The following is a 114498-nucleotide window of genomic DNA, read 5'->3' as shown; positions in this document are numbered from 1 at the left end:
GCTCCCTGGAAGTGCTGGCGAATAGCGCGTCTTAAGCCGTTATGGTGGTCAGAAACTACTAAGTCAACGCCATGTAAGCCTCTTTGTTTGAGTCAGGAAAAAAATTCACGTGAGCTTTTCTGATTCGCTGTCGCCAAGCATAATCCCTAATATTTCCCGGTAGCCTTCTTCGTTTACGCCAATAGCAATTAATACGCCCCGTTGACGGACACGGGTCATTTCTTTCGTAAGGGTCAGCTTTGATTTGCTCTTTGGCCTGAGCTTGGAGTATTTGATTAAGCACGGATTCTAAAAGTTTAGCTACTCCTTCATCTTTTGCTCCATTGAGAAAGAGGTGATGCAAAATTTCGGAATCAATGGTAATATTATATTGAGCCATTTCTCATCCCTCCGGTTAGGTTTTTGGTTTGCTCACCTTGTAATTCTAACCAGAGGGTGGGAATGGCTCAACCTTATTTAAATTTCCCTTTTTTCGAGTAGACTGTTGCTTTACAGAAACAGCCCCTCACAGAACCGTGCTTGCGCTATTTACGCACACGGCTCCTCACTTGGAGATTTACACATTTGTGCATAGCCCCTGCCGGTTATCAAATATGCTTACATAGATTTTGGGTTTCGGCAGTGGTCTCTTCTCGAGCAGTGAAAGGAATTTTTCCCAGGTGTAACTATTGCGCTGACTCCTTCGATTTAACCATTTAAATATCAGTTTCCCTGTCTCGTACCAGAACTTCGACAGCATTTTTCCGTTATCTGTAATTCCATAATACCTATAATGACCTATGAGTTTTACTCTTATTTCCTCTAGCAGCTTGATAACTGGTTTTGTACGATTGGTCTTTATCCATTCTTTCATTCTTAACAATGCCGCTTTAAATTTCTTTCTACTGGTCTTACGTTTTACCCTGAATTTGCCATTGCGACTTTGCCCGCAGTAATGAGTGAACCCGAGAAAGTCAAACGTTTCTAGTTTACCTTTCCCTTGTTTCTGCCTATTTTTGTGGGCATACATGCCAAATTCAATTATTTTACTCTTCTCTTTTGCAATGCTCAGATTAAATTTCTCCAGTCTTTTGATTAGCATGCTGTAGAATTTTCTGGCTTCAGATTCATATTGAAAACAGAAGACAAAATCATCAGCATATCTAATCATTAAAGCGCTGCCTTTGCACTGCCTCTTGACTACTTTCTCAAACCATAGGTCAAGTACATAATGCAGATAAATATTGGCCAGAACAGGAGATATTATTTCTCCTTGCGGTGTGCCTTCATCAGAAGCTCTGAATTTTCCTTCCTCTATTACACCGGCTTTTAGCATTCTGGCTATTAGCCTCAATAACCTGCTGTCTCTTATCCTGACTTCAAGACATTTCATCATACATTTGTGGTCAACATGGTCGAAAAATCCTTTAATGTCAGCATCAACTATCCAGTTTATCTTCTTGCTCATTATTATATCGTTGAGTTTTCTGAGTGCATCGTGACATCCTCGCCCTGGACGAAATCCATATGAGCTACCCAAAAAATCCTGTTCATAGATAGCCGTTATTATTTTGCTTACGGCTAGTTGAACAATTTTGTCCTCATAGGTAGGTATACCTAAAGGCCTTTTCTGGGAACTCCCAGGTTTGGGGATATAGGCACGTCTTACTGCCTGTGGTTTATATGACATCCTTTTTAGCCTTTCATAAAGTCCCTGGATGTTTTCCGCGACTTTTCTTCATATCTGGCTTTAGTTATGGCATCTATCCCGGGAGCTTTATTACTGCTAAGTTCCCTGTGACATTTCAGAAGCATGTCCAGACTTATCAAGTGAGCCAAACTGGTGAATTGTTCCTTTGGTCGCTCTTTTGCCACCTGTGCTATCTTTGCAAGTTTTGTTTCCAATTTCTTTCCACCTCTGGGTGTGGTAATTGTGTCCTTTGCAAAGGCCTCCTTGTGTAACTGCCTTCTCTCCATAGCCATTACGCTATTTCATAGATACTATTCAGTTATCCGACTCCCTACCCCTCTTTTGCCTTCCTTGCTTGGTTGTCGCTTGTACGGCATACCCATTTTGGGGAGAAGGCAGGGCCTCCCGGTACTGCTAATTCTCAGTTTTAACGTGCCAAGTTCTTAGACCCCGGAGTGTCAGAACAGACTCACCAAAACGCCTATTCCGATATTGCCTTCTGCGTGTGTAACCGCATCGGCCTTCCTCAACTAATATAATTTCGAGGCTCAATCACTTCAGCTTTCGCTTTCGGCCCATTAATTTGCTGTTCTACGCTTAAAACTCTCAGTTACCTGACAGTCTCCAAGAACTCGCTACAGGGCTGTTGGTTAGACATTACCCCGGTGTGACTTTCACCCACTAGAATTAGCAACCTTGCCCGGCCGCACTACACAAAACCTTAAACATTCTCAGCCAATCGGAAATCCCATGTTTCAAATCCATACTGGTTCAATCAAAACTTAATGTACTATGTTTATGGCAAAATAAAAGTGCAGAGTTTGGCAAGGTAAAAATACAGAGTTAGGAATAGTAAAAAAGCCATTGCCAGCAGTCCCAAAATCTAATAACCTCTTGTTTGTAGACCAATACGAACAGGAGGCTGTGATTGGATGCTAGCAATGGCTGATATTAATTCTATCAAATATTTGAGAGAAAAGAAAGGGTTCAGTGTTTCCAAAATTGCCAACATCCATAAAATCAACTGGAGGACTGCCAAAAAGTACAGTGATCGGGATGACTGGAATATAGAAATTAAGAAAAAGAAAAGATCCAGTCTTAAAGATGAATATTATGAAATTATCTCTATTTGGCTAAAAGAAGATTTAAAGCTTCCCAGAAAACAGCGGCATACTGCTCAAAGAATTTATGAGCGCCTTGTGGAAGAACATAATTTTCCTGGCAGTGACCGTACTGTTCGTCTCTGGGTGGCTGAAATTAAGAAAGAACTATATAAACCCCAAAACGAGGTTTATGTTAAGCTTAGTGCCCAACCTGGTACTGCTCAGGCAGATTTTGGTAAAGTACAGGTAATAGAAAAGGGCGTAATTAAACAATACAGCTCTTTAGTCTTAAGTTTTCCCTACAGCAATGCTGCTTTTACTCAGCTTATGCCCGCAGAAAACAGCGAGTGTTTGCAAGAAGCTTTAAAGAACATTTTTGAATTTCTTGGTGGAACACCAGGAAAGATAACCTTTGATAATCTTGCCGCTGCAGTAGCTAAGATAAAAGCCAACGGCGAAAGAGAATTAACCGAATCGTTTCAACGGTTTTGTCTCCATTACGGCTTTGAACCCATCTTTTGCAATGTTCAAGCAGCCAATGAAAAAGGTAATGTGGAAAATAAAGTGGGTTATATCAGGCGAAACTTTTTTGTTCCCCTGCCTGAAATCAACGACTTTGAGGCTTTTAACCGGGAACTTTTGCAAAAATCCTTGAAATACCTGGATAAAATCCATTATGAAAAACAGCAAAAAGTCCGGGAATTATTTGCCGAAGACCAGCAGCAGCTAAAAATTTTACCGTCCAAGCCTTTTTATCCTTACACTACAGCTACGGTTACAGTGGACAAATACGGCCGGATAAAACATAACCAAATTTATTACTTTGGCATCCCGGCAAAGCCAGGAGAAAGCTTATTTGTAGTGGCAAAATGGAATACCCTGACTATTTACAATAGCCAGATGGAGGTTATAGTAGAGCTTCCCCGGGCTTACAATCAAAAAGAAGTAGAAATTGATTGGAAAGCCTTTTTTGACCTAATAAAGAAAAAACCACGAGCTTTTCTCTATTCTAACTTTTATGAATTTTTACCGCCTAATGTCAAAAAATATTTAACAATTGAAGACAACGAACAAAGAAAAAAGCGACTCTGGCAAATGGCCGAGTTTTTAGAAGAATATCCTTTAAATATAATTGAACAAGCCCTTAGCAATTTTGACGAATATACCAACATTGATTCAGCCCGGATAAAGCTGTTAGCCTACAAAATTGCCACTAATAGCAGAACTAATCCTTTACCCCTGGAAATTAACAATCAAAACTACAGTGGCTTTAGCCCGAACTTAGCCTTGTACGAACGCTTATTAAGGGGGTAAAGAGAAAATGGATAAACAAACAGTAAACCAGCTTTGCAAGCAATTAAAACTCGGGTATATCGCCAATAACTATCATAAAGTCCAGTTTACCACGCCGAAACAGTACTTAGCCGAGCTTTTGCAAATAGAACTTACCGGCAGAAAACAAAGTAAAATAAAACGACTTATCAAAAAAGCCGGTTTTCCCAATATAAAAACCCTGGAAAATTACAGCTTTAGCAATATAAATTTTCCCCAAACCATAAGCTCAGAAGAACTAACCGGGCTTTCCTTTATTGAAAAGCAGCAAAACATAATTATGCTTGGGGAAGTGGGTACAGGCAAAACCCATTTAGCTATAGCTTTAGGAATTAAGGCCTGTAGCCTTGAATATAAGGTCAAATTTTACCGGGTAGTAGACCTGGTAAACCTTTTAACCGAAAACTTAAAGAAAATGAATTTACGGGCCTTTTTACGGGAGGTGAGGCAAAACGATTTATTAATCCTTGACGAGTTAGGCTTTACCCCAATTCATAAAGATGGAGCCGAACTACTATTCAATGTAATATCAGACTATTATGAGAAAAACAGCATCATAATTACATCAAACCTGAAATTTAGCAACTGGAACACTGTTTTTCTTGATAACCGACTGGCAGCAGCCGCGATAGACTGCCTTATTCATCATGCTCATATCCTGGTGTTTAAAGGTGAGAGTTATAGATTTAAAAACGCCCTCTCAAACTGTTAATTTTTACCTCTTATGTATCTTTTTATGCTGGCAATGGCCAATATTTTTTCTGCATTTTTCTTTGCCGTTTTATGCATTTTTATATTGCCAAACACATAAATGCCTCCGTTTTTGTTATTTTGAATATCAATTTATTTCTCAAAATTAATCTAGTCGTAGAGTTTGAAAAAAAAGCTTATCGATGCGGTGCTGAAAAAGATTTGAACAACTGGTCTATTTTTAAATTCTATGCTTTGTTATCCCTTTGTGTTTCATATATATCTTTAAGAAAGTCAAAACCTTTTTCAAGGTATAAGTTACATATTCTATCAGCAATTTCCCTCTCATTTTTATTATATAGTACGCGAACTATCTCCCGGATATATTCATTTTTGTAGTCAGGATAGATATTTGCATTAAGCATTTCAAGAAAAATTTTACCAACTTTTGTTGGTGTTTTTGGAGCATGTTTCAATAGATATTCAACAAAAGTAGGGGTATTAAATTCTCTATCAACATATTTTGCTGAAAGTCTTAACCATTCATATATTTCATCATCTATTTCATCAATTAGTGATAACCATTCTGAGAGGTTTGAAATTAGTTCTTGAAAATCAGGTTTTTCTTCATTTTGTCTTACTAATTCATATAAATTTTTCCAGAGAGGTTTTACTTTGGTTTTAATTTTGTCGATAAGCTTATCTCTCAACATCCAGAAGAAACTTTCTATCGCCAAAAGTTGGTTTATATTCTTATTTTCAATCAATTGAGAGATAAGGCTTTCTTTATCTTCTATATTTTCCCAATCTTCTAAATATGCGATACATATATGTTGAACGAGTCGTTCTGTAATGTTAGAATCAGTGAATTCAGTTTTTAAAGCTTTTGTATAATGCTCATTTTTTCTAAGTAAAAAGTAAAGGTCTTTATAAACTTTTGAAGAATAACTAAGATACCCTGTCAAGGCAGCTTCCCAATGAGTTTCATTGTCTTTTGGAAATATTTTGTTTATATTGTCAATTACCCAGTTTCCATCGAGCCAGTAAATATTTGGTAAATATTCACCTAATATCACTGAAAATTCAAGTGAAGGCTCTAGTTCACGATTAAGTCGCTTCGTAAAATCTTCTTTAATACTATCTACCCATTTTTCTTCCCTATCTCGATTATACAGACGAGCATATCTTAGAGAATAATTTATCATCGCTGAAAATATCTTTCCTTTTGGTGAATTCAGTACCGAGATGACAAGATCATTTATATTAGGAAGGTCAGACTTAGTTTTTTCAACAAGGATTAACAAAATTTTTTGCGCTTCGGGTAAAAGTTCGGGGTCAAAAGCATGGTTATCATCCTTTGTACCCTCTTTAATAAGTTCTGCTATTTGAGAAATAATCCAGTTTCTGTAATTAAGGTCCTTATATTCTTCATTCCAAAAATCATCTAATGTAAGTAATTTTAATATAAAATCAAAAACTACTTGCCAGTTAATTTTTTTCTTTGATCGCCAAGCCTCATTAAACCCCCATAACAATGCGTGCAGGTATATACACGGAACGTTTAGGAACGGCTTTATATTATTTGTAAACTTTTCAGGATTTTCTGCTACCCAATTCCTGAACATATCTGAAAGTTCTTCTATATCCATACATCCTGTACCCTTAAAGTTTATAAGGTGGTCTGCTATTTCTTCATTCGATTTATCAAGAAGTTCTTCTTTTGCTACTGAACTTTCATATCCCCACGTGGTTTCGGTTTCTTTCCAGTAAATAAAACCAGGATGATCAAGTTTCGATGGATTTATTTGGTCATATTTTTCATATGTTGATAACACATTTTCGTCTCCTGTATCTAAAAGAGCAGAAAGCCATTCTTTTTTCCGATAAGCTAATATCTTTTCAACTTGATCTTTATTATCTTTGATTTCCTTTGAAATGTAATACTGTTTAGTTTCTATCCATTGTAAAACCTTATTAATTTGTTCCTTGGAAAAAGTGGAACCGTTATTTTTAAGCAATTCATATAACTCATGTTTAAGAAAACTTTCTTCAAGAGGATTATCTTTCCAACTCCAGAATAACTTATTTAAATCTTTGTAATGAAAATTGATTATATGAATGGCTATCCTGTTAAAGATAAGATGTTCTTCTTTCAGCAAACTTTCTATCTCTTTTTTTATTTTTTGAGGTTCAGAAAGCTCGAACATATCTCTGACAAAATAAACTAATTGACAATCGTATCGTTCAGGGAAGGATGTCTGTGGATGGTCTTCAATTGTAGGTATCCAGATATTATTAAATTGAGATTTATCATCTTTTATGATGGATTTTATTTTATATATTGCAATTTTTGCTGCTTCAATACCGCACAATTTGGCAATTATTTGTTTATGCTTGATTAGTGCTTCTTTAAGCCAATATTCATCCATTAGGGAAGTATATTCGTAGGTTTCTTTTTCATCAAAAAGTGGTTTTTTCTTTATTTTTCTGTAATCCAAAATAACATCTAACAACTGTAGAATAAGGTGATCTTCTTTTTTATCAAGCAATTTTGGCAAAATAGTTTTACTAATTTCTGCTGCTACTAATGTTGTGTTCCATTTTGAGCTTAATGCTGTTCTTACGAATTCAATATGATCTTTTGTTATTTTTTCAATTGGAAGTGAAAAGATTATTTTTACCAAAGTCTTATCTGTTCTATAATTCTCAATTCGTTTCCCAATTTCGTCACGATAACTTATGATTGAATTAATAATTTCAAGTAAAGCATTTGTTATTTCCTCTAATGGAGTTTCTTCATTTTTTGCTGCGACGTTCTCCAAATATTCAAGAACATTCCAATATGCCTCTTGTGGTGGAGGATTGTTTTTGGGACCAAAATATCCTCTTTCTTTCAATTGTTTTATCCAGGGAAAAGGATTAGGGGATAATGCAAGTTTTTTAAAAAAATGATTTCTCAGTGATTCATCGTTTCTAATGATCTGTAAAATTTCTTCTTCTTTATCTTCAGTATAATTATTGGCAGCATCTTCAATTTCCTTATATGTATCATACAAATAGGTTGAAACTTGGTTTATCTCTCTATTCCATTCTTTGATTACATCGTAAAGCTGACCGTATCCTTTCTCATCCTTCTCATATGGAAGAACTTCGATACCCATTGAATTATAATAATACCGTTCAAATTCAAGGATGTTCTCTTCACCTCTATAAAAGGGAAGAAGAATAAAATGTTTTAACTCTTTTTCTTTTTTAGGGTCAAATTTTGTTATTAAAAAATCAAGTAATTCAAATTCCGCCAATCCATAACCAACGAATAGCACAGTATACTTATCAAATATTGTTTTCAAAAACTTTTTAAAAATCGTATTATTATAGCGTTTAATATACTGAGGTACTGTAAAAACAATAGAGTTTTTGTCTTTCCATAAACATCCATGAATATAATAGAGTTTGTTTATATCTATGTTTGAAGGGGTAAAATCGTCTTCTTTATAAACTATCCGTGTCGGCTCAAAGTATCTATGAAAATGGTTATCTATATTAGTTGTAATAAAAAGTCCGCGTAAGCGATATAATTCTTTATAAATATTTTGAGATTTAAGGAGATATTCTTTTGCTTTAAAAGATTCTTTAAGTTCTTCATAAAATATATCTTCAAAGTCATTTTCTTTTAATAAATAATAACATATGGTAATAGTTTTCTTGGGATCTTTGTCTTTAAAAAGTGTTTCTCTTTCCTTAAAGTTTATAAGCCCAGAACCATTTTTCTTTTTAGTTGAGTAACATCTCTCGACAAGATTTCGAGCAAGTTGATCCCAACCCATGCACCCAATTAACCGTGATACTCCTGCTCCAATGAAGACAGCAAGAGTTCTATTGTTTACCGCTTCTTTTATTTTATCTGGCAATTCTGGTATTTTGGGTATCACCTTATCACCTCATTAGTAAATGGTTGTAGACGCAATGTCAGATAACGGTTAGCGGGTATGCAAAGCCTATAAGGGTTTTATTGTGACCGAACGTTACAACATTATTTTTCAAACCTTGCATTATTCAAATAAATATTTATAAAGAATTTTTACCTTTTTGGTTTCTCAGAAAGAAGTATTTACTCAAAATAAAAGAACCAAGTGTCGTCTTCGTATTTATCTTTATAAAGGTTTGAAACTTTTTTCCCCATTTTAATATAACGTTCTCGTAAAAGATTGGCGATTTCTTCGGTGCCTCTGATCTTCATGTATTCTTTTCCATCTTTTGTTTTGCCTTTTTCCATGGTAGGTTTTATATTTACACTTTCTTTGGTTACCACTTTTTCTTCTGGTTTATCCTCGGGTTTTTCTTTTGCTTTTCCTCAATCTTTTCCGTAACTGGCAGTTTTGTGAAAGGTTTTGCGTTTATAATACGATTTGCTATGTTTTCTATTTCCGAAATGGAAAGACAGTCTTCTTTTTTGCCCCGTAGATAGATTGATAAAGCAAGGCCACTATCAAATACCGGCATGGTGCAGTCTTCTGTTTTTAACAAATCAGGACTTACAAATAAAACAACAGGAAAAATAAGATCTATGTATTTTTCAAAGCCTTCCCTTTTAAGCCATTCGCCAAAAAGTTTTTGGTGCCGGTAATTTTGTTTTATGGGGCTGGAGGTTTTGACCCATTTATTATTTTCTTTTCGTAAAAATTCATCTTTTTTACCTAAAATAGCTCCACGCCAATTTTTGGTCTCAATCAAAAATATCCCAGGAGGTCCGATCATTAAGTGATCAATTTGAATAAATTCGTCTTCCAGTGGCTCTAAAACCACATCATTTATTATTCGCCACTCCGAAGGTAAGACAAGGAAAAATTTTAGAAAAGAAATAAATTCGCCGTTTTCTCCTTTATCGTCTTTCTTTTTTTGTTCAAGGTTATAAACTAAATCCGCCGCAGGCTTTAACATTTTACCAAGAAACCCTGGAACAGCATCGTCAATCTTTTCTTTGATTTTTTCTTTTTCCATGGCATGCTTTTCGGCTATTTTTTTATAAAACTCTTCTTTTATTTCCCGATTTTGTTTTAAAAGCCTAGCTAGCATCATAACACTCTAATTACTTGATATTTTTTGTTTTAATTTTTCTACCTCTTCATGGTATTAATTCACCCTAACTTCTTGCTATTTATTATTTAAAAAAATTCCAAGTTATATAATTCTTCCTCTTCCTTGTTTTTCCTGCATTATTCTAAAATAAAACCCCTTTTTCAGGGGTTATGGTCAGTCTTATATATTTGCTTTATTCCTGGTACTCACCCGGTTTCGACCTCTATCTTTAACATGTTACAGCGTTTACCGTATAAAATTGGTATATACCTTACTTTCTTTCTCTGGAGCCTCGATCTCACCCTTGCCTTTGGCTATGAGCTTTAAAAGATAAGCCATGTTTTTTCCGAGGACACTCATAATTTGCACGCCCTCTTCATCCTGCAGGGCTTCCCCGGGTTTGGTGCCGTGGATGACATTCCAGTAGTTACTGGTGGGGATAAACATCTCGGCGTAGTTTAGATAGTGATTTAACTGGTCAAAGGCTGCTACCCCGCCCGAACGCCGGACCGCTACCACCGCAGCACCAACTTTATGCCGGAAGAGTCCGCCGTTGGCTGAAGCTACGTAAAACGCCCGGTCTAAAAACGCCTTCATAGTCGCAGCAATACCCGAATAGTTGACGGGGGAGCCTAAGATTATGCCATCCGCCTCTTTCATTTTTTGAATCCAGTCGTTTACTTCATCGTCAATGGCACATCTTTCGTTTTTATTCCTTACACACTTGCCGCAGGCAAGACAGCCTCTTATTACCTTATCCCCCACCTGGATTATTTCCCCTTCAATGTTCTCTTTTTCTAACTCCGCCAAAACCAGCTTTAAAGCTTGATAAGTGTTTCCGTTTGCTCTGGGACTGCCGTTAAATGCTACTACCTTCATCATCTTCCTCTCCCTCCTAAAGCTTTTTTAAAATTATAACATTTTTTCCTTCAATTACTCAATAAATGAACACATCCGCCGCCGGAATACGGTAATTCCTTTTTGCTAACCATAGGTGTTTAAAACCCCCGGAAGCTTCCCGGGGGGTAAGTTTTAGCTTTTAAAGAAGCTTTTTAAGATATCCAAGACTTCCGGTACTTCTTCAAAAAAGCCATGACCCGCAGGACTAAACTTCACTAATCGGGAGTTCTGAATGTGTTTTCGCAGGATGTCGGAGTTTTCATGATGTAAGATTTGGTCTTCCATTCCGGTCATGATTAAGGTTGGTGCAGTGATTTTCTTTAAATCATTGAAGCTATCAAAGTTTAAAATAGCATTTAACTGGCGGAAAAAGCCTTCCCTGGAGGTAGGAAGTTTCAGGTAGCGTTCTACAAATAAATCAATGACTTTGGGGTATTTTTTTATTGTTTCCTCACAAAAGATTAGTTCTGCAGTTTTCCGAGCCCGGGCTTCAAGGGAGCTGTCATCCCAGAGAAGAGCCTGGGACGGGATACCGTGTTTAACCCCGCAAAAGGTGCAGCCTAAGACCAGCTTTTCTACCCGTTCCGGATATTTAATAGCGAAAATTTGAGCTATCATCCCGCCCATGGAGATACCAAAGACATTAGTTTTTTCTATTTTTAATTCATCTAAAAGAGTTTTAACATCATCGGCATTGGTTTCAATGGTCCACTGCTCTTCCGGGCAGTCGCTTCTCCCCGCTCCCCGGTTGTCCGGTAAGATAAGGCGAAACTCCTCACTCATTTCAAAGACAAACCGCTCGCTCCACCAGTCTGCGTTGCCCCCTAAGCCCATGATGCAAAGAAGGGGCGGCCCGCTTCCCTGTTCTTTATAAAACATTTTAATTCCGTTAACCTCAGCATATGGCATGATTAACCCCCCACCGGTTATTCTTTAATCCCCGCTAAATATTTAGCCAGTTTTTTCTTCTCCTCAATATCGTACTGGCCGTAAATTGCTATTTTTTCCATAATCGGCGAACCACCGCCGTGCACTCCAGCTACCTGTTTAACACCAGCATGGGCCGAAACCAGTAAGTCGCTAATCATCCTGAAACAGCGGTGCTGGTTTTCCGCTGAAATTCCCGCTTTTCGCATAATGTATTTTTCCAGGTAACCTTTGGTATCATCATTGAGAAAATCTCCTTCCGGCGGCAGCGTTGCCGGCAAACCACCCGCCAATTCGGCCAAGATTTCATGCTCATGGTAGACGTTGATGCCGGCGTAGTAGCGGGCAACGTTGGTGTACACCACCTCCGGAATATAAGTTCCCGATGCTGCTTTTTTGGCTTTGACACCGGCAGCTATCCCGGCGCCGTAAACCAGCTCAGCCACAGTGATAAGTTCAACTAAGGCATCCCGAACATGCGGTGCTTTGGGCACTCCATTATACTCGGCTACCAGGGCCGATGCCCCCATGATGATGTCGGTTACCGCCGGCTTGCAGCCGGTATAGCTGTGCCTGTGGTAGGTGGCAAATAAAAGAGCTAGTTGGCCAGCAAACTGCCACTCCCCGCACATAAACACCCGCTCCCAGGGCACAAAGACGTGGTCAAAAACCGTTAAGGAGTCGGCGGAGCCGTACTGGGCAATGGGAGCATCGAGCTTCTTCCGCGGCCGGGGGTTGGATATTCGAATTATTTGGGTAACCCCATCAGCATCGGCCGGGACGGCAAAAGCGACCGCCCAGTCCGCATCTTTTTCCGTCATCATCCGGGTAGGGACAACAATGATTTCATCGGCATAAGGGGCGATGGTGTTGTGGGCCTTGGCACCGCAAACCACTATGCCATCTTCCCGTTTTTCCACTACTCGCAAATACAAATCCGGGTCTTCCTGCTGGTGGGGGCGCAGGGAACGGTCGCCTTTGACATCGGTTTGGGCGCAGTTGCCCACCAGGTCATTTTCTTGAAAATATCTCAAATAATTTAAAAAGCGTTCGTGGTAGCTGGTGCCCAGGGCATTATCCATGTCTTTGGTTACGACCGAAAGGGCGTTTAAGGCATCAATTCCCATGCAGCGCTGGACACAGCCACCCACTCTTTGGCACATAAAGCGGGTCATTTCCTGTTTTTTCAGTAAATCATCGGTACTCTGATGAATATGGGTAAAGCGGTTTACTTTTTTCCCGGTTAAATGAGATGTTGCTGTTAATAACTCTTCATACTGCGGATCGGCCGCATAATTAAAAGTTTCACAGATAACATTTATCCCGGGTCTTAATCTTGGATCGTCCCGGCCAATAAGTTCCCCATCGTAATAAACGTTTTTCCGCATCTTAAAAAGCTTTTCCATATACTCCTCTGCTGTCCGCATAAATTTAGCTCCCCCTTTTTTTAGTCTTTTAGTATTAATTCATAATCTGGAGGAAGCAGCGCTGCAAAACTTCCTTTTATTTTAAGGTTTTGATTTTGGCCTTTAGCAGTTATTTTGGCGGTAATACTGTACTCCTCCCCCTGAACTTTCACCTCAGTAATTTTTCCTTCTACAGTAATTGACTCTCCAGGGCGGGTCATCCCTACAAACCGCACCCCAAATTTTTTTAAGGCTTTTTTCGGTATCCAGCTGGTAACCGCCTGGCCGGCAAAGCCCATAATTAGCATTCCGTGGGCGATAACACCTCCGGTACCGAGAGCTATGCCCGCCGCATCATCTAAGTGAAGCGGATTAAAATCACCCGAGGCGCCGGCATAGCGGGCAATTTGCACCCGGGTGACCGGCTCTTTCTTTAAGGCCGGAAATTCATCCCCCGGCTTTAATTCGGATACTCTCTTTTTCATGGCAAACCTCCAGTTAATTTTTCACAATAATTACACCGGTGGCCCGTAAAACTTTTTTCCCCTCTTGGTTGGTATAAATAATCTCTATTTTGATAAACGTCATGGGGCCAAAATTTCCTTTCTTTTCTTCTACCGCGAGAAGCTTTGCTTCTCCGGTTAAAATATCCCCCGGATAAATTTCCCCAAAATACTCGTAATGCTCTTCCCCGTGTAAAATACGAGTAAGATCAACCCCTATTTCCTTCAGATACCGGTAGAGAGACCCGGTCCAGTGAGTAGCTAAGGTAATAAAGGTAGGAGGTGCCACTATGTTTTCATAGCCCTGGGCTTGGGCTTCGTTTCGATCTCTGTAGATTGGATTGGGATCACCTATTGCTGCTACTAGTTCCCTTATCTTCTCCTCTACTACCCGGTAAGTAAAAGGGGGAAATTTCATTCCTACCATTTCTTTTTTTATCTCCATATTTGTCCTCCAAATAATTATTTCTCTTAAAGGGAATAAAGCCCTAAATCAAAGCCATCCTCTTTTTTATAGCGGCTGAAGATGTAGTTCCGGTAATTTACATATTCGTCATAATTGCAGTAAATCCCAGCTTCTTTTAGGTTTTCTTCCAGGTCTTTAATAGAAGGCGGGCAGCCTTTTAAGGCTATGGCATTTTTGATGTTGGGGTTATTTTTATTTAGTTCATATACGCATTTGCCAAATAAAACGGTGTAATCAAACCCCGGTGAAGCCAGCTGGCGCTTACCGCTAATCACCTCTACATTGGGAAAAGGTTTACCCTTAAAAGCTGACATCAACATAATAAGCATGGGATTATACATCCCCGAACAACCGGTGCAGAGGGAACTATCGTATTTTCTAATGGCAATACCGGTAATCCTCCGCTTGGCAAAACCGGCAGGGCCGAGATCCCCTTCCTGCCATTCCCAGTCGTAGTCGATATATTCTCGGTGTTTGGCTATATCTTCCCCGCGAATTTCTATAATTTGAAGTTCCGTACTGCGGCCGTTACGTTCAGCAAAATAACGTAAATGTTCTATATCCGAGGCATGATAGCCCATCACATAAGCTCCAACTACATCGGCGGCAAAAACATCGGTAGATGCGATAAGTAAGTCTTTGCGGTATGCTTTGCCGGTGTGGCCCGGACCTTTTTCTAAGGCAAAAACTCCATCGATGATGGTCAGGGCTATAGGTAATTTTTCAGCTAAATGGGGAAAAGTGTGTTCTAAGTCCCAGTCTTTACCGTGGCAGTGGGTTTTAGAGCGGCGATTGATGGTCCCTTTCAGGTTTTTTATCCCAAGGGATACTTTACACTGGTTGTGGGTTTTTAAGACGGGAAGGTTAATGATTTTATCCGCTTCTAACACTTTATTGGCAACAGCAAGTTTTATGGGGCCAAAATCGATTTCGGTAAATTTGCCTTCATTAAAATCTATAAGCTCTACCCCGTACTGTTCGGCAAGTTTTTCGTAGCCTAATACCTTAAAGATTTGCCTTCCCATCGGGCGAGGGTTCATTAAAGAACCCTCGCCAATGGTCAGGTGGTTAAATCCTTCTTCCTTAAGGATTCTTACCAACGCTGCCATAACCGCTGAGGTAGTAACCACGCCAAAGGGCGGAAATGGCAAATCAAAATCCCAGGATACTAAATTGGGCTTGATTAAGATTTTGTCATCTTTTTTTAAGCCTGCAAATCCATCACAAAGTTCTAAAGCTTTTCTTAGTGATTGATAGGCATCTTTAAAACTAACGATTGAGACTACTGGCATTACCATAATCTCCCCCCATTTTTAAAGCTAAAACAATTTTAAGCTTCGCTGCTTTTCGGTAGTAAGAATTTAAAGGATAACCATCCTTCAAGTTTTAAAGCACTTAACACCACCTCACCTACTACAATCCAGAAAGCAACTATCGCGGCAATTATTACTGTCCGCATTTGGAATCCTTGATGCTCATTACAGCTCATTTTAAAACCTTTCATCGTTTTTATTTTGCTTTTGCAACTCTTCCTCCCGCAGCTGACGGCGTAAGACTTTACCCACGACAGTTTTGGGAAGTTCGGATCTGAATTCCACCAAGCGCGGTACTTTGTACCTGGCCAGGTGAGCGTTGCAGAATTCAATTACTTCCTGCTCCGTTAAGGTTTCTCCCTCTTTTACGACAATAAACGCTTTGACCGTTTCTCCCCGGTAAGGATCCGGCACACCAACCACAATCGCTTCTTTAACTTTGGGATGCTGATAAAGTACCTCTTCAACTTCCCGGGGATAAATGTTGTAGCCTCCGGCAATAATCATGTCTTTCTTCCGGTCAACAATGTAGAAAAAGCCGTCTTCATCCATTTTGGCCAGGTCGCCGGTATAGAGCCAGCCATCCTTTAAGGCTTTAGCGGTCTCTTCGGGACGGTTCCAGTAGCCTTTCATGACCTGCGGCCCCTGGACCACCAGTTCACCAATCTGTCCCGGCGGTAAATCCTCTCCGGTTTCGATATCTACTATTTTGGCTATGGTATCGGAATAAGGCACACCTATTGAGCCAATTTTTCTGGTGCCTCTTATGGGGTTACAGTGGGTCACCGGAGAGGCTTCGGACAACCCGTAACCTTCCACAACCACGGCACCGGTAACTTCTTCAAATTTGGTCTGCACTTCTACAGGCAGCGGTGCGGAACCACTTACACAAACATTAATCGACTTCAAGTCGTATTTCGTCAGGTCCGGGTGGTTCAGTAAAGCTACATACATTGTGGGAGCGCCAGGGAAGGAAGTTGGACGGTAGCGCTGGATATGCTGCAGCAGGAGAGTAGCATCAAATTTGGGAATTAAGATCATCGTCCCGCCAAAGCAGGTAGCCAAATTCATGCAGCAGGTCATTCCGTAAACATGGAAGAGAGGCAAGGCGGTTAAGACTCTCTCCTGGCCGTCAAAGAAGATACCGTTAGAAAATTCTCTGACCTGATAAACATTGGCCACTAAATTTTTATGGGTCAGCATTGCCCCCTTGGAAATACCTGTTGTTCCGCCGGTATACTGTAATACCGCCACATCGTCGGGAGTCACGGTAACTTCAGGAGGACTTGGTTCAGAATCGGAGATTAAATCACTAAATTTATAAACTCCAGGTCCAAATTCACCGTTATAGGTGCCGATTAGCGGGATACTGACCACGATGATATTTTTAAGAGCGGTATTTCCTTTTACCGCCTGAGCTCTCGGGTACAAAACATCTAATAAAATAATGGTCTCGGCACCGGAATCGTTTAACTGGTACTCTAATTCCCTTTCCACATACATGGGATTTGTCTGGACCACAATGCCCCCAAGGTTTAAAATGGCAAAGTAACTTATCACAAACTCCTGACAGTTGGGAAGCATCACCGCTACCCGGTCACCTTTTTTAATGCTAAGTTTACTTAAGGCAGTGGTAAATCTTTTAATTTGTTCGCCCAGTTCTTTATAGGTCATTTCCTGCCCTAAAAATACAGTAGCCGTCAACCCCGGATATTTTTCCGTGGTTTCCCAGAAAAGCTCATGGAGAGTTTTCTCCGGGTAGTTTAGACTCGGCCTGACCCCTTCGGAATAATGCTTTAACCAGGGTTTAGCCTGATACACCGAAGTCATAAGATCCCTCCTTGTAATGGATTAATTTTAAAAATTTTCTTAACATTCGTCTTAAAAAATTTTTTCTTAATCTTTTAAAAGTTCCCGGCCAATTACCAGTCTTTGAATCTGGTTGGTACCTTCATAAATTTGGGTAATTTTCGCATCCCGCATCAATTTTTCCACCGTATAGTCCCGCATATAGCCGTAACCGCCAAGAATTTGCACCGCATCGACGGTTACTTTCATCGCTATATCGCTGGCAAAACATTTCGCCATTGCACCCTCTTTAGTTGCTTTCATACCTTGGTCCAGCATCCAGCAGGCTTTCCAGACCAGCGCCCGGGCTGCTTCAATCTGCATCGCCATATCGGCCAGCATAAATTGAATTGCCTGGAATTCGGCGATAGCACGGCCAAACTGTTTTCGCTCTTTAGCGTATTTAAGCGCTTCATCTAAAGCCCGCCGGGCAACCCCTACTGCCGTAGCCCCAATCATCGGGCGCGTCTGGTCTAAAGTTTGCATGGCAATTTTAAAACCGCTACCCACCTCCCCCAAGACATTTTCTCTTGGAATCCTAACATTCTCCAGTATCACCTCCGCTACGTGGGACGCCCGGTCGCCCATTTTCTTTTCTTTTTTTCCGCCATAAATCCCCGGCGTATCCCCCGGAACTAAAAAAGCCGTAATCCCCTTTATCCCTTTACTCCGATCAACGGTTGCAAAAACCGTGTAAAGGCTCGCCACCCCGCCGTTGGTGATAAAACATTTTGTCCCGTTTAAAACCCATTCATCCCCTTCCAGCCGGGCGGTGGTTTTAATTCCGGAAACGTCGGAACCGGCTTCCGGTTCGGTTAAGCAAAAAGCTGCTAAGTTGGGTTTGGCGCAAAACGGTTTTAAAAACTTTTCCATCTGCTCTTCGGTCCCGGCAATTAAAAGCGGAGTCAGAGCCAGAGCGTTATTCCCAAAGGTACCATTTATGCCAAGGCAGCCGTAAGCCATTTCTTCGGCCACAATGGCCTCGGTCATAAAATCCACTCCCTGCCCACCGTACTCCACCGGAACATGCAAATTCATAAGTCCGGCTTTAAATACTTTTTCAATCACCTGCCAGGGTATTTCTTCCTTTTCATCGTATTCCGCGGCAATAGGAATAATTTCTTTTCTGACAAAATCTCTGGCCATCTTTTGAATAGCTTTTTGCTCCTCCGTTAATTCAAAACTAATCACTACCTTCCCCTCCCTTTTTATTTTTCAATAACCCTTCCGGGATTAGATCTACCGCAAAAATCGCTTTTTCATATAATAAAGCCACATCTTGGGCTATTTCCTTTGGCTCCGCTTCATTTACCTCATTATCCAAAATGTAGTGTTCATCACCGCTGCGACCCCTGTCAGGAAATTAAGTTGGGCTTTTTTAAAATTTTGTCATCTTTTTTAAACCTTTTAACTTTACAATTGAAACCACCGGTTTAGTCAAGATTTTTCACTACCCTGCTTTTTTAGTTCTTCCTCCCGCAGTAGACGGCGTAAGACTTTACCCACGGCAGTTTTGGGAAGTTCGGATCTGAATTCCACCAGGCGCGGTACTTTGTACCTGGCCAGGCGAGCGTTACAGAATTCAATTACTTCCTGCTCCGTTAAGGTTTCACCATCTTTAACCACAATATAGGCTTTGACCGTTTCTCCCCGGTAAGCATCGGGAACACCCACCACAATCGCTTCTTTAACTTTGGGGTGCTGATAAAGTACTTCTTCTACTTCCCGGGGATAAATGTTATAACCGCTGGCAATAATCATGTCTTTTTTCCGGTCAACAATGTAGAAAAAGCCATCTTCATCCATTTTGGCTATATCACCGGTGTATAACCAGCCATCTCTTAAAGCTCTGGCGGTTTCTTCGGGTCGGTTCCAGTAGCCTTTCATGACCTGCGGCCCTTTTACTACCAGCTCGCCAATTTCTCCCGGCGGTAAATCTTCCCCCGTTTCTAAATCAACGATTTTAGCAAGAGTATCGGGATAAGGTATGCCAATCGAACCAATTTTTCTTAAACCGCCAATTGGATTTAAGTGGGTTACCGGTGAAGCTTCTGACAAACCGTAGCCTTCCACCACTATGGCTCCGGTAATTTCTTCAAATTTTGTCTGGACCTCTACCGGCAGAGGAGCGGAACCGCTAACGCAAACGTAGATGGACTTTAAGTCATACCTGGTAAGATCCGGATGGTTCAGTAAAGCAATATACATGGTAGGAGCACCGGGAAAAGCGGTAGGACGGTAAAGATCGATATGCTCTAAAATAAGGCCTGCCTCAAATTTGGGAACTAAAATCATGGTACCACCAAAGCAGGTAGCTAAATTCATGCCTGTGGTCATGCCGTAAACATGGAAAAGAGGTAAGGCAATTAAAATTCGCTCCTGTCCGGGAACAAAAAGGCGATGGGAAAATTCCCGCACCTGGTAAGCATTAGCTACTAAATTTTTATGGGTTAACATTGCTCCCTTCGAAACGCCGGTCGTCCCGCCCGTATATTGCAAAACTGCCACATTATCGGGGCTTACCGCTACTTCCGGAACATCCGGCTCACTATTTAGCACCAAATCGTTAAAGTGATAAACTTCCGGGCCAAACTCACCGGAATAGGTTCCAAGTTGGGGAATATTAACCACAATAATATTTTTAAGTGAGGTATTTTCTTTTATCGCCTGAACTCGCGAGTATAAACCGTCTAACAAAATAATTGTTTCAGCACCGGAGTCGTTTAAGTAATACTCAATTTCCCGCTCGACGTACATGGGATTAAGCTGAACGACAATCCCGCCCAGAGATAAGATGGCAAAATAGCTCATTACAAACTGGGGTGAGTTGGGAAGCATAATTGCTACCCGGTCGCCTTTTTTAATCCCAATTTGACTTAAGGCCCGGGTTAACCTTTTTACTTTTTCACCAAACTCTTTGTACGTCATTTTTTCGCCCAAAAAAATGGTTGCGATAATTCCCGGATATTTTTCAATCGTTTCCCACAAAAGTTCCGGTAATGTTTTTTCCGGATAGTCGATGTGCGGTCTTACCCCTTTCACATAATGCTTTAGCCAGGGCATTGCGGTATTTTCGGCAGCCATAAAACCCCTCCTGATGAAATAATTTTTTTAATTTTCGTAATATCCGAAAAATTTTAATCTGATTGGTGCACTCATAAATCTGGGTGATTCTACATCCGGCATTAATTCCTCTATCTTCATCTACTTATCTTCTGTCATAAACACCGGAGGCCGACGTTCCTTTATAGCTTTTAAACCTTCCCGGTGGTCATCGGTAAACTGCGCTATAGCAAAATGAGAAGAAATTAAGTCTAAAGCAGCTCTTAAATCCATCCCTAACCCCTGATAAACCGCTCTTTTTATCATTCTAATCGCCACTTCCGGCCCTTTTACCAGCCGTTCGGCAAATTTATACGTCTCCTCCAGCAATTTATCATCAGGATAAACCCGGTTTACCAGTCCAAGTTGATGTGCCTCCCTGGCATCAATAAAATCCCCGGTCCAGAGAAGTTCCAAAGCTTTTGCAATACCTATAAGACGGGGTAAGAAGTAAGCTCCTCCATCCCCCGGAACCAGGCCCAACTTAATATATCCCTCGGAAAAGCGGGCCGATTCCGCAGCAAAACGCAGATCACACATCAGTGCCATATCAAGCCCGGCTCCCACCGCCATACCATTGATAGCCGCAATGACCGGCTTATCGATTACTTCCCATAATAAAAGCGGTATTTTCTGAATATGCTTCCAGATAAAATTTTTACTGGCAAGAGGAGTGCTTTTGGCTGTCTTTTCCAGTAATTCTAAATCTCCACCGGTGCAAAAAGCTTTGCCGCTCCCGGTTAAAACAATAACTTTTACAGCGTCATCCTGCTGGCATTCCTGTAAAAAATTAACCCACCGGTCAATCATTTCTAACGTAAAAGCATTCATTTTTTCAGGACGGTTTAAGGTAATAGTGGCAATACCCTCTTTTTTTTCTAATAAAATTTCCTGAGCGCTCATCTTTCCCCCCCTCGAACAATCTTAATTACGGTTAGCCTTACGGTAGCCCAGGGCATCCTGGGCTAAGATAAGCTTATGAATATTGCTGGTTCCTTCCACTATCTGGTAGTACTTGGCATCGCGAAAATAGCGCGCTACCGGATACTCTTCCGAATACCCGTAGGCACTAAAAATTCTTAAAGCATAATCGGCACATTTGCTGGCGGTTTCACCGGCAAAAAGCTTTGCCATTGATGTTTCCCGGGTACTGGGTACTCCTTTATCTTTTAGAAAAGCCGCCCGGTAAGTTAAAAGTCGAGCCGCTTCAATCTCCACCACCAGCTGGGCAATCCAGTCCTGAATCATCTGAAACTGACCAACTTTTTGCCCGAACTGTTCCCGGGTGTTGGCATATTCAACAGCAGCATCCAGGCAGGCCTGAGCTACCCCAACCGCCCCAGCGGCTGAAGCGAGCCTGGTATCATCTAATTGCTGCATGCAAATTTTAAAACCCTGCCCTTCCTGCCCTAATAAGTTTTCACCGGGAATCCGGACATTTTCAAAAGTAATCGCCCCCACCGGTGACGCCCAGTTTCCCAGTTTTTCCTCAATGGGTTCAATAGTGATACCTTCGCTGTTTAAGTCCACAATAAAAGCCGACATCCCTTTGGCCCTCCGGGATGGGTCGGTATAGGCATAAACTAAGGCAATATCCGCTACCGGTGCCAGTGATATCCACATTTTGCTCCCGTTTAAAATATAGTAATCCCCATCACGGGTAGCTTTTGTGGTCATGGAAGCCACGTCAGAACCAGCATTGGGTTCAGTAATAGCAAAACATCCTATTAAAGCACCACTGACAAGACCGGGTAAATACTTCTTTTTCGCTTCTTCAGTTCCGTAACGGTAAATAGTAACTCCAGGACCTAAAGTATTGGCAGCAAAGATAATTCTAAGAGAACTGTGCACCCGGGCTATTTCTTCACATAAAATTGCCACCGCCTGATACCCTAAGCCATTTCCTCCGTATTGCTCAGGAATAATGCAGCCCAAAAAACCAAGTTCCCCCATTTTGCGCACGAGATCCCGGCGAAAGCGGTGGGCTTTATCGTCGGCATCAGCAGTGGGTTTTACTTCTTTTTCGGCAAATTCCCGGGCTAAACGCTTAATAGCCAGTAAATCCTCCGTTAAATCAAAGTTCATGCTCCTCACTTCCTTAACTTTTTTAAAAAAGCGGCCAATTCCTTTGGCCGCTTTATTTGGTGTGTTTAATCGCCGATATTTTCAATGATCGTAGCTACTCCCTGACCTCCACCGCAGCAAGCAGTTATCAGAGCATATCTACCCTGACGGCGTTTTAGTTCATAAACCGCTTTAACCACCAGGATAGCCAGCGACGCCGCAATCGGGTGGCCCAAAGCTATTGCTCCGCCATTGGGATTAAATTTTTCTTCATCCCGCCAGTCAATGCCCAGTTCCCGGCATACGGCAATTGACTGAGAAGCAAAGGCTTCATTTAGCTCAATAACATCAATGTCATTTAAAGTTAAGCCGGTTTTAGCTAAAACTTTTTTCACTGCAGGAACCGGACCAATCCCCATAATATTGGGATCAACTCCGGCAGCCGCATGACCTACTATTCTGGCCATAGGCTTTAACCCCAATTTTTCGGCTTTCTGCCGGCTGGCAATTAATAAAGCAGCGGCGCCGTCATTTATCCCCGAAGAGTTGCCAGCAGTTACGGTGCCGCCGGGCTTAAAGGCTGGCGGAAGTTTGGCTAAAGCTTCTATAGTGGTGTTGGGCCTGGGATGTTCATCCTGATCAAAAATTATAGGATCGCCTTTTTTTTGCGGAATCGTAATTGGAACAATTTGCTCCTTAAACCGCCCTTCTTTTAATGCGCGAGCAGCTTTTTTCTGACTTAAATAAGCAAACTCATCCTGCTCTTCCCGGCTGATCTGCCAGCATTCCGCAACATTTTCCGCCGTAATTCCCATAGGAGGGTCACCTATTTCTGCTGGAGCTAAGGTTCTTCTTGGTATCCAGGCAGGAGCAGTCCGCTGAAAGGCTTCAGTAGGCCTTTCCATCAGGTAAGGCTGGCGGGTCATGCTTTCCACTCCACCGGCCAGATAAAGCTCGCCAACCCCGCCCCAGATAAGAGAAGCCGCTAAATTTACAGTAGTAGAACCAGAGCCGCACTGCCGGTCTATCGTAATTGCCGGAACTTCCAAAGGCAAGCCCGCTTTTAACCAGGCCACCCGTCCCATACAGCCCACTGCCCCCAGACAGTGTCCAAAAATCACTTCATCTACTTCCAGAGGATCTTTTAAGCCACTACGCTTTACTACTTCTTTGATGACCTCCGCCGCATAAACCTCCGGCGGCAGGTCTTTTAATGCTCCTTTTTCTTTGGCAATGGGGGTCCGTACCGCCCCCACAATCACCGCATCCGTCATTTTACCCCTCCCCTTTTAGCGGCCTTTAAAATTCGGCGGCCGTTTTTCAAAGAAAGCAGTTCTTCCTTCTACCGCATCTTCACTGCTAAACACTATTTTGGATCCTTCTTTTTCTATTTTTAAACCTTCTTCAATAGTAGTATCCAGGCCCAAGGTTACTGCTCGCAAAATTTCCCGCATAGCGATAGGAGCCCCCTTAGCAAGCTTCGCCGCTAAAGCCCGGGCTTCTGCCAGTACCTGGTCTTTAGGTACCACTTTATTTACCAAACCGTATTTTAATGCTTCCTCAGCAGTAATAGGCTCCCCGGTGAGCATTACTTCCAAAGCTTTTGTTTTGCCGATAAGCCGCGGCAGCCTTTGAGTTCCGCCCCAGCCAGGGATAATCCCAAGCTTAACTTCGGTTAAAGCCATTGATGCCTCTGCCGCTAAGATACGCAAATGGCAGCTTATCGCAAGTTCCGTGCCGCCGCCGTAAGAACTACCGTTTAGCGCAGCAATCACCGGCTTGGGGAAAAGCTCAATTTGCCGGAAAAGAACACTTCCTTCCACTTCCGGTAAAATCCCTTTAGCCCGATCAGCAAATTCCGTGATATCTGCCCCGGCACAGAAAACCTTGCTTCCTTCCCCGCTAATTATTACCGCCCGAATCTCGGGATTTTTCTCAATTTCCTGCAGAGCTTTTTGGATGTCTTTTAAAACTTTTTGCCCTAAGGCATTGACCGGAGGATTATTTAAATATAAAACCGCATAACCATCGGTAATTTCTAATTTAATTTTTTCAAATTCCACGTTATCTCCCCCATAAATTTATTTCTTTTCCTGGGTGTAGTCATAAAAGCCTTTACCCACTTTTCGGCCCCACTCACCTTTCACGTATTTTTCCACTACTGTGGGAGACGGTTTCATGTTTGGATCCCGGGTTTCCCGGTATTTTTCCATCTCAACATAATAAGTTAAATCAATTCCAGTTAAATCCATCAATCTAAACGGCCCCATGGGGTGGCCAAGGCCAAGCTCAACGGCTATGTCAATATCTTTATAATCCGCAATCCCGATTTCGTATAAGTAGAAAGCTTCAGCTTTAATAGCAGCTAAAATCCGGTTGACCAAAAAGCCGTAAATTTCTTTCTGCAGTAAAACCGGGGTTTTTCCCATCTTCCGGGCCAGGTCCATGGTAACTTCTACCGCTTCGTCTCCTACATGCGGTCCTTTCACTACTTCTACCAGCTTCATCACCAAAGCCGGGTTAAAGAAGTGCATGTTTAAAACTTTTTCCGGCCGCTTGGTCACATCGGCGATTTTAGAACTTACTATATAAGAACTGTTGGTTGCTAAGATTGCGTGGGGTGGAGTTAGTTCATCAAGCTTTTTAAATAACTCCCGCTTAACATCAAGCTTTTCAATAACTGCTTCAATTACAAAATCTGCATCCTTGCAAGCTTCTTCTAAACTGGTGGTAAAGGTTAAATTGGCTTTAGCTTGATTGGCTACTTCCTCGGTAAGTTTTCCTTTGGCTACTCTTTCAGGAAGATAGGTTTCTACAAATTTTTTGGCTTTGTTCAGGATTTCTTCGTTGATGTCGGTACAGGTTACCTGGTAGCCGGCAAGAGCAGCAGCTAAGGAAATTTGGTGACCCATGTTTCCGGCCCCAACAACACAAATTTTTTTAACTTCCATAGAAGATACCTCCCTCTTATTTTTTTCACTGCCGGCAATTACTTTTGCCAGCTTTATTTCTCTCCTTCAAGAACTTTAAACTTGTAACCATAGCGGATTACGTCTTCTTCCGTGTAAATTTGCCTTAAAACCATCTCCACCGGCATCCCAATTTTAATTTCTGCCGGTACCGGTTCGGTCAATTGAGCTATAATCCGGGGACCTTCCTCCAATTCCACCAGCACCACCGGATAAGCTCCCCGGTATGCCGCTTCTTCGGAAAATTCCGGAGGCGCTCCCGCTCCAGCAATAACGGTATAGGAATAAATTTTGCCGCGCCCGCTTAATTGCACTTCGGTAAAATTATCCAGCGCCCCGCAGGATTTACAGCCAGCCTTGGGCGGAAAAATTATTTGACCGCAGTTGGAGCATTTTAAACCTACCAGGCGGTATCTCTGTTTTACCGCCCGCTGGTACATGGGGATGGAAATATGCGCACCCATGGCTTCACCCCTTATAAATATCTCTTAACTCTGAGGTACTGAATAAAATTTAAATATTTTTTCCCGGAGGCAAGCTTTTCTCGAACCGGCACTCTATTTGCTGGTTTTTTCACTGTCAGGCTAAAAGCTATCACCCCGGCACCGGAACCATAAGTAGCTACAATTACTTTTTCTCCCGGTTTAGCCCGGTCCAGAACTGCCACCAGACTTAAAAAGGGAGAAGCAGCACCGGTATCACCCGTATTATCGTAAAGCAGGCCTGGTAGCATTTGTTCGTCAGTAAAACCAAGTTTTTTGCCAGCTTTCAGGGGAAGGCGGCTTTCAATTTCGTGAAATACAGCATAATTGTAATCAGCCGGCTTTAAATTTTCTTTTTCCAAAAGTTCGGTTACCGCCTTTGTTATCAACTTTTGATAGGCCTCACCGGTAAAGGTTTTAACGCCAATATCTTTTATTTCACCGCTGCCAGCTTTGCGAAAACGTTCGCCTAAATTTTCCTGAACCAGAGCTACAAAGTTATCTACCACAGCCAGAGGATTTTCTGTTCCCAGGATAAAGGCAGCACTGCCTGCAGCCAGTCCGTGCTCAATGGGGTCTTTAACATTAGCCCTGGGAGTATCAGCCACGATAACCAGAGCTTTTTGGCCAAAGCCTCCTTTTACTAAGCTTACTGCCGTTAAAAAAGCCTCACCGCCGGCCCGGGTAGATTGGCCGTATTCAGCTGAAAAAAGATTTTTTTTAAGTCCGAGCATTTCCGCAATACTGCCGGCAAGCAATTTTTCACTGTAAGGTGGACTAGTGGAAGCCCAGGTCAAAAGGGAAATTTCTTCAGGATTTATACCTTCAAAAAGAGCATCCCTGGCAGCAGCTATACCCATCGTTAACGAATCTTCATCAAAATCGGCAACTGTTTTCTCACTGAAGTTTGCTCCGCAGCTGCCCAAGGCTTTCTGGTATTCGCTCCTGGTTATTCTAAGGCCGGGGAAATAGGTGCCGTAACTTACTATCCCTACATCCATCGCTACCCCTCCCTCCGGTAAATAAACACCGCTGCCGTTCCTCCGGAACCGCCTACATTGTGGGATAAGCCTACTTCGGCATTTTTTATCTGGCGCTCCGGATTTTTGGCCCTTCCCCGGAGCTGGTTAAACACTTCGTAAGCCTGACCGCAGCCGGTAGCTCCAATAGGATGGCCCTTACTTTTAAGTCCGCCGCTGACATTTACCGGAAGGCGTCCACCAAGGTAGGTCTCCCCTTCTTCCAATAGCCTAATCACCTCTCCCTTTTCGCCAAAGCCAAGGTCACCGTAAGCTAAAATTTCGGCAATAGTAAAGCAGTCATGCACTTCCGCAAAATCAATTTCTTTTGGAGTTATTCCGGCCATCCGGTAAGCTCTGGCGCTTGCCTGCCGGGTGGCTTTAAAACTTGTAATACTGTCTCGATCCTGCAAAGCCAGGTAATCGGACCCAATTCCATAGCCGATGATAAAGACTGGATGGTCGGTAAACTCTTTTACCCGGTCTTCACTGCAAAGTAAAACAACCGCTGCTCCGTCACTGGTAGGTGAGCAGTCCCACACCGTAAAGGGATCAGCTACCGGTGCTCCCTTTAACACCGTTTCCACCGTTATTTCCTGGCGAAACTGAGCCTTGGGATTCATTTTGCCGTGATAGTGGTTTTTCACCGCTACTTTGGCCAGCTGCTCCCGGGTAAGGCCGTATTCCTCCATATAGCGCCGGGCAATTATAGCGTAAATCCCGGCAAAAGTTAAGCCTGCCAGTCTTTCAAACTCGGTATCGCCGGAAATCCCAAGCCAGTATTTGGCTTTGGTCGAAGAAACATCCCGCATTTTTTCAACCCCGGCAGCAAGAGCTATATCGCACTGTCCGGAAGCAACCGCATTAATCGCATTATATAAAGCAAATCCACCCGAAGCACAGGCATTTTCCACCCTTACCGCCGGAACATTGGGTAAACCCACATGTCCCATTAATAAGGGAGCAAGCTGTCCTAATTGAAACCCACTGCCGGCACTTAAAGAGCCAATATAGGCCTGCTGAATTTCCCGGGGGTCAATACCTTTATCAACGCTCTCGAGCATTTCTTTAAAGGCCATGGCAAAAAGCTCTTTAACCCCCAGCCCGGGAAAATCGCCGTAGGGGGTTTGCCCGGCTCCAATGATGGCAACCCGCCGCATGCAAGCCACCTCTTTATTAACCCAGTTCCTTTAAAATCTGGGAAGCTATGATATTTTTCTGAATTTCCGAAGTCCCTTCATAAATCCTGGTAATCCGGGCATCCCGGTAGTATCTTTCAATGGGAAACTCTTTCATATAACCCATGCCGCCAAAAATCTGTACCGCTTTATCGACCACCCGGCCATAAGCTTCCGAAGCAAACAGTTTGACGGCAGCAGCCTCTTTAATGACCTTTGCTCCCTGGTCCACAAGCCAGGCTACCCGGTAGGCAAACCATTTGGTTGCTTCAATATCTACGGCCATTTCGGCCAGCATATGCTGAATTGCCTGGAAGGACGAAATGGGTTTTCCAAACTGGACCCGCTGCTGGGCGTACTTGGTGGCCAACTCCAATAGTTTCTGCATCGAACCAACACAGCGGGCAGCAAGTCCTACCCGGCCTTTAGCTAATATTTTTAAAGCGTTGATATATCCTTCACCGATATTACCCAAAACATTTTCTTCCGGTACTTCGCAGTCTTCCAAAATAATTTCCGAGGTATGAGAACCGCGTAGTCCCATTTTCTTTTCAATGGTTCCTACTTTAAAGCCTGGAAAATTTTTTTCTACTATAAATGCGGTGGTGCCGCCTTTGGCCCCTTTATTTTTATCAGTAACGGCGATAATGGTAAATACATCGGCATCGGGACCATTGGTGATAAAGTGCTTTACCCCGTTTAAGATATAGCGGTCTCCTTTTTTTACGGCGGTAGTTTTTATACTGGCGGCATCAGAACCCGCTTCGGGCTCAGTTAAAGCAAAAGCAGCAAGCTTTTCACCAGAAGCTAAGGCTGGCAGATATTTTTTCTTTTGTTCCTCCGTTCCTAATTCCACAATCCCGGTAGTTCCAATCCCCGTATGGGCACCTATAAGAGTAGTAAAACCATTGGCCGTGCGGCCGAGCTGCTCATAAATAATACATTTCCCGAGCATCCCGATACTACCTACACCACCATACTCTTCCGGGATGCTTAAACCAAAAAGTCCAAGTTCTCTTGCTTTTTGGATGATTTCCTCCGGCACCCGGTCTTCTTCATCAATTTGCTGGCTGATAGGGTCGACTTCGTTATCCACAAAATCCTTGACCGTCTGCACCATCATTTGCAGTTCTTCACTGATCGTGAAATCCATAGCGCCCCTCCCTCTTGCTTTTTTGTTTTATATATGAAATAATTGTCTTATATATAGTATAATGTTTGTTAGAATTTTATGTCAATAACTTCTAAAGAAAATTTTTAAATTTTCTTACTATTCCTTTGGGTAATTTGCAGTGTTATGATATTTTCGGGAGAGGTGACATTATGTCTTTAGAAGAAAAAGAATTAGTAGAAAAAGAAAATAAATCGGGAGCCCCGGCCGTGGAAATGGCTATCAAAATCTTAACTTACTTAAGTAGATACCGGAATAAAAACCGCACCCTTGCTGAAATCTCCCGGGACTTAAATATCAATAAAAGTTCCTGCCACCGGATATTAAAAGTTCTTCTGGATTACCGGCTGGTATCCTATGACAAAACCACCAGGCAGTTCAGCCTGGGATCTTATTTAATTGTTTTAGGTAGCCGGGCTTCCGAATTCAACGACTACTTAAAAATTGCTAAGCAGTATTTAAAAGAATTAGCAGAAACCACCAAACAAACCTGTGTCCTTGTAGAGCCAATCGCCAATAATCGCCTGGTTTATATTGCCAAAGAAGAGCCGGAAGCAGCAGTACGGATTACCGTCAGTATCGGTCAATCGTTTCCGGTAACCAGTGCTTCTTTCGGCAAGTGTTACTTAGCTTTTCTTCCAGAAAATGAAGTGCGGGAAATTGTTAAAGAGGTAGGAATCAAGCAATTTACCGACAAAAGTATTACCAATGTCGAGGAATTTTTTCAAAGCTTAGAAGTAATCCGGGAACAAGGTTATGCGGTGAGCTTTGAAGAACACACTCCAGGGGTTTTTGGCATTAGCGCTCCTGTTTTTGATAACAGCGGAAGTGTTCGCATGGTTGTATCGTGTATTGGGCTTGCTTCTTCAGTGAATGAAGAAACAATTAATTTTTACGCTGACAAAGTTAAAACTACCGCGCAAAAAATCACCGCTATTTTTTCCGATATGTAACAACACCCCGAAATTAAACCTTCGGGGTGTTTTCCTTTTAACCACCGCTTAAGAAGGGAAAGACAAATACTTCATCGCCATCTTTTAGCAGCTGGTTGTCAGTTGCTATCTGTCCGTTAACCGCAATACTAAAGGGATTTTTAAGTCTTGCTGCTAAAAACTCCTTTAACTCTTCAATACTTCCTGCCGCAAGTTCAATTTCTTCTTTGGGAAGGTCATAAATTAAAGCATAATTTACCTTAACTTTAATCATCCGCCAGTAACCTCGCTAAAAATTCCCGGGATATGGTGCCATCGGAATTCCAGCCCCGAAGTTGATAAAATTCAGGCAAGTATTTTTCAATCTCCGGAACGTTACCAAAGGCTCCCCCTTCGGTAAGAGGCTTTTTTACATGACCGGGTAACCTATCATCGGCCGGACTGTTTCCCAAATTAAAGGAAATAGCTCTCTTAATTGTAATCGAATTGTTTGCTGCTTCGACCACTTTTTCCGGCGTCCAGGCAACTCCGGTAGTATAAGAGAGAGCACCCACTACAGCCTTTAATGGTGTAAAAGCAAAGCTGCATTTTACAAGGCAGTTATCAAGTTCCCGTAAGCTCTGGAATTTCACTACTGCTTCAACCCGGCCATCAAGGTTAAACCTCGGTCCCGGCACTACTCCAAAGTCCGGATCCTTTACAATCCCCAAGTCAACTTCAAAGAAGCTTCCTCTTAAATGACAGGCTCCCCGGGGACCGGTTACATAAGATAACGCCTGACCGGTAAAGGCTCTCGGCTCATGCATGGGTATCTCCAATCTTCTTACAGCCGCAGCATAGTCCTGAGACAAGCCAAGCTCTTCGGCAACTCTGGCTACTCCCTTGCCTATCAGTTGACCAATGCCGCTGTTTTCTCCGGTTAGTCTTAACGCTTCAAGAATTCCCTTGCTATCTCCAAAATCAGGCACTTCGGCCTTCAAGTTTTCGGGGAGCAAATTCTCTTCTTTTAAGTACGTTAAAAAGGCCAGGCTAACACCGGTGGAAATAGTGTCAAAGCCATAACGGTTGGCAATATCATTGGCTTCAACAATAGTATCCATATCAAAGTTTTCCACAAGCGGTCCGTAAGTTACCGCTGTTTCGTATTCGGGCCCATCAACAATTCTACCTTTAAAATTAAGTTCACGTCCACAGGCAATTGGACAACCCCAGCAGGCTTTGGGATGAATTGAATATTCTTCTCTGAACTTTCTGGCATTGACCTTATCTATCGGAAATAACCCTTTGGTAAAATATTTCACCGGAGTATCGCCAAAATAATAGCCAATATCCAGATATCCTAAAGTCCCGTACTGGGTAAAGAGCTCCATTTCCTTTTTATAAGCAGCCGTTAATTGCTTTGCCAATTCTTTCAGCTCTTCTTTAGCAGCAACCGGTACTTCTCCCTGTCCGTCGACTACGATGGCTTTTAAGTTTTTACTGCCAAAAACCGCTCCAAAACCCATTCTTCCGGCAGCCCGACCGTGGTCGTTCATCACCGCAGCCATCGGCATTAACCTTTCGCCGGCTACCCCAATGCCTGCAATGCTGACAGTATTGCCGTAAACTTTTTTGAGCTCTTCCTGCATTTCATAGGAATCAAGACCTTTTAAGTTGCTGCCGGTTTTAATCTCTACTTTGCCATTTTTGACTTCAAGATATACCATCTCCGGAGCTTTACCGGTAATAATTAAACCATCAAAGCCAGCTCTTTTAAGATAAGCTCCAAATTTACCGCCAGAGGTAGCCTCACCCCAGTACCCGGTTAATGGTGAACGGCCGCAAACCGCATAACGAGAAGAAGCCGGTAGAGCTGTTCCCGTAACCGGGCCAGCCATCACCGCCACATAAGCTTCCGGAGCCAGGGGATCAATTTCCGGCTTAATGTAATCATAAAGAAGCCTTGCTGCAAGGCCACTGCCACCGATAAATTTTTCGGCAAGCTTGAATGGCGTAGGCTCTATCTCAACTTTCCGGTTTGATAAGTCAATATACGCTATTTTCCCCGTGTAACCCAGCATTAGCGTACGCCTCCTTTCAGCGTCCCGTAAAAGGATGCCACAAAAATCTCCTCATAATCTTTTGGTGTTACCGGAATGGGGCTTAAAATACTGACCGGGTCAATAAGCGCCCAGGAAACCAGCTCCGGTAACGCTTGCTTAAATGCCTCCTCACTAACCTGCAGATAATCGGAAAACTTAAAGGTAAAGCCGAGCTTTTTATAAAACTCGACCAGCGAATTTAAAAACTCCTCGCCCTTTCCAAAGCCAAGGGCCTTTGCAAGTTCATCGGTTTTGGTTAAGTGTCTGGCGTAAAACTCAAAGACATAGGGTAAAAATGCCCCAACACACAAACCATGGTGCAGACCAAACTTTTTCCCCAGGGTATGCCCCAACGCATGGTCGATACCAGGAGCAGCATTGCTGAAAGCCAGCCCCGCTAAATTAGCAGCAATTAACATTTTTTGCCGGGATTCTAAATCCCGACCATCCGCCACCGCCCGGGGTAAAAACTTAAAGATTAGTTTTATCGCCTGGAAAGCATAAGCATCGGTATATTCGTTAGCCCAGCCGCTCAAGTACGCTCCTACCGCATGCGCCAGGGCATCAACACCGGTCCAGAGGGTTAGATTTGGGGGAAGAGAAACGGTAAAATTGGGGTCCAGGATGGCAAAGTCGGGAACAAATTCCGGATGGCTGAGACTCATCTTATGGCCGCCTTCGGTTATTACTGCTGCCGAAGTAGCTTCAGAACCGGTTCCAGCTGTAGTTGGAATTGCGGCAAACAGCGCCTTTTTTCTTAACCCAAGGGAATCAACTGGAGATAATTTTCTAAAATCTACATCGGGTCTTTCATATAAAAGCCAGATTACCTTAGCGGCATCGATTACCGAACCACCGCCAATAGCGATGATCAGAGAAGCATCGCTATTTTTTACTGCCTCCACTCCGGCAAAAATATTTTCCACCGGAGGTTCGGGCTGCACTTCATCCCACATTTCAACGTGATAACCAGCATTAGAGAAGATTTCTTTAACCTTCTCTGCATTTGGTTTTACGATTTTATCGGTAATAATCAGTACCCGATTATTTCGACAAATTGTTTTTCCCATCCCCACCAGAGTGTTTAAGGCCCGGGGTCCCATTAAAATCCTGGGTCCAATGACCGCTGACTGTAAGCCCCGAACTCCCGAGGTGCCGGCTAAAGTAAATAGTAGCCGCCGCACTGGGTCTTCAAAACCGTACTTCCCTCTTTCCATACTATCCCCCCAAGTTTTACAAAAAATTTAAAGACTATTTATTATTTTCTACAATTTTCTCACTTTTCCTTTGTTCTTTATAAAATAAATTGTTTACCTTTAAAATAATTCTTTTGCCCAGATTTAACAATATTTTTTTCTTTAATTGTTATATTTTCACTATGAATGGCATTCATTTTTTAAAAATGCAATATTGAACATCACCCGGTAAATACTATGCTTAAGGAGGTATTAAGCGATGGAGCTTAAAAAAAACGAGCGGTCAATTTTAGCGTACTTTCCCTCCAGTGCTAAAGCCATAGATGCCGCCGAAGCCCTTAAAGCTAATGGAATTAATGACGTACAGGTTGACCGGGTGAGTAGATACGGTGTTGCCAGCAATCCGGAAGTTAATAACCCCATTTCCGGCCGGGGAATGAGCGGAACAGGCTTAACTCTTTACTCGGCTGGTGCCAATCAGTTTGGCGACGATGATGCCCGGGTGCTTTTATCAGCTGACCCGTCAGCAGCAGGAATGGCCGCTAAAGATTATGGCATAGCTGGCAGTGAGGCGTTTTTGGTAACTGCGGTAACAACAAAAGATAAAGTAGAACAGGCAGTAAAAATCCTTAAAGAAAAAGGCGCCAAGATATAAAAAAGGCAAAAAAATAACCCGGAAGCGAATTCCGGGATATTTTATAGCATTGCAAGCAGTTACCAGGTCGTAGCCGCAGTAATAATCAAAACCGTAATTTCCAAGGTCTACAGCGGTAGCTTCAAGCTTCGTTTTCACCTCATCGGGAAAAATGAAACTATAGCGGCATTTTCGTTCATTTACATCCCGCTCTTAAAAACCTTAAGCCAGTACCTTTCTCCCTCTTTATCAACTTGAACCGGCAGGTTATAAAAATCTGTTAAAAGTTCTGAAGTTAGTACCTCATCTTTTTTGCCAGCGGCAAAAACTTCTCCATTTTTTAACAATAGGACATGGGTTATCCCAGCCACAATTTCCTCCGGGTGATGGGTAACCAAAATAATTGCAGGTCCGTTTTCTTCCCGGCAAAGAAAAGCAATATCTGCAAGTAGTTCTTCCCGCGCTAAAAGGTCCAATCCTGCTGCCGGTTCATCTAAGATTAAAAGGCGGGGATTGTTAATTAAAGCCCGGGCTATTAAAACTTTCTGCTTTTCCCCCTGCGACAGGGTTTGATACTGGCTGTTAGCCAGGTTAGATAAGTTAAATTTTTCTAAAAGCCTAAGGGCTTTTTCGACATCCTCTTCTTGCGGCCGGTCAAAAAGCCCTATGGTGGCAAAAAGACCGCTTAACACCACTTCCAAGGCTGTTTCCCGAACATAAAGCTTTTCCTGCAAAGAAGAGCTTACAAAACCAATTTCCCGGCGAAGCTCCCTTAAATCATAGCAACCAAATTTCTTTCCAAGTACCTCGACATCACCTTTCGATGGGTAGTAATACCCGCAGATAAGGTTTAAAAGGGTAGTTTTGCCAGCTCCGTTTAAGCCCAAGACCGCCCAGTGCTCCCCCCTCTTTATTTCCCAGTTGAAATTTTTAAGGATTTGTTTTTTCTCCCGGATTAAAGTTACGTCCTTTAGTTTTAAAACCAAATTTTTCTCTCCCCTTATTTAAACCGGCCATAAATTTTGTTTAGATACGCTTTGACCACCGGTGAATTTTGTTTTTTCCGTCTTTCTAACAAAAGATTAAAGCGCAGGATTTTTTCATTGTAAGTTTTCTTTAAAACTTTCCTTTCTTCGTCGTCATAACAGCAATCTATAAGATTTTGCAGCGTAAGTAATTCCTTTTTTAGCTGGAGCTCTTCCGGCAGCACCCCAGCATTTTTTAAAATTATATACCCCGCCCGTAATTCTTCCGGAAGCATAGATAAATCCTCCGGAATGATTTTCTGCCCTTTTCCGGGAAGATTGTCAAAGACGCCGTTTTTTTGGGCTTCCAAAATCTTTTCTTCTGCAAGATACATCAAGATATCCATTTAGATTAACTCCCCTTTAGCTACTGGAATAACCCTACCCCCAGGTCCTACTTTCAAGTTTAAAATTACTTCATCAACCGGTTCTTTTAGTGGTTTTCTGCATATTTTTTTCGACAAACACGTCAACAATATAAAAAGGTATTCCGGTCATCCTGTTCACTTCCTTTATAGGCATTTTCTAATTTATTTTGACATACCGGCAAAAATTCCTTCTAAAAAAATAAACCCCGCCAAATACGGGGTTATTTTTCCACATAAAGTCCTAAAAGGGCCATATCCATCTCACAATCAACGCAAATCTCCTCTCCTTCCTCAATGATACAAAAACAAATCGGGCAACGTTTTTCCACCAAAATCACCTGCAACTATTGCTGAAATTTTTTTAACAAAAGTTATTATAGTAGGAACTCTTTAGTTTGTAAACTACTTCTTTACTATTAAGCTAACACCAATAATAACAAACAAAATTCCCACTTCCTGTGTAAAAGCAATTTTTTCTTTAAGAAAAACTCTCGCCATAAATACTACAAAAACATAGCTTAAGGAAAGAAGAGGATAAATTTTGGCAACCGGCTCCCGAGAAAGAAGCCAAAACCAGATAAAAGTCTCCGTAAAATACAAAAAAATCCCCAGTAAAATATAGCCATTTAAAAAAAATTTAATTAGAGTGTTAAGCGAAAACGAAAAAGGAATAGCCTTCATCCCTAGTTTCCAAAAGATTTGTCCGGTTGCTATCATTAAAGCACAAATAATAGTTAGCAAAAAATACATACTTTTTCACCCAGTATTACTATAACACAGCTGCTAATTTAAACAAAATTATATGGTAAAGCAACAAATGAATTAATAATGAACTAAAAATTCCAACTAAAAAACCAGCAAAAACATCTGAAGGATAGTGAACTCCCAGATAAAGGCGGGAAACCGCTACTAACCCAACAATTAAGAATAGTAAGAACCTAAAGCCAGGAAAATTTAAACTGGTTATTAACGCTAAACAGGTAGAAGAAGCAGTATGCCCGGAAGGAAAAGAATAATCACGCCATAATTTCCCTAATGGATTTATATTGACCATTACCCAGAAAGGTCGTGGGCGAGCTACTTTTTGTTTTATCCTTACTACCAAAAAATGGCTTAAGATTAAGGCTAAAGACGCTTCAATTCCGGTAACTTGCCAGCGATCATTCCCTAAAAAGATCATGACAAGCGAAGCCCCAATTATGGCCTGGGCACTGCCAAAATTGGTAATAAAAAGAAATATTTTATTTAATGATTTTTTTCGGGTTTGCTTGTTAATAAATAACAGTAATCTTTTTTCCTGTTTTCCAAGAAAGATTTTTAAATTCTTTCCATAGGCCAAAAGCACTTTATACACTCCCCGCTTATCTTTCATTTTTATTTTAGCAGATTGAACCCTTAATAAAATTTTAAAGTAATGCTCAATAATGAACCCTACTCTCAATTAAGAAAGGCCAAAGTTTGGTGACAACTTTATTTTATTAGTTCATGTTTAATCTTCTCTTAATTAATTCTTAAATTTTTATAAAGATAAAAATTCGGCAAATGCCCCAAGCATTTGCCGAATAATCAATTTTCTTATTTGGTAAACACATGGTTTCCTATGCGGGCCGTTACTACCCGGTTGGCAAACCAGGGATGGTTGGTCTTAGCCGGGTTGTAGAAGTATAAAGCGCCGTTGGAAGGGTCAAAGCCGCGTAAAGCATCCTCTACCGCTTGCCGGGAAGCATTAGAAACTGTAACCTGCCAGAACCAGCCATTTAAGATTGGCTCAAAAGCACCTTTTTGTAAGATTACTCCCCGGACATCGTTGGGAAAGAGCGGCGACTTTACCCGGTTTAAAATTACCGCAGCCACCGCCACCTTCCCTAGATACGGCTCAGCTCCAGCTTCAGCCTCAACCATGCGGGCTAATAACTCTTTATCTTCCGCCGACACCCGCACTGCACTCCGGGATACCTGGGTGGAAGTCCGGTAAATTAACCGCTTCATCGTTACAGGACCCACGATACCGTCTACTTTTAAACCCTCTTTTTTCTGAAACGCCATTACTGCTTTTTTGGTGGAGACGTCGTAATACTTGTCCACCTTGTACACCTTATAACCTAAACTTACAAGCCTGCTCTCAATCTCGTAAACTTTGGTACTGTAACTGCCTACTTTGTAGTAAACTACCTGGGAGGCTAAAGCTTCAGAAACCACTGCCATGGGCAGCACCAGCATAAAAATTAAAGAAAACACTGCAAAAAACTTTTTCATTTTTACCCCTCCTTAAAAGTTGGTTTACGGAAAAGCTAAAGTCGCCCTTCCTTGGACGCTTTTAAGAAGGTATAAAAGCAGACACTACAATTGTAACTATTTCTAATCTTTTTGCCAAATTGGCTAAGGCTCCATAAAAAAAGAAAACCCGGCTTTAGGCTTTTTCCCCAAAAAGCTTATGCCAGGTCTTTACTTATCCTCACGTATTATTGGACTTGCGGTCCGATGGTATTTTTAGGATTTCTGCCCGCAATTGTTTTAACTTAACTAAATCTTCTTCAATTCCGGGCTCTGGCGTCTCCAGAATCCAGGGTACATTATTAAAAAATTTTGATTTTAGTAAGTTTATAAACCCTTCTCTTCCAATATACCCTTGTTCTAAGTTTTCGTGCCGGTCTTTTTTAGACCCAAGGGGAAATTTGGAGTCGTTAACGTGGAGAAGGTAAAGACGGTTTTCCCCCACTTTTTCACTAAATTCCCGGGCAATCGCCTCTATGCCCTGGGGAGTTACGTCGTCATAACCAGCTCCCAGCAAGTGGCAGGTATCAAGGCAAACGCCAAGGTCGGGGTGTCCAGTGCTGGAAATAATATAGGCAAGGTGGTCAAAGGTATAACCCAGTTCGTTACCGGTACCCGCTGTGTTTTCGATCAATAACCTGGTTTTAAAAGCTTCGGAAAGCAAAATTTTTAGCCCTTCCACCATGCGAGCAAGTCCCCGCTCTTCTCCTGCTCCCCGGTGGCTTCCTACATGAATTACCAGAAAGTCAGCCTTTAACTGCTCCGAACGAAATAAGTCCTCCCGAATTATGGCGACACTTTTTTGAAACATTTCTTCCTCGGGCGAAGCTAAGTTCAAAACATAGGGAACATGAACTACTAAAGGGTATAGTCCGTAGGCTTCTTTGAACTCCAAAAAGGCTTTTAATTCCTTTTCGTTAAAGGGTTTTGCTTCCCCTCCCCTAGGACTTCTAGAAAATATCTGAACGCCCTCAGTTTTATTTTTTAAAATTCGCTCTTTTAGCTTTAAAAGTCCTCCCGCAATCGATAGATGCAAACCAACGTTCATTTATTTTTCTCCCTTTCGCGGTCTTGTAAGCGGAGGATTTTTCTGTTCCCGTTCTTCCTCAGGTAAAGGAAGAGCATCTTTCCTGGAAAGCTTTAAGCGCCCCTGGTTGTCGTAACCAATAGCTTTAACTAAGATTTGATCCCCTTCTTTAACTACATCTTCTACTTTTTTGACACGGGTATGGGCAAGCTGGCTTATGTGTACTAACCCTTCTTTCCCGGGGAGGCCCAGTACTCCAGGAACCACTTCTACAAAGGCACCAAAGTCGGCTATCCTGGTAACTTTGCCAAGATATACTTTGCCTACTTCAATTTCTTTAGTTAAGCTTTCTATGATGTTTAAAGCCTTTTCTCCCGCTTCTTTATCCACAGCAGCAATAAAGATCCTGCCATCATCTTCAATATCTATTTTGGTTCCCGTTTCATCGATGATTTTCTTAATTATTTTTCCTCCGGGCCCTATAATATCGCGGATTTTTTCGGGGTCAACGGTAGTAAAGATAATTCTCGGAGCATAAGGCGAAAGTTCGGTCCGCGGCTCGGATATCACTTCCAGCATTTTACTCAAAATGTGCATCCGTCCTTCTTTGGCTTGAGCTAAAGCCCGGGTTAAGATTTCCCGGTTCACCCCGGCAATTTTTATATCCATCTGTAGTGCAGTGATACCATCTTTGGTACCCGCAACTTTAAAATCCATATCGCCTAAAGCATCTTCTATCCCCTGAATATCGGTTAAGATTGCTACCTCATCACCTTCTTTAATTAACCCCATAGCAACGCCAGCAACCGGTGCTTTTATCGGTACCCCGGCATCCATTAAAGCCAGAGTACTGCCGCAAACCGAACCCATGGAGGTGGAGCCATTAGATTCTAAAACTTCTGAAACTATCCGGATAGTGTAAGGGAATACTTCTTCGGATGGAATAACCGGCTCAATAGCTCTTTCGGCTAAAGCTCCATGGCCGATTTCCCGTCGGCCCGGTCCACGCATGGGGCGAACTTCTCCGACACTATAGGGCGGAAAGTTATAGTGGTGCATGAAGCGTTTCGATTCCTCAATGCCCAGGTCGTCCAGAATCTGGACATCGCCCACTGCCCCCAGGGTTACAATACTTAATACCTGGGTTTGCCCCCGGGTAAAAAGTCCTGAGCCATGAGTCCTTGGTAGCAATCCAACTTCACACCAGATCGGCCGTACTTCGGTGGTCTTACGGCCGTCTATTCTGACCCCTTCTTTTAAAATTTTCATCCGGACTATCTCTTTTTGAATGCTGTCGATGGTTCCTTTAATGGTCAGTTCTTCTTCGGGATAAAGCTCTAAAAACTTTTGCATAAGCTCAGCTTTTAAATTCTCTAAATATTCATCCCGCTCTTGTTTGTTAAATTTTTCAGCAATAATTTTTTCAACTGCCTCTTTAAGAATTGGGTACGCCTCAGCGGTAACCGCTCTCTTTATCTCTTCTTTATCTTCAACAATTATTTCCATCTTTTCCCTGGCAAGCCCAAGTTTAAGGGCTTCTTCCCGAAACTCTTCAATAAAAGCCACAATTTTTTTAACCTCTTCGTGGCCCCGGGTAATTGCTTCTATCATGATTTCTTCGGGAACTTCTTTAGCCCCCGCTTCTACCATCATTACCGCATCTTTGGTCCCGGCCACTACCAAATGGAGCCGGCTTTTTTCGGCCTCTTCTACTGTGGGGTTGATGATGAGTTCATCATCAATTAGCCCCACCACCACCGCACCAATGGGGCCCAAAAAAGGCAAAGAGGAAAGGGTTAAGGCGGCCGAGGCGCCGTTCATGGCGGCTATTTCCGGAGGGTTATCCTGATTGACCGAAAGAACTGTAGCCACAATATGTACATCGTTTCTAAACCCTTTGGGAAAGAGAGGGCGAATCGGTCGGTCGATAAGGCGGGCCGATAAAATCGCTTTTTCGCTAGGGCGCCCTTCCCGTTTAATAAAGCCTCCGGGAATTTTCCCCACGGCATAAAGCCTCTCTTCGTAGTCCACCGTTAAAGGAAAGAAATCAATTCCTTCCCTGGGTTCTTTACTTCCGGTAGCTGTAACTAAGACTACTGTATCGTCATAGCTTACCAGCACCGAGCCACCGGCTTGCGTTGCTACTTTACCAGTGGTAAGTTTTAACGGTCTCCCCGCTATTATTATCTCCTTTTCTAGAATCTTTCTTCCAGTGGTCATATATTCTGTAAGTTACCTCCTTAAAATCCCATAATATAAAGTAAAAATTTCGACATTATTCATAGTATTTCCTGCTAAAAAATCAATAATACTAAAGAAAATTCCTGATATAGGAAAAGCGGGGCAATCCCCGCTTTATTTCCGTAAGCCTAATTTTTCAACAATGGCCCGGTAACGCTCAAAATCTTTGCGCTTTAAGTAGTTAAGAAGAGCCCTCCGCTGGCCGACCATTTTTAAAAGGCCGCGCCGGGAATGAAAATCTTTCTTGTGAACCTTTAAGTGTTCGGTCAGCTGCATAATCCTTTCGGTTAAAATAGCAATTTGTACTTCCGGAGAACCGGTATCTTTCTCGTGCAGCTGGTATTTTGCAATAATTCCCATTTTTTGTTCTTGATTTAACGCCACGTTGTTCACCTCCTCCTACCATAATCGCCAGAGGCCAAGTAGTTAACCTAGCCTCGGGTTAAGCCTAAATGTCCTCCATTCTTCTGAACAAATAGGCAATTAAAGCATCTTCCAAGGCGGCGGTTTCCGCATCTTTTATTTTAGCTTTTTTATACTGTTTGGTCAAATCTTTTTTTAATTTAATAAAATCTTTTTTTAAAATTATTCGGGAGATTTCCGAAATCAACTCCCGGTAAAACTGTTCCTCCCTATTACTTAGGTTGTACACGGCTTATAACCACCTTTCAGGTAAAGGTTATGAGCCGATGGTTTATTTTATTCCTTGTAAAGCCTCATTAATATCCGCTTCGATCTGCTTTTTTAAATCTTCAAGGGAGGCAAATTTTTTCTCGGACCGAATTTTTTTTAAAAAGTTTACCTTTAACTCCCGGTGGTAGAGATTGGCTTTATAATTTAACAGATGAACCTCTAAAAGGGGGCGGCCATCGGCTTTCACTGTTGGTCTTACTCCAAGGTTGGCAATTCCCGGAAGTATTAAATTTTCCCCAATTATTTCTACCTCTACCAGATAAACGCCAAATTGCGGTAAAACAAGGTTTTCTTCGGGCAGAATATTAGCAGTAGGAAAACCAAGCCTTCGGGCAAGTTTGTCGCCTCCTACTACCCGGCCTTTTAAAAAATACTTATACCCCAGCATCCCATTAACCCTGTCTATTTCTCCCGCTAAAATTTTTTCCCGAATTGCTGTTGAACTTACCACCTCCCGGTCAAAAATAACCGGCTCTACAACTTCCACTTTAAAGCCAAAATGCTCCCCGGCTTTGATGAGGTCCGTTACTCGTCCAGCTCCCTGATAGCCGAAAGTATAATTAAAACCAGCCACCACTCCTGCTACCTTAAAATTTTCCAAAAGTATGTTCTGAATAAACTCCTCAGGAGAAAGCCGGGCATATTCGGAAGTAAACGACTCTAATACTGTAAATTCCATTTCATGAGCGGAAAATATTTTGAGCCGCTCTTCTAAAGAAATGATATATTTCACCTGTTTACCCTGAAGTACTTCTAGAGGATGGGGCCAAAAAGTATACACTCCCGAGCACGCCCCGGTTTTATCGGCTAAATTCCGAGTTACCCTCAAAAGTTTCTGGTGGCCAAGATGTACCCCATCAAAATTACCTAAAGCTAACACCACAGGACAGTTAAGGCTAAATTCCTTTGAACTGTTAAAAACCCGCAACTTTATTTCACTCCCCAATCCGGAAAACCTTTTCCGGCAGAAAAATTTTTCCTTGGACTTTGCCCGTGGCTACAATTTTTCCTTCAAAATAAGCAAAAACCTGTCCAAAACTCTCCTTTTCTATTGCCAACTTTACTTCTCCACCATTTTTTACCCTTTGAAACTGGTCCCGGGTTAGCTCAATCTTTGGATAATCCAAAAACACTTCCTCCGGTGGTATAATTTTTAACTCTTCTTCTAGAAGGCAGCAATCTTTCAATAAAAATGGGCCAGACTTAGTCCTGAGGAGGAAGTTTAACGTCGCTCCGGTCAAAAGGATATTACCCAAATCATACGCAATACTTCGAATATAAGTTCCCCGGGAACAGCGAATTATGACCCTGGCCCGGGGGTGAGGAGTATTTTTAGCGATTAATTCTAATAATTTAATTTCATAAACCGTAACCTTGCGCTTTGGAACCTCCACCCTTTCCCCTTTACGCTGGTAATGGTATAAAGGCTTACCCGCAATTTTAACTGCCGAAGCCAAGGGTGGGGTTTGTTCGATTTCTCCTTGAAAATGCCTCAGTTTTTCGATTATTAAAGCCTCAGTTAAAAAAGAGGCATCCTTTTCTGCTACTATTTTTCCTTCCCGATCCCAGGTCGTGGTGGTTATACCAAAAATAATTTCTGCCAGATACTGTTTTTCTGCCCCCGCTTCTAAGTATTCAATTAAGCGCGTGGCTTTTCCTACCGCCACCGGTAAAACCCCCGCAGCTGCCGGATCGAGAGTACCAAGGTGTCCAATTTTTTTCGTTTTTAGCTTTTTTCGTAAAAAAGCTACCACATCATGGGATGTCATGCCCGGAGGTTTTAAAAGATTAATAAATCCATCCATCTTTAAAACCTCTTTTTCACTTCGGCTAAAACTACCTCAATGGTTTCCGGCAGTGATTTTTTAAGGGTACACCCTGCAGCTCTTTTATGACCGCCACCGCCAAACACCGCAGCAATTTCATTAACGTCAATATCTTTAGACCGTAATCCTACCTTAATACTGCCATCTTTCGTTTCCCGGAAAAGAACGCTTACTTCCACTCCAGCAATTCCTCTAAGGTAACTGGCAATGGAGCTTATAACTTCTTCCCCTTCGGCATAACGTTCAATTTGTTCCCGGGTAAACTTTACCCAGGCAATTTTTCCTCCCGCATCAAAGGTCAGGGAATTTAGAGCTTCTCGAAAAAGAAGAACACTATCCCTGGGTTTTTCCATAAATAGCTTTTCATTAATTTTCCCAAAATCTACCCCTTTACGGGCTAAAAAAGCCGCCACTTCAAAGCTTTTACCGGTAGTATTGGAGTATTGAAAAGAGCCGGTATCAAGGGTAATACCGGCATAGTAAGCCGCAGCAATCCATTCATCCCAGGGTAAATTCAGCTTTTCATGAATTTCCGGTAAGATTTCACAGGTAGCTGAAGCTTCGGGTATCACCACGTTTTCTACACCAAAATGGGTGTTACTAATATGATGGTCAATATTGATAACCCGCTGGGGATTAGCTACCACAAAGCTTTTAACTTCTTCCCCCAAGCGTTCAGGATCAGCTGTATCTAAAGCTATTAATAGGCTATCTTCGGTAAATATTGTATGGTCGGAAGTTATTTTTGGAAAATCGGGAAAAAAGGAAAACAGGCGAACGGGTTTATCTTTTAAATACATCTCTACCTTAAAGCCACCTAAACGCAAAGCTCTACCAAAACCTAAAATAGAACCCATTGCATCCCCATCGGGCATGATATGGGATGCTATTATTATTTTTGGATATTTCCCCAAAAGCTCTTTAAGATTCACCCTCGGTCTCTCCTGTATCTTTTTTTTGGTCTAAAGCCTTTGGCTTAAGGCCTTCTAAAATCTCCATAATTCTTGCACCATATTCAATGGACAGGTCTTCCACAAAAGAAAGTTCAGGAATTACCCGAAGTTTTACTCTAGATGCTAATTCCCCTTTAATAAAGCCTTTGGCACTGTTTAAAGCAAGAAAACTATTTTTCTTGGCCTCTTCATTGCCATAAACGCTTATATAAATTTTGGCCTGGCTTAAATCTTTAGCTAAATCGACTTTGGTCACCGAGACAAATCCAAGCCTGGGGTCCTTTACTTCCCGGGAAATTATGGCAGCAACTGCTTCTTTGATAGCTTGAGCCGTACGTTCGTGTTTATGGGAAGCCATAACCCTCACCTCACATTATTCCAGCGTTCTTTGAACCTCTTCAATGGTAAAGGCTTCGATAATATCTCCTTCATGAATGTCATTAAATTTCTCAATGGTTAAACCACATTCATACCCCTGGGCTACTTCCCGGACATCGTCTTTAAACCTTTTTAAGGAATCAATATTCCCTTCAAAAACTACTACTCCATCTCTTATAACCCGGGCCTTGGCCGAACGAACTATTTTGCCTTCTAACACATATAAACCGGCAATTGTACCAATTTTGGAAGCCTTAAAGGTCTTTCTCACTTCTGCCCGACCTAAAACCACTTCTTTGTGCTCTGGTTCTAATAAACCAGCCATGGCAGCTTTGATATCATCTAAAAGCTCATAAATTATCCGGTATACCCGGACATCGATTTTTTCCACCTCAGCCAGCTTACGGGCATTGCTATCGGGGCGGACGTTAAAGCCAATAACAATAGCATTGGAAGCTGAAGCCAGCATAATATCCGTTTCGGTAATTGCTCCAACTCCGGAATGAATTACATTTACTTTTACCTCTTCGGTAGAAAGCCTGGTCAATGACTGCCTGATTGCCTCTACGGAACCATGTACATCCGCTTTTAATACTATATTTAACTCTTTGATCTTACCTTCCTGAATATGTTTAAAGAGGTCTTCTAAGGAAACTTTGTTGCTAGCTCTTAACTCTTCTTCCCGTTTCTGGTTTTGCCGTTTTTCCGCTAAGGTTCTTGCCGTTTTTTCATCTTCAACGACCACCAATATATCACCGGCGCTGGGAACATCATTTAAACCTAAAACTTCCACCGGCATCGAAGGAGTAGCTTTTTTAACCCGCCGGCCTTTATCATCCACTAAAGCCCGTACCCGGCCGTAAGTTAAACCAACAACTACCGCATCCCCAACGTTTAATGTGCCGGACTGTACCAATACGGTGGCCACCGGTCCCCGGCCTTTATCCAGTTGTGCTTCAATTACCGTCCCCCGGGCAGGCTTATTAGGATTAGCTTTTAATTCTTTGAGATCGGACACCAATAAAATCATTTCCAAAAGTTCTTCAATGCCAATCTTCTTTAAGGCCGATACCTCAACAAAAACGGTATCGCCCCCCCAGGCTTCAGGGATAAGGCCGTATTCGGTTAATTGCTGCTTTACCCTATCCGGTTGAGCGTTTGGCTTATCAATTTTATTTACCGCTACAATAATTGGAACCCCCGCGGCTTTAGCATGGTTTATGGCCTCAATCGTTTGCGGCATCACCCCATCATCGGCCGCCACCACTAGGATGGCTATATCCGTAACTTGGGCTCCCCGGGCGCGCATAGCGGTAAAAGCTTCGTGACCAGGGGTATCGATGAAAGTAATCTTCCGGCCATGATGTTCTACCTGATAAGCGCCTATATGCTGGGTGATTCCTCCCGCTTCAGTGGCAGTGACATTTGTCTGGCGAATAGCATCTAAAAGGGAGGTTTTACCGTGGTCAACATGGCCCATTACCGTTACAATGGGCGGTCTTGGTTCTAAGGTCTCCGGATCATCGGGAGTTTCTTCGGTAAGCCAGATATCTTCTTTTTCTTCCTTTTCCACCGTCACCTCAAAGCCAAAGTCGGTAGCAATAATCGTGGCGGTATCGGCATCAATCTCCTGGTTTATGGTAGCTAAAATCCCGTAATTCATTAACTTTTTAATCACTTCTGCCGCAGTTTTACCCATAATTTTGGCAAATTCCTGCACGGTCATACTCTCAGGAATCACAATAGTTTTGGGAACATCTACTACTGTCTCTTGTTTTTCTTTCTTTTCTTTCTTCATACTTAATTTCTTTTCTTCAACGGCAAAAGCTTTTTCTTCCTTCTTTAATGTTTTTTCCCATTCCCGTTTTTTATCCGGGGCTCCTTTCCTCCGCTCAGGTTCCTTATTTTCTCCTTTAGGAGCTTCAGGCTTCGGTATTGCCGGAAGAACGCCTTTTTTCTTATCCTTTTGGAAAGGACGATCTTTTCTCTCCCCAAAGGTTTTTTGCCCCTGGGGTGGATTTTGTCCAGCCGGACGATCTTTATCAAAACGCCGACGTTCATCCCGCTGCCCTTCTGACCGCGGTGGACGATTCTGATTATAGGGACGCTGGTCACTCCCCCGGCGATTTTTATCTTTATCCCGTTGTTCCGTACGTTGGCTGCCTCCATACCGCTGTCCTTGTCCCTGGGGTCTTTCATGCCGTTGTTCCCGCGGGCGATTCGGACCCCCTTGTTTTTGTTGTTGCTGTTGCTCTTTTGGCCTTTGGGGGTGGTTATGCGGCTTTTGTGCTTCAGCTTTTTGTTCCACCTGTTTCTTATCCTGTTCCTTCTTCTCTTTTTCTTCTTTTTCCCGATTTAAAGCTTTTAGCAATAGGTTTAAGTGATGGTTTTCTACAGTACTCATGTGGGACTTTACTTCAACCCCGATTGCCCTTAAGCGGCTTATAACTTCTTTACTTTCCATGTTTAACTCTTTGGCAATTTCAAAAACACGTTTTTTACGCATTAATTCACCCCCTGGTCATAACCAATTTCTTGTAAAATTTTTTGCCAAAATCCGCTATCCTTAAAGCCTAAAATTCCCGTGGGACGGCGGTTTAGAATTCTCCCAAATTTTTCTTTGGTACCCCAGTTAACTTTCAATAGACCATTCTCCTTCGCTAAAAACTCGAATTTTCTTTTCTGGCTTTCGGCCAGGTCTATCGCTAAAATTATTCCTACAATTTGGCGTTTCTTTATCCCCATTAAAACCTCCGTTTCTCCCACCAAAAGCTTTTTCGCCCTTAAGGCTAAACCCAAGATTCCTTCAACTTTGTTCACTTTCTAAGAGCTCCTGTTGTAATTTTTCGATTATTTCGGGAGAAACCGGATGATTTAAAGCCTTCTCAAACTTTTTACCTTTTTTGGCCTGTTCAAAACAAGTCAGGGACGGGCAGATATAGGCCCCGCGCCCAGCTTTTTTGCCCGTTTTGTCAATTAAAACTTCTCCCTCCGGAGTCCTTACTACCCGGATTAACTCTTTTTTCGGCTTCATTTCCTGACAACCAAGACACATTCTCAGTGGAACTTTTTTTTGTTTAGCCATTAAATCCCCCCAACCTGCGATTCGCTCTTAATATCTATTTTCCAACCAGTGAGCTTAGCCGCAAGTCTGGCATTTTGCCCTTCTTTTCCAATGGCTAGTGATAGCTGATAATCGGGTACTATCACCCGGGCAACTTTTTCATCCTCGAAAACCTCCACACTGGTAACTTTCGCTGGACTTAAGGCATTGGCTATAAACTTTGCCGGGTCTGGACTCCACTTCACTACATCAATTTTCTCTCCATTTAGTTCGTCAACAATGTTTTTTATGCGAAGACCTTTATTCCCAACACAGGCTCCGACCGGGTCAACATTTTCATCTTTACTATAAACCGCAATTTTGGAACGAGAACCCGCTTCCCGGGCAATACTCTTTAGTTCTACCGTACCGTCATAAAGTTCTGGTATCTCTAATTCTAATAACCTTTTTAAAAGCCCCGGGTGGGTTCTTGATAAAATAATGTTAGGCCCTTTACTGGTTTTCTTGACCTCAACCAGATAAGCTTTAATCCGATCCCCAAAGCTGTAATTTTCTCCAGGAATTTGCTCTTGTGGGGGAAGGATTGCTTCAGTTTTACCGAGGTCCACGTAAATATTTTTTTGGTCAATTCTCCGGACAATTCCAGTAATGATGTCCCCTTCCCGCTCCGAAAACTCTTCGTAAATTTGGTTTCTTTCCGCTTCCCGAATCCTCTGGATGACCACTTGTTTTGCGTTTTGAGCAGCAATTCGGCCAAAATTTCGGGGAGTCACTTCAATTTCTAACACGTCACCAATATTTAGTCTCGGATCTTTAGCCCGGGCTTCTTCTAAGCTTACTTCTAACCTAGGATCGGTAACCTCTTCCACCACAGTTTTTAAAGCATATACCTTTACTTCTCCGGTAACCCGGTCAATATGAACCCGGGCGTTTTGGTTTATCCCATAATTTTTTTTGTACGCCGAAAGCAATGCTTGCTCCGTTGCCTCCAAAAGCACTTCCGCCGGAATCCCTTTTTGTTTTTCAATCTCTTGTACAGCCTGTAAAAACTCAGTATTCATCGTAAATCCTCCCAAAGTTAAAAATCAAAGGTAAGGTGGGCTTTAGCAATTTGTTCTACAGGAATTTGCAGCTCCCCCTTACCGGCATCTATAACCACCTGACCGTCGCGGACTCCAAGAAGTTTTCCTTTAAATTGCTTTTGTCCGTCAATAGCGGCAAAGGTTTTTATCTGGGCTTCCCGTCCGGCAAATCGCTCAAAATCGGACAGTTTTTTAAGGGGACGTTCTACCCCCGGCGAAGATACTTCCAGGTAGTAAGCCTGGGGAATGGGATCTTCTTCATCCAGTAAAACCCCTATCCTTTCCGAAAAAGCCTGACAGTCGTCTAAATCGACTCCCTCGGGCTTATCTATGTAAATTCTTAAAAAATATTTACCCGCTTCTTTAACAAATTCTACCTCTACCACTTCAAGGTTAAGCTCTGTGCCAACCTTATCGGCCAGCGGCCATACTTTTTGTTCGATTCCTTTATTGCGGCCCATGCTAACGCCCCCTTTCCTTTTTGCTTTAATTATTTTTCCCGTAAATTACTATTACTAACAAGAAAGAGTGGGAAAACCCACTCTTTTCTGCGAAAAGGCTTTTATTTCTTTGTTATTATAACACACAAAGTTTTCCGCTGCAAGGGCTAAAGCAAAAAGATGTACATATTTTGTACTAATGCTAAAAAAATATCAAAAATTTTTTTGACAATATTTCATGGAAGTATTAACTTAAAACGCTTATAAGCATTGCTACTTTAACCGCCCTGCTGCCCGAGCCACGTAACGGCCAACGAGGGGAAGGTAATCGAGGTTGAGGCCAGAATCCTGTCCGTAAAGCTCATTTAAAACCCGGCATAGTTCCTCAACAGGGGTATTACCCGCCCTTTCCCCCAGCCCCCCAACGGTAGTATCCACCCAGTTAACTCCTGCCCTGATGGCTGCTAAAGCGTTGGCCGTAGCCAGGCCAAAATCATTGTGTCCGTGAAACTCGAGCTCTAAAGAGGTGTTCTCCTTCAGCCAGACAAGACGCTCAAAAGTAGCAAACGGGTCTAAGATGCCTACGGTGTCGCAGTAACGCAGCCGTTTTGCTCCCATTTCCCGGGCTAAAAGGGCAATCTCCATTAAAAAACCTGGATCAGCCCGGGAAGCATCCTCAGCCCCCACTGTCACGGTAAGCCCGTGTTCCAGGGCAAAGAGGCAGGCCTGGCGTAAACGGGTCAGCACCCATCGATGGCTTTTCCCCAGTTTATAATGGATTTGAATGTCGGAAACGGGGGCAGAAACATGCACATACTGTACTCCACAAGCTAAAGAAGCACGAATATCCGCCAGCTCCATTCTGTTCCAGGTGCTAACCCGGCTCTTTAAACCCAACCGGACAATGGCCGCAATGGCCTGCTGCTCCATTTCCCCCATGGCCGGAGTACCAGCCTCAATCTGCGCTACCCCCAGTTGATCCAGCATCCAAGCAATGGTCACCTTTTCCTGAAGGTTAAAAACCACTCCCGGAGCCTGCTCCCCATCCCTCAAGGTCGTATCCACAATCTTTACCTGCATCAGTTTCACCTCCGGAAAAAATGACCAGTGATGCCGGGTAGAAAAACGGCAGGGAAAATCTACCCTGCCGCCCAACAATCTAAAATCTCATACCAGCATCCCCACCGCGTCCGCCCGGCAACGCCGGCAGTGGGTTATCTGTTTAATAATAGGAGACAGCTTTTGCCGCATCAGGTTGACCCGCTCCGGTGGCGGTGGAAGCAGATCGGCAAATCCCCCCTGGGGGATTAAGGGTATAATGTTCATGACATGCGCCCCTGCCGTTTTCACCGCCCGAGCTACCTCTTCCAGATGCTCATCGTTGACTCCGGGAATTAGAACACTATTTACTTTAACTACCATGCCAAGTTTCCGGGCCAGGCGGATACCTTCATATTGGGCCCGCCACAACAGTTCTGCCCCTGCTGCTCCTGTATAAATCTGTCCCCTGTAAAATACATAACCGTAAATCCGGCTGCCAACCTCCTTTGATACGGCATTCACCGTTACCGTTACCGCCCGAACCCCTGCTTTCTGCAATTCAGGCAGTTTTTCGGCCAGTAGCAGGCCATTGGTACTGATGCACTTGATCAGTTCCGGAAAGCAACGGTGTACCATGAATAAAGTGTACCAAGTAGACCTGTTGGCCAAAGGCTCTCCTGGTCCAGCTATCCCCACTACCTTAATGCGCTCATCTCTTTCCACTAATTGTTTTACATACTGTAAAGCTTCTTTCGGTGTCATCAGTTTGCTTGTCACCCCGGGACGATTTTCATTGACACAGTCGTACAGCCGGGTACAATAATGGCAGCTAATGTTGCATTTTGGTGCCACCGGTAAATGTACACGCCCAAACCACCGGGTAGCTGCCTTGCTAAAGCAGGGATGTTTCCTTATTATTTCCTCATAAGTTTGTTCCTTCATTCATGTCTCCCCCTTTCTCAGCATAATACCGTAGATATTCCTTAAGAGCATCGGAAATTGTGTCGTTAATTTCTAAAATCAGGATTCCCTTTTGCCTGGCCTTTTCTTGAACGCACTGACCTGCCTTTAAACAAATTACCGCCCGGCAATCAGCCAGTTGTTCCAGCATTTTAACAATGGCATCTTTATGTTCGTCTCCGGCACAAGGACCGGTTAAACATGATATCTCTCGGAATTCCGCCTTCTTAACCTTGTTTCCCTGTAGGGTAAAAATCATAAAACTATCGGCACGACCAAAATGTTCGTTCACCCTTAACCCATCCCTTGTTGCCACAGCAACTTTAAAGGTTTCCGGTCCCAAACTTCTCCCGATTATTTCTGTCATCGCGTAGCTCCCCGGATTCATTATTATTTCCTCCTCTTTCGCAAGTAAAAAACCGTTATCGGTTGCAAGAAAATCTCCGCTGGTTGACCCTTGCTCACTTGCTGGTGGTTCAACCAGATTCGCGGGAATCATTAACCGCCATACCGGAGCCCTTAACAAGGCCGCTACTTCCCGGGCCAGGTTCACAAAACCATTGAAGCCAGCGTAAGGACTGGTTTCCTGAGGAAAGATCAGGAAAGGAATTCCTATCTTATGGGCCATAAACTTTTCTCTGGTACCTCCCACCAGTAAATCCGGCCGGAAACGGTAAAAAAATTCCTCCAGCTCCCGCTGGTTGGCATCGTCAATCATCAACGCACCCTTGCCTAAACAGCGGCGGGATTCGGCATAATCTTCCCGGCAGCCAAATTGGGAACCACATAAAACAACTTCCATACCCAGCTCCTTAAAGGCTCTGGCCATGGAGCCCATCCGGGAAGCACCAAAGAAAAGGGCTACCCGTTTACCTGCCAGAAGCTTTAAGTAGGGAGCTGCCTTCTGTCTGGCTGCCTCTGCCTCCCTTTCCACCCATTCGCTCTCTACTGAACGGTTAAAGAAAGTAGCGATAGTCTGCAACGCCGCTACCGTTTCTTCCACTCCGAAGAAAGAAACCTTTCGCCAGGGAATGCCAAAGCGCTCTTTCATCTTTCGGGCCAACCAGCGTCCAGTGCGTCCGCAGTGAACGATATTGAGCTTAGCCCGGTGAGCCCGGGCCATATTTTCCACCGTTGCCCGTCCTGATACAACGCAGATAAGATTCAGTCCCATACGCTGTAATAAGTGTTCGATTTCCTTTAAATCACCCTGAACGTCAAATTCTCCCAGGATGTTTACATGATTTTCAAAATAAGTTCCCGCCGGCTCGCGCCCGATAAAATGCTCTAGCAAAACTGCCGCGGCAACATCGTGGCCGTCACCCTGGCTCACCCCGCAAAACCCGGGGCAGTTGACCGGCACCACCGGCCGTCCAAGGGTAGCTGACATCCGTTTACAAATTGCCGGAACATCCTCGCCAATAAGTCCCGCAGCGCAGGTAGTATAAACCAGCACTGCAGAAGACCCGGGGCGCAAACTCAGTGATTCCCTGATAGCTGTTTCCAGTTTTTGACCGGCGCCGAAGACGATATCCATTTCATCCAGGGCAGTGGAAAATACCTGGTAGCGTTTTTTACGCACCGTTTCACTGTAATAAGCACAACCTACCGGACCATGAATGAGGTGAATCACATCCCGTACAGGCGCCAGCATCCACCGGGCTCCATATAGCACGCAGGCCCGCTGGGAAATTATCCCGGGAATGGTACGCTGGTCACATGCTGGTAACCCCACCAATCCCAGCTGCCCTACCCTTTCTGGAATTACATCAATGGGTATTTCCATGGTTTTCCTCTCCTTAATTGAAAAGCATCGCCTCTTAAACCCGAGGCCTTTCATCATAAAGGCCATTGTTACTTCAATTCTTTCATTTAATTGAGCCGGAACCGGCCGAGCGCCCTGGGGAGCTTTAATCCCCCCACCAGCCGGCCCGACCCAAACCTGTCGTTTCCTGATATGGTAAGTATCACAAAAAGAGTTTTGTGAAAGCTTCTACAACTGCTGGGTACGGTCGTCGGGATACTGGTAGTCCAAAATGCTGTTAACAATTTCTGCTAGCAACATCTCTCCGCCTCGGTAACCAACTATGGGTCGTTTTTGATAGCCAAAACGATCGTAAATGGGGAATCCCACCCGCACCAGGGGCACCTGCAGCTCCCGGGAAATGTCCACCGCCCGGGAATTGCCGATAATCAGGTCCAGTCGCGGTTGTTTTTTCAGGTATTCCTCAAACTCGAACAGGTCACCGCCATTAATGATCAGCGGCGGTTCGCCTTCGTACCCGGCTTCGGTAAGGATGGTCTCCACTTCGCGGTTGAAGGTCTTGCTGGCCGTACCACTAGCCAGGGCCACCGGCTCCATCCCCATTTCCAGCACGAAGCGGGTAATGCCAAGCACTATATCCGGGTCTCCCATAATGGCCACCTTCTTCATCATCGTGTGGTGAAAGGTATCAGCCAGCGAGTCAATTAAACGACCCCTTTCTTGCAAAAGACTCTCGGGAATGGGTTTTCCAGTAATTTCTTTAAGGGCTTTTAAAAAAGCATCGGTACCCTGCACTCCCACCGGCGGCGGCCCCAGGACAGCACGCACGCCAAATTTGCGCTCCAGGTAGCTAGCACCAGCCTGACCAGCATGAGGTTGTAAGGCAAAGGTAGCCAGCGAATTAGCCATATCTTTGATTTCCTCTACCGTAGTACCACCAGGAGGATAATAGGGAAAGGATATTGGCGGTTGCAATGGGGCATCCAGGGTATCGGAAATATCAAAGAGCACTATTGCTTCAATACCCATGTGGCGCAGTAGGTGTTTGATCTCCCGGATATCGCCCGGGTAAAACAGACCGGGAATGATATTCACTTTACCGTTGGGCTCTCCATTAATAGTAGCCAGAGTCTCTATAAAAGCCTTAGAAGCTCTATTGTAACCTTCCACATGGGACCCAGCAAAGCTGGGGGTGTTAACCAGCACTATGGGGATTTGCTCTGCTTTTTCAGGCCCTATTTCTTTACGCAGTTGGGCCTTTGCCATTTTAATAAAGCTAACCATATCATCACCGATAATCTCACTAGAACAGGTGGTCACCACCCCAATTAATTCGGGCCAGTAACGCACCACCAGGTTGCGGATGCCTTCTACCAGGTTACGCCGGCCACCAAAAACTGCCGCATCTTCATGGAAAGAAGCGGTAGCAATGGTTGCTGGTTCTTTAAAAATACGGCTAAAGGTATAGCGCACGTAAGTAGTACAGCCCTGGGCCCCCTGGACAAAGGGGATCGCCTTCTTTATTCCCAGCACCGCCCACATCGCCCCCAGGGGCATACAGGTGCGGTTGGGATTAACCACCACGGCCCTGTTAGCAGAAGGAATTAAATCAGCCGGCCGTTCACAATACTCCGGCGTAGCCGGAACTTTTTCAATTTTTATCTGATCATAAGGTATGCCTGTGATGGGAATTTCCTTTAACTGCATGACCTTTCCTCCTTGTTTTTTGTCGAAATACTATCAATGCCCCACTGGTATTTCCAAACCGGTGCATAAAGGCCCTGATAGATATCCCGGGCAAAATTAACCATCCCAATGAAACCTGCATAAGGCCCCTTTTCGTAGGAATGGGAATTAACCGTAGGAATACCCATCTTGCGTGCAATATATTTTTCTTTCATCCCGGTTAAAAACAGGTCCGGCTTTTCGGTTTTGAGCATTTCTTCGATCTCAAACTCATTAGGGTTATCAATAACCAACATTCCCTCTGGTGCCCGGGCGTTGATCTTTTCATAGTCATCTTCGTGGGCAAAAGTGCAGGCGACGGCCACAACAGTCATCCCCAGTTCCTCCATTAGCTTGATCCAGTGCCATACCCGGGGTCCACCAACGTAAATGGCAACCCGCTTGCCCTTTAACTTTTCCCGGTAAAAAGATAAACTCTTTTCCACCCGGGCCAGTTCCTCGGCAATCACCTTTTCCGCTCGCTCCTCCAAGCCAAAGAAGGCGGCCGTTTTCCGTAACGCTTCTGTAGTTTGTTTAATCCCGTAGAGTGAGACGCGAATAAAAGGAATGTCGAAGCCATCTTTGATCATATGGGCGATATACTCCGCTGAGCGCTGGCAATGCACCACATTTAACTTTACATCAGGCATTTTAATCAGGTTTTCAATGCGCTCATTGCCGGTGAAGACAGTTACCACGCGTACACCGATTTTTTCGAAAAGCGGTTTGATCACCTTTAAATCCCAGTCCATGTTATACTCGCCAATCAAACAGATATCATAGGGAGTCTTTTCTTCTTCGGACATTTTTAGGTCCGGCCGGCGTTCCCTCAATTCTCGAATTTGGCGGTAAAACTGGGTATTGAAATCATGGTGACCCTTGGACTGGCTCACCCCGGAACAACCCGGTGACTCAGAAGTGAAGATTAGCTTGCCGGTTTTCTTTTCTATTTGTTTGGCCACAGCCCGCACGTCGTCGCCGATCAGGCCTGTAGTGCAGGTGGTAAAAATGATCAAGCCCTTTGCTTCTGGGAACAGCCGGATAGCTTCCAGACAGGCCTGTTCCAGCTTTTTCATGCCTCCGAAAACCACGTCCTTCTCCTGCATATCGGTACACATAGAGTAGCGACGGTTAAACGCTACGTTGGTCAGGCGAGTGGGCGTAGCCCAGGGATAAAAGTCGGAAAGATGGCGCCGCGTACCCCAGGTATACCACGCACAACCTACTGGCGCGTGAACTAATTGAATGACGTCGGAAATTGGTCCGCCCACGACCCCGCGGGCACCGGCAAAAGCTCACCCGCGCTCGGTCATATCCCCTGGAAGGGTTGCGATATTACAAGCAGGGATAATAGATTGCTCTTTTTCTGTGCGGTAAATATGCTTATCCCGCTCGGGAATAGGTTCGTTGCACTTCATTCTCACCAAAGGCATAATAGTCTTCCTCCTTTTCTATCAAGTAGAATTCCACGTGCTCCCCTCCATTAGATAGCCGTCTTTCCCTTCTCCCCTGTACGTATACGCACCACATTCTCAACAGGGCATACAAAGATGCGCCCGTCCCCTATCTGGCCGGTACGATTAATCTTGGTTATCACGGCTACCACGAGAGACACGTCCTGGTCGTCCACCATCAGGGAAATCATCCTTTTGGGTACGTATTTCATTCCACCCTCCTGCTTTTCAAGTTCGGGGCTGACGGGAAAGGAAACTTCGCCCAGGATTCCCTTCTGCTTACCCCGCCCAACCACCTTGCAAGCGTGCAGACTCGGAAAACCCAGTACAGCCAAAGATTCTTTAGTGGCATTAGCTTTATTGGGCCTGATAATGGCAATCACTTCCTTCATGGAATATTCACCCCCACGCAAAATCCTCCGAATAAAGCTGGTGCCTTCGGCCTTAACCGGTACCCAAATATAGAAACGTTTTCCTGGAGCATATTACAGACCCGCAGTACCGGTGCGTATGGTGTAAGTCTCATCCACCGGACTGATGAAGATTTTCCCATCACCGAAGTTTCCGGTGTAAGCGGCTTTAGTGACTATTTCCACCACTTCCGCCGCCTTGCCGTCCTCTACCACCAGCATAATCATCACCTTGGGCAGTTCATCGTAATATATGCTGCCCACATGAATACCCTTTTGCTTGCCCCGCCCGACTACATCTATTTTGGTCAGGGCTACGTAACCGGCTTCGGCCAGGGCGTCCACCACCTCTTCGCTTTTTTCGGGACGGATAATAGCCCGAATCATTTTCATACTATAACCTCCCCGGTCTAATAAATTTTTCCTCTTTTCCCTGATGCTCCATTTCCATAGTTCGCTGTTACATTTTTACCCTATTACTCCAGCAGGCCGTATTTGATCACCAGGTTTTCCATCTCGTCCATAGTCATCGGCTTTGGAATGACGAACATGTCGTTTTCAATAATTTTTCTGGCCAGTTCCCTGTACTCCTGGGCCTGATTGCAGTTTGGATCAAATTGGGTCACCGTCTGACGGTTAAATTCAGCTTTCTGCACGATATTATCCCGTGGAATAAAATGAATCATCTGGGTTCCAATTTTGGAACAAAATTCTTCCATCAATTCCCTCTCCCCATCAACATTACGGCTGTTGCAGATAATACCCCCCAGTCTGACGCCGCTCTGTTCGGCATACTTGACCATACCGCGACAGATGTTATTGGCAGCATATAGAGCCATCATTTCCCCCGAAGCTACAATATAAATCTCCTGGGCCTTGCCCTCCCGCACCGGCATAGCAAAACCCCCGCAGACAACGTCACCCAATACGTCGAAAAAGATAAAATCCAGATCCGGCGTATAGGCCCCTAGCTCTTCCATTAAACTAATGGCGGTAATCACACCCCTACCGGCACAACCAACACCCGGTTCCGGCCCCCCGGACTCGACGCACTTAATTCCGCAAAACCCGGTCTTTACCACCCGGTCAATGGTCACCGCATCCTCTCCTAATTCACGCATTGTATCCATTACAGTCTCCTGGGGCTTACCCCCAAGAATTAAACGCGTGCAGTCCGCCTTGGGGTCGCAACCATGGATCAAAACTTTTTTCCCATAAAAATAGGCCAGGGCAGCTGCGGTATTTTGCTGGGTAGTGGACTTGCCAATACCCCCTTTTCCATAGATAGCGATTTTTCTGGTCATCTTCATCCCTCCCAATTTATATCTAGTATGAAAAAGGTACCGTTTTCCTGGGGGGAATTACGGCACCTTTGCCCGCTTAAAAAACTTCATCGTTTAAAAATATTTTAGGTAATTCTAAAATAATTTGGTGATTAAGCAAACTTAATCCTTATACGCTAACTTCTCGGGTAATAACCACCGACGAAGAATCGGCAGGGTTTTGAATATTGTTCACCGGCACGCCAACTACCATACCTGAATAAGCATCTTCCCCATGTTGGGTAATATCCAAACCCTGTACTTCTTCATCTTCACTAACTCGCAACTTGAAAAATAATCCTACCGTTTTAAGAATGACAAAAGTCATAACCGCAGCAAACAACCAACTAGCTACTACACCAACAAATTGGATCCACAATTGATGGGAATTACCAAAAAACAATCCGTCTGCACCTGCAGAATTAATTGACTTGGAAGCAAAAAGACCCGTGGCCAATGCACCCCATGTACCACCAACTCCGTGCACGCCAAAAGCATCAAGAGAATCATCATAACCCAATCGGGGTTTCACCACGCTTACTGCAAGATAACATGCTATCCCAGCAATTAGACCAATAATCACTGCAGAAATAATTCCTACAAATCCGGAGGCTGGAGTAATAGCTACTAAACCTGCCACCAAACCACTTGCTCCACCTAGGACAGTAGGTTTACCCTGGTGAAACCATTCAGCAATGATCCAGGAAAGGGCAGCTGCTGCAGCTGCAGTATTTGTTACTACAAAAGCACTTGCTGCCAGTCCATTGGCCGAAAGAGCACTACCGGCATTAAAACCAAACCAACCAAACCACAGCAGTGCCGCTCCTAAAACGGTAAGGGGCAGGTTGTGAGGTGCCATTGGTTCCGAACCATAGCCCTTGCGCTTACCCAGCATCAGGGCAGCAATCAGACCAGAAACACCGGATGAAATATGCACTACAGTACCTCCAGCAAAATCTAAAACACCTAAGTTACGCATCCATCCACCAACGCCCCAAACCCAATGGGCTAACGGAGCATAAACTAAGGTCGCCCAGAGTAGTGTAAAGGCTGTAAAGGCCGGAAAACGCATGCGCTCAGCAATCGCCCCTGTAATTAGTGCCGGAGTAATTACTGCAAACATCATCTGGAAAGCCATAAATGCTAAATGAGGAATGGTAGCCGAATAATCAGGGTTTGGTGCTTGACCAACTCCCTTTAATCCCAACCAGGCTAGACTACCAAACAGGTGCGCCTTATCCGGCCCAAAGGCGATGCTGTAACCCCAAAGGACCCATTGTACTGAAATCAGGGCCATAATAAAAAGGCTCTGCATAATCGTGCTAAGGGTATTTTTTCGTCTCACCATACCACCGTAAAACAAAGCTACTCCAGGCAGGGTCATGATCATCACCAGAGCTGCCGAGATTAAAACAAATGCGGTATCACCAGTATTAATTGAACTATCATCGGCTAAAGCTACACCTGGAGCGATTAGCAATAATAAAGGCAAAAGATAAAAGCTATACTTGACTCGCTTGCTCACTTACACCTACCTCCTATCTTTATCACCAGGATTTCTACGCCTCCAGTCGCCGCAATCGCTTACGCCTAAACGGCTGAAGATAGCCTATATCTTATCGCCCTAGGTGAACGGCGCCAATCCACCGGTCGGACGTTGCCTTATAAACACAAAAAGGATGCTTTAATTGAAGCACCATAGCTCCTCTTAAAGCACCCTTGCTTTGCTTTTTTATATTTAATGAAGTTTAATAATCCTAAAAAATAAATTAAAAAGGCGCTCTTTCAGTAGAATGCTCTCCTGAAAAAGCGCCTTTGCCAGCTCTCCACCATTGGATATAATATTTTGAAATAAAATACCTCTTAACGGAATATTCCGCCAAAAGGCACCATTGCCTTAATAAACCTTCTTACATCTTTCTTTGCAATGTAGTTTAAATCAAAGATAAGTTGTTGTCAATACCCTTTTTAAAAAATTTTGTAGATAGGCCAGAGAATCGTTCACAATATTTTTTTAAGCTAAAACAGGCATTGAAAAAGGTGGGTATCCCGGTAGGAATGCCAGTTATTAGTTTGTGTTATTTTAATCAGGGTTTAAGCAAAAAGTACTAACTGGGAAGTCGGTGCCAGACCCTTTAAACATCCGTGAGCTTCCAATACTTCAATAACCGCTTTTGAAGCTTTTCCCCGGACCTTTAAATCTTCAATGGAAACAAACATTCCTTCTTCCCGGGCTTTTACAATATTTACCGCTGCTGCTTCTCCAATGCCGGGCAGCGCTACAAAAGGCGGCAAGATTCCTTCCGGAGTAATTAAAAAGCGAGTAGCATCGGATTTTTCTAAATCTACCGGCAGCATTTTTATTCCCCGGGCCAGCATTTCCAGGGCAACTTCAAGGACTGTAACTAACCCTTTTTCTTTAGCCGTTAAACTATTACCCCGTTGCTCCAATTCGTCTAGGGTTCGGACAATTTTTTCAGGTCCCGCCAGGATCACCGGTAGGTCAAAGTCATCAGCTCGCACAGTAAAGTAAGTCGCGTAAAAAGCCTCCGGGTAGTAAACTTTAAAGTAGGCAATCCTAAAAGCCATCATTACATATGCCACCGCATGGGCTTTTGGAAAGAGATATTTTATTTTTTTACAACTTCCTATAAACCAGTCAGGAACACCGTGTTCTTTCATCACTGCAATTTCTTCTTCGGAAATTCCTTTCCCTTTACGGACATTTTCCATAATTTTAAAAGCTTTCTTGGGTGGTACCCCTTTTTGCAGCAGGTAAATCATGATGTCATCCCGGGTAGAAATGGCATCGGATAATTTACAGATGCCATCTTTGATTAAATCCTGAGCATTATTAAGCCATACATCCGTTCCGTGGGAAAAGCCTGAAATTCTTACCAATTCGGCAAAACTTTTGGGCCGGGTATCTTCCAGCATCTGCCGGACAAAGCGGGTCCCAAACTCCGGAATCCCATAGGTCCCAACGGTGGTACGAATTTCTTCTGGAGTTACCCCTAAAGGTTCTGTAGAAGAAAAGATACCTAAAGTTTTCCGGTCGTCTAACCGAATGGTTCGCGGGTCAATGCCTGTTAAATCCTGCAGCATTTTTAACACGGTAGGATCGTCGTGACCCAGGATATCGAGTTTTACCAGACGACTGGAAATCGAATGGTAATCAAAGTGGGTGGTTACTACCCCAGAATTTTTATCATCCGCCGGATGCTGCAGAGGGGTAAAACGGTGAACATCGTTGTTTTTGGGGACAACCATTAGTCCACCAGGATGCTGTCCGGTAGTTCTCTTTACCCCCACAAGACCATTGGTTAACCATTTAACCCAGGCCTGCCGGGCCGGTCGTCCGGTTTCTTCAAAATACTTTTTAACAAAACCAAAAGCGGTTTTATCAGCCACCGTAGCAATTGTTCCGGCCCGGAAGACGTAATCTTTACCAAATAATTCTTCGGTATATTTATGGGCCTGGGGTTGATATTCTCCCGAAAAGTTCAAATCAATATCTGGAACTTTATCCCCTTCAAACCCCATAAAAGTTTCAAAGGGTATGTCGTGACCCTCTTTTTTTAAAAGTGTGCCGCACCGTGGGCAGTTTTTATCGGGCATATCGGCGCCACAGCCGTAACTGCCATCGGTGATAAACTCGCTAAAGTGGCAGTGAGGACATAAATAATGGGGAGGTAGCGGATTAACCTCGGTTATCCTCGTCATAGTAGCCACCAGCGATGACCCTACCGAACCCCGGGAACCTACCAGGTAACCGTCGTCCAAGGATTTTTTGACAAGTTTATGGGCAATTAAATATAAAACCGCAAAACCGTTATTGATAATAGCATCAAGCTCCCGTTTCAATCTTTTTTCCACAATCTCAGGTAAAGGATTGCCGTAAAGCTCATGGGCTTTTTGGTAAGCCATGTCATAAATCTGTTGATCCGCCCCTTCAATAATAGGTGGATAAAATTCATCGGGTATAGGTTTAATTACTTCAATTTGCTCGGCAATTTTCCGGGGGTTTTCTACTACCACTTCATAAGCCCGCTCGCTACCCAGGTAGGAAAATTCGGTCAACATTTCCTCGGTGGTTTTTAGATAAATTGGCGGTTGTAATTCGGCATCGTCATACCCCTGACCCTTTTGTAAAATCCTTCGGTAAATCTCATCTTCCGGCTCTAAAAAATGAACATCGCCAGTAGCCACCACCGGTTTATGCAAGCGCTCACCTAAGGCGAGAATTTTTCGATTTAGTTCTTCTAATTCCTGCTCACTTTTTAAGCGCTGATTTCGGATTAAAAAAGCGTTATTGGCCTTGGGCATTATTTCAAAGTAATCATAAAAACGAGCTATCTCTAAAATCCTACTTTCCGGCTGCTTTTCTAAAAGGGCGGTAAATAGTTCTCCTGCCTCACAGGCTGACCCAATTAACAAACCTTCCCGGTGGCGCATAAGTTCGCTTTTAGGTATGCGCGGATGGCGATGGTAATATTTTAAATGGGATAAAGTGATAAGCCGGTAAAGATTATAAAGCCCTTCTTGATTTTTTACTAAAATTGAAACATGGTAGGTCCTGGCCCGGTCATTAACATAATTGTAGTTTAGTTTTGCCAGTTCTTCCAAATTTTGAAGTCCACGGTCGAAAAGTTTTGGTAGAACTTTTAAAAATACTTCCGCCAAAGCATAACTATCCGCCAACGCCCGGTGATGGTTATTTAAGGGAACTTCTAAATGTTCCGTTATGGTCTTTAATTTATGGTTTTTTAACTCAGGAAATAAAATCCTGGCGATAGCTAAATTATCCACCACCGAAAATTTCCGGGTAATGCCCAGCTTTCTCAAGGCTTCCCGCAAAAAGCTGTAATCAAAGGCTGCATTATGCGCTAATAATATAGCCCCTTCGCAAAACTCTAAAAACTTTTCAATGGCCTCGTTTAGTCCTTTTCCTTCCTTTTCCAGTAAGTCATTGGTAATACCGGTAAGCTCAGATATCTTAGCAGAGATAGGTTTTTGGGGACGAACTAAAACGGAAAAAGTATCGCTAATCTTCCCTTCATAAATTTTTACCGCACCGATTTCAATAATTTCATCTTTTTGGCTAAACAACCCAGAGGTTTCCAGGTCAAAAGCTACTATGGGTGTTGATTTTAGGGATACTGGAGCAGGATTAAAAACTACCGGTAAACCATCATCCACCAGATATCCTTCAAGGCCATAAATCACTTTTATTCCATATTTAGCCGAAAGTTCTGCTGCTTCAGGAAAAGCCTGAACAACGCCATGGTCCGTTATTGCTACCGCATCATGTCCCCAGCGCTTTAAAGTTTTAAATAGTTGTTCTAAATCCACAACACTATCCATTGCACTCATTTTACTATGAAGGTGAAGTTCCACCCTTTTTATTTCCGCATTGTCCATCCGCCCGTAAGATTTCTCCAGCTCATTTAAATCATTGACAAACAACACCAATTCTCCCACAAAACGGTCAAATTGGACCTCTCCCTTAACTTTTACCTCCATACCTTCTTTAAAGAGAGCTGCTTTTTCTTCGTCTCCTTTTTTGAGGAAAAGTTTAGCGGAAATCGCATCGGTGTGGTCGGCAAGATTAAAGGTTATTAACGTTCGTTCCGATCTAAGTTTTTTTAGCTCTAAGTCAAATATCGTGCCACTAACTACCACATTTTTCTCTTCTTCGGTAAGGGTAGAGATAGGGCGCGGATCTTCCATTATAACCCTACCAAGGACAAGCTTCGTCGGTGGTAGAACTTCTATTTTTCCCAGTTCTTCTTTTTCTTCCTTATTCTCCTCGATAAGCTTTTGCACAAAATCTTCTTCTAATTCCTGCTGCCAATCCAGCGGCTCCAGGAGCTCCTCTTTAAGTTTAGGTATAAATTTATAATTTGGGGCAATTTTGCCAAGAAAACGGGATATTGTTTCTCCTATTTTTTTTTGTTTAACTGTATCCAGTAAGATTTCATTAGAAGTTTCAAAAATAATTTCGTTCCCGTCTAAAGTAAGACCGGAAAGCATTAGCTCTCCTCTAAGCCGCGGCAGTTTTTGCACCATTAAATAACGAACATCTTCTAACAGTAAGTCAGTATCAATTTCAGCTTGATTTTCTAAAGTTAAATTGATCTCAACGGTTAAATCGGGCATTTCTTCTAAAATAGCAGCCCGCAGTGCATCAAATTCCTTTAAGGAAAGATAATGGGGAGCCTTAAAAAAAAGCTCCCATTTATTCTGGGAAAGATCAACTAACACTTTATCTAAAAAGGCTTTTTGCCCTAAATTTTCTAAAATCTTCTTCAAATCTAAAGCATTTGGCTTAATCTTATCCATAAAACCTTACTCCTTTTGCACCTGAATTACACCGGGAAGATTAGAAACTTCTTCTAAAGCTTGATAAACCCGGGTCTTATCAGGACGGGAAAGCATTATCACGATTTGCACCTTGTGATCTTTCTTTTTAATGATTTCCACATTGTCAATATTTAGTCCATATTTACCAAAGGCCTGGGAAACTTTAGCCAGCTGCCCGGGGCTGTCATCCACTACCACCGTAATGGTTTCCCCAGTACGGTAAATTTCTAGATATTTTTCCACCTTGCCCAAATATAATAGGGCTATATAAACTATACCCGTGGCCACTACTGCTCCAAAGTAAAAACCCATACCAACCGCAAGACCTACTCCGCTTACCACCCAAAGACTAGCAGCAGTCGTAAGTCCCCGTATAGTTAAACCTTCCCTTAAAATGGTCCCAGCACCTAAAAAACCGATACCGCTTACCACTTGCGCTGCCAGCCTTGCGGGATCCGCATTGGTCTTGCCCGCAAAGTCGAAGTAAATTTTCTCCGATAGCAGCATAATTAATGCCGATCCGACACAAACCAAAATATGAGTGCGAAAGCCCGCTGATTTCCCAAGACTTTCGCGCTCAAGTCCAATTAACCCACCAAGGATACTGGCCAAAATTAAGCGAAGGACTATATCATACTCGCTCATCCTTTTGCTCCTCTATCCCAGTTTAATTTTATTTCCAAAGCTATTTACAATCTCCCTGTACATCTTGGCCCGAGCTAACATGCCCGGAAAGAAGCCTAGCTTTTCCTCTTTCATGACGTGGGTTAAATTTACCAGGGGGACCTCAACTACCCTGGCCCCGGTTTTTTCGGCATATAAAGTAAGAGCCACTTCCACACCATAACCAAGAGCGGTCACTTCGCGATGGTTGTTAAAAAAATTTTCCAAAAAACTTCGGGTAAAAGCCCTTTGCCCCGATAAGAAGGGGGCAACTTTCTGGGCTAAATCAGTGGACAAACGCCCTTTGCTAAAAACACCTATAGTCATGTCGGCCTCGCCTTTAATAACCGGCAAAAGCAGGTCTAAAATATGACCCGGAGTTAGATTTATGAGGTCTGCATCAAAAAAGGCAATTATCTCGCCATTAGATACTTTAAACCCCTGGTAAAGGGCAGCCCCTTTGCCTTGATTAGGGGAAAGAGAAATTACTTCTACCCCCATCCTCCGGGCAACGTTAGCAGTACCATCCCAGGAGCCGTCATCAATAACAATGATCCTGGCAATAAGAGAAAGTTTTTTCAGGGCTAAGATAACCCTACCGATATTCTTTTCCTCGTTAAAAGCTGGAATTAACACATTTATGGTCAACGCCTTTCCCCCTATAGACCTTTTAAGAGTTCTCTTAGACCTTCTACAAGATTTTCCCGGGTGAAAACTTTTTCTTCCCGGGTTTTGCGGATTTTGACTTCATAAACTCCTTCGTTAATTGTGCGCTTACCAATGGTGATCCTTAAAGGTATACCAATTAAATCCGCATCCTTAAACTTAACCCCCGGCCGCTCATCCCGGTCGTCGATGACCACTTCAAATCCTGCTTTTAATAACAACTCATAAACTTCCTCAGCTATTTTCATTTGTTGTTCATCTTTATTAGAAACCGGAACCACAATAATTTCAAAAGGAGCTATGGCTGCCGGCCAGATTATCCCATCGTCATCGTGATTTTGCTCCACCGCGGCGGCCATCGTCCGGGTAACGCCAATTCCGTAACAACCCATGATAATTGGCTTTTGCTGACCATTTTCATCTAAATAAACAGCTCCCATTTTCTTGCTGTATTTATCTTTTAGTTTAAAGATTTGTCCTACTTCAATTCCCCGGGCAAACACCAGTGGTTTTCCACATTTGGGGCACGGTTCCCCTTCTTCAATAAGCCGGATATCAGCATACTTCACTGTTGCGGGGAAATCCCGCATGGGGTTAACCCCGGTAAAGTGATAGCCCGTCTCGTTTGCTCCGGTTACGGCGTTTAAAACATGCTTTACTTCAAGGTCAGCAATTACCGGAATTTTTGCCCCTACTGGCCCCACCGAGCCGTATTCAGCTCCTAAAATCTTTTCCACTTCTTGAGGGGAGGCAAGTTCAAGGACCAGGCAGTCCACCTGATTTTTAACTTTAATTTCGTTTACTTCCCGGTCTCCGCGAACTACCGCTAAAACATAGCCATCGTCCGCCCGGAACAAGACCGATTTTAAAATTTGTTTTTTATTACACCCTAAAAATTCCGCAACTTCTTCCACAGTTTTTACTCCGGGAGTAGCAACTTTCTGTAATTCGCCTTCGCTCCCAATTTCTTCAGATACAAATTTTGCTTCCGCTTTTTCCAAGTTTGCTGCATAACCACAGTGGTCGTCGGGACAATAGGCTACTACTGCCTCACCAGAATTTGCTAATACCATAAATTCGTGGGTAGAACTTCCTCCTATTGCCCCAGCATCGGCTTCTACCGCTCGAAACTTTAAGCCACACCGGGTAAAAACATTGGTATAGGCTTCATACATTTTCCGATAGCTTATTTCTAAACCCTCTTCATCCCGGTCAAAGGAATAAAGGTCTTTCATGATAAACTCCCGTCCCCGCAATAAACCAAAACGGGGCCGTTTTTCATCCCGATATTTATTTTGAATTTGGTATAAAAGAAGGGGTAAATCTTTATATGATTTAACTTCACCCCGAACCAGATCAGTGATTATCTCCTCATGGGTCGGTCCTAAACAAAAATCCCGATCATGCCGGTCTTTTAGCTTAAAAAGCTCCGGTCCATAGACATGCCAGCGGCCAGTTTCCAGCCAAAGTTCCGCCGGTTGTAAAATCGGCAGCATTAATTCCTGCCCACCCTGCCTGTCCATTTCTTCCCGGATGATTTGCATGATTTTTTTAAGTACTCTCTGGGCTAAGGGTAAATAGGTATAGACTCCCGATGCCGATTTCCGGATAAAACCAGCCCGCAGTAAAAGTTTGTGGCTTATTACTTCTGCCTCCGCAGGATTTTCTCTTAACGTTGGCATAAAATACTGGGATAGTCTCATCGATCTTATTCCTCCTCTAACTTCCTAATTTCGGCTTTTAAAACATCTAAAATCTCTTCTTCTGCAATTTTTCTAATAACTTTGCCCTTTTTAAATAATAACGCTTCTCCTTTACCACCAGCAATCCCAAGGTCAGCTTCCCGGGCTTCTCCCGGTCCATTGACAGCACACCCCATGACCGCAATTTTAAGAGGTTTTCTTACTTTTTTCGCATATTTCTCCACTTCTCGGGCTATTTTCATGATATTTACCTGAGTCCGGCCACAGGTAGGGCAGGAAATAACCTCCGCTCCATATTCCCTTAACCCAAGGGCTTTTAAAATTTGATACCCAATCGTAACTTCTTCTACCGGATCGGCTGTAAGCGATACTCGAAGGGTATCCCCCAACCCCTCCGCTAATAAAGCTCCTATCCCCACCGCGGATTTTATAATACCAGTATTTTTAGGACCAGCTTCAGTTACACCAATATGAAAGGGGTAATCTACCTTTTGAGCTAAGAGCCGGTAAGCATCCAGCATCAGGGGAATATCAGAAGCTTTTAAAGATATTTTAATTAGGTTAAAATCCATCTCTTCTAAAATTCTTACATGGTAAAGAGCACTTTCCACCATGGCCTCGGCTGTTATACCTCCGAACTTTTCGATAAGCTTTTTTTCTAACGAACCAGCATTTACTCCAATACGAATAGGAACATTACGGTTTTTAGCTTCCCGCACGATTATCCGAACTTTTTGAGCACTTCCGATGTTTCCTGGATTTAACCTAAGGCCATGTACGCCCGCTTCCAGGGCCATTAACGCCAGTTTATAATCAAAATGAATATCGGCAATTACCGGGATTGGTGATTTTTTTACAATCTTAGCTAAAGCTTTCGCCGCTTCCTGATCCGGTACCGCAACCCTTACTATTTCACAGCCTGCCCGATGCAGTCTCTGGATTTGTCTTACGGTTTTTAACCAGTCCCGGGTGTCGGTATTGGTCATAGACTGGACGGTGATAGGAGCATCGCCTCCCACCTGAACCGGTCCAATAAAAATAGCTTTGGTTTTTCGACGTATAATTGACAATTTAACCACCTATTAATTGAATAATATCTTTATAAGTAACTATTAACATTAATAAAAGCAATAGCCCAAAACCTATTAAGTGAATAAAATTTTCCTTTTCCGGATCTACCGGCTTACCTCTAACCCCTTCGGCTAAAACAAACATAATCCGGCTTCCATCTAAGGCAGGGATGGGTAATAAGTTAAAGATTCCAAGGTTAATACTTAAAAAGGCAGCCAACTGTACCAGCGAACCAAGCCCAAACTTGGCGGCCCGGCCAATTTCCGAGACTACCCGTACCGGCCCCCCTAGCTCCATAGGCGCCTGGTGCACAATCATTTTCCCAAGGAAAACTATGATTAAGACAATTATTTTCCAGGTGTAAATGAAACCTAAATATAAACCTTCCCATAACGGTTTGCGCTCGGTTACTTGCCGGGGTACAATTCCAATCTTTCCCAGACCTTGCTCATCGGGACGGGGAGTTACCTTTAATGTTATTTCGGAATTATTCCTTAAAACTTTGATGGTAAGGGGTTTATTGGGGCTTTTACTTATTTTTTCTGACAATTGTTCCCAGGAAGTAATTTTAGTTCCTTCTACAGCTAATATTCTATCTCCCGGCTGAAATCCTGCAGCTTTTGCCGGCATATTAGGTTGCACCTGTTCAATCACCGGTATTACTTTAGGCGTACCAAAAATACTAAAAACCAAAGCTAAAAGGACTACTGCCAGCAACAGGTTCATCCCGGAGCCAGCAAATAACACCAAAGCCCTTTGCCAGACCGAGGCTTTCGTAAAACTTCCCCGGTCGTCCTCTTCTTCCTCTCCTTCTTCTAAATCCATTCCTTTCATTTTAACAAAGCCACCCAAAGGGATTAACCTTAAGCTGTACTGGGTTTCTTTTTTCCGGGTTTTAGCCAAAAGGGGACCAAAACCAATGCTAAACTCTTTAACCACTATGCCCACTTTTTTAGCCGCTAAAAAATGTCCAAGCTCGTGAATCCAAATTAAGAGAAAAAAGATTACAATTGAAGCCAATGCCGTTACCATCGGTGTCCACCACCTATAAATTGTTTTGTTATTTCCCGCGCTCGGCGGTCTGCCTCTAAAATTGTCTCTAAATCAATTTTTACCGGGGAAAAACAGTTTAATACTTTTTCTACAATTTGGGCAATTTCCAAAAACTTTATTTTCCCAGTTAAAAATGCCTCTACCGCCACTTCATTGGCCGCATTTAAAACTGTCGGGTAGATATTCCCCGCTTTTCCGGCCTGGATAGCAAGTTTTAAAGCCATAAACCTTTCATAATCTGGTTTTTCAAAAGTAAGGGTTCCAATTTCCGCCAGGCTCAGTCGGGGAAAGGTATTTTTAAGCCTCTCGGGATAGGTTAAAGCATACTGGATGGGAAGTCGCATGTCCGGAAGTCCCAATTGAGCAATTACTGAGCCATCACAATACTCCACCAGCGAATGCACAATTGACTGAGGATGAATTACCGGTTCAATTTTTTCGTAAGGAATTTGAAATAAATAGTGAGCTTCGATAATTTCTAGTCCTTTATTCATTAAAGTTGCTGAGTCTATAGTAATCTTACTTCCCATCTTCCAGCGGGGATGATTTAAGGCCTGAGAGATTGAAACGTTTTGCAGCTGTTCAACTGTATATTCCCTAAAAGGCCCTCCGGAAGCAGTTATAATAAGCTTTTCCACTTGACTTATTATTTCGCCCTTCAGGGCTTGAAAAAGAGCCGAATGTTCGCTGTCCACAGGTAAGAGGTTTTCCCCCAGGCGCATAAGGGGGGTGATAATTTCCCCCGCTGCCACCATTGTTTCTTTATTGGCTAAATAAATTACTTTTCCTGCTTTTAAAGCCTCGATAGTAGGTAGTAAACAGATCGTTCCAGGTATTGCCGTGAGAATCCCATCCACATCGGGCAGTAAAACCATGTTCACCAGTTCTTTAGAACCGTTAGTAAGGTTAATCCCATAATTTTTAAAGTCATCGTAATATTGTTTAAAACTATCTTTATCTGCTAAAAAGGCATATTTCACATTAAACTCGATACACTGTTCTAACAATAAACTCCCGTTTTTTGCCGCAGCTAAAGCAACTACGGCAAATCTTTCGGGATAAAGCTTTATTACCTCAAGAGCCTGCCGGCCAATAGAGCCGGTACTGCCTAAAATTACAATTCTCTTCATGTTTCCTCCAAAATTTATTTTTTAAAATTAATTATTTCCGCATCAATTAAAGCTTTAATTATTAAAAGTACTATGGGACCTGCGGCTATTCCCAATACTCCCATGAGTTTTAAGCCAACATACATAGAAATTAAAGTAGCCAAGGGATCCAAGCCCAGGTTTTCTGCTACCACTTTTGCCTCGACTACTTTTCGAAAAGCCGAAATTGCAAAATAAAGAATCAAGATTTCCACTGCCATCAAGTACTTTCCCTGGATTAACAATATACCAGCCCAGGGAAAAATAATTAAACTTGGACCAACAACAGGTACCAAATCAAGAAAACCAATTATCAATCCTAAAGTTATGGGATAAGATACCCCAATTATATATAAGCCTAAAATAGTAAGAATAGTTGATAATCCAATTAAAATCGCTTGAGCTTTTATGAATCTTAAAGCTGCCGCTAACGCTTCCTGGAAAACATATTCACTTTTTTTTCGATAACCTTCCGGCATTAAATTAAAAATTACTCGCCTGTACTGGGGTAAATCTTTACTAAAGAAATAAGCGGCAATTAAAGCAATTAATAAAATTATGATAAACTCCGGAACCTGGGCTAGACCTACAAAAATACTGGTAAAAAAGTTTTTCCCGGTTTCAACCATCTGGTTTAAGAACTTATCCGCATTGCCTTTTATCGAGTCCGCAAGGGTGGGGGGAAGTTTACCTAAAAAACGGTTACCCCCAGCTATCATATAATTAACCTGATTTTTTAGGCTGATCAATAACCCAGGAAGCATATCGGCCAGACGATAAAGTTCGGTAACGAGCTTAACTACAAAAGAAGAAATTACCGTTAAGAGAAGGAATAATAAAACCACCAAGGAAATTATAGCTCCTAAAGCCCGGCTTACAGAAAAGCGCTTTTCTAAATAACCAACCATAGGCTCCAGCAGCAAAGCTACAATTAAACCAATAATAAAGGGCATTAGATAAATTATTGATATCTTATATAAAAGCCAAAAACCTAAGGCCCCTGCCACAGCGCCTAAAAAGTAAAAACCATACCTTTTCCATTTATCCATACGCCACCTCTAGGAATAAAAGGTCAGAAACAAGTAATAAAAAACTGGAGCTGAGAGAAGCACTCCATCAAAACGGTCTAATACTCCCCCATGGCCAGGTAAAATTACCCCCGAATCTTTCACTTCAGCATAACGTTTAATAGCCGATTCAAGAAAATCCCCTAACTGAGCTACAAAGATGGTAATAAAAGCCAAAGGCAAAAGGGTTAGATACATTGTGGGTAAAAAATACTTGCCATAAATAATTGAAACCAACAGAGCTCCTAAAAAACCGCCAAGAGCCCCCGCAATACTTTTATTGGGGCTAAGATTAGGGGCTATTTTCCGCCGTCCATATTTTTTCCCAATAAAATAAGCAAACGTATCATTAGCCCAAATCAACAAAAAATAGTACAAAAACAACCAAAAACCCGCAGAGGTTTCTCTTATTTCATAAATAAAAATAAACAAAAAAACGTAAAGAAGACTGGTATAAGTATAAAAAAATTCCAGGATATTATGCTTGTTATATTTTATCACAAAGTAAATCCCCGTTACCGTAAGGAAAAGATAAGGCAGAGATTCAATGGGCATTAGACCGGCAAAACCAAATACCAGCAAGATATAAGCCAAAGGAGTAAAAAGCCTGATATCTTTTTGGGCAAACATGCGATTTATCTCAAAAAAACCAAAAAGAGCTAAAGCTCCAGTTAGAACTTTAAGATATAACCCCCCATAATATCCCGCAGCTAAAAATACCGGGATAGCAACAATTGCAGTTAAAATCCGGTTGGCAAGCATTCGCACTTCTCCTTAAGGATAATTTATCCCACCAAAACGTCGGTCGCGCTTTTGATAATCCCTAATTGCTTGCAAAAGGTGTTCCTCGGAAAAATCCGGCCATAAAACCTCTGTAAGCCAGATTTCACTATAGGCAATTTGCCAGAGGAGAAAATTACTTATCCTTATTTCTCCCGACGGACGAATCAAAAGGTCCGGATCCGGAAACTCCCGGGTATAAAGATAGTTAGCAAAAAACTCCTCATTTATTTGTTCAGGAGTTATTTTTCCACTCTTTACGTCATCAGCAATTTTCCGTACGGCTTCCACAATTTCCCGGCGACCACCATAATTTAACGCTAAAATTAAGTTTAACCGGTTATTTTGCCGAGTTTTTTCTATACCTTTGGCTAAAGCTAACCTCGCCGGTTCCGGAAGCTCGGCTACTTCTCCAATCACTGTTAGCCGAACACCCTCCCGGTTTAGCTCGTCTATTTCTTTTTCAATATACTCTACTAAAAGATTCATTAGAACATTTACCTCTTCTTGCGGGCGACGCCAATTTTCGGTGGAAAAGGCATATAAAGTAAGGTAAGGAACATTTAATTTAGCACATAACTTTACCACCCGCCGGACTGTTTCCACTCCTGCCCGGTGGCCAAAATATCTCGGCATACCCCGTTTTTTGGCCCACCGTCCATTGCCGTCCATAATGATTGCAATATGTTTGGGAAGTTTTGCCGGGTCAATATCATTAAAATCTACCTGCACCGTTCTTTTTTTAAAAAAATTAAAATCCATCGTTCGCCTCCGGTGGCCTTACTTTTCCGTATTTCTTTTGTTACTTCTTTAATTATAACGTAAAAAGTAGTTTCCTAAAAGATAATTCAACTTCTTCCCCAGAAATGATTAAACCCCCTCTAAAGAGGGGGTTGTATGTTAATTACTCTTCAATAATGGCACCCACCGGGCAAGCTTCGGCACAAGTTCCGCAATTCTGGCAGGCATCGGTGATTTTATAAATATCACCTTCCACGATGGCGTTATGGGGGCAGCTATCCATGCAAGTCCCACAAGCCAAGCACTCCTCGGTAATTCTATAAGCCATCGAAAGCACCTCCTTTCTCGTAACCGGTAAAACCGATTACGATTCTTCCCTCGGCTTCTCCCCTTTTTATTTGTAAAATTCGAGGGTCCCCAGTTGGATAGTACTTACCGGGCGGCGAGGTAATAACCATCTCCCACTTAAGATTAGATTGTAATATTTTCTTAAGCCCGGTTTCCAAATCAAGTCCTAAAACCTCGTTTTCCATTCTAAACACTCATAATTTCTTCTTCTTTGGATTTTAAAAGTTCATCAACGGTTTTAATAAACTTATCGGTAAGCTTTTGAACTTCGTCCTGCCCCCGCTTCCCCTCGTCTTCAGAAACCGTTTTATCTTTTTCCAGGTTTTTTATTTGGTCATTGGCCTCCCGGCGGATATTACGGATGGCAACTCTAGCCTCTTCCGCTTTTTTCTTAGCAACTTTCACCAGCTCCTGCCGGCGCTCCTGGGTAAGAGGGGGAATGGTAAGCCGAATAACACTGCCATCATTAGTGGGAGTAAGTCCCAGGTCAGACTTTAAAATTGCTTTTTCGATTGCCCCCAGGGCTCCTTTATCCCAGGGTTGAATAACCAAGAGCCTTGCTTCCGGTGCAGTAATAGTAGCTAACTGATTTACAGGCATTTGGCTTCCATAGTAATCAACAAGCACTTTTTCTAATAAAGCCGGCGTTGCCCTGCCGACCCGCATAGTTGCAAACTCTTTTTTTAACGCTTCAACGGCTTTTTGCATGTGGTCCTGGGCTTCTTTTAATACATCCTGGATCACTTGCGCTCACCCCCAACTAAGGTGCCAATATTTTCCCCTAAGATTACCCGCTTGATATTTCCCGGCACCTCTAGGTTAAAGACAATCAGCGGGATATTGTTGTCCATACAAAGGGATGTGGCTGTAGAATCCATCACTCCCAAACCACGGTTTAAAACCTCAATGTATCTAAGTTCATCAAACTTCTGAGCATTAGGGTTTTTCAAAGGGTCAGAATCATACACCCCATCGACCCTCTTAGCCATTAAAATGACATCCGCTTCAATTTCTGCTGCCCTTAAAGCGGCGGTAGTATCGGTAGAGAAGTAGGGATTACCCGTACCAGCCGCAAATATTACTACCCGCCCCTTTTCCAGGTGGCGGATAGCCCGACGCCTAATATAAGGCTCGGCAATTTGGCGCATTTCAATCGCTGTCTGTACCCTGGTATCAATTCCAAGCTTTTCTAAAGCATCCTGGAGAGCCAAGGAGTTAATAACCGTAGCTAACATTCCCATGTAGTCGGCCGTAGCTCTATCCATCCCTTTCGCACTGCCGGAAAGACCCCGCCAGATATTGCCACCACCTACTACCACGGCCACTTGTATGCCAAACTCTTTAATGATCTCGGCAATCTGTCCGGCAATAGAATTTACAATTTCCGGATCAATCCCGTACCCCTTTTCGCCAGCCAGAGCTTCACCGCTAAGCTTTAAGACAACCCGTTTATATTTAGGCGAAGGCACGCTTTTACCTCCAGTTCCTGACATTGATAATTCTACATTTATGGAAAAATTCCTGTATAAGTTTAGCCTTGTGAAAAGATTTATTTATTTATATTCATCGCAGCAGCAACTTCTGCAGCAAAATCTTCTTCTTTTTTAGCTAATCCTTCTCCCAGTTCAAAACGCACAAAACGGCGGATATTAATGTTTTCCCCAATCTTAGCAATCTTTTCGTTTAAAAGCTCCTTAATGGTTACATCGGGATTTTTAATGAAAGGCTGTTCTAACAGGCAAACTTCCTTAAAGAACTTTTCAATCCGCCCTTCAACCATCTTTTCCACCACATTAGCCGGTTTTCCTTCATTTAAAGCCTGAGCCTTTAAAATTTCCCGTTCTTTTTCAACAACATCCTGGGGTACATCTTCCCGTTTCACATATTCCGGTTTAGACGCGGCAATTTGCATAGCAATATCCCGGGCAAAAGCTTTAAACTCATCAGTTTTTGCTACAAAGTCTGTTTCACAGTTAATTTCAACTAAAACACCAATGCGGCCACCGCCATGGATATAGGCTTCTACAACCCCTTCCGAAGCAATCCGCCCGGCTTTTTTCGCTGCAGCAGCTAATCCTTTTTGCCGTAAAATTTCAATGGCTTTTTCCATATCACCCTGGGCTTCTTCTAACGCCCTTTTGCAGTCCATCATGCCAGCTCCAGTTCTCTCCCGGAGCTCTTTCACCATCTGGGATGTAATCATTTATATGTACCTCCTTTAATTTTTAATTACCACTCCATAAAAATTATGCCCTATAGGGGAAAAACTTACAACTATGTTTGGTTCATAAAAAAGGTAGGGTTTAATCCCTACCTTTTATTCCGTATATTGCTCACCCTGGCGACCCTCAATTACTGCATCCGCAATTTTGGAGGTAATTAGTTTTACCGCCCGAATAGCATCGTCGTTGCCGGGAATCACGTAATCCACTTCATCAGGATCGCAATTAGTGTCCACAATGCCTACTACCGGGATTTCCAGTTTCCGGGCCTCTGCTACAGCAATTTTTTCTTTTCTCGGGTCTACCACAAAAAGCGCATCGGGAAGCTTTTTCATTTCTTTAATACCCGCTAAAAAGCGAGTTAATTTTTCTTTTTCTTTCATAATTTCGGCAACTTCTTTTTTAGGAAGAACAGAAAAAGTTCCCTCTTGCTCCATCTTTTCAATTTCTAAAAGTCTATCCACTCTTTTTCTAATAGTTTTAAAATTGGTAAGGGTACCGCCAAGCCAACGTTGATTTACATAAAACATTCCACAACGTTCAGCTTCTTCTTTAATTGCATCCTGAGCTTGCTTTTTAGTTCCCACAAATAAGATGTTGCCGCCCTGGGCGGAAACTTCTTTAATAAAATTGTAAGCTTCTTCCAATTTTTTGGCGGTTTTTTGCAAGTCAATAATGTAAATCCCATTTCTGTCGGTAAAAATATACTCCGCCATTTTGGGGTTCCAGCGCCGGGTTTGATGGCCAAAGTGAACCCCTGCTTCTAAAAGTTGCTTCATGGAAATAACAGCCATTTAAAATCCTCCTTTTGGTTTTGTCCTCCACCCGGTTCATTCCCGCTAAAGACCAGTACTGGCACCCTTTAGCCGGTCACCGGGAGTGCGTTTTTGACACCGTTTAAGATTTTACCACAAAAACAGACTCCCCGCAAGTTAATCGTTTAATTTTTCTAATTCCTCGAAAAGATGGTCGTTTAGAACTTTAATGTAAGTTCCTTTCATCCCTAGAGACTTGGACTCAATAACTCCTGCACTTTCAAATTTCCTTAAAGCATTGACAATCACCGAACGGGTAATCCCAACCCGGTCAGCTATTTTGCTGGCAACTAAAAGCCCTTCATCCCCTTCCAGTTCCTCAAAAATATGTTTTATGGCATCTAACTCCGAATAGGAAAGAGTAGCAAGGGCAATTTGTACTGCCGCTTTTTTCCTGGCTTCTTCTTCAACTCTTTCCGCCTGGGCCCGCAGGATTTCCATACCAATCACCGTTGCCCCGTATTCTGCCAGCACTAAATCGCCATCAGTAAATGACTCATCAAACTTGGCTAATACTAAAGTTCCAAGCCGGGCACCTCCCCCAACGATGGGGACCACAGTCATTACCTTATTGCTCGAAACACAAGTAACATCCTGGAAAAAAACACAGGCATTGGCTTTTTGGCAGAAGTTAGCATGGGTTTCGGTAATTTTTAAAAGAAAGTTTTCGTTATAATCTTCAGGAAAACGTTCGGTTTCTTCCACCATTTGGAGCATAATATCACAGGTAAAGTTTTTAATGAAAGCATGGCCTAAGATTTTCCCTTTACGACTGACAATATAAACGTTGCAGTTGATATTTTCGGAAAGTACTTCTGCAATTTCCTCAAAATCTACCGGATTCCCAGCTGCCTTCTGCAAGATACGGTTGATGCTTCGTGTTTTTTCTAAAAGCGTCCTCATTTGATTTCCTCCTTAACAAGATATTTTTATAAAATATATTTGGACAAATCAGTATCGTGAACTATTTCACTTAGCTTGTCCCGAACAAATTTTTTGTCAATGATAATTGTTTGGCCCCACATTTCCGGTGCATTAAACGACAAATCTTCTAGTACTTTTTCTAAAATCGTGATAAGACGCCTTGCACCAATGTTTTCATTTCGTTCGTTAACAGTATAAGCCATTTTTGCAATTTCTTCAAGTGAATCTTCTGTAAATTTAAGATTAACACCTTCCGTTGCCAATAACTCAATATACTGTTTGGTTAGAGCATTTTCCGGAACGGTAAGGATTTTCTTAAAATCTTCAGCGGTTAGGCTTTCTAATTCCACGCGAATAGGAAAACGTCCCTGAAGTTCCGGGATTAAATCCGATGGCTTACTCATATGAAAAGCCCCGGCGGCAATAAATAATATATGGTCAGTTTTTACCGGACCGTATTTGGTTAAAACTGTTGAACCTTCCACAATGGGAAGGATATCCCGCTGCACTCCTCCCCGGGAAACATCAGGGCCTTGACCATTACCCTGGGAAGCTATTTTGTCAATTTCATCCAAGAAAACAATACCATCTTCTTCCGCCCGTTTAATCGCTTCCCGCTGAACTTCATCCATGTCAATTAATTTCTGTGCCTCCTGCTGGGTCAAGATTCTTAGTGCTTCTTTAACAGTAACCTTTCTTTTTTTGCGTCGGGGAGGAATTAGCCCGCCTAAAAGATCCTGAAAATTTAACCCCATTTCTTCCATGCCCCCAACACCGAAAACCTCAACCATGGGGGTTTTTTGTTCTTCCACCTCGATTTCAACCACTTCATTATCCAAAAAACCTTTTTTTATTTTATCCTGCAGTTCCCGCCGCCGATATTGTAAATCCTCATAAGCCGGATCTGCTTTAACGTTTTCTTCCCGGCTGCCGCTAAAGAACATTTCGAAAGGATTTTTAAAATTTTCTTTTTTGGGATTGGGAATCATTATTTCAGAAAGCCTTTCCACCGCCAGGGAAAAAGCTTTATCTTCCACAGTTTTAATTTTTTCTTCCCGGACCATCCGAAGCGATGTCTCAACCAAATCCCGGATCATACCTTCTACATCCCGACCCACATAACCCACTTCGGTAAATTTGGTTGCTTCTACTTTGACAAAGGGAGCATTAATTAATTTGGCAAGCCTTCGGGCAATTTCCGTTTTACCCACTCCTGTAGGTCCTATCATCAAAATATTTTTAGGTATTATTTCTTCCTTTAAATGGGGTGGCAAAAGTTTCCGGCGGTAGCGATTTCTTAAAGCAACAGCAACAGCTTTTTTGGCAGCTTCCTGGCCAATAATATATTTATCAAGATATTCTACAATTTGCCGGGGCGTTAAGTTATCCAATTTACACACCTCCCAGGGTTTCCACAGTAATAAAATCATTGGTGTAAACACAGATTTCCTGAGCAATTTTCAGGCTTTCTTCCACAATCTCCCGGGCCGAAAGATTGGTATGCTTAATTAAGGCCCGGGCCGCAGCTAAGGCATAATTGCCCCCTGACCCAATGGCTAAAACACCGTCATCCGGTTCAATTACCTCGCCGGTGCCAGAAATTAATAATATCCGTTCGCTATCCGCAACTAAAAGCATTGCTTCAAGACGCCGTAAAAACTTATCGGTCCGCCATGCTTTCACCAATTCTACCGCAGCTCTTAGAAGATTACCCTGACTTTCCTCAAGTTTTTTTTCAAATAAATCAAATAAGGTAAAAGCATCGGCCACAGCCCCTGCAAACCCAGCCAATACTTTACCGCGATATAATTTTCTTATTTTATTAGCCCGCCGCTTAATAACGGTCTGCTGCCCAAAAGTTACCTGACCATCACCACCGATAGCCACTTCCGGACCTTTTTTAACCGCTATAATAGTGGTCCCTTCAAACATCATTTTTTCTCCTCCCTGCTTCTTGGATGGGCTTGTATGTAAACCTCCCTTAGTTGTTCTTTACTAAGGTGAGTATAAATTTCGGTAGTGGACAAGCGCTTATGCCCCAGTAATTCCTGTACGGAGCGAATATCCGCTCCTCCCTCTAAAAGATGGGTTGCGTAACTATGCCGAAAGGTATGGGGAGTAATCTTTCGATTAATGCCGGCTTTTTTAACTATTTTGGCGATTATTAAACGAACCCCTCGCGGGGTAATTCCACCCCCTCGTTGGTTTAAAAAGAGTTGTTCCGACTTTGGTCCAAGGGCTGGTCTACTTACTTCCAAGTATAACTTTAAGGCATTTAAAGCATAACTTCCTAAGGGTATAATTCTTTGGCGTCGCCCTTTTCCCGTCACCCTTACATAACCCTGAGCTAAATCTACATCTCCCAACTTTAAACCAACAATTTCGCCAATCCTGAGCCCGGCTCCGTAAAAAAGTTCTAGAAGAGCTTTGTTGCGTATTTCTATGGGCGTAAATTGCTTTTGACTTTCAATTATTTTTAAAGCTTCCTCCACCGTTAGCACTTCCGGTAAAGTTTTAGGGATTTTGGGAAGTTCTAGGTTTAGGGAGGGGTTTTCTTTTATGAAACCACTTTTTTTTAAAAAGCGGTAAAAGGATCTAAGGGCAACCATTTTCCGGGCGACGGTCCGTCGGCTTAGCTTTTTCTTTAAGAGATACACCAAAAATTTTTTAAGTTCTAATTCACCTACCATTGTAAGACTTTTTTCACCTTGTAAAAACTCCCAAAATTCACTAATATCCTTTTGGTAAGCGGCAATTGTATGGGGCGAATAATTTCTTTCCAATAAAAGATAGTTTAAAAAGGCTTTGAGCTCCTCAGGCATTGGAATTTAGCCACCTTTTTAAATCAGTTAAACTTCTTTGGGCTAAAAGTTTGTACCTTTCCTTTTTATTTTTTATCTTTTGGTCTAAAGGTTTTACCAAGCCAAAATTTATCCCCATTGGTTGAAAATTCTCTTTTGAAGCTGTGTTTAAATAGCGGATAAGTCCACCTATTATTGTGGTTTCCGGTAGAGGCAAAGGCATTTTAGCCAACATCCCCGCTGCAGCAATTCCGGCCCAAGCTCCAGTAGCTATCGCGGCCACGTAACCTTCACCACCGGTAATTTGTCCGGCAAAAAACAACCGGGGATATTTTTTTAAACTCAAGTAGGGAGTTAAAACAGCAGGAGAATTAATATAAGTGTTTTTATGCATGACCCCATAGCGAATAAATTCTGCCTGCTCTAATCCTGGTATCATCCGAAAGACTCGGTTTTGTTCACTCCAGGTAAGATTTGTTTGAAACCCTACTAAGTTATAATAGTCGCCAGCCAAGTTTTCCCGGCGTAATTGTACCACTGCATACGGTTCTTTTCCAGTCCTGGGGTCAATTATCCCCTTAGGTTTAAGGGGACCATACCTCAAGGTATCCTTTCCTCTCTGGGCAATAATTTCAATGGGAAGACAGCCTTCAAAATATATCCCCTTTTCAAAGGGCTTTAAAGGATGACGTTCGGCAGAAATTAAAGCTTCATAAAACTTATTATACTCCTCTTCATTCATAGGTGCATTTAGATAATCTTGATCCTGCTGGTAGCGACCGGCAAAAAACAGTTTATCCATATTTAAACTTTCCCCGGAAACAATAGGTGCCGCGGCATCAAAAAAGTACAAGTAGTCGCTTTCAAGATATTTTTTAAGATTTTCCGCTAAAGCTGGCGAAGTTAATGGACCTGAAGCGATAATGGTAACTTTTTGCGGATTTATATCGATAACCTCTTCCCGTACCACTTCCACCAGAGGGTGCTGGGATAATCTTAAGGTTACCTCTTCGGCAAAGGTATTGCGGTCTACCGCCAAGGCATTTCCCGCTGGAACCCGGTTTCTATCGGCTGCTTTTATTACAATACTGTCAAGAATCCTAAGCTCTTCTTTTAACAGCCCCGAAGCATTATCTAAATTTATTCCCCCTAAAGAATTGCTGCACACCAGTTCCGAAAAGAAGGGAGTATGATGGGCCGGGGTAAACTTTAAGGGTCGCATCTCAAATAACCGGACTTTAATACCCCTTTTCGCTAACTGCCAGGCCGCTTCAGAACCCGCAAGTCCTGCTCCTACAACATCAACTTCCATCATCCTTTTTCCTCCAACGGCTCAGTATGCTTACATTCCGGATTAGTGCACAAAAGATAAGGTGCTTTTTTCTTGGGTCTTTTTTCCACCATAATACTCTGACAGTTGGGGCATTTTTTACTACTTGGAAGGTCCCAGCTTACAAAGTCACAGGTTGGGTAGTTGGAGCAACCATAAAAGGTACGACCCTTTTTTGATTTCTTTACCACAATTTCGCCACCACATTTGGGACAAGTTGCCCCAGTCTTTTGCACAAAAGGCTTTATATATTTACATTCGGGATAGCCCGGACAGGCCAGAAATTTTCCAAAGCGGCTAGTTCTAACTACTAAATTTCTTCCACAATTTGGACATTTTTCCTCACTTTCTTCAACAGGAATTACGACTTTTTCTATTTTTTCATAGGATTGTTTTAACGTCTCGTTAAACGGTTCATAAAAACTTTTTAAAACTTCAATCCAGTTAGTTTCTCCTTCTTCTATTTGGTCAAGTTTTTCTTCCATATCGGCAGTAAATTCCACATCAATTATGTCTGGAAAATGTTCCTTTAATAAATCTACCACAATCCGACCAAGTTCGGTTGGCTTTAGCTGCTTTTTTTCCTTTTCGACATATCCTCGTTTTACAATGGTATCTAATATTGGAGCGTAAGTGCTTGGCCTACCAATTCCCTTTTCCTCCAGCGCTTTAATTAAGGTGGCCTCCGTATACCGGGGGGGTGGTTCGGTAAAATGCTGTTTTGGTTCAAGTTTTAGTAATTTTAAACTCTGCCCCTCGAAAAGGGATGGAAGTTTTTCCTTTCCTTCCCCTTCTTCCTCTTCTACTTGATAGATTTTAGTAAAGCCCGGAAATTTTAAAACCGAGCCCGTTGCTTTAAATAAATAATCTCCAGCAGAAATATCAACCGTTGTTACATCATACTGGACATCGCTCATTTGACTGGCAAGAAAGCGCTCCCAAATTAGCTTATAAAGTTTATACTGATCCAAAGACAAATACTGCTTTATTTTCTCCGGATCCTTTTCAATGTCCGTTGGCCGGATGGCTTCATGGGCATCTTGAATTTTTCCCTTAGGTGTTTTAGTTTTTTTATTTGTTCCGACATATTCTTCGCCAAAAAACTTTTTAATATATTCCTGGGTTTTAGCTTTTGCCTCAAGGGAAACCCGGGTAGAATCGGTTCTTAAGTAAGTGATTAAACCGGTTAAACCATACTCACCTATTTCCAGACCTTCATAAAGAGCCTGGGCTATTTGCATAGTTTTTTTGGCCGAAAAGTTAAGCCTTTTGGATGCTTCCTGTTGCAAAGTACTGGTAGTAAAAGGTTCAGGGGCGGATTTTCGGGTAAGTTTTTTAGTAATTTTTACCACATGGTATTCCTGGTTGGAAAGCTCTCCTAAAACCCGTTCCATTTCTTCCCGGGTTTTAATTTCCATTTTCCGGTTTTGGTATTTAGAAAGCTTTGCGGTGAATTTCTTTTCCTCGGCTTCAAAGTGAGCAGTTAAACTCCAGTATTCTTCCGGGATGAACTTTTCAATTTCCTCTTCCCGCTCACAAATAAGCCGTACCGCCACCGACTGCACCCGGCCGGCAGAAAGTCCTTTTTTAACTTTCCGCCATAAAAGAGGGCTTAATTTATAACCTACAATCCGGTCCAATATGCGCCGGGCTTGCTGAGCATTAACCCGGTTATAGTCAATGCCCCGGGGATTGGCTATCGCTTGTAAAACTGCGTCTTTAGTAATTTCATTAAACTCTATTCTAATGTCACCTTTATCTTCTAAATCCAGTACTTCTTTTACATGCCAGGCTATTGCTTCCCCTTCCCGGTCCGGGTCCGAAGCAATATAAACTTTTGAAGCTTTAGACGCTTCTTCTTTTAATTCTTTTATTAACTGTTTTTTGCCCCTAATGATTTCATAGCTTGGGGCAAAATCTTTCTCAATATTTACTCCAAACCGATAGGTTGGAAGATCTCGAATATGGCCCATCGATGCTTTTACTACATATTCTTTGCCCAAAAACTTGCTGAGAGTTTTTGCTTTTGCAGGTGATTCAACTATCACTAGCTTTTTCAAATTATGATCACCTCTTAAATCTTGGTAAACTTACCTCCAAAAAGTTTTTTTACATAGCCTTTTATTTCTAAGAGTGAAAGCTCACGTAATACTTCGGAAATATTAACTTGAAGAATCTCTGCTATATTTTCTGGTGCTAAATCTTCAGCGGTTAAAAGCTCTAAAATTTTTTGCGATAACCCAAAAAGCTCGGGTAAATTGGTAGAATTGGCAGGGAATAAGGAGCTAAACCCGAGTTCCTCTAAAATATCTGCTACCCCTAAAACAATTCTAGCCCCATCTTTTATAAGGAGGTTACTCCCCGCACTTTGAGGAGAAGTTATCATTCCCGGCACCGCAAAGACCTCCCGCCCCAACTCCAGGGCAATTTTGGCGGTAATTAAGCTTCCACTTTTTAAAGCCGCTTCCACCACCACTATCCCCTGGGAAAGAGCAGCAATTAGACGGTTACGTACCGGAAATAAGAAAGGAAGAGGTAACGTTCCTGGTAAAAATTCAGAGATAATCAGTCCCTTTTGTAAAATCTCTTGATATAGTTTTTCGTTTTCCCGGGGATAAGGTACATCTATACCCGACCCCAATACCGCAATCGTTGTCCCAACCTTAAGAGCACCCCGGTGGGCTTCGCCATCTATTCCTCGGGCCATCCCACTAACAACCGTTATTCCTGACCGGGCCAGGTCTTCCGCAAAGGTTCGTGCTACTTTTACACCATAGGAAGTAGCCCGACGCGCACCCACAATTCCTACCGCTGTTTCCTTTAAGAGCCGGGTATCTCCCAAACAAAATAACACCACCGGCGGGTCGTATAAGTGTAAAAGATTTTGAGGATACTCTTCATCTTCAAAGGTAATAATCTTTATTCCCAAATCCCGGCAATATTTTTTCACTTTTTCAGCATCAAACTCGGTAATTTTCCGAGATAGATTTTTAATTTCGCCCGGAGAAAACCCAAGTTCCTTTAGGGTTTTCTCCGGGGCTAAAACAATTTCTTTTACTGGAAAACCCTCTTTAATCAGGTGATTAAGCTTTTGGTTATAGTATACAGAAGCTAAGGTTAAATAATAATCGCTGTTTGCCAAAAAATCAACCCCACTTTGTTAAATTTATCTTTCTTTACTTTACCCGGCACCGGCTTAAACGTCAAGTAAGAACACCATAAATTCTACCCAAATATTCTATCTATTCTAATAAATGTCATCTTCGGCCATGGTTTAAAACCTTTTTAAATAAGTTTTATAATTTCCTCTAAAGAATATTGCTTTGTAAACAAGTTCCAGACATCACCATTGTCTTTTAGTCGTTCCGGTATAGTTTTTATGTTTAAATCCAGGGGATTTATTTTTCCATTATTAATTTCCTGCCAGGTAAGAGGCGTAGAAACCCCAGCCCCAGTATAAGCTCTTATACTATAGGGTAAAATAACCGTTTTACCAAAACGATTGTGATTATAATCAAGATGCACTTTCCCTTCCCGTTCTGCTCTATAATCTTGAAGAGCTACCCGCTGGGGATGGGCTTTTTCTACTAGACTTCCTATAAACTTAGTAATTTTTACCAACATTTCATTGGGATACACGGGAATTACCGGTACTAAAATATGCAAACCCATTAAGCCCGAAGTCTTCGCAAAACCTTCTAAACCATAAGAATTGAGGACTTCCCGAATTAATACCGCAACTTCTAAACACTCTTTAAAGCCAGAAGGGGGAAAGGGGTCTAAATCAAAAAGTAAAAGATCCGGAAATTTTTCTTTTCCCGCTTTAGCTAAAAGCCCGTGCATTTCAATACAACCCTGTTCTAATAACCACTTTAAAGTCGAAAAATCTTCCACTATTATACTTGTTTTTTCGTTGATCTTTTTTCCGTGGTAAACCAGCCCCAGAGGAGCATGGGTTAATTTTCCCCGAACATAATAACTTTCTTTTCCTACCCCTTCGGGATAAAATTTGACAAAAAAGGGCCGTTTCTCCAAGTACGGCCGTAGATAATCCCAGGTCTGGCGATAGTAAGCTATGATTTCCTCAAGGTAAATTCCCTCGGGATAAACCAAATCTTTTACCATAACCCCACCTTCTTTTTGTATACTTTTCCCGAAAAGGCTTTGGGAAATACAAAAAATCGTGCAGCTAAAGCCACACGATTTTCTAACTTCCCTTAAAACCCGATAAATTGTATTTTCCCGCTTTTTCTCGGAGGCACCGGGGGAGTTTGATCGGGATAACCTAAAACTACCGCACAAACAAACTCCTTATCGGTTACCCCTAAAAACCGGTCAATGTCATCGGCCACATACCTGGGCCCGGTCATCCAGCAAGTCCCCAGGCCTTTTTCATAAGCTAAAAGCATTAAATTCTCTACCAAGGCGGATACACTCATTATTGCTTCAATCCGGTTTTCTTCGTTAAAGTGCCGCTCATGTCCGCTCATCTGGTTGTTTACTGCATATTCGTATTTAGGAATATAAAACAAGATAATAACCGGGGCATCGCCGACATTTTCAAAGAATTGAAGGGTAATCTTTACTATTTTTTCTGGAAAAAGTTCTTCTAGTTTAGGCTTTAAATGCTTTCCTGCTTCGGCAATTAATTTTGCCAGCTCATCCCGTTTTTCTCCCCCCACCACGTAAATTTCCCAGGGTTGGCGGTTTTTCCCGGATGGTGCCCAGAGAGAAGCCTCTAAAATTTCTTCCAAAAGCTCCCGGGGCACAGGATCTTTCTTAAACTTTCTAATACTTCTTCTCCCCTTTAAAATTTCTTTAAGCTCCATTTTCCCCCTCCTTATACCTGATTTCTTAAATCCGGATTTACTTTATGATACGGTCACAGGGCACATCGCAGGGACAATTCCTTTTGCTATCTTTTAGTCCCGGCTCTCCTTTAAGGGTTTTAATTAATTCTAATAATTCTACTACTTCCCTCTCCTTTCCTTCTACAATAAACGTTTTTCCACCTTCAGCTCCACCAATTCCACCGCTTCCCACGACCACTACTTCTACGTTAGGATAAAAAAGCTTTAAAGCTGAAATTTCAGTAAAAATTTCGGCATCTCCCACCACGGTATAGCCAAATTTTTGCCCTAAAGATTTATCTAGAGCATAGATACCAGCCATTGTTGCTGCTTTTCGGACCGAGGGAACCATTTTCTCTAGCCCCACTGGAATAATCAACCGAATACCTCGAGCCCGGATCAGGGGATAAGCTCGCCCAATGGTACCACCGTAGGAGTCTGAAGTAATAATACCCGCAAAACCCTCGGCATCAATAGCATTAGCTCCCTTTAAAAACACATCCTCTCGCCCCATTTTTTCTAGAGCTTCCTGCCAGCTAAGTTCTGAAATTTTACCCCGTTCTACCACCACCGGTGGAATTCTCCGACCAGGATCGGTAACACACTGTCCCTTGGGCGTTATTACTCCCGCAGTATACAACTCCCGTTCAATTTTCCTGCCGGTTAATTCTTCAACGATATACCCATTAGTAGTTCCGCCAGCGATAACCACAATCCCTTCCTTAAAAGCTTTTGCCACCGCCGGATGTTTGGTAATACCGTGAGCAATCAACCTTTTTCCTTCAGCTACGGTTAAAGAAAAGCTAGCCCGCATTTAAATCACCTCCAATAGTCTTAAAGCGTCATAAATTTTTTCAAAATTGGAAGGGTCTTTTTTTATTTCCCCTTTTCCTTCTACCCCTTTAAAACCAAGGGTGATAAATTCCTTTATATCTAGAACATTATTTAAATATTTTAAAGTAATTTCTGCTCCAGTAAACACGGAATTAAAATTAGTGCCGGCAGTAAGAAGATATAATCCTTTGCGCTCCGGAGAAGTTGGTTCCCGCTGTTTTAAAATATATTTCTGAGCCCAATAGGGTTGCATTCGGTCAATAAGAGCTTTGGCCTGAGCACAAAGGCCCATCGCATAAATGGGAGAAGCCAAAACCAAAAAATTACATTTAGGCAATAACTCATAAATTTCTTTCATATCATCTTTTTGGATACACTTACCATCACGACTACATAAATTACACCCAAGACAGGGATTAATTTTTTTGCGAGAAGGGTTAAGAAAAACCCCGCTGCCTTTAGCCTGGAGGAGCTGTTCCACATACCGGGCGGCAGTATCGCTATTACCACCAAGCCTTGGACTTGTGGAAAGAATTAAATAATTAAGGGACTTCTCCACGGCCGTCTCCCTTTTGTTCGCTGACCACATAATAGTTTTCACAAATCTCTAGGGGTCGCCTTTTTACCCGGTAAATTTTCCTCTTTTTCAATTTTTACTCCCTCCTTGCTAAAATCCTTTTATCCCCAAGCCGCCGGGTGATTTTCAGTTGATCTAAGGTTTCTAAAAGGGGCAAGGCATATTTGCGCGAGATACCAAGAAGTTCTCTAACATCGGCAATTACAATTTCCTTTTTTTCGACCAAGAGAGCTTTAATTTTGGCTACTGCCTCTTCAAAATTTTGCCGGGCTAAATAAATTCCCTCATCAATTTTTATTAATTCACCTTGCTCCACCAGATAATTTATGAGCTCCTGGGCTTGTTCTTCGGTTAGATTAAAATTAGATAAAAGAGATTTTAGATTGTCTGGGGTTAGTCCCGCTTGTTTAAAATAATTTAAAACCTTTTCCTTGACTTTTAAAAGCTCAGGAGTAAATTTTGGCAAATGGTCAAGAAGAGATACCTTATTCCCACTTAACTTAAGCTTAGATCTACTCTCGGCAATTTCCAAAAAAGCCTGAAACTCCCTGGGAGTAAAATCATTAAAAAGTTTACTCTTTAATTCGTCTTTCGGTACACCCGTTCGCAAGGGGTATTGGCGATGATAACTTTGTAAAAATTCACCGGCCTTTTCTATAAGTTTAGCAAAATTGGGAGCTGCAAGATATAACTTTTCGGTAGAAGAATAAACTTTATTTTCAATTATTAATTTATTTAAGCTCTCGTCTACTGTTTGGGCGGGAAGGGTGGATTTTTGTTCTAACACTTTTTTATCAAGAGGTTTTATACTTTGCGAAAGGGCACTAAATACTAATTCCACTGGGTCTCCAGTCTCTTTGATTTTTAAGCTTTCCAGTACCTCCGGTCGAAAGCGTTTATATTTTCGTCCCGGATACGGGTCTAATATTTCTCCACCACCAATAGTAAGCATTGGAGAGTAAGAACGGATAACAAAACGGTCGTGGCGGTCAGCAACTACAGGTTCTTCAAGCATTATTTGCGCGTATACTTCACCCCCGGGCTCCAGCTCCTCCCGGTCTAAAAGTAAGACTCGCCCAAACTTTTCCGCAGTGCCTAAATAAAAACGAATTAGCTGGCGGTGGTGGATCGGCTTTTCTTGCGAAGATAACGCAATTAGCTTAACATCCAGCAAACGGGTTGGTTTTAAAACCCCCTGGGTAACAAGATTATCCCCCCGTTCTATATCCTTGACTTCCAGATCCGCAAGGTTTACCGCTACTCTTTGACCCGCCACTGCTTTTTCCACTTTTTGACCGTGTACCTGAAGATTCCTGATTTTTTTTGTAAAACCCCGGGGTAAAATTTCTATCGTCTCTCCTACCCTTAGTTCTCCTGACCAGAGAGTTCCGGTAACTACCGTTCCAAATCCAGCAATAGTAAAAACCCGGTCTATAGGAAGGCGAGCATAATGGGACCTGGGTTTTTCCTCCACTTCTTCCGCAATCCGGTCGATTTCCGTCAGCAAAGCAGGAATCCCTTCACCGGTAAGAGAAGAGACAGGAATGATTGGAGCATTTTCTAAAAAAGTCCCCCGTAAATATTCCCGAATATCTTCAACAACCAGATTTAACCAGTCATTATTTACTAAATCTTTCTTGGTTACTACCACAAGGCCTTTTTTAATTTGCAGAAGCTTTAAAATGTCCATGTGTTCCCGGGTTTGGGGCATAATACCTTCATCGGCGGCAATAACCAGTAATACCAGGTCGAACCCCATTACTCCAGCAAGCATATTTTTGATAAACCGCTCATGCCCTGGAACATCCACAATACCTGCTTTTTTTCCCGAGGGAAGGGTAAGGTGAGCAAAGCCTAGCTCAATGGAAATCCCCCGTTTTTTTTCTTCTTTTAGGCGGTCAGTATCTATACCTGTTAGCCTTTTAATTAACTCGGTTTTTCCATGATCAACATGACCTGCAGTACCTATAATGAAATATTTCATAGCCGGTCACCTGCCAAATATTTTACCAGCAATTCCAAGCAGTAGTTTATTTCTTCTTCTAAAACCGTCCGTAAATCAATGATAAGTTGTTCCTCTTCAATTCTTCCCAAAAGGGCTGGATTTTCCAGACGTAATAAGCTTGCTAATTTTTCTGTTGAGAGATTTTTAGGCTTAATTTTAATTACCCAGGAAGATAAATAAGTTCCCGGAAAAGCTCCACCACCAATCTCGGACTTTCCTTTTTCCAGGATAATTTCGGCAGATAAATTTGTCCGTAAAAGCTTACGGTAAAGTTTTTGAGCACGTTTTTTGATAATTTCAGGTTTTTCCGTTAGCATTCTTAAAACGGGAATTTTCGTTAGAAAATCTTTTTCAAAATAAAGCATTAAGGTTGCCTGCAAAGCTGCTACTGTCATTTTGTCAATGCGGATTGCCCTGGTTAGAGGATTTTTTTTCATTCTCGCAATAAATTCTTTTTTGCCCGCAATAATTCCTGCCTGAGGCCCTCCTAAAAGCTTATCGCCGGAAAAAGTAATTACATCCACCCCTTTAGCTAATACTTCCTGCACCGTTGGCTCATAAGGAAGGCCATAGGGAGTTAAATCCAAAAGGCTTCCACTACCTAAATCCCACATTACTGGAACTCCCTTTTCCCTGCCAAGCCGCACCAGGTCAGCTATTTCCACGGTTTCAGTGAAGCCAATAATTTTGTAATTGCTGGTATGTACCCCCAGTAGTAATCCGGTATTATCGGAAATCGCTTTTTCGTAATCGGTAAGCCTGGTTTTATTGGTGGTACCCACTTCTTTTAAAATGGCACCACTTCTTTCCATAATATCTGGAATTCTAAAGGCTCCGCCAATTTCAACCAGTTGTCCCCGGGAAACAATAACTTCTTTTCCCGAAGCCATGCTACTTAAAGCCAAGATAACTGCGGAAGCATTATTATTCACCACTAGAGCATCTTCGGCTCCCGTTAACTCGCGAAGATACTCCACCAGATGGTCATAGCGTGAACCCCGTTTCCCGGTTTTCAAATCTAACTCCAAATTGCCATAGCTACCGGAAACTTTTTGTAAAGCCTCCACTGCCTCGGGAGCTAAAAGAGCCCGGCCTAAATTAGTATGAAGAACTACGCCCGTACCATTTATTACCCGCCGGTAGGGAGGTAAAAAAAATTTGTCAATTTTTTCTTGGGCAAGGAAAATAACTTCTCTTAATTCCAGCGGTTTTTGCCGCTCACCGGAAACAATAGCCAACCGCAATTCCTCCAGAACTTCGCGAACTTTTTTGGTAACGATTTCCCGACGAAACCTTCCCAAGTAATCTTGTAGTTCCGGAGCTTTGAGGATCTCGTCTACTTTGGGAATAGAGCGTAATAACTTTTCCGCTGGCATCCACTCACTCCTTGTAAATTTCTAAAATTTCGTAATGGGTATTCCGTTTTGCCGGGATAAATCCCGCTTCGCGAATAGTCGTAATTATCTCCTCCATGGGTATACGGTAAGTTACCCCGGCCGCCCGCACTACGTTTTCCTCTAGCATGGTCGAACCAAAATCATTGGTACCAAAATATAAGGCAAGCTGGGCAATCTTTGCCCCCTGGGTTACCCAGGAAGCTTGAATGCTCGGAAAGTTATCCAGGTAAATTCGAGATATGGCCACAGTTCTTAAGTAATCCATCCCTCCAACAGGTAAAAGATGAGCTAAAGCAGTGTTCGCCGGTTGAAACGACCAGGGGATAAAGGCGGTAAATCCGCCGGTTTTATCCTGAAGTTTTCTAATATTTTCTAAATGCATTACCCGGTCTTCATAATTTTCTACATGTCCAAACATCATTGTAGCCGTTGTCTTCATGCCGAGGGAATGAGCTACTTCCATAACCATGAGCCACTCTTTTGTCGAAATTTTATTGGGACTTATTATTTTTCGCACCCGGTCGGATAATATCTCCGCCCCTCCTCCAGGTAAAGATTGTAGCCCACTTGCTTTTAATTCTTTTAAAACTTCAACTACGCTTAGCCCCTCTTTTTTTGCAAGATACATGATTTCCGGCGGTGAGAGGGAATGAATTTGGACCTGGGGAAAACGTTTTTTAATTTGAGAGAATAAATCTTTAAAGTATTGAAGACCTAAATCCGGGTGAGTCCCCCCTTGCATTAAGAGCTGGGTTCCCCCTAATTTAACCAACTCTTCAATTTTAGCAAATATTTCTTCCAGAGATAAAATATATCCTTCCGGGTGTCCCGGAGGACGGTAAAAGGCACAAAATTTACAAGCAGTAGAGCAGATATTGGTATAGTTTACATTCCGATCCACTACAAAAGTAACTATATCTTCCGGGTGATGCCGGCGCCGGACGAGGTTAGCCAGGCGTCCTAAATTGTATAAATCTCCCTGTTCAAAAAGTAAAACTCCTTCGGCAAAAGTAATCCGTTCCCCCGCTTCTATTTTTCCGTAAACTTTTTTTATCTCCAATCCTCTTCCCTCCAGATATTAACAATAACCTCTTTGGGAGCTTCATTAATTTCCGAAGCCAGGCGATAAAATTCCAAAAGACCAGCAATTTCTGACTCGGACAATTCATGGGAAATAATTTTTAAATATTCATCAATTTCTTTAGGAGTAAAAGGGTATTTTTGGCTGCCATAAGCCACCATTTCTTCCCAGTGGGATAGGGAAAAAGCTTTGGCTTTTTGAAAGAGCTCGCTTAACTTTTTAATTTTTAAAGGTTCCTTGGCACAAGTTTCCCGATGAACAGCCCACACCGCATAGACCATGGGATGGCCGGTAAGGGTTTTAAAAGCCTCTCCTAAATCCAAGACTCCTAAATCCGGTGGAGTATGATAATATCCAGATAGAGCTTTATCCCCAATAAGTAACGCTCCATCCAAATCAGTAGTTTGGGAAAATTCAATATTTAAATTCATTGGTACATACTCTGGCCAGGCCCCAAACAGCTTTTTTAAAATTATCTTTAATAAAACCACCGAAGTTGCCGATTCCACTGTAACGCCAACTTTTTTAAGTTCACCAAGTCTTCCCGAAAACTCTTTGCGGTAAAAAAACATGACGCTTAGTACCGGTCCATTAGCTGCAATGGAAAGGTTAGGAAGTATTAAGAGGTTCTGGTGGTTTCTGGCATATTCTATCGAGGAAATTGGAGTAACATCCAGTTCCCGCTTAAGAAAAAGACGGTTTAACTCTGCCGGAGGTCCTGAAAAAAGTTGTATTCGGTCATTGGCTTTTTTCTCTAAAGGATAATATACGGGTAAGCAGTTTAAATAGCTTACCCGTCCAATTCTTAATTTCATTAAAAATCCTCCTGAACAACATTGTAAAGGGTATCCCGTTCCACCGGTTTCCTTCCGGCTTCCCGGATAAGGTGAAGGATTTCCTTTTTGGTCATTGCTTGCGAAGTAGTAGCCCCGGCAGCATGGGTAATCCGCTCTTCTACCACCGTACCATCAATATCATCAACCCCAAAGGAAAGGGAAATTTGGGCAAGTTTTGGTCCAACCATAATCCAAAAAGATTTAATGTGGTCAAAGTTATCTAGCATTAATCGGCTTATAGCCAGCATTTTTAAATCTTCAACCCCAGTAGTGAGGGTTTTAATTTCTCCTTCTAAACCAGTATTTTTGGGATGAAAAGCCAGAGGTATAAACGACATGAAGCCGCCAGTTTCGTCTTGAAGCTCTCTTAACTTAATTAAATGCTCAATTCTTTCTTCAATGGTCTCAATATGTCCGTAAAGCATGGTAGCATTGCTTTTTAAGCCCAGCTTATGAGCTGTTTTCATTACTTCCAGCCAGCGTTCCCCGGAGATTTTTTTCTCACAGATTTTTTGGCGGACCCTCTCGGAAAAAACTTCCGCCCCTCCACCGGGGAGTGAGCCAAGACCCGCTTCTTTTAATATTGTTAGCACTTCTTCCAGCGATTTGCCGGAAATGCGGGAAAAGTAGTCAATTTCCACCGCTGTAAAAGCTTGAATGTGAACCCCGGGCAGTGCTTTTGCCACTCGCTCGACCATTTCCACATAAAAATCAAAAGGCAAATCGGGATGAAGACCACCTACAATGTGAATTTCCGAAATATGGTCGTCTTTAGACTCCCGGGCCCTGGCCTCAATCTCCTCGAGACTCATTTGGTAAGCTTCCGGTGAATCTTTATCTACACCGAAAGCGCAAAGTTTACAGCGGTTAACACAAATATTGGTAGGGTTAATGTGGCGATTAACGATAAAATAAGCATTATTGCCGTTTTTTCTCTCGCGGACAATATTGGCAAGATAGCCAATCCCCAAAAGGTCGGACGATTGAAAAAGGGTTAGGCCATCTTCAAAGGATAGCCTTTTACCTCGTTCTACTTTATCATAAATTTTTTCTAATTTTTTATCGGAAAAACTAAACATTATGTCACTCCCTTTTCTTTTTAATATTTAACTATTAAGTCCAAAACCGTTACGGTAAACATTAAAATACTTATTACCATATTGACGTTATTAAACGCGATATTTATTTTTGTTAAATCATCAGGCTTTACCAGCCAGTGTTCATAAATTAAAAGAAGGGAAACTATTAAAAGCCCACCAAAGTAAAAATACCTGAGTCCAAAGCTAATCCCTGCAATTAAAAACGCTATTATAGTTAAAAAGTGAAAAAAACGTGCAATTTTTAATGCTTTGTCTTTACCAAACCGGGCAGGAATTGAATAAAGGCCATGCTTTTTATCAAACTCGGCATCCTGCAGGGCATAAATTATATCAAAACCAGCCACCCAAAAAAGCACCCCGGCAGCCAGAAAATAAGCCGCCGTCGGTATAACCCCTGAAATCCCCACAAAGCTTCCAAGGGGAGCAAAGGATAAGGCAAGTCCCAGAACTAAGTGAGAGGCCCAGGTAAATCTTTTGGTATAAGAATAAATCACCAAAACAAATAACGCAAGGGGCAGAAGTTTAAGAGCCAGAGGTTTTAGGTTGGAAGCTGCCCAGAAAAAAAGGGCAAGGGAAAGAATAGTGTAAAAATATACCTCCGATACTTTTAAGAGCCCCTGAGGAAGCGCCCGGGTTTTGGTTCGAGGATTTAAGGCATCAATTTGCCGGTCAATAATCCGGTTTAAACTCATCGCGGCAGTCCTTGCTCCGACCATGGCTAAGGTTATAAAGATAAAATCCCGTAGTTTAGGCACTCCTCCAGCCGCCAGAAAGGCTCCTAGATAAGCATAAGGTAGAGCAAAAACGGTATGTTCAAATTTAATCATTTCCAGAAAGATCTTAAGTTTAGTCAAGGCCCAGGTCACTCCACTTCCGGTCCACTAAAGCTTTTATTTCCGGGTCCATCTCTATATCATCCGGCCAGGGGCGGGTATGACCCTCCGATGGCCATTTCTTGGTAGCATCAATGCCAAGCTTTGAGCCGTAATTGGGTAGGGGCGAGGCATGGTCTAAAATATCCAGCGGACCCTCCACTATCATTAAATCCCGTTTAGCGTCAATATTGTTAAATACTTTCCACATCACTTCGGAAAGGTTTTGCACATTTACCTGTTCATCCACGACAATAATCATTTTGGTAAACATCATCTGCCCCAGCCCCCAAAGGGCATTCATTACTTTTCGGGCATGGCCAGGGTAGCGCTTTTTAATGGAAACTATCGCACAGTTGTGAAATACCCCTTCCAAAGGAAGATTGAGGTCGACAATCTCCGGCAAAACTAATTTTAAAAAGGGTAGGAAAATCCGCTCCGTGGCTTTTGCCATATAGCAATCTTCCATAGGTGGCTTTCCGACAACGGTCGCCGGATAAATGGGATTTTTTCTGTGAGTAATAGCCGTTACATGGAATACCGGATAATAATCGGTTAAGCTGTAGTACCCGGTATGATCCCCAAAAGGACCTTCTAAACGCAGCTCATCGGGGTCAACATACCCTTCAATGATTATTTCCGCATGAGCTGGTACTTCTAAATCCACCGTTTCCGCTTTTACTAACTCTACTGGCTCTTTTCTAATAAAACCGGCAAAAAGGAATTCATCAATGGATGGAGGCAGAGGAGCAGTCGCCGCATAAATTGTGGCTGGATCGCCTCCTAAAGCTACCGCCACTTCTAAGGGCTTACCCAGACGTTTAGCCTTTTGGTAAAAGTGGGCCGCATCTTTGTGCATGTGCCAGTGCATCCCGGTGGTTTTCCCATCATATACTTGCATCCGATACATACCTACATTCCTTCTCCCGGTCTCCGGGTCCTTGGTTATAACTAATGGTAAAGTAATAAAACGCCCACCATCTTGCGGCCAGCATTTTAATACCGGAAGTTTATTTAAATCGGGGTTATCTTTGATAATAACTTCTTTCACCGGACCGCTTTTTACTATTTTCGGTGAAAAATTTGAAAGCTTGGCAAGCTTGGGAAGCATTTTTAGTTTTTCAAACATGGTAACCGGGATATCCTCGGGGTTTAAAATACTCAAAAATTCTTCCCCAATATCATCAAAGCGCTCTACTCCTAGCGCTAGTTTCATTCTTTCATAAGAACCAAAAGCATTCATCAGGACAGGCATTTCATAGCCCGGAACATTTTCAAATAAAAGCGCCGGGCCGTAGGCTTTAGAAACCCGGTCGGTAATTTCTGTAATTTCTAATTCTGGCGATACCGGCGCTTTAATTCTTTTTAGCTCGCCACGCTTTTCTAATTCTGCGATAAATTCTCGAAGATCGCGAAACGCCATTAATTACTCCCTCCTAACAATGACTCTAATTTTTCTTTTTTTATATTCTTACTTTCAACTCTAATTTGGTTTTGTTCCCACATGGACCGCTACAATTCCACCAGTTAACTCATAGCATTTAACATCTACCAGGCCTAAATCCTCAAACATTTTCTTAATAACCTGCTGGTGGGGGAAATTTTTTACCGAGTTGGGTAAATATGAGTAAGGGCCTTCCACCCCCACCCCCAGTTTCCCTAAAAACGGAACCAATTTGTCAAAATAAAACCAGTACAACTGTTTAAACACTGGAAGCGTGGGGTGAGCAAGCTCTAAATTTACTACCCGGCCTCCTGGTTTTACTACCCTTTTCATTTCTAAAATCGTTTTTTCAATATCCGGAACGTTCCTTAAAGCAAAGCCAATGGTAGCTGCATCAAAACTATTATCCGGAAAAGGTAAATTCAGGGCATTGCCATGAACTAATTTTATAACTTTTTCATAGGAGGTTCTGGTAATATTTTTCCGGGCAACTTTTAGCATATTTTCGTTAAAATCAAGCCCAATTACTTCTCCGGTCGGTCCCACCACCCGGGCCTGTTCAATGGCAAACATGCCGGTGCCGCAAGCCACATCTAACCCCCGTCCCCCCGGGGACAGGCCCGATACCTTAACAGCAAACCTTCTCCAGGCTTTATCCCGGTTAAAACTTAAAACGGTATTTAATAAGTCGTACCGGTGAGCAATAGAAGAAAAAATATTATAAACCAGTTCCTCTTTTGAAGTTTGGCGGGAATTGTTCAAGCTCTCTTACCCCTTCCTATATTAAATAATCCGCAAAAGAAAATTTAAAGGTACCGTTTTTTTGCAGTATTTCTTTTAATTTTGTCAAATCCCCTGTTTCTTGGTTATCCCAGCGGGCAAGAAAATCACCTACTTCCTCACCCAGTATCCTTAGCTCTTCTACTAAATCTTTGGGAAGCTGTGCTAAATCTCCCAAAAGAGCTAAACATTGTCCCATAAAATACCTTGCATCCTGGTAATTATTCCCCTCCCTAAGGCTTAAAAGAGCTGCTTCATTAATATCAAGAATAAGCTTTGATAAAGGGTTTAAATACTTTAAAAGGCCTGCCCGTGCCAGCTCTCGAAAAAAATTACCATACATATAGTCGCCTACCAATACCCGGTATTGAGTTTTTGTTCTCTCTTCCTGATACTCTTCCTCCAAAACCTGCCGGTGGATTTCATGGGCAAGATAGATATACGAAAAGATTTCGGCAATTTTTTTTAACTTAGCCTTTTCTATCCCCAGGCTTTGGCCAACCGCCAGCCAAAAGAGAAGCCTTCTTTTTAGAGTTTTCATCCCCTTAATTTCGGGTAATATTTCTTCATATTTTTCTACGTTATTTTTAAGTTTTTTCGTTATCAGTTCCAGGATATTGTTTACCATTTTTTGGATGTCATTTTCCAGGATAACTTCCATACTTAGGTCCTCCTCATGCAATGCACATTTATACTATTATTCTTTATTTTATCCTAATTTCCTCTTAAATTTTTAAAATTATTCTTTGCCTTTAAAAAATAAATAAGCCCTACACACCTCTTCCGGTATGTAAGGCTCGTTAACCGTGTTTGAAACACGTACTAATAAAAATCCCTCCTATAAATTGACGGCTTGGCTTTCGGCAAATTCTTCCACCATGACGCCTCGCTTCGTCTCCTTAGCCGTCATGTACTTTGCCCCAAATTCCTTTGCCAGGTAATTGGTAGCATCCCAGGGATCAACCGTATCCCCGCAGGTAAATACGTCAACAGCAGCATAGCCTAACTCAGGCCAGGTATGAATAGCAAGGTGGGATTCCGAAATAACCACCACACCGCTAACCCCTTGCGGGCTAAACTTGTGAAACGCAACCTCTCTAACTTCGGCACCAGCTTCTAAAGCACTTTTTACCATAATTTCTTCGACTCTTTTGACGTCATTTAAAACGTCAAACCCGCAGCCGTAAAGCTCGGCAATCACATGACGGCCTAATGCATTCATCGGCACTTCCTCCTTTAAAGAAAAAATTTTGTGGGAACTATGACCCCCTTTGTATACATGGGCTTGATTCAATCAAATTAAATTTTAGCACATAAATCCCTATTGTCAATAAAAATTTAAAGATTTTCTGGATTAATTTCTTTTAATTTGGGTTAATTCTCTGTTATCCTCAAAATTATATGAGAATTCATGGTTTTCCTAAGCCCTAACCTTATTATGTAAGCTTCCAATGCCGGAAATTTTTACTTCAATCCTATCGCCCGGCGCTAATTTACCAACACCGCTGGGCGTACCGGTTAAAATGACATCACCAGGCTTTAAGGTCATTACTTTAGAAATAAAGCTTACCAGATAGTAAGGGTGAAAGAGCATTTTAGAAGTATTGCTTTTCTGGCGAAGCTCACCGTTCTGCCAGGTCTCAATGTCGAGATTTCCGGGATCGACGTCGGTTACGATCCAGGGCCCTAAAGGGCAGAAAGTATCAAAGGATTTACCCCGCGTCCACTGCCCATCTTTACGCTGTAAATCTCTAGCGGTTACATCGTTGGCACAGGTATAGCCTAAAATGTATCCTGATGCAAGTTCCCGGGAAATATTTCGCCCCTCTTTTTTAATTACAAGGGCAAGCTCTCCTTCATAATCTACCCGTCTACTTTCCGGCGGTAAGATTATCTCGTCGCCGGGACCAATTACCGCCGTCGGGGGTTTTAAAAAGATTACCGGTTCTTCAGGAATTTCATTTTTAAATTCCGCTATATGATCTTGATAATTTAAGCCTACACAAATAATTTTTGCAGGCTCAACCGGTGAAAGTAACTTTACCTTTTCTAAAGCTATTTCCTCCCCCGTTGGAATTACCTCACTAAAAATACCACCAGCCAATACTTCTACTTTGTTATTATCCCTTATCCTGACAAACTTTTTTTGGCCATTGACCAAAGCTCTTCCTAAAATCACTGATTTCCCTCCTTCATAAATAGTAATACTTGATATAAAAGCGGTAAAACGCTGTAATTCATCGTTGTAGCCGCTGCCACAATTCCAGAATCGTTAAAAATAAGCGCAGCCACACTTGCCACTAAAATCGCTATTTGCCCTTTATAAAAAATTGGCATTTTTTCCTTTATTGTATTCATATAGCCCAGAGGCCGGTAAAAGGAAAAAGCTAAAGCTATTAAACTAGTTAAAAATACCCGGCTCCAAATAGTATATCTTATTAATTTAATGTTCATGGCAACTTTGCGGGAAATAATATCCAAAGCCACCGAAACTCCTCCGGCCTTGACCTCTTTTAAAGCTCTAGCCACATGAGATTGCGCTCCGGAACTTAAAAACGCATCATAGGTATAAACTGCCGTCAAGCCTACCAGTACCGCTATCAGCAAAATCAAAACATTTTTAAGGTTAAAGCGAATATTTAATAGCAAGGCCAGAAAAACCACAAATCCAAACAAAGCGGTTAATGCTCCACCAAAATTAGCACCATAAGAAGGGGATGAAATTAAAAAATAGACGGCTAGAAAAACAATCGGGTATAAGGTATATGCTTTCTTTTTAAGTCGCTCCCCATAATGGCTTGCTAGATATAACGTCACCCCCACTAAAACCCCCATATATTCATTACCAATTCCGTAATACCGGGCCCCGGCCATAGGATCATATCCCAGTACCGAGCGTCGTATTAACTCCTGGTGGTTTAAAAGGTCAAAAATTAGCGAAAGAAAGGTTAAAATTCCAATCGCAGCAAAACTATCTATTCCCCAGAATTTATTTAAAAGTTTGGCAAGACAGGTAAAGGCTATATTTAATAACAACGCAATTACAAAGTTAACAGTAAGATTCGAAGTGTAAAAAAGAGAAAGCCATAAAAAAGATAATGGCACAGTAAATAAAAACAAAAGAATAGTTCCTAAACCTTTAATCTTTTTAAAATATATACTATATAGACCATACAAAAGGGCCATAATTAAGACGGTAATATAACTTTTAACCAGAGGAGGCCGTAAGGCATAAGTATTTAATATTTGCCCATGATAATCTCTTAAGAACTTAAGCGCCTCCGGTACTTTAATCCCCTGGAATGGGCGTCCATAAACTTCCACCGGAGGATTTATTCCATAAAAAGTTAAGATACCGGCAGTAAGATCTAGGTTAGTAATTAAGCCAGGTCTTTTGGTAGTTCCTGAGGTTAAAAGTCCCGGAGTAACCTCTTTGCCCCAGACTACAATATAACCTAAATAATCTTTATTGGCTACCATCAGAGACCCCGGATAGGGAGAAAAAACTATTAATCGATCTTTTTGAGGGTCAAGCTTTAAAATTAACTTTCCCAAAAAAGCATCGAGTTCTTCAAATACCTTAGTTTTTTGTCTTTTTACATCCCGGTCAAAAAGTAAATTTTGAAAATACTCAAGCCGCGCCAAATCGCCCGTTTCAATTACCACTAAATCCGCTTTGGCCCAGTTATTACTAATAAAAGAGAAGATTTTTTCGTAATCGCTTCTAACTCCTCCAGGAAAGTCTGGATCTTTTTTTAAAACCTCCCGGCTTACCAGCCCTAAAGGAGTTATGCCAGTTTTGTCCATGGTAAGAAGAGTAATTTCCCGGTGATATTCCTGCCCGGTATCGGCATTACCTATCACCATTATGTTTATCCCTAGTTTTTTTAACTCTTCCCCTAAAAGCCCAATTTTAAAAGGATATTTTAAGGCCCTGCTTTCCCGCTCCGCTTCCACCGCCCCGAAATTTACTACCGCTTGGGGAGCTGGTTCTTTCCCTAAAAAAGAGCGGTATAACGAAAAGGCCTTTTGCTCTTCATAATATTCGTCCGAGTTAAAAGCAAGCCCCCCGGTAGCAGTTCCTCGCACATGGGCACCACTTCCAATAGTAAGATAAGCATTTATACTATTCTGGCTTCCCCCCGTATTATTATTTAAAAGAGCCTGACTACCCTCCTGTAACAGCCGACCAAAATTGGGATATCGGCTTAACTCTTCCAAATCCGAAAAAGGTAGTCCATCTAAAGATATTAAAAAAAGTTTACCAGAACTTGTGGCAAAAGCAAAATTTTGGCTAAAGATTAATGCTAAAAATAAAACTAAAGCAAAGACCTGTTTTTTCACTTCAGTAACCCCCTGTAAATTTCTTCGGTTTTCAAAGTCATCGTAACTACGTTGTATTTTTCATTAATAGTTTTGTAAGCCTTTTCTCCCAGCATATACCGTAAATTAGCATTTAACAGAAGTTTTAAGAGAGCATCTTTTAACGCAATAACATCTTTGGCAGAGACTAATATACCATTTTCCCCGGAAATTACCACTTCCGGAATACCGCCAACACCGGTAGCTATAACTGGAAGTTTGCAGCTCATTGCTTCTAAAAGGGTTAAAGGCAGCCCTTCGGAAAGGGATGGTAAGACAAAAATATCAATCTCCTGGTAAAATTTTAAAGGATTAGTTACATATCCTGGAAAATCAACTAAATTACTAAGTCCAAGTTTTTTCGACTCGGCCAATAACTCTTCTTTTAAAGGACCATCGCCCCCAACAATCGCCCGAAACAAAACCCCTTCGGCTTTTAACAAAGAAAGGGCTTCTAAAAGGTAATTCAATCCTTTTTGAGGAGCAAAACGAGCTAAAGTACCAATAATTGGAGGTTTATGCTCTTTTCTTTCTTTCAGGGAATAAACTTCCACTCCATTAGGAATTACCGCAATTTTCTTTTCTGCAACCCCATGCCTTAAAATTAACTCCTGTTTTAAATTTTCACTTACTGCAATAACCTGGTGGGTCAAGTTTTTGGTTAAAAATCGTTCTAAAGCTGAAGCAATTTTTCTTTTAAGAGCGGAAACATTTTCGTGCCAGATCGAATTATGTACTGTATAAATAACTTTAACATTGGCCAAAAAAGCAGCAATTCTTCCCGCTAACGCTGCTTTAAAGCCGTGACAATGGACTATTTGATACTTTTCTTTCTTTATTATTTTATATAATAAGTATGTTGCCTTTAAGTCCCCTTTTAAAGAAATCCCCGCCGGTATAGGTACCGGATAATACAAAACACCCAACTCTTTCAATATCTTTTGGTCTTCAAAAGAAAGCTCTCCAGCAAAGCCAAAAGAAAAATCAGTACTTTTATTTATTAATAAAGACAAAATATGCTTTTTAATTCCCCCAGCGGAAGGTCGCATCACATGTAAAATTTTATTCTGCAAGTTCATCACCCTTTTTAGTAATGGCCCTAAGCCTTTCGGGTAAAGAAGAATACCTTTTTTCCTCCTGTAGATTTAAGACTGCCTGTCTTACGGCCGATGGAGCACCAATAATAACTAAAATTTTCTTGGCCCGGGTTACCGCGGTATACAGGAGATTTCGTTTTAAAAGGGGATAATGCTGGTTATGTAAAACCAGCACTACCACCGGATATTCCATTCCTTGAGCTTTATGAACAGTAGTAGCATAGGATAAGGTAATTTCTTCTAAATCTGCTTTATGATATTTAATGTTTCTTCCGTCGAAAGACACGATAACCTCTTCCTCATCCCCGGACTTGATAATTTTTTTAATAAATCCGGTCTCCCCGTTAAATACCCCGTCAACACCCCGCTCATAATTATTTTTTATTTGCATTACCTTATCATTAACTTTAAAGGAAGTGCCTAAAAATCTAACCTCCTGTTTTTCATCTCCGTTAAAAAGCTTTTGGAGAAGAACATTTAAGTTTTCTACCCCTAAAGTACCTTTACGCATCGGGGTCAAGACAGTAATTTCTTCGGGAGAAAAATTATAATTTTCCCAAAGCCTTTTTAGGGCTTTTAAAAGAAAGTCAATTATTTTCTCGGTACTGGTAGCTTTTATAAAAAATACATCATCCACCTCTTTTGCAAAAAGCAGTTGTTCAAGTCCCGGCCAGTCACCCGCTAAAATCCGATGGGCTGCATCAATAATCCCTGCATCTTCTCCCTGGCGAAAAACAGTTTTTAAGCTAATTCTTGGAATTTCATCCACTGCTAAAAGGTCTTTTAATAACTGGCCCGGTCCCACCGGGGGCAACTGGTCCGGATCCCCCACCAATACCAGGCGACTGCCTGGGCTTATGGCTTCAAATAAGGCTGCCGCCAAAGGTAAATCCAACATGGAAACTTCATCAACAATAATTAAATCGTAAGGTAGCGGCTCATACTTATTATACCGAAACAATATTTCCCCAGACCTGGTTTCTCCCTCCGGCCCTAGCAGTCGGTGGATCGTGGCAGCAGGCATCCCTGTGCTCTCTGAAAGTCTTTTTGCTGCCCTGCCGGTAGGAGCCGCCAATGCAATTTTACCCAGAGGATAAAACATCTGGTATAGCTCTATTAAACCTTTGATTACAGTAGTTTTTCCTGTACCCGGTCCCCCGGTAAGAATACACAGTTTTTTTCCCGCTAAGCTTAGGGATAAAGCCTCTTTTTGCAGGGGGTCATAAGATATCCCTAGCTTTTTCTCGATTGAAGCTAATTTATTTTTAATGTTATACCCGTTATCAGTAGCTGTTAAAAGAAAGGCTACCTTCCGGGCAACAGTTTTCTCGGCCTCATAAAGTTTTTTCAAATAAAGCCGTCCTTGTTCTAGACATAGCTCCCCCGTTTTTAAGAGTGTCATAAGACCTTCCTCAAGGGCACCAAAATTTGGGCTTTCCCCTAAAACCTGTAGCGCTTCCTGATACGCTTCTTCCACAGGCAAATAAACGTGCCCCTGCTCTTGAGCCTGTTTTAAAGTAAAAACAATGGCTGCCATAATCCGGTAGAGATGGTCCGGTGGAAAATCCATGTTTTGGGCAAGCCTGTCAAAAGGCCCAAAGGGAAACCCAAAAAGCTCGTGAATTGGTTTATAGGGATTTTCCTTTAAGTGGTCAATTAAACCCTCCCGGTAGTATTTAATTAAAGTTTTTATCTGGTACGGCTCAAGGTTTAAAGGTGCTAAAAGGTTAAAAGCTTCTTCAAAAAGATACTCTTCCTTTACCTTTTGATATAAACTTTCGGCTTTTTCAAAATTAATTCCTTTTATTTCCGTTAACCGCGAAAAATCCTGCAAAATAATCTTCAGAGAATCCATTCCAAATTTAGTAACAATTTTAGCTGCAGTTTTCTCGCCAATTCCTTTGACACCAAGATTAGATAAGTAAAGGATTAACCGTTCAGGAGTATTTGGTCTTTCTTTTTCGTAATATTTTACCTGAAACTGTAAGCCATAATTGGGATTATTAACAAACTGCCCTGTGACCAGGTAGCGTTCCCGTACCCGGCAGTTAATTATTTCTCCTAAAATATGAATAATCTCCCCCTGCCGGTCCCCTTCTAAAATCCGGGCCCCGGCAATGACAAAATTTTCCCGGGAATACTTAATATAGATTACTTCGACTTTTAGATTTTCTTCCAAAGAAACCTTTGCCATAAGGTTTTCCCTTCATTGTTTGTGTTTTAGATAATTTTACTATAATTTTAAAAAAGAAAAAACCCCGGCCTTAAGCCGGAGTTTTTTAGCCAAGAATGGCTTTTAAATCTTCATCGGGGGTAGTGATAAGCTTTAGCCCAAACTTTTCGTTTAAGATAGCCAATAAGTTGGGCGTTAAGAAGGCTGGAGCAGTCGGACCAATCCGAATGTTCTTAACTCCAAGGTAGAGTAGTGATAAGAGAATTGCCACCGCTTTTTGTTCAAACCAAGAAAGAATTAAGCTAAGCGGTAAATCATTTACTCCTACCTTAAAGGCTTCGGCCAGGGCTAAGGCAATCTTCACCGCGGAGTAGGAGTTGTTACATTGACCGATATCTAAGAGGCGGGGAATACCGGTGCCTTCAATTTCGCCAAAGTCCTTATGAATGAAGCGGTATTTACCACAAGCTAAAGTTAAGATAATCGAATCCTTTGGTACTTTATCGGCAATTTCGTTGTAGTAGTTGCGGGTAGTTTTTGCCCCATCACAGCCGCCAATTAAGAAGAAGTGTTTAATTTTACCGGTTTTTACCCCATCAATGATAGTATCGGCTAAGCTTAAAACCGCATTGTGATGGAAGCCAGTCATAATATAGCCGCCCTCAACTTCTTCCGCCGGAGGAAGCTCTAAAGCTTTCTTAATTACTTCCGAGAAGTCGCGGTTTTCGATATGTTTTACTCCGGGAAGGTGGGCTATACCGCAAGTAAACATCCGGTCTTTATAGGAATCCTTGGGAATTAAGACACAGTTAGTGGTACCTAAAATTACCCCCGGGAATTCTTCAAACTCTTTCTTCTGGTTCTGCCAGGCAGTACCGTAGTTACCTACTAAATGGGGGAATTTCTTTAATTCAGGATAAGCATGGGCCGGCAGCATTTCTCCATGGGTGTAAACATTGATGCCGGTGCCTTCGGTTTGTTTTAAAAGTTCATATAAGTCTAATAAATCGTGACCGGTCACCAAGATTGCCGGGCCTTTTTTAAGTCCGGTGTAAACTTTGGTTGGTACAGGATTGCCAAACCGTTCGGTATGGGCTTTATCTAAGAGCTCCATAATCCGAAGGTTCATTTCCCCGGCTTTTAATACCATCTGCAGGTGATGGTCTAAGTCAAAATCCACGTTCGTTAAAGTGGTAAAAAGGGCTTCATGCATAAAGGCATCTACTTCCGGATCATGAGCCCCTAATTCCCGGGCATGATAAGCGTAAGCTGCAATCCCTTTTAAGCCAAATATAAGTAAGTCTTGAAGTGCTGCAAGATCTTCATTTTTGCCGCAAACTCCAACGGGACCAACACAGCCTTTCCCTTGAGCCGTTTGCTCACACTGATAACAAAACATGCAAAAACCCCTCCTATGATATTGTTTTTGCCCTAAGGCTACTTTCATTTTACCGGGAGGGGTAGAGAAAAACTGTTAAATTCGTCACAGTTTTGGCATGAAATTTCTTAAATTAAGTGGATTACTTGGGCATAAAAAACCAATTTATTTTAAATTTTCCGGATTTAAACCGGCAAGCTCGGACAAAACAAATACCCCATCTTTTCTAATTAATATATCATCAAAGTAAATTTCCCCACCGCCATATTCGGGAGTCTGAATTAAGACAAGATCCCAGTGCACCGCCGATTTATTGCCGTTAAAAGCTTCGTCGTAACTGGAACCAGGGGTAAAGTGGATGCTCCCCATAATTTTTTCATCAAATAAAATATCTTTCATTGGTTTAGTGATGTAAGGATTTACTCCTAGGGCAAACTCTCCAAAATACCTTGCCCCTGCATCGGTATCTAATATTTTGTTTAGCTTTTCGGTATTGTTAGCGGTAGCTTCAATGATTTTTCCATCTTTTACCATAAGTTTGACATTTTCAAAGGTATATCCCTGATATACCGAAGGTGTATTGTAGGTGATAACACCGTTAACTGAATCTTTAACCGGTGCTGTATAAATCTCTCCGTCGGGAATATTCCGGTGGCCGTCACATTTTACCGCTGGAATCCCTTTTATGGAAAAAGTAATGTCGGTTCCGGGAGCGGTTATCCTTACTTTGTCAGTCCGGCTCATTAAGTCAATTAAAGCATCCATTGCCTTAGACATTTTGCTATAATCCAAGTTACAGACATTAAAATAAAAATCAGTAAAAGCCTCTAAACTCATTCCGGCCAGCTGAGCCATTGAGGAGTTGGGATAGCGAAGTACCACCCATTTTGTTTTCGGTACCCGCACCTCTCCGTGTACGGGGTGCCACCAGTCCCGCATGTAAGCAGTCATTTTTTCTTCTGGGACATCGGAAAGCTCGGCAATATTATCCCCGGCCCGAATTCCTATGTACGCATCCATTTGCTCCATTACTGCTTTTTCCATTTCCCGGTTAATCCTGATAACTTCTTCATCGGCTCCCAAAAGGATTTCCCGCAGGAGCTCTTGATTTTTTAATAATACAACCGGTTTAGCCCCGACTTTATAAGCTTCCCGCACCAAAGCTTTGGTCAGGGGAAGCTCCGGGCCAATATTTTCAATTAAAATTTTCTCCCCCGGTCTTAAGGAAGTTGAATAGTGGACTAAGTTTTGGGCAAGTTTAATAAATCGCGGATCCATTTTTCTACCTCCTTTTTGGTATTCTCTTTTTATCTTAGGCTTTTTTTCCTAAAAAAACAAGAAAAGCCCGGACTATAATTCCCGGTAAGCACAGGGACCGGTAGCACATTTTCCGCAAATTTCCACGGGAAAACTATCTTTAAATACTTCCCCGCATTGAACGCACCAGGCATAACAGCGCTGGCGGTCAAAAGCAGTATTATCGTCTTTTAACGCTCCTACCGGGCAAATATCCAAACAATAAGTACAGCCCTTCTCCCGGTCACATTGAAGATAAGGGGTCAGGGTTTTATTGGCGGGAAGCTCCAGATCCGTGACAAAACTTGCAAAACGGCCCCCTGAACCAAGGGGAGTGATTAAAAGGTTATTCAGGCCAAAAGTACCAAGCCCGGCAATATACGCTACATGTTTATGGGACCAAATAGCTTTTAAGATTTTTTTATCAAACTGATAGGTCGGCATCAACCCCTCGGCATTATACCCTAAAGTTTGAAGCTCTTCTTTAATTTTTGTAATAATCCGCCAGAGAAGTTTATTGGTTTTAACATAAGCTTTGGCCCAGAGCTCGGAAGGATATAAGCCTTCTTTGTTGCTTTCAATGATCTCCCGGGTATAGGGAAGAAAAATAGCCACCGCCGTTTTCGCCCCCGGTAAAAGATCCTGGGGCATTAAATGTTCCGGATTGGCGACTTCCTTTAGTTTTAAAAAAAGAGGATTTTGGCAAGAAGCGTAACCAATTAAGGGCGAACGGTAGTAAAAAGTGCTCTCTTCTTCGGCTAATACTTCATTCTTAACTATTTTCTCTATTAAATCTTTCACCAATTTCCCCTCCATTTTAAAGTTTTTGTAAATTTTATAAAGATTTTTTCATAAAGCTTTTTAAAGTCCATAAAATAATTTAAAATAAAAAGAAAAAATCTTATAGGGAGAAATCATGAATTTACTGTGGGATTTATTTTTTCACTTAGACCAGCATTTAGACCTACTGCTTCAGCGATTTGGCTTTGAAGCGTACTTAATATTGTTTTTTATCATCTTTGCGGAAACGGGTTTTGTTGTAACCCCTTTTTTACCAGGCGATTCCCTTTTATTTGCTACCGGAGCTTTAGCTGCTACCGGAAGCTTAAATATCATTATTTTAATAATATTATTCATTACCGCCGCAATTACCGGCAATACAATTAATTATTTTATCGCCCGGTCTATTGGTTTAAAAATTCTTACCAAAAATCAGCGGATTATCAAAAAAGAACATCTGCAAAAAACCGAAAACTTTTACGCTAAATATGGTCCTATTACCATTATTCTTGCCCGGTTTGTTCCAATCGTCCGGACTTTTGCTCCTTTCGTTGCCGGCATTGGGCGGATGAATTTAGCTAAGTTCTGGTTTTACAACTTCATCGGAGCTTTTTCGTGGGTAGTATTGATTACTTTAACCGGCTACTTTTTCGGCAACATTCCGGTAGTAAAAAATAATTTTTCCCTGGTAGTTTTAGGAATAATTTTTGTATCCCTCCTACCTGCGTTTATTGGTTTATTTAAGCGCCGCAACTAATCACCTTTAGGCCCTAATTTTAAAAGCTGGCAGGTAGCCATACATCAATCAGCACAATTTAATCCGCTGAAATATTCCCGGGCGGATTTATGCCGTTCAGGGTTACGGTATCATAACCTTCAAGGTAAAGCCAGCCGGTTTTTACCTTTTTCATTTTTCAAAAGGCACCAGTGCTCATCATCGGATATAAGAATCCTTATCCACCGGTAGTCCTTTAGAGCGATTAATATAATCGGAAAAATCAAACAGCCTTTGCCGTAAATCCTCTCTAAACACTTCAAAATGTGTTTACACAACTCCAAAATCTTATATTTTATTATATTTTATAAATTTTTACAACATTTAGCAATGTGTTTCTGGTAAAAATTTAAAGCCCCTGACCTTAAGGAAAGACCAGGGGCTTTATATATCGAGCTATCTATGCTAAACCGTTTAACAGTTCGCAGGCTCTAACAGTATGCTTGCACAGCACCGCCGTCGTTACCGAACCCACTCCACCGGGAACCGGGGTAATCTTGTCAACAATCGGCTCTACTTTGTCAAAATCAACGTCGCCACAGTACTTACCCGGGTTGTCCGGATCCTCGTTAATCCCTACGTCAATTACCACCATCCCGGGCTTGACATAGTTTTCTTTAACCATCTTGGCCCGGCCCACCGCCGCCACCAAAATATCCGCTTCCCGGCATACTTCCGGTAGATTCTTGGTGCGGGAATGGCAGATGGTGACGGTAGCATTTTCCCGCAGAAGAAGAATAGCCGCCGGTTTGCCCACCACCAGAGAACGACCAAGGACAACCGCTCTCTTACCCTCCAAAGGTATGTTGTAATATTTAAGTATTTCCATGACCGCCGTAGGCGTACAGGGCGGAAAGCCGGTAGGGTCATCGGCAAAAACTTTCCCTGCACTGCCAAGAGTCAAGGAATCAACATCCTTTTCCACAGGAATCAAGGAGCGGATTTTCCGCTCGTTTAAATGTTTGGGCAACGGGCTAAACATGAGAATACCGTGAATATCCTTCCTTGCTCCAATTTCGGTAATCGCTTTTTCAAAGGACTCCTGATCGATATCCTGGGGATATTCAAACACCTCGTATTCCATGCCGACGGATTCACAGGTTTTCTTGGCTCCGCCCTCATAGTAGAGGTCATCGGGCCGGGCTCCAACCCGGACAATGCCAAGTTTCGGCACAATCCCTTTAGCCTTTAAATCGGCTACTTTTCCTTTCAACTCTTCTTTAATTGCATCGGCAACCGGTTTTCCGGTAAGTCTTTCTGCCATTTTTTTCTCCCCCTCATAATCAATTTCTTCCAAAATTAAAATTTATTTTTTAATTTTATTAATAACTAACTCTAAAGTCTCATCGGCAATTTTGCTACCTTCATTTAGTAACTGCTCCATTTCCGCTTTAGTTTTATTAACAAATTCCTGATCCTTGATGGTGTTAAGGTTAATAATAACATTGAGCATGCCGCTAATAAGGGCCGATTTAAGGAATACCACCCCACAGCCTACATCAGAAATGGCCAGTTTGGAGCCAATCTGCCCCATGCGCTGGTGGATTTTAATCCCTTCAAAAGCTTTGCGCATAATTTCCATAGGTACCGAGCAGGCATCCTTGGAACACTTCTCTAAGGTTTCTTCTTTGATTTTTTTCTGCTCTTCCGTTTCTGCCGGAAGACCATAGGCTTTGGATAGAGGCTCAAATACTTCGGCATCTTTGTCAACCAGGCTCTTTAGCTCTTCAATAATTTGGCTTCCCCGGGCGATAAGTTCCTTTACTTCGTCCTCCACATCGGCGTACTTCTTTTTGCCCACCGTTAAGTTCCCCACCATGTTGGAAAGTGCCATACCAATCGCTCCACCGAGAGCAGCCGCTCCACCACCGCCGGGTACAGGAGCTTTAGAAGCTAAAGCTTCTAAAAATTCGTTACAGGTTTTGTCTAACATAGACATAAATAAATACCTCCTTAAAACTTTTTATTTTTCTGCCTTTAAGAGATACCTAACCACCAAACTATCTACCGCTTCCTCCCCCCTTAACTATTGGCTTAATTTTCTTAAAATGTATTTCTTTTGAATATTTGTAATCTTTCCAAAATATAATTTAAACCGTTCCCCTTTTCCCGGAGTTCCATCGGTAACAGTGTTTTATTTCGGCAGGTTTTCTTTTTTTCCTGCCCAATCGGTCATAAAAAACCTTAATGTTTGCCAATAGTTTTATCGTTAAAACAAAAACCCACCCGGTTTACCGGATGGGCTTACTTGACGTGCAATTGATTGAGCCCACGCTTTTGAGCTGTTTAAACCACAATAGCTTGTATAATTATTTCAATCACAATACAGTAGGTTAATGCATAAGTTGATTGTTGTCTGTAGCGCAGGGGCAAGGTTTTTCGTTATCCTGGTGATGGGAAAATCAAACCCGAAATTATTTGGAATATTTTTGAAAATTTTTATTTAATACCACTAAAATTCTGGTATAATAAAAAAGGAAATCTGGTGGTTTATTCTTTCACTTTAATTACAGGTGATTTAGATGAAAAGGAATTTGAATGATATTAAAGGGCAAATTGAAGAATTAAAAAAATACTGCGAACAAAATAAAAACATTTTAGCATTATATATATTTGGATCTTATGGCACCGAGCTTGAACGTATTACCAGCGATATTGATTTAGCAATGTTATTCAGAAATAGCCCTTCACTTTTTGAAGAACTCGAGATTGAATCTGACATCAGCCAGATTTTCGGACGGGATAACATTGATCTTGTCAACTTAAACAAAGCTCCATTAGATATTTGTCATCAAGTATTATATACAGGAGACCTTTTATATTGTACTGATGAAATAGCCCTTGCAGACTTTAAGGAGAAAGTTTTTAATACCTACGGAGATTATGGAATTACATTAAAAAAATTTTATGATGATTATATGAAAGGACTGAGAGATAAATATGCCTGAAATTGATAAAAAAAGGGTTCTTGATAAAATCCGAGTAATTGAAAACAGCTTATCCAAATTAAAAACCCTTGCTCAGCTCCCGATAAATGAATTTTTATCTGATTTCAAATACTTTGATTCCGCAAAATACAATCTTCAAACTGCTATTGAGGCTATGATCGATATAGGTAACCATATTATATCTCGAAGGGAACTTGGAGTTCCAAGAACTTACAGCGATACTTTTGAAATTTTATATAAAGGTGGAATATTAACAAAAAAAGACGCCGACATATATAAGCTAATGTCTAAATTTCGAAATCGCATAGTTCATTTCTATGATGAAGTTGATGACATCGAAGTTTACAGAATCTTACAGAGCAATCTTGGAGATTTTGATTCATTTATCCTGCAGATAAACAAATTGTTAAATTAATTTTCATCCCCGGAAGCCCGCATCCTCCACTATTTCACCGTTAATGCCGTTTAAGGCAACGGTATGTACTTTGGCAAGCATTTATCTTCTCCTTTTGATATTTTTGTTTCTTATTCGGCATATTTCCTAAAATTCCTCTAAAAAGAAAAAAGCCTGCTTGAAAAAGCAGGGTACAAGGTTTCAAGGACTAAAAGTTTAACGAATAATTAAATTGGTAAATTTTATTTTAAAAGTATTTCCTTCAGACAAATTATTTTTTATAATATCTGTCAATCGCCCAAACAAATTCTTCCCAACTAAAATTTGCTTGATCAGGAAATTTTGCTCTCTTAACTTTAACAGCAAAATCATCCAATTTTTCTATTTGTTTTTTATCCACAACCAACCCTTTCAATTCTGTACCTGCTACATTAGCAAAAGTAATTGAAGTATTACGTAAATCTTCCACTAAAATAGGTAACTGCGATTTATTTATTAAATCACTAGTTTTTGGTTCTAATAAGGGATTTAAATCTAATATATTTCTTGCTCTTAATTCTGCATCTTTTAGAACAAAAGAAATCATGAATAAGTAATTAATATCTTTCCAATTCTTTTCATCGGCTTTATCAAGAAATTCCACTAACCCATTTAAATCACCTGAAAGCATTTTGGCATAACCAATCGCAAGATATGATGGATAATCATTTTTAGTTAAACTTCTTATATTTGAGGAATACTCACTTAAGTGCGAATTTTTAATCCATAAGTTAATATTAGCAATTATTGATAAAATTAGTATACATATAATTATAAAAATAAATAGCTTATTTTGCAAATTTATTAATCCTCCTGCATATTTTTTAATTAATTGTATGATGTACTCCAGCATAATTAGTCCACCAGAACCATGGAAGTGAACCAACGTATGCTATAGCATATTGAATCTTTGATTGAGGCCATAGCTTAAAAGAATTATTATTAGTTGTTCGAATATCAAAGGAAAAATAAACTTCAGCACTAGAACCAGTTTTGTTGTTAGTGTAAATATCTGCATTATTATATGTGTAGGTTTTTGGCAAATTTATCTTGGTGCTTGTAGCAGTAAAAATTTTATATGCATCATTGCTCCCAAGACCACCTGATGAAATTTTTGCTGTAAAATTATTAGCATATGCTTGAATTATATTATTTGGTACACCTAAATAATCTAAAATATCCCATATAATTAATGGTACTGAAGTAGATGAAGATGAATCTGATGGATTCATGCCCATTATAAATAAATAACTATTACGTGAATCATCACTACACAATCTAATTTGAGCACCATTTATCCAACAAGTATAGCCTAATGTTGCAGGAAAAATTTCTTCAACGTTTTCAAGTCTCGCCCATGCTCTTACACGTTCCACACCTAATACCCAACCATTATACAAATTTTTGTTTGCCGAAGCACTCACAACATTCATTTCTTTTCCCATATTACTTCCACCTAAAAATGTTCCGTATGACCGTCCTTTATCATAAAGCTGATCCGCTAAAATTTTTGTAGGCATGAAAATAACAGAAATCAATAATAGTAATATGAAAAATCTTCTTCTTAACATATTTAATCCTCCTCGTATAATGATTTTAGAAATAATCTTTAAACGGTAATAAAAACCGTTTAGATTTTATAAAAATTGTTCTTTGAAAACTGGAAATTAGAC

Annotated in this window: 110 protein-coding genes and 2 pseudogenes; 7 read left to right on the top strand and 105 right to left on the bottom strand. The window is 42.1% G+C overall.

Annotated features, from left to right (window positions below; all coding sequences use genetic code 11):
• The 3 genes and pseudogenes from cpu_RS14030 to cpu_RS14025 form a co-directional block, all read right to left on the bottom strand.
• Window positions 1-379, bottom strand: a pseudogene (locus cpu_RS14030) (transposase); the annotation flags it as partial.
• Between the two features lie 177 nt (window positions 380-556).
• Window positions 557-1669 (bottom strand): group II intron reverse transcriptase/maturase, encoded by a 1113-nt coding sequence (gene ltrA / locus cpu_RS10495; RefSeq protein WP_234970239.1) that lies wholly within the window; start codon window positions 1667-1669, stop codon window positions 557-559.
• Window positions 1670-1674: 5 nt separating this feature from the next.
• The gene (locus cpu_RS14025; protein ID WP_234970238.1) at window positions 1675-1956 is read right to left on the bottom strand and encodes a hypothetical protein; all 282 of its coding nucleotides are present in this window, start codon (window positions 1954-1956) and stop codon (window positions 1675-1677) included.
• A gap of 645 nt (window positions 1957-2601) precedes the next feature.
• Between cpu_RS14025 and istA the strand changes: the two genes are divergently transcribed.
• Window positions 2602-4086 carry an IS21 family transposase gene (istA, locus tag cpu_RS10490; RefSeq protein WP_075859939.1) on the top strand — a complete coding sequence of 495 codons (1485 nt, stop codon included), beginning with the start codon at window positions 2602-2604 and terminating at the stop codon, window positions 4084-4086.
• A 7-nt stretch (window positions 4087-4093) separates the two neighbouring features.
• Entirely contained in the window at window positions 4094-4816 is a 723-nt protein-coding gene (gene istB, locus cpu_RS10485; protein WP_075859938.1) for an IS21-like element helper ATPase IstB, read from the top strand.
• A gap of 226 nt (window positions 4817-5042) precedes the next feature.
• Here the strand turns inward: istB and cpu_RS10480 are convergent, their stop codons facing one another.
• From cpu_RS10480 to cpu_RS10380, 23 genes are all read right to left on the bottom strand, one after another.
• Window positions 5043-8726 (bottom strand): SIR2 family protein, encoded by a 3684-nt coding sequence (locus tag cpu_RS10480; protein ID WP_075859937.1) that lies wholly within the window; start codon window positions 8724-8726, stop codon window positions 5043-5045.
• 179 nt (window positions 8727-8905) lie between these two features.
• Window positions 8906-9106: a hypothetical protein gene (locus cpu_RS10475; protein ID WP_075859936.1), complete on the bottom strand. Its 201-nt coding sequence runs from the start codon at window positions 9104-9106 to the stop codon at window positions 8906-8908.
• Window positions 9100-9873: a nuclease-related domain-containing protein gene (locus cpu_RS10470; RefSeq protein ID WP_077177309.1), complete on the bottom strand. Its 774-nt coding sequence runs from the start codon at window positions 9871-9873 to the stop codon at window positions 9100-9102. The genes cpu_RS10475 and cpu_RS10470 overlap by 7 nt, the downstream gene beginning before the upstream one ends.
• A 246-nt stretch (window positions 9874-10119) precedes the next feature.
• Window positions 10120-10755 carry a flavodoxin family protein gene (locus cpu_RS10465; RefSeq protein WP_234970237.1) on the bottom strand — a complete coding sequence of 212 codons (636 nt, stop codon included), beginning with the start codon at window positions 10753-10755 and terminating at the stop codon, window positions 10120-10122.
• Between the two features lie 150 nt (window positions 10756-10905).
• Window positions 10906-11682 carry an alpha/beta fold hydrolase gene (locus tag cpu_RS10460; protein WP_075859934.1) on the bottom strand — a complete coding sequence of 259 codons (777 nt, stop codon included), beginning with the start codon at window positions 11680-11682 and terminating at the stop codon, window positions 10906-10908.
• Window positions 11683-11699: 17 nt separating this feature from the next.
• Complete coding sequence (locus cpu_RS10455; RefSeq protein WP_075859933.1) at window positions 11700-13127, bottom strand: 4-hydroxyphenylacetate 3-hydroxylase family protein; 1428 nt, start codon at window positions 13125-13127, stop codon at window positions 11700-11702.
• A 20-nt stretch (window positions 13128-13147) separates the two neighbouring features.
• A complete protein-coding gene (locus tag cpu_RS10450) occupies window positions 13148-13591 on the bottom strand; it encodes a MaoC/PaaZ C-terminal domain-containing protein (RefSeq protein WP_075859932.1) in 444 nt (147 codons plus the stop codon).
• 13 nt (window positions 13592-13604) lie between these two features.
• Window positions 13605-14054, bottom strand: a complete 450-nt coding sequence (locus cpu_RS10445) for a MaoC family dehydratase N-terminal domain-containing protein (RefSeq protein WP_075859931.1) — start codon at window positions 14052-14054, stop codon at window positions 13605-13607.
• 26 nt (window positions 14055-14080) lie between these two features.
• Window positions 14081-15373, bottom strand: coding sequence for a DUF362 domain-containing protein (locus tag cpu_RS10440; RefSeq protein WP_075859930.1), 1293 nt, complete (start codon window positions 15371-15373; stop codon window positions 14081-14083).
• 32 nt (window positions 15374-15405) lie between these two features.
• Complete coding sequence (locus cpu_RS13695) at window positions 15406-15564, bottom strand: hypothetical protein (RefSeq protein WP_159434004.1); 159 nt, start codon at window positions 15562-15564, stop codon at window positions 15406-15408.
• Window position 15565: 1 nt separating this feature from the next.
• Window positions 15566-17218 carry a long-chain-fatty-acid--CoA ligase gene (locus cpu_RS10435; RefSeq protein ID WP_075859929.1) on the bottom strand — a complete coding sequence of 551 codons (1653 nt, stop codon included), beginning with the start codon at window positions 17216-17218 and terminating at the stop codon, window positions 15566-15568.
• A gap of 66 nt (window positions 17219-17284) precedes the next feature.
• Complete coding sequence (locus tag cpu_RS10430) at window positions 17285-18427, bottom strand: acyl-CoA dehydrogenase family protein (protein ID WP_075859928.1); 1143 nt, start codon at window positions 18425-18427, stop codon at window positions 17285-17287.
• Window positions 18420-18560: a hypothetical protein gene (locus tag cpu_RS13690; RefSeq protein WP_159434003.1), complete on the bottom strand. Its 141-nt coding sequence runs from the start codon at window positions 18558-18560 to the stop codon at window positions 18420-18422. The genes cpu_RS10430 and cpu_RS13690 overlap by 8 nt, the downstream gene beginning before the upstream one ends.
• 113 nt (window positions 18561-18673) lie before the next feature.
• The gene (locus cpu_RS10425) at window positions 18674-20320 is read right to left on the bottom strand and encodes a long-chain-fatty-acid--CoA ligase (protein WP_075859927.1); all 1647 of its coding nucleotides are present in this window, start codon (window positions 20318-20320) and stop codon (window positions 18674-18676) included.
• A gap of 120 nt (window positions 20321-20440) precedes the next feature.
• Window positions 20441-21241 (bottom strand): enoyl-CoA hydratase/isomerase family protein, encoded by an 801-nt coding sequence (locus cpu_RS10420; RefSeq protein WP_075859926.1) that lies wholly within the window; start codon window positions 21239-21241, stop codon window positions 20441-20443.
• 21 nt (window positions 21242-21262) lie between these two features.
• Window positions 21263-22423 (bottom strand): glutaryl-CoA dehydrogenase Acd, encoded by a 1161-nt coding sequence (gene acd / locus cpu_RS10415; protein ID WP_075859925.1) that lies wholly within the window; start codon window positions 22421-22423, stop codon window positions 21263-21265.
• 65 nt (window positions 22424-22488) lie between these two features.
• Window positions 22489-23676 (bottom strand): thiolase family protein, encoded by a 1188-nt coding sequence (locus tag cpu_RS10410; protein ID WP_075859924.1) that lies wholly within the window; start codon window positions 23674-23676, stop codon window positions 22489-22491.
• 15 nt (window positions 23677-23691) lie between these two features.
• On the bottom strand, window positions 23692-24465 hold the full coding sequence (locus cpu_RS10405) for an enoyl-CoA hydratase-related protein (RefSeq protein ID WP_075859923.1): 774 nt from the start codon (window positions 24463-24465) through the stop codon (window positions 23692-23694).
• Between the two features lie 18 nt (window positions 24466-24483).
• Window positions 24484-25353 carry a 3-hydroxyacyl-CoA dehydrogenase family protein gene (locus cpu_RS10400; RefSeq protein WP_075859922.1) on the bottom strand — a complete coding sequence of 290 codons (870 nt, stop codon included), beginning with the start codon at window positions 25351-25353 and terminating at the stop codon, window positions 24484-24486.
• Window positions 25354-25406: 53 nt separating this feature from the next.
• Window positions 25407-25835: a Zn-ribbon domain-containing OB-fold protein gene (locus cpu_RS10395; RefSeq protein ID WP_011344636.1), complete on the bottom strand. Its 429-nt coding sequence runs from the start codon at window positions 25833-25835 to the stop codon at window positions 25407-25409.
• 11 nt (window positions 25836-25846) lie between these two features.
• A complete protein-coding gene (locus cpu_RS10390; RefSeq protein ID WP_075859921.1) occupies window positions 25847-26854 on the bottom strand; it encodes a hydroxymethylglutaryl-CoA synthase in 1008 nt (335 codons plus the stop codon).
• 2 nt (window positions 26855-26856) lie between these two features.
• Window positions 26857-28032: a thiolase domain-containing protein gene (locus tag cpu_RS10385; protein WP_075859920.1), complete on the bottom strand. Its 1176-nt coding sequence runs from the start codon at window positions 28030-28032 to the stop codon at window positions 26857-26859.
• Between the two features lie 16 nt (window positions 28033-28048).
• Window positions 28049-29203: an acyl-CoA dehydrogenase family protein gene (locus cpu_RS10380; RefSeq protein WP_075859919.1), complete on the bottom strand. Its 1155-nt coding sequence runs from the start codon at window positions 29201-29203 to the stop codon at window positions 28049-28051.
• A gap of 170 nt (window positions 29204-29373) precedes the next feature.
• Here cpu_RS10380 and cpu_RS10375 point away from each other — a divergent pair, with 170 nt between their 5' ends.
• Window positions 29374-30174, top strand: a complete 801-nt coding sequence (locus tag cpu_RS10375) for an IclR family transcriptional regulator (RefSeq protein ID WP_075859918.1) — start codon at window positions 29374-29376, stop codon at window positions 30172-30174.
• A gap of 37 nt (window positions 30175-30211) precedes the next feature.
• On the opposite strand, the gene cpu_RS10370 is transcribed toward cpu_RS10375, so the two are convergent.
• From cpu_RS10370 to cpu_RS10360, 3 genes are read right to left on the bottom strand one after another with little or no spacing between them, the layout of a single operon-like run.
• Window positions 30212-30427 (bottom strand): MoaD/ThiS family protein, encoded by a 216-nt coding sequence (locus tag cpu_RS10370; protein WP_075859917.1) that lies wholly within the window; start codon window positions 30425-30427, stop codon window positions 30212-30214.
• The gene (locus cpu_RS10365; protein ID WP_075859916.1) at window positions 30420-32213 is read right to left on the bottom strand and encodes an aldehyde ferredoxin oxidoreductase family protein; all 1794 of its coding nucleotides are present in this window, start codon (window positions 32211-32213) and stop codon (window positions 30420-30422) included. The genes cpu_RS10370 and cpu_RS10365 overlap by 8 nt, the downstream gene beginning before the upstream one ends.
• Complete coding sequence (locus cpu_RS10360; protein WP_075859915.1) at window positions 32213-33451, bottom strand: iron-containing alcohol dehydrogenase; 1239 nt, start codon at window positions 33449-33451, stop codon at window positions 32213-32215. The genes cpu_RS10365 and cpu_RS10360 overlap by 1 nt, the downstream gene beginning before the upstream one ends.
• A gap of 238 nt (window positions 33452-33689) precedes the next feature.
• Between cpu_RS10360 and cpu_RS10355 the strand changes: the two genes are divergently transcribed.
• Window positions 33690-34085, top strand: a complete 396-nt coding sequence (locus tag cpu_RS10355) for a hypothetical protein (protein WP_075859914.1) — start codon at window positions 33690-33692, stop codon at window positions 34083-34085.
• Window positions 34086-34264: 179 nt separating this feature from the next.
• Here cpu_RS10355 and cpu_RS10350 read toward each other — a convergent pair whose 3' ends face one another.
• From cpu_RS10350 to cpu_RS09995, 72 genes and pseudogenes are all read right to left on the bottom strand, one after another.
• Window positions 34265-35050: an ABC transporter ATP-binding protein gene (locus cpu_RS10350; protein ID WP_075859913.1), complete on the bottom strand. Its 786-nt coding sequence runs from the start codon at window positions 35048-35050 to the stop codon at window positions 34265-34267.
• Between the two features lie 14 nt (window positions 35051-35064).
• Window positions 35065-35436, bottom strand: a complete 372-nt coding sequence (locus cpu_RS10345) for a DnaJ family domain-containing protein (RefSeq protein WP_075859912.1) — start codon at window positions 35434-35436, stop codon at window positions 35065-35067.
• Window positions 35437-35859: 423 nt separating this feature from the next.
• The gene (locus tag cpu_RS10340; RefSeq protein ID WP_075859911.1) at window positions 35860-36207 is read right to left on the bottom strand and encodes an EamA family transporter; all 348 of its coding nucleotides are present in this window, start codon (window positions 36205-36207) and stop codon (window positions 35860-35862) included.
• A 19-nt stretch (window positions 36208-36226) separates the two neighbouring features.
• Window positions 36227-36802 (bottom strand): phosphatase PAP2 family protein, encoded by a 576-nt coding sequence (locus tag cpu_RS10335; protein ID WP_159434002.1) that lies wholly within the window; start codon window positions 36800-36802, stop codon window positions 36227-36229.
• A 230-nt stretch (window positions 36803-37032) separates the two neighbouring features.
• Window positions 37033-37713, bottom strand: a complete 681-nt coding sequence (sleB, locus tag cpu_RS10330) for a spore cortex-lytic enzyme (RefSeq protein WP_075859910.1) — start codon at window positions 37711-37713, stop codon at window positions 37033-37035.
• 199 nt (window positions 37714-37912) lie between these two features.
• Window positions 37913-38779, bottom strand: coding sequence for a deoxyribonuclease IV (locus tag cpu_RS10325; RefSeq protein WP_075859909.1), 867 nt, complete (start codon window positions 38777-38779; stop codon window positions 37913-37915).
• A complete protein-coding gene (locus cpu_RS10320) occupies window positions 38780-40978 on the bottom strand; it encodes a polyribonucleotide nucleotidyltransferase (RefSeq protein WP_075859908.1) in 2199 nt (732 codons plus the stop codon). It lies immediately after the preceding gene.
• Between the two features lie 135 nt (window positions 40979-41113).
• Window positions 41114-41359 carry a 30S ribosomal protein S15 gene (gene rpsO / locus cpu_RS10315; protein ID WP_369688869.1) on the bottom strand — a complete coding sequence of 82 codons (246 nt, stop codon included), beginning with the start codon at window positions 41357-41359 and terminating at the stop codon, window positions 41114-41116.
• An 88-nt stretch (window positions 41360-41447) separates the two neighbouring features.
• Complete coding sequence (locus tag cpu_RS10310) at window positions 41448-41651, bottom strand: hypothetical protein (RefSeq protein ID WP_075859906.1); 204 nt, start codon at window positions 41649-41651, stop codon at window positions 41448-41450.
• Between the two features lie 42 nt (window positions 41652-41693).
• The gene (locus cpu_RS10305; protein WP_075859905.1) at window positions 41694-42620 is read right to left on the bottom strand and encodes a bifunctional riboflavin kinase/FAD synthetase; all 927 of its coding nucleotides are present in this window, start codon (window positions 42618-42620) and stop codon (window positions 41694-41696) included.
• 7 nt (window positions 42621-42627) lie between these two features.
• A complete protein-coding gene (truB, locus tag cpu_RS10300) occupies window positions 42628-43497 on the bottom strand; it encodes a tRNA pseudouridine(55) synthase TruB (RefSeq protein WP_075859904.1) in 870 nt (289 codons plus the stop codon).
• A 2-nt stretch (window positions 43498-43499) separates the two neighbouring features.
• Window positions 43500-44450 (bottom strand): DHH family phosphoesterase, encoded by a 951-nt coding sequence (locus cpu_RS10295; RefSeq protein WP_075859903.1) that lies wholly within the window; start codon window positions 44448-44450, stop codon window positions 43500-43502.
• Window positions 44440-44829 (bottom strand): 30S ribosome-binding factor RbfA, encoded by a 390-nt coding sequence (rbfA, locus tag cpu_RS10290; RefSeq protein WP_075859902.1) that lies wholly within the window; start codon window positions 44827-44829, stop codon window positions 44440-44442. Before rbfA ends, cpu_RS10295 begins: the two co-directional genes overlap by 11 nt.
• A 15-nt stretch (window positions 44830-44844) precedes the next feature.
• Window positions 44845-47355 (bottom strand): translation initiation factor IF-2, encoded by a 2511-nt coding sequence (infB, locus tag cpu_RS10285; protein ID WP_075859901.1) that lies wholly within the window; start codon window positions 47353-47355, stop codon window positions 44845-44847.
• On the bottom strand, window positions 47355-47669 hold the full coding sequence (locus cpu_RS10280) for a L7Ae/L30e/S12e/Gadd45 family ribosomal protein (RefSeq protein WP_075859900.1): 315 nt from the start codon (window positions 47667-47669) through the stop codon (window positions 47355-47357). The genes infB and cpu_RS10280 overlap by 1 nt, the downstream gene beginning before the upstream one ends.
• On the bottom strand, window positions 47656-47934 hold the full coding sequence (gene rnpM, locus cpu_RS10275; RefSeq protein WP_075859899.1) for an RNase P modulator RnpM: 279 nt from the start codon (window positions 47932-47934) through the stop codon (window positions 47656-47658). The genes cpu_RS10280 and rnpM overlap by 14 nt, the downstream gene beginning before the upstream one ends.
• Window positions 47934-48974, bottom strand: a complete 1041-nt coding sequence (nusA, locus tag cpu_RS10270) for a transcription termination factor NusA (protein ID WP_075859898.1) — start codon at window positions 48972-48974, stop codon at window positions 47934-47936. The genes rnpM and nusA overlap by 1 nt, the downstream gene beginning before the upstream one ends.
• A gap of 17 nt (window positions 48975-48991) precedes the next feature.
• Window positions 48992-49456 carry a ribosome maturation factor RimP gene (gene rimP / locus cpu_RS10265; RefSeq protein WP_075859897.1) on the bottom strand — a complete coding sequence of 155 codons (465 nt, stop codon included), beginning with the start codon at window positions 49454-49456 and terminating at the stop codon, window positions 48992-48994.
• A 252-nt stretch (window positions 49457-49708) separates the two neighbouring features.
• Window positions 49709-50515 carry a hydroxymethylglutaryl-CoA lyase-like TIM-barrel protein gene (locus cpu_RS10260; RefSeq protein ID WP_077177305.1) on the bottom strand — a complete coding sequence of 269 codons (807 nt, stop codon included), beginning with the start codon at window positions 50513-50515 and terminating at the stop codon, window positions 49709-49711.
• An 87-nt stretch (window positions 50516-50602) separates the two neighbouring features.
• Window positions 50603-51418 (bottom strand): radical SAM protein, encoded by an 816-nt coding sequence (locus tag cpu_RS10255; protein WP_075859896.1) that lies wholly within the window; start codon window positions 51416-51418, stop codon window positions 50603-50605.
• A complete protein-coding gene (locus cpu_RS10245; protein WP_077177304.1) occupies window positions 51399-53222 on the bottom strand; it encodes a nitrogenase component 1 in 1824 nt (607 codons plus the stop codon). Before cpu_RS10245 ends, cpu_RS10255 begins: the two co-directional genes overlap by 20 nt.
• A gap of 207 nt (window positions 53223-53429) precedes the next feature.
• Window positions 53430-54908 carry a nitrogenase component 1 gene (locus tag cpu_RS10240; protein WP_075859895.1) on the bottom strand — a complete coding sequence of 493 codons (1479 nt, stop codon included), beginning with the start codon at window positions 54906-54908 and terminating at the stop codon, window positions 53430-53432.
• Window positions 54899-56209 (bottom strand): annotated as a pseudogene (locus cpu_RS10235) (nitrogenase component I subunit alpha); the annotation flags it as partial. The pseudogene cpu_RS10235 and the gene cpu_RS10240, both read right to left, overlap by 10 nt.
• Window positions 56210-56221: 12 nt before the next feature.
• A complete protein-coding gene (locus cpu_RS14390; protein WP_234970235.1) occupies window positions 56222-56359 on the bottom strand; it encodes a hypothetical protein in 138 nt (45 codons plus the stop codon).
• Between the two features lie 50 nt (window positions 56360-56409).
• Window positions 56410-56772 (bottom strand): P-II family nitrogen regulator, encoded by a 363-nt coding sequence (locus cpu_RS10230; protein WP_075859894.1) that lies wholly within the window; start codon window positions 56770-56772, stop codon window positions 56410-56412.
• A 93-nt stretch (window positions 56773-56865) separates the two neighbouring features.
• Complete coding sequence (locus tag cpu_RS10225) at window positions 56866-57183, bottom strand: P-II family nitrogen regulator (protein ID WP_075859893.1); 318 nt, start codon at window positions 57181-57183, stop codon at window positions 56866-56868.
• Between the two features lie 83 nt (window positions 57184-57266).
• The gene (gene nifH / locus cpu_RS10220) at window positions 57267-58094 is read right to left on the bottom strand and encodes a nitrogenase iron protein (RefSeq protein ID WP_075859892.1); all 828 of its coding nucleotides are present in this window, start codon (window positions 58092-58094) and stop codon (window positions 57267-57269) included.
• Between the two features lie 148 nt (window positions 58095-58242).
• Window positions 58243-59637: an ammonium transporter gene (locus cpu_RS10215; RefSeq protein ID WP_075859891.1), complete on the bottom strand. Its 1395-nt coding sequence runs from the start codon at window positions 59635-59637 to the stop codon at window positions 58243-58245.
• Window positions 59638-60206: 569 nt separating this feature from the next.
• Window positions 60207-64454, bottom strand: coding sequence for a PolC-type DNA polymerase III (locus cpu_RS10210; protein ID WP_075859890.1), 4248 nt, complete (start codon window positions 64452-64454; stop codon window positions 60207-60209).
• A gap of 6 nt (window positions 64455-64460) precedes the next feature.
• On the bottom strand, window positions 64461-65120 hold the full coding sequence (locus tag cpu_RS10205) for an MgtC/SapB family protein (protein ID WP_075859889.1): 660 nt from the start codon (window positions 65118-65120) through the stop codon (window positions 64461-64463).
• A 12-nt stretch (window positions 65121-65132) separates the two neighbouring features.
• Window positions 65133-65786 (bottom strand): glycosyltransferase family 2 protein, encoded by a 654-nt coding sequence (locus cpu_RS10200; protein WP_075859888.1) that lies wholly within the window; start codon window positions 65784-65786, stop codon window positions 65133-65135.
• Window positions 65787-65797: 11 nt separating this feature from the next.
• The gene (locus tag cpu_RS10195) at window positions 65798-67507 is read right to left on the bottom strand and encodes a proline--tRNA ligase (protein ID WP_075859887.1); all 1710 of its coding nucleotides are present in this window, start codon (window positions 67505-67507) and stop codon (window positions 65798-65800) included.
• Window positions 67508-67512: 5 nt separating this feature from the next.
• The gene (ispG, locus tag cpu_RS10190; RefSeq protein ID WP_200800685.1) at window positions 67513-68568 is read right to left on the bottom strand and encodes a flavodoxin-dependent (E)-4-hydroxy-3-methylbut-2-enyl-diphosphate synthase; all 1056 of its coding nucleotides are present in this window, start codon (window positions 68566-68568) and stop codon (window positions 67513-67515) included.
• A gap of 10 nt (window positions 68569-68578) precedes the next feature.
• Entirely contained in the window at window positions 68579-69610 is a 1032-nt protein-coding gene (gene rseP / locus cpu_RS10185; protein ID WP_075859886.1) for an RIP metalloprotease RseP, read from the bottom strand.
• On the bottom strand, window positions 69604-70761 hold the full coding sequence (locus tag cpu_RS10180) for a 1-deoxy-D-xylulose-5-phosphate reductoisomerase (protein WP_075859885.1): 1158 nt from the start codon (window positions 70759-70761) through the stop codon (window positions 69604-69606). Before cpu_RS10180 ends, rseP begins: the two co-directional genes overlap by 7 nt.
• Before the next feature lie 14 nt (window positions 70762-70775).
• Window positions 70776-71828: a sporulation integral membrane protein YtvI gene (ytvI, locus tag cpu_RS10175; RefSeq protein WP_075859884.1), complete on the bottom strand. Its 1053-nt coding sequence runs from the start codon at window positions 71826-71828 to the stop codon at window positions 70776-70778.
• A 9-nt stretch (window positions 71829-71837) separates the two neighbouring features.
• Entirely contained in the window at window positions 71838-72608 is a 771-nt protein-coding gene (locus tag cpu_RS10170) for a phosphatidate cytidylyltransferase (RefSeq protein WP_075859883.1), read from the bottom strand.
• 12 nt (window positions 72609-72620) lie between these two features.
• Window positions 72621-73388, bottom strand: a complete 768-nt coding sequence (uppS, locus tag cpu_RS10165) for an undecaprenyl pyrophosphate synthase (RefSeq protein ID WP_075859882.1) — start codon at window positions 73386-73388, stop codon at window positions 72621-72623.
• A 142-nt stretch (window positions 73389-73530) separates the two neighbouring features.
• Window positions 73531-73695, bottom strand: coding sequence for a 4Fe-4S binding protein (locus cpu_RS10160; RefSeq protein ID WP_075859881.1), 165 nt, complete (start codon window positions 73693-73695; stop codon window positions 73531-73533).
• Window positions 73685-73900, bottom strand: coding sequence for a hypothetical protein (locus tag cpu_RS10155; RefSeq protein WP_075859880.1), 216 nt, complete (start codon window positions 73898-73900; stop codon window positions 73685-73687). Before cpu_RS10155 ends, cpu_RS10160 begins: the two co-directional genes overlap by 11 nt.
• 1 nt (window position 73901) lies before the next feature.
• Window positions 73902-74456, bottom strand: coding sequence for a ribosome recycling factor (frr, locus tag cpu_RS10150; RefSeq protein WP_200800684.1), 555 nt, complete (start codon window positions 74454-74456; stop codon window positions 73902-73904).
• Complete coding sequence (gene pyrH / locus cpu_RS10145) at window positions 74456-75184, bottom strand: UMP kinase (protein WP_075859878.1); 729 nt, start codon at window positions 75182-75184, stop codon at window positions 74456-74458. Before pyrH ends, frr begins: the two co-directional genes overlap by 1 nt.
• A gap of 80 nt (window positions 75185-75264) precedes the next feature.
• A complete protein-coding gene (gene tsf, locus cpu_RS10140) occupies window positions 75265-75918 on the bottom strand; it encodes a translation elongation factor Ts (protein ID WP_075859877.1) in 654 nt (217 codons plus the stop codon).
• 114 nt (window positions 75919-76032) lie between these two features.
• On the bottom strand, window positions 76033-76731 hold the full coding sequence (rpsB, locus tag cpu_RS10135) for a 30S ribosomal protein S2 (protein WP_075859876.1): 699 nt from the start codon (window positions 76729-76731) through the stop codon (window positions 76033-76035).
• A gap of 138 nt (window positions 76732-76869) precedes the next feature.
• Window positions 76870-77655, bottom strand: a complete 786-nt coding sequence (gene codY / locus cpu_RS10130; protein WP_075859875.1) for a GTP-sensing pleiotropic transcriptional regulator CodY — start codon at window positions 77653-77655, stop codon at window positions 76870-76872.
• Window positions 77656-77681: 26 nt separating this feature from the next.
• Window positions 77682-79067 (bottom strand): ATP-dependent protease ATPase subunit HslU, encoded by a 1386-nt coding sequence (gene hslU, locus cpu_RS10125; RefSeq protein WP_075859874.1) that lies wholly within the window; start codon window positions 79065-79067, stop codon window positions 77682-77684.
• Between the two features lies 1 nt (window position 79068).
• Window positions 79069-79608: an ATP-dependent protease subunit HslV gene (gene hslV / locus cpu_RS10120; RefSeq protein ID WP_075860181.1), complete on the bottom strand. Its 540-nt coding sequence runs from the start codon at window positions 79606-79608 to the stop codon at window positions 79069-79071.
• The gene (gene xerC / locus cpu_RS10115) at window positions 79608-80498 is read right to left on the bottom strand and encodes a tyrosine recombinase XerC (RefSeq protein WP_075859873.1); all 891 of its coding nucleotides are present in this window, start codon (window positions 80496-80498) and stop codon (window positions 79608-79610) included. The genes hslV and xerC overlap by 1 nt, the downstream gene beginning before the upstream one ends.
• Entirely contained in the window at window positions 80491-81792 is a 1302-nt protein-coding gene (gene trmFO, locus cpu_RS10110) for a methylenetetrahydrofolate--tRNA-(uracil(54)-C(5))-methyltransferase (FADH(2)-oxidizing) TrmFO (protein ID WP_075859872.1), read from the bottom strand. Before trmFO ends, xerC begins: the two co-directional genes overlap by 8 nt.
• Window positions 81789-83867 carry a type I DNA topoisomerase gene (gene topA, locus cpu_RS10105; RefSeq protein WP_075859871.1) on the bottom strand — a complete coding sequence of 693 codons (2079 nt, stop codon included), beginning with the start codon at window positions 83865-83867 and terminating at the stop codon, window positions 81789-81791. Before topA ends, trmFO begins: the two co-directional genes overlap by 4 nt.
• 14 nt (window positions 83868-83881) lie before the next feature.
• Window positions 83882-84949: a DNA-processing protein DprA gene (gene dprA / locus cpu_RS10100; protein WP_075859870.1), complete on the bottom strand. Its 1068-nt coding sequence runs from the start codon at window positions 84947-84949 to the stop codon at window positions 83882-83884.
• Between the two features lie 143 nt (window positions 84950-85092).
• Window positions 85093-85932, bottom strand: coding sequence for a non-homologous end-joining DNA ligase LigD (gene ligD, locus cpu_RS10095; protein ID WP_075859869.1), 840 nt, complete (start codon window positions 85930-85932; stop codon window positions 85093-85095).
• A gap of 92 nt (window positions 85933-86024) precedes the next feature.
• Window positions 86025-86636, bottom strand: coding sequence for a nitroreductase family protein (locus cpu_RS10090; protein ID WP_075859868.1), 612 nt, complete (start codon window positions 86634-86636; stop codon window positions 86025-86027).
• A gap of 37 nt (window positions 86637-86673) precedes the next feature.
• A complete protein-coding gene (locus tag cpu_RS10085) occupies window positions 86674-87471 on the bottom strand; it encodes a hypothetical protein (RefSeq protein WP_075859867.1) in 798 nt (265 codons plus the stop codon).
• Window positions 87472-88050 (bottom strand): flavodoxin family protein, encoded by a 579-nt coding sequence (locus cpu_RS10080; protein WP_159434000.1) that lies wholly within the window; start codon window positions 88048-88050, stop codon window positions 87472-87474. It lies immediately after the preceding gene.
• Window positions 88051-88144: 94 nt separating this feature from the next.
• Complete coding sequence (gene selB / locus cpu_RS10075) at window positions 88145-90052, bottom strand: selenocysteine-specific translation elongation factor (protein WP_075859865.1); 1908 nt, start codon at window positions 90050-90052, stop codon at window positions 88145-88147.
• Window positions 90049-91449 (bottom strand): L-seryl-tRNA(Sec) selenium transferase, encoded by a 1401-nt coding sequence (gene selA, locus cpu_RS10070; RefSeq protein WP_075859864.1) that lies wholly within the window; start codon window positions 91447-91449, stop codon window positions 90049-90051. The genes selB and selA overlap by 4 nt, the downstream gene beginning before the upstream one ends.
• A 4-nt stretch (window positions 91450-91453) precedes the next feature.
• On the bottom strand, window positions 91454-92530 hold the full coding sequence (gene mqnC / locus cpu_RS10065; protein ID WP_075859863.1) for a cyclic dehypoxanthinyl futalosine synthase: 1077 nt from the start codon (window positions 92528-92530) through the stop codon (window positions 91454-91456).
• Complete coding sequence (locus cpu_RS10060; protein WP_075859862.1) at window positions 92521-93366, bottom strand: menaquinone biosynthesis protein; 846 nt, start codon at window positions 93364-93366, stop codon at window positions 92521-92523. Before cpu_RS10060 ends, mqnC begins: the two co-directional genes overlap by 10 nt.
• Window positions 93366-94466, bottom strand: a complete 1101-nt coding sequence (mqnE, locus tag cpu_RS10055) for an aminofutalosine synthase MqnE (protein WP_075859861.1) — start codon at window positions 94464-94466, stop codon at window positions 93366-93368. Before mqnE ends, cpu_RS10060 begins: the two co-directional genes overlap by 1 nt.
• Before the next feature lie 20 nt (window positions 94467-94486).
• Window positions 94487-95341 carry a UbiA-like polyprenyltransferase gene (locus cpu_RS10050; protein WP_075859860.1) on the bottom strand — a complete coding sequence of 285 codons (855 nt, stop codon included), beginning with the start codon at window positions 95339-95341 and terminating at the stop codon, window positions 94487-94489.
• Window positions 95334-96782 (bottom strand): menaquinone biosynthesis decarboxylase, encoded by a 1449-nt coding sequence (locus tag cpu_RS10045; protein ID WP_075859859.1) that lies wholly within the window; start codon window positions 96780-96782, stop codon window positions 95334-95336. The genes cpu_RS10050 and cpu_RS10045 overlap by 8 nt, the downstream gene beginning before the upstream one ends.
• 60 nt (window positions 96783-96842) lie before the next feature.
• Window positions 96843-97565 carry a demethylmenaquinone methyltransferase gene (locus tag cpu_RS10040; RefSeq protein WP_075859858.1) on the bottom strand — a complete coding sequence of 241 codons (723 nt, stop codon included), beginning with the start codon at window positions 97563-97565 and terminating at the stop codon, window positions 96843-96845.
• Window positions 97566-97581: 16 nt separating this feature from the next.
• Window positions 97582-98244, bottom strand: coding sequence for a hypothetical protein (locus cpu_RS10035; protein ID WP_075859857.1), 663 nt, complete (start codon window positions 98242-98244; stop codon window positions 97582-97584).
• Window positions 98245-98421: 177 nt separating this feature from the next.
• Window positions 98422-98805: an adenosylmethionine decarboxylase gene (gene speD / locus cpu_RS10030; RefSeq protein ID WP_075859856.1), complete on the bottom strand. Its 384-nt coding sequence runs from the start codon at window positions 98803-98805 to the stop codon at window positions 98422-98424.
• Between the two features lie 198 nt (window positions 98806-99003).
• Window positions 99004-99762 carry a fumarylacetoacetate hydrolase family protein gene (locus cpu_RS10025; protein ID WP_077177302.1) on the bottom strand — a complete coding sequence of 253 codons (759 nt, stop codon included), beginning with the start codon at window positions 99760-99762 and terminating at the stop codon, window positions 99004-99006.
• Window positions 99759-101927: a hypothetical protein gene (locus tag cpu_RS10020; RefSeq protein ID WP_075859855.1), complete on the bottom strand. Its 2169-nt coding sequence runs from the start codon at window positions 101925-101927 to the stop codon at window positions 99759-99761. Before cpu_RS10020 ends, cpu_RS10025 begins: the two co-directional genes overlap by 4 nt.
• On the bottom strand, window positions 101924-103018 hold the full coding sequence (locus tag cpu_RS10015; protein ID WP_159433999.1) for a glycosyltransferase family 4 protein: 1095 nt from the start codon (window positions 103016-103018) through the stop codon (window positions 101924-101926). Before cpu_RS10015 ends, cpu_RS10020 begins: the two co-directional genes overlap by 4 nt.
• The gene (gene recD2 / locus cpu_RS10010) at window positions 103008-105236 is read right to left on the bottom strand and encodes an SF1B family DNA helicase RecD2 (RefSeq protein ID WP_075859853.1); all 2229 of its coding nucleotides are present in this window, start codon (window positions 105234-105236) and stop codon (window positions 103008-103010) included. The genes cpu_RS10015 and recD2 overlap by 11 nt, the downstream gene beginning before the upstream one ends.
• A gap of 85 nt (window positions 105237-105321) precedes the next feature.
• The gene (gene hcp, locus cpu_RS10005; protein ID WP_075859852.1) at window positions 105322-106614 is read right to left on the bottom strand and encodes a hydroxylamine reductase; all 1293 of its coding nucleotides are present in this window, start codon (window positions 106612-106614) and stop codon (window positions 105322-105324) included.
• Window positions 106615-106758: 144 nt separating this feature from the next.
• Entirely contained in the window at window positions 106759-107871 is a 1113-nt protein-coding gene (locus cpu_RS10000; protein WP_075859851.1) for an aminopeptidase, read from the bottom strand.
• A 72-nt stretch (window positions 107872-107943) separates the two neighbouring features.
• Window positions 107944-108690: an epoxyqueuosine reductase gene (locus tag cpu_RS09995; RefSeq protein ID WP_077177301.1), complete on the bottom strand. Its 747-nt coding sequence runs from the start codon at window positions 108688-108690 to the stop codon at window positions 107944-107946.
• Between the two features lie 115 nt (window positions 108691-108805).
• Between cpu_RS09995 and cpu_RS09990 the strand changes: the two genes are divergently transcribed.
• Entirely contained in the window at window positions 108806-109426 is a 621-nt protein-coding gene (locus cpu_RS09990; protein ID WP_075859849.1) for a VTT domain-containing protein, read from the top strand.
• Between the two features lie 418 nt (window positions 109427-109844).
• On the opposite strand, the gene cpu_RS09985 is transcribed toward cpu_RS09990, so the two are convergent.
• Window positions 109845-110708, bottom strand: coding sequence for a bifunctional 5,10-methylenetetrahydrofolate dehydrogenase/5,10-methenyltetrahydrofolate cyclohydrolase (locus cpu_RS09985; RefSeq protein WP_075859848.1), 864 nt, complete (start codon window positions 110706-110708; stop codon window positions 109845-109847).
• Window positions 110709-110750: 42 nt separating this feature from the next.
• A complete protein-coding gene (locus cpu_RS09980) occupies window positions 110751-111383 on the bottom strand; it encodes a cyclodeaminase/cyclohydrolase family protein (protein ID WP_075859847.1) in 633 nt (210 codons plus the stop codon).
• Between the two features lie 583 nt (window positions 111384-111966).
• Here cpu_RS09980 and mntA point away from each other — a divergent pair.
• The gene (gene mntA, locus cpu_RS09975; protein WP_075859846.1) at window positions 111967-112392 is read left to right on the top strand and encodes a type VII toxin-antitoxin system MntA family adenylyltransferase antitoxin; all 426 of its coding nucleotides are present in this window, start codon (window positions 111967-111969) and stop codon (window positions 112390-112392) included.
• Window positions 112385-112807 carry a type VII toxin-antitoxin system HepT family RNase toxin gene (gene hepT, locus cpu_RS09970; RefSeq protein ID WP_075859845.1) on the top strand — a complete coding sequence of 141 codons (423 nt, stop codon included), beginning with the start codon at window positions 112385-112387 and terminating at the stop codon, window positions 112805-112807. The genes mntA and hepT overlap by 8 nt, the downstream gene beginning before the upstream one ends.
• A 250-nt stretch (window positions 112808-113057) precedes the next feature.
• Here hepT and cpu_RS09965 read toward each other — a convergent pair whose 3' ends face one another.
• A complete protein-coding gene (locus tag cpu_RS09965) occupies window positions 113058-113678 on the bottom strand; it encodes a hypothetical protein (protein ID WP_075859844.1) in 621 nt (206 codons plus the stop codon).
• Window positions 113650-114396, bottom strand: a complete 747-nt coding sequence (locus cpu_RS09960; RefSeq protein WP_075859843.1) for a hypothetical protein — start codon at window positions 114394-114396, stop codon at window positions 113650-113652. Before cpu_RS09960 ends, cpu_RS09965 begins: the two co-directional genes overlap by 29 nt.
• Between the last annotated feature and the right edge of the window lie 102 nt (window positions 114397-114498).

Source organism: Carboxydothermus pertinax, assembly GCF_001950255.1.
Lineage (GTDB): Bacteria > Bacillota > Z-2901 > Carboxydothermales > Carboxydothermaceae > Carboxydothermus > Carboxydothermus pertinax.
This window is presented reverse-complemented; position numbering and strand designations above follow the sequence as displayed.

Excerpts from the sequence above, each read along its gene's own strand:
- cpu_RS10170 (WP_075859883.1), bottom strand. The coding sequence starts at position 72,608 with ATGCTTGCCAACCGGATTTTAACTGCAATTGTTGCTATCCCGGTATTT.
- hslV (WP_075860181.1), bottom strand. The coding sequence starts at position 79,608 with ATGTTTGAAGGGACCACTATTATAGCGGTTAAAAAAGGTCCGGAAGTG.
- cpu_RS10370 (WP_075859917.1), bottom strand. The coding sequence starts at position 30,427 with ATGATTAAAGTTAAGGTAAATTATGCTTTAATTTATGACCTTCCCAAA.
- cpu_RS10320 (WP_075859908.1), bottom strand. The coding sequence starts at position 40,978 with ATGACCACTGGAAGAAAGATTCTAGAAAAGGAGATAATAATAGCGGGG.
- cpu_RS13695 (WP_159434004.1), bottom strand. The coding sequence starts at position 15,564 with ATGAGCTGTAATGAGCATCAAGGATTCCAAATGCGGACAGTAATAATT.
- cpu_RS10160 (WP_075859881.1), bottom strand. The coding sequence starts at position 73,695 with ATGGCTTATAGAATTACCGAGGAGTGCTTGGCTTGTGGGACTTGCATG.
- cpu_RS10445 (WP_075859931.1), bottom strand. The coding sequence starts at position 14,054 with ATGGAGATAAAAAAAGAAATGGTAGGAATGAAATTTCCCCCTTTTACT.
- cpu_RS10385 (WP_075859920.1), bottom strand. The coding sequence starts at position 28,032 with ATGCGGCGGGTTGCCATCATTGGAGCCGGGCAAACCCCCTACGGCGAT.
- cpu_RS10395 (WP_011344636.1), bottom strand. The coding sequence starts at position 25,835 with ATGGGTGCGCATATTTCCATCCCCATGTACCAGCGGGCGGTAAAACAG.
- cpu_RS10400 (WP_075859922.1), bottom strand. The coding sequence starts at position 25,353 with ATGGAAGTTAAAAAAATTTGTGTTGTTGGGGCCGGAAACATGGGTCAC.
- cpu_RS10255 (WP_075859896.1), bottom strand. The coding sequence starts at position 51,418 with ATGAAGGAACAAACTTATGAGGAAATAATAAGGAAACATCCCTGCTTT.
- cpu_RS10455 (WP_075859933.1), bottom strand. The coding sequence starts at position 13,127 with ATGCGGACAGCAGAGGAGTATATGGAAAAGCTTTTTAAGATGCGGAAA.
- infB (WP_075859901.1), bottom strand. The coding sequence starts at position 47,355 with ATGCGTAAAAAACGTGTTTTTGAAATTGCCAAAGAGTTAAACATGGAA.
- cpu_RS10225 (WP_075859893.1), bottom strand. The coding sequence starts at position 57,183 with ATGAAAATGATTCGGGCTATTATCCGTCCCGAAAAAAGCGAAGAGGTG.
- cpu_RS09965 (WP_075859844.1), bottom strand. The coding sequence starts at position 113,678 with ATGCTGGAGTACATCATACAATTAATTAAAAAATATGCAGGAGGATTA.
- cpu_RS09990 (WP_075859849.1), top strand. The coding sequence starts at position 108,806 with ATGAATTTACTGTGGGATTTATTTTTTCACTTAGACCAGCATTTAGAC.
- cpu_RS10000 (WP_075859851.1), bottom strand. The coding sequence starts at position 107,871 with ATGGATCCGCGATTTATTAAACTTGCCCAAAACTTAGTCCACTATTCA.
- speD (WP_075859856.1), bottom strand. The coding sequence starts at position 98,805 with ATGAATGCATTAGGCCGTCATGTGATTGCCGAGCTTTACGGCTGCGGG.
- rimP (WP_075859897.1), bottom strand. The coding sequence starts at position 49,456 with ATGGGCCGCAATAAAGGAATCGAACAAAAAGTATGGCCGCTGGCCGAT.
- istB (WP_075859938.1), top strand. The coding sequence starts at position 4,094 with ATGGATAAACAAACAGTAAACCAGCTTTGCAAGCAATTAAAACTCGGG.
- rpsO (WP_369688869.1), bottom strand. The coding sequence starts at position 41,359 with ATGGGAATTATTGCAAAATACCAGCTGCACGAGAAAGATACCGGTTCT.
- cpu_RS10090 (WP_075859868.1), bottom strand. The coding sequence starts at position 86,636 with ATGGAGCTTAAAGAAATTTTAAAGGGGAGAAGAAGTATTAGAAAGTTT.
- rbfA (WP_075859902.1), bottom strand. The coding sequence starts at position 44,829 with ATGGCTTCCCATAAACACGAACGTACGGCTCAAGCTATCAAAGAAGCA.
- cpu_RS10380 (WP_075859919.1), bottom strand. The coding sequence starts at position 29,203 with ATGGATTTCACGATCAGTGAAGAACTGCAAATGATGGTGCAGACGGTC.
- cpu_RS10375 (WP_075859918.1), top strand. The coding sequence starts at position 29,374 with ATGTCTTTAGAAGAAAAAGAATTAGTAGAAAAAGAAAATAAATCGGGA.
- sleB (WP_075859910.1), bottom strand. The coding sequence starts at position 37,713 with ATGAAAAAGTTTTTTGCAGTGTTTTCTTTAATTTTTATGCTGGTGCTG.
- rpsB (WP_075859876.1), bottom strand. The coding sequence starts at position 76,731 with ATGGCTGTTATTTCCATGAAGCAACTTTTAGAAGCAGGGGTTCACTTT.
- cpu_RS10260 (WP_077177305.1), bottom strand. The coding sequence starts at position 50,515 with ATGCAGGTAAAGATTGTGGATACGACCTTGAGGGATGGGGAGCAGGCT.
- cpu_RS10390 (WP_075859921.1), bottom strand. The coding sequence starts at position 26,854 with ATGGATGTAGGGATAGTAAGTTACGGCACCTATTTCCCCGGCCTTAGA.
- cpu_RS10245 (WP_077177304.1), bottom strand. The coding sequence starts at position 53,222 with ATGGAAATACCCATTGATGTAATTCCAGAAAGGGTAGGGCAGCTGGGA.
- cpu_RS09985 (WP_075859848.1), bottom strand. The coding sequence starts at position 110,708 with ATGGCAGAAAGACTTACCGGAAAACCGGTTGCCGATGCAATTAAAGAA.
- acd (WP_075859925.1), bottom strand. The coding sequence starts at position 22,423 with ATGAACTTTGATTTAACGGAGGATTTACTGGCTATTAAGCGTTTAGCC.
- cpu_RS10425 (WP_075859927.1), bottom strand. The coding sequence starts at position 20,320 with ATGGCTGCCGAAAATACCGCAATGCCCTGGCTAAAGCATTATGTGAAA.
- cpu_RS10410 (WP_075859924.1), bottom strand. The coding sequence starts at position 23,676 with ATGACGGATGCGGTGATTGTGGGGGCGGTACGGACCCCCATTGCCAAA.
- cpu_RS10360 (WP_075859915.1), bottom strand. The coding sequence starts at position 33,451 with ATGGAAAGAGGGAAGTACGGTTTTGAAGACCCAGTGCGGCGGCTACTA.
- cpu_RS10465 (WP_234970237.1), bottom strand. The coding sequence starts at position 10,755 with ATGATGAAGGTAGTAGCATTTAACGGCAGTCCCAGAGCAAACGGAAAC.
- uppS (WP_075859882.1), bottom strand. The coding sequence starts at position 73,388 with ATGGATTTTAATTTTTTTAAAAAAAGAACGGTGCAGGTAGATTTTAAT.
- codY (WP_075859875.1), bottom strand. The coding sequence starts at position 77,655 with ATGAGGACGCTTTTAGAAAAAACACGAAGCATCAACCGTATCTTGCAG.
- cpu_RS10155 (WP_075859880.1), bottom strand. The coding sequence starts at position 73,900 with ATGGAAAACGAGGTTTTAGGACTTGATTTGGAAACCGGGCTTAAGAAA.
- ligD (WP_075859869.1), bottom strand. The coding sequence starts at position 85,932 with ATGGTAAAAGATTTGGTTTATCCCGAGGGAATTTACCTTGAGGAAATC.
- rnpM (WP_075859899.1), bottom strand. The coding sequence starts at position 47,934 with ATGGCTAAACAAAAAAAAGTTCCACTGAGAATGTGTCTTGGTTGTCAG.
- cpu_RS10180 (WP_075859885.1), bottom strand. The coding sequence starts at position 70,761 with ATGAAGAGAATTGTAATTTTAGGCAGTACCGGCTCTATTGGCCGGCAG.
- cpu_RS10060 (WP_075859862.1), bottom strand. The coding sequence starts at position 93,366 with ATGAAATTAAGAATTGGACGGGTAAGCTATTTAAACTGCTTACCCGTA.
- cpu_RS10420 (WP_075859926.1), bottom strand. The coding sequence starts at position 21,241 with ATGAGCGCTCAGGAAATTTTATTAGAAAAAAAAGAGGGTATTGCCACT.
- cpu_RS10210 (WP_075859890.1), bottom strand. The coding sequence starts at position 64,454 with ATGGATAAGATTAAGCCAAATGCTTTAGATTTGAAGAAGATTTTAGAA.
- cpu_RS14025 (WP_234970238.1), bottom strand. The coding sequence starts at position 1,956 with ATGGAGAGAAGGCAGTTACACAAGGAGGCCTTTGCAAAGGACACAATT.
- cpu_RS10340 (WP_075859911.1), bottom strand. The coding sequence starts at position 36,207 with ATGTATTTTTTGCTAACTATTATTTGTGCTTTAATGATAGCAACCGGA.
- cpu_RS10035 (WP_075859857.1), bottom strand. The coding sequence starts at position 98,244 with ATGGAAGTTATCCTGGAAAATGACATCCAAAAAATGGTAAACAATATC.
- cpu_RS10470 (WP_077177309.1), bottom strand. The coding sequence starts at position 9,873 with ATGATGCTAGCTAGGCTTTTAAAACAAAATCGGGAAATAAAAGAAGAG.
- cpu_RS10460 (WP_075859934.1), bottom strand. The coding sequence starts at position 11,682 with ATGCCATATGCTGAGGTTAACGGAATTAAAATGTTTTATAAAGAACAG.
- cpu_RS10345 (WP_075859912.1), bottom strand. The coding sequence starts at position 35,436 with ATGGATATCTTGATGTATCTTGCAGAAGAAAAGATTTTGGAAGCCCAA.
- cpu_RS10085 (WP_075859867.1), bottom strand. The coding sequence starts at position 87,471 with ATGCGGGCTAGCTTTTCTTTAACCGTAGCTGAAGGAAAAAGGTTGATT.
- cpu_RS10240 (WP_075859895.1), bottom strand. The coding sequence starts at position 54,908 with ATGCAGTTAAAGGAAATTCCCATCACAGGCATACCTTATGATCAGATA.
- hepT (WP_075859845.1), top strand. The coding sequence starts at position 112,385 with ATGCCTGAAATTGATAAAAAAAGGGTTCTTGATAAAATCCGAGTAATT.
- nifH (WP_075859892.1), bottom strand. The coding sequence starts at position 58,094 with ATGACCAGAAAAATCGCTATCTATGGAAAAGGGGGTATTGGCAAGTCC.
- cpu_RS09980 (WP_075859847.1), bottom strand. The coding sequence starts at position 111,383 with ATGTCTATGTTAGACAAAACCTGTAACGAATTTTTAGAAGCTTTAGCT.
- cpu_RS10230 (WP_075859894.1), bottom strand. The coding sequence starts at position 56,772 with ATGAAGGAAGTGATTGCCATTATCAGGCCCAATAAAGCTAATGCCACT.
- cpu_RS10365 (WP_075859916.1), bottom strand. The coding sequence starts at position 32,213 with ATGCTGGGTTACACGGGGAAAATAGCGTATATTGACTTATCAAACCGG.
- selA (WP_075859864.1), bottom strand. The coding sequence starts at position 91,449 with ATGCCAGCGGAAAAGTTATTACGCTCTATTCCCAAAGTAGACGAGATC.
- rseP (WP_075859886.1), bottom strand. The coding sequence starts at position 69,610 with ATGGTAACGGCATTGGCTTCAATTGTAATCTTTTTTCTCTTAATTTGG.
- istA (WP_075859939.1), top strand. The coding sequence starts at position 2,602 with ATGCTAGCAATGGCTGATATTAATTCTATCAAATATTTGAGAGAAAAG.
- cpu_RS10435 (WP_075859929.1), bottom strand. The coding sequence starts at position 17,218 with ATGACTTCGGTGTATCAGGCTAAACCCTGGTTAAAGCATTATTCCGAA.
- ltrA (WP_234970239.1), bottom strand. The coding sequence starts at position 1,669 with ATGTCATATAAACCACAGGCAGTAAGACGTGCCTATATCCCCAAACCT.
- xerC (WP_075859873.1), bottom strand. The coding sequence starts at position 80,498 with ATGCCTGAGGAGCTCAAAGCCTTTTTAAACTATCTTTTATTGGAAAGA.
- mntA (WP_075859846.1), top strand. The coding sequence starts at position 111,967 with ATGAAAAGGAATTTGAATGATATTAAAGGGCAAATTGAAGAATTAAAA.
- nusA (WP_075859898.1), bottom strand. The coding sequence starts at position 48,974 with ATGAATACTGAGTTTTTACAGGCTGTACAAGAGATTGAAAAACAAAAA.
- truB (WP_075859904.1), bottom strand. The coding sequence starts at position 43,497 with ATGGATGGATTTATTAATCTTTTAAAACCTCCGGGCATGACATCCCAT.
- ytvI (WP_075859884.1), bottom strand. The coding sequence starts at position 71,828 with ATGGATAAATGGAAAAGGTATGGTTTTTACTTTTTAGGCGCTGTGGCA.
- cpu_RS10440 (WP_075859930.1), bottom strand. The coding sequence starts at position 15,373 with ATGGTAATGCCAGTAGTCTCAATCGTTAGTTTTAAAGATGCCTATCAA.
- recD2 (WP_075859853.1), bottom strand. The coding sequence starts at position 105,236 with ATGGCAAAGGTTTCTTTGGAAGAAAATCTAAAAGTCGAAGTAATCTAT.
- cpu_RS10205 (WP_075859889.1), bottom strand. The coding sequence starts at position 65,120 with ATGAGCGAGTATGATATAGTCCTTCGCTTAATTTTGGCCAGTATCCTT.
- cpu_RS10045 (WP_075859859.1), bottom strand. The coding sequence starts at position 96,782 with ATGGCGTTTCGCGATCTTCGAGAATTTATCGCAGAATTAGAAAAGCGT.
- cpu_RS10195 (WP_075859887.1), bottom strand. The coding sequence starts at position 67,507 with ATGAGACTATCCCAGTATTTTATGCCAACGTTAAGAGAAAATCCTGCG.
- cpu_RS10355 (WP_075859914.1), top strand. The coding sequence starts at position 33,690 with ATGGAGCTTAAAAAAAACGAGCGGTCAATTTTAGCGTACTTTCCCTCC.
- trmFO (WP_075859872.1), bottom strand. The coding sequence starts at position 81,792 with ATGATGGAAGTTGATGTTGTAGGAGCAGGACTTGCGGGTTCTGAAGCG.
- tsf (WP_075859877.1), bottom strand. The coding sequence starts at position 75,918 with ATGATTACATCCCAGATGGTGAAAGAGCTCCGGGAGAGAACTGGAGCT.
- hcp (WP_075859852.1), bottom strand. The coding sequence starts at position 106,614 with ATGTTTTGTTATCAGTGTGAGCAAACGGCTCAAGGGAAAGGCTGTGTT.
- mqnE (WP_075859861.1), bottom strand. The coding sequence starts at position 94,466 with ATGTTTAGTTTTTCCGATAAAAAATTAGAAAAAATTTATGATAAAGTA.
- cpu_RS09960 (WP_075859843.1), bottom strand. The coding sequence starts at position 114,396 with ATGTTAAGAAGAAGATTTTTCATATTACTATTATTGATTTCTGTTATT.
- cpu_RS14390 (WP_234970235.1), bottom strand. The coding sequence starts at position 56,359 with ATGCCTTTGGTGAGAATGAAGTGCAACGAACCTATTCCCGAGCGGGAT.
- cpu_RS10450 (WP_075859932.1), bottom strand. The coding sequence starts at position 13,591 with ATGAAAAAGAGAGTATCCGAATTAAAGCCGGGGGATGAATTTCCGGCC.
- cpu_RS10325 (WP_075859909.1), bottom strand. The coding sequence starts at position 38,779 with ATGAACGTTGGTTTGCATCTATCGATTGCGGGAGGACTTTTAAAGCTA.
- selB (WP_075859865.1), bottom strand. The coding sequence starts at position 90,052 with ATGAAATATTTCATTATAGGTACTGCAGGTCATGTTGATCATGGAAAA.